General features: G+C 60.1%; 107 protein-coding genes, 1 tRNA gene and 1 pseudogene (2 of these 109 cut by a window edge). 76 read left to right on the top strand and 33 right to left on the bottom strand.

Annotated features, from left to right (window positions below; genetic code table 11):
* The 4 genes in view from ACW55A_RS03900 to ACW55A_RS03915 are tightly spaced (at most 56 nt apart) and all read left to right on the top strand, a layout consistent with a single transcriptional unit that may run on beyond the window.
* A protein-coding gene (locus tag ACW55A_RS03900; RefSeq protein ID WP_235203204.1) for a DUF6694 family lipoprotein crosses the window boundary here: on the top strand, positions 1–558 show its 3' portion. Its footprint begins 231 nt before the window's first position; 558 of the gene's 789 nt are visible here — the last part of the coding sequence; its start codon lies beyond the left edge, outside the window; its stop codon occupies positions 556–558.
* A 56-nt stretch (positions 559–614) separates the two neighbouring features.
* Positions 615–3,188: a phage tail tape measure protein gene (locus ACW55A_RS03905; protein ID WP_498810799.1), complete on the top strand. Its 2,574-nt coding sequence runs from the start codon at positions 615–617 to the stop codon at positions 3,186–3,188.
* Positions 3,188–3,532, top strand: coding sequence for a phage tail protein (locus ACW55A_RS03910; protein ID WP_498810797.1), 345 nt, complete (start codon positions 3,188–3,190; stop codon positions 3,530–3,532). The genes ACW55A_RS03905 and ACW55A_RS03910 overlap by 1 nt, the downstream gene beginning before the upstream one ends.
* Positions 3,529–3,696, top strand: a complete 168-nt coding sequence (locus ACW55A_RS03915) for a hypothetical protein (RefSeq protein ID WP_498810795.1) — start codon at positions 3,529–3,531, stop codon at positions 3,694–3,696. Before ACW55A_RS03910 ends, ACW55A_RS03915 begins: the two co-directional genes overlap by 4 nt.
* Here the strand turns inward: ACW55A_RS03915 and ACW55A_RS03920 are convergent.
* The gene (locus ACW55A_RS03920) at positions 3,691–3,924 is read right to left on the bottom strand and encodes a hypothetical protein (RefSeq protein WP_498810794.1); all 234 of its coding nucleotides are present in this window, start codon (positions 3,922–3,924) and stop codon (positions 3,691–3,693) included. The two genes, ACW55A_RS03915 and ACW55A_RS03920, sit on opposite strands and share 6 nt — an antisense overlap.
* Before the next feature lie 211 nt (positions 3,925–4,135).
* Between ACW55A_RS03920 and ACW55A_RS03925 the strand changes: the two genes are divergently transcribed.
* The 13 genes from ACW55A_RS03925 to ACW55A_RS03985 all read left to right on the top strand — a co-directional run bounded on the left by ACW55A_RS03925 (position 4,136) and on the right by ACW55A_RS03985 (position 16,483).
* Positions 4,136–4,834 carry a phage minor tail protein L gene (locus tag ACW55A_RS03925; protein WP_498810793.1) on the top strand — a complete coding sequence of 233 codons (699 nt, stop codon included), beginning with the start codon at positions 4,136–4,138 and terminating at the stop codon, positions 4,832–4,834.
* Positions 4,835–4,836: 2 nt separating this feature from the next.
* Complete coding sequence (locus ACW55A_RS03930) at positions 4,837–5,619, top strand: C40 family peptidase (protein ID WP_498810791.1); 783 nt, start codon at positions 4,837–4,839, stop codon at positions 5,617–5,619.
* Positions 5,616–6,203, top strand: a complete 588-nt coding sequence (locus ACW55A_RS03935) for a tail assembly protein (RefSeq protein ID WP_024639076.1) — start codon at positions 5,616–5,618, stop codon at positions 6,201–6,203. The genes ACW55A_RS03930 and ACW55A_RS03935 overlap by 4 nt, the downstream gene beginning before the upstream one ends.
* Before the next feature lie 54 nt (positions 6,204–6,257).
* Entirely contained in the window at positions 6,258–10,010 is a 3,753-nt protein-coding gene (locus ACW55A_RS03940) for a TipJ family phage tail tip protein (RefSeq protein WP_498810790.1), read from the top strand.
* Positions 10,007–10,327 carry a hypothetical protein gene (locus tag ACW55A_RS03945; protein WP_498810789.1) on the top strand — a complete coding sequence of 107 codons (321 nt, stop codon included), beginning with the start codon at positions 10,007–10,009 and terminating at the stop codon, positions 10,325–10,327. The genes ACW55A_RS03940 and ACW55A_RS03945 overlap by 4 nt, the downstream gene beginning before the upstream one ends.
* The gene (locus ACW55A_RS03950; protein ID WP_498810788.1) at positions 10,327–11,013 is read left to right on the top strand and encodes a hypothetical protein; all 687 of its coding nucleotides are present in this window, start codon (positions 10,327–10,329) and stop codon (positions 11,011–11,013) included. Before ACW55A_RS03945 ends, ACW55A_RS03950 begins: the two co-directional genes overlap by 1 nt.
* 24 nt (positions 11,014–11,037) lie before the next feature.
* Positions 11,038–12,354 carry a tail fiber domain-containing protein gene (locus ACW55A_RS03955; protein WP_498810787.1) on the top strand — a complete coding sequence of 439 codons (1,317 nt, stop codon included), beginning with the start codon at positions 11,038–11,040 and terminating at the stop codon, positions 12,352–12,354.
* A 64-nt stretch (positions 12,355–12,418) separates the two neighbouring features.
* Positions 12,419–12,952 (top strand): glycoside hydrolase family 19 protein, encoded by a 534-nt coding sequence (locus ACW55A_RS03960; protein ID WP_498810786.1) that lies wholly within the window; start codon positions 12,419–12,421, stop codon positions 12,950–12,952.
* Positions 12,949–13,362, top strand: coding sequence for a ubiquitination-like system serine protease family protein (locus ACW55A_RS03965; protein ID WP_498810784.1), 414 nt, complete (start codon positions 12,949–12,951; stop codon positions 13,360–13,362). The genes ACW55A_RS03960 and ACW55A_RS03965 overlap by 4 nt, the downstream gene beginning before the upstream one ends.
* Positions 13,362–13,892, top strand: a complete 531-nt coding sequence (locus ACW55A_RS03970; protein WP_498810783.1) for a DUF2514 domain-containing protein — start codon at positions 13,362–13,364, stop codon at positions 13,890–13,892. The genes ACW55A_RS03965 and ACW55A_RS03970 overlap by 1 nt, the downstream gene beginning before the upstream one ends.
* Before the next feature lie 289 nt (positions 13,893–14,181).
* Complete coding sequence (locus tag ACW55A_RS03975; protein WP_498810782.1) at positions 14,182–14,976, top strand: DNA adenine methylase; 795 nt, start codon at positions 14,182–14,184, stop codon at positions 14,974–14,976.
* A 47-nt stretch (positions 14,977–15,023) separates the two neighbouring features.
* A complete protein-coding gene (locus tag ACW55A_RS03980) occupies positions 15,024–15,242 on the top strand; it encodes a hypothetical protein (protein ID WP_498810781.1) in 219 nt (72 codons plus the stop codon).
* On the top strand, positions 15,239–16,483 hold the full coding sequence (locus ACW55A_RS03985) for an SGNH/GDSL hydrolase family protein (RefSeq protein ID WP_498810780.1): 1,245 nt from the start codon (positions 15,239–15,241) through the stop codon (positions 16,481–16,483). The genes ACW55A_RS03980 and ACW55A_RS03985 overlap by 4 nt, the downstream gene beginning before the upstream one ends.
* Positions 16,484–16,497: 14 nt before the next feature.
* Here the strand turns inward: ACW55A_RS03985 and ACW55A_RS03990 are convergent, their stop codons facing one another.
* Complete coding sequence (locus tag ACW55A_RS03990; RefSeq protein ID WP_498810779.1) at positions 16,498–16,842, bottom strand: hypothetical protein; 345 nt, start codon at positions 16,840–16,842, stop codon at positions 16,498–16,500.
* Between the two features lie 531 nt (positions 16,843–17,373).
* Here ACW55A_RS03990 and ACW55A_RS03995 point away from each other — a divergent pair.
* The 5 genes from ACW55A_RS03995 to ACW55A_RS04015 all read left to right on the top strand — a co-directional run bounded on the left by ACW55A_RS03995 (position 17,374) and on the right by ACW55A_RS04015 (position 21,051).
* Entirely contained in the window at positions 17,374–17,649 is a 276-nt protein-coding gene (locus ACW55A_RS03995) for a hypothetical protein (RefSeq protein WP_498810778.1), read from the top strand.
* Positions 17,650–17,876: 227 nt separating this feature from the next.
* The gene (locus ACW55A_RS04000) at positions 17,877–18,515 is read left to right on the top strand and encodes a cysteine hydrolase family protein (protein WP_003370729.1); all 639 of its coding nucleotides are present in this window, start codon (positions 17,877–17,879) and stop codon (positions 18,513–18,515) included.
* Between the two features lie 226 nt (positions 18,516–18,741).
* Positions 18,742–19,755, top strand: a complete 1,014-nt coding sequence (locus ACW55A_RS04005) for an isopenicillin N synthase family dioxygenase (RefSeq protein ID WP_058396869.1) — start codon at positions 18,742–18,744, stop codon at positions 19,753–19,755.
* 1 nt (position 19,756) lies between these two features.
* Positions 19,757–20,143, top strand: coding sequence for a VOC family protein (locus tag ACW55A_RS04010; protein ID WP_054080970.1), 387 nt, complete (start codon positions 19,757–19,759; stop codon positions 20,141–20,143).
* A 179-nt stretch (positions 20,144–20,322) separates the two neighbouring features.
* Entirely contained in the window at positions 20,323–21,051 is a 729-nt protein-coding gene (locus ACW55A_RS04015) for a lytic polysaccharide monooxygenase auxiliary activity family 9 protein (protein WP_498810777.1), read from the top strand.
* Between the two features lie 749 nt (positions 21,052–21,800).
* On the opposite strand, the gene ACW55A_RS04020 is transcribed toward ACW55A_RS04015, so the two are convergent.
* The 7 genes from ACW55A_RS04020 to ACW55A_RS04050 all read right to left on the bottom strand — a co-directional run bounded on the left by ACW55A_RS04020 (position 21,801) and on the right by ACW55A_RS04050 (position 27,700).
* Complete coding sequence (locus tag ACW55A_RS04020; protein ID WP_060707866.1) at positions 21,801–22,145, bottom strand: hypothetical protein; 345 nt, start codon at positions 22,143–22,145, stop codon at positions 21,801–21,803.
* Between the two features lie 422 nt (positions 22,146–22,567).
* A tRNA-Leu gene (locus ACW55A_RS04025) sits at positions 22,568–22,653 on the bottom strand.
* Between the two features lie 165 nt (positions 22,654–22,818).
* Entirely contained in the window at positions 22,819–23,889 is a 1,071-nt protein-coding gene (locus ACW55A_RS04030; RefSeq protein WP_003435474.1) for a DNA topoisomerase IB, read from the bottom strand.
* A gap of 89 nt (positions 23,890–23,978) precedes the next feature.
* Complete coding sequence (modC, locus tag ACW55A_RS04035; RefSeq protein ID WP_455808820.1) at positions 23,979–25,067, bottom strand: molybdenum ABC transporter ATP-binding protein; 1,089 nt, start codon at positions 25,065–25,067, stop codon at positions 23,979–23,981.
* A 3-nt stretch (positions 25,068–25,070) separates the two neighbouring features.
* Positions 25,071–25,751 carry a molybdate ABC transporter permease subunit gene (gene modB, locus ACW55A_RS04040; protein ID WP_003435467.1) on the bottom strand — a complete coding sequence of 227 codons (681 nt, stop codon included), beginning with the start codon at positions 25,749–25,751 and terminating at the stop codon, positions 25,071–25,073.
* Positions 25,752–26,519, bottom strand: a complete 768-nt coding sequence (gene modA, locus ACW55A_RS04045) for a molybdate ABC transporter substrate-binding protein (protein WP_003370745.1) — start codon at positions 26,517–26,519, stop codon at positions 25,752–25,754.
* 101 nt (positions 26,520–26,620) lie between these two features.
* On the bottom strand, positions 26,621–27,700 hold the full coding sequence (locus ACW55A_RS04050) for an NAD(P)H-dependent flavin oxidoreductase (protein WP_455808819.1): 1,080 nt from the start codon (positions 27,698–27,700) through the stop codon (positions 26,621–26,623).
* 135 nt (positions 27,701–27,835) lie between these two features.
* Between ACW55A_RS04050 and acuR the strand changes: the two genes are divergently transcribed.
* Complete coding sequence (gene acuR / locus ACW55A_RS04055; protein WP_455808818.1) at positions 27,836–28,495, top strand: acrylate utilization transcriptional regulator AcuR; 660 nt, start codon at positions 27,836–27,838, stop codon at positions 28,493–28,495.
* Between the two features lie 49 nt (positions 28,496–28,544).
* Positions 28,545–29,528, top strand: a complete 984-nt coding sequence (gene acuI / locus ACW55A_RS04060) for an acrylyl-CoA reductase (NADPH) (protein WP_455808817.1) — start codon at positions 28,545–28,547, stop codon at positions 29,526–29,528.
* Positions 29,529–29,533: 5 nt separating this feature from the next.
* Here the strand turns inward: acuI and ACW55A_RS04065 are convergent, their stop codons facing one another.
* The gene (locus ACW55A_RS04065) at positions 29,534–29,998 is read right to left on the bottom strand and encodes an Xre family toxin-antitoxin system antitoxin (RefSeq protein WP_498810775.1); all 465 of its coding nucleotides are present in this window, start codon (positions 29,996–29,998) and stop codon (positions 29,534–29,536) included.
* Between the two features lie 223 nt (positions 29,999–30,221).
* Here ACW55A_RS04065 and ACW55A_RS04070 point away from each other — a divergent pair, with 223 nt between their 5' ends.
* From ACW55A_RS04070 to ACW55A_RS04120, 11 genes are all read left to right on the top strand, one after another.
* On the top strand, positions 30,222–31,187 hold the full coding sequence (locus ACW55A_RS04070; protein ID WP_455808815.1) for a site-specific integrase: 966 nt from the start codon (positions 30,222–30,224) through the stop codon (positions 31,185–31,187).
* A 333-nt stretch (positions 31,188–31,520) separates the two neighbouring features.
* Entirely contained in the window at positions 31,521–31,913 is a 393-nt protein-coding gene (locus ACW55A_RS04075) for a cupin domain-containing protein (RefSeq protein ID WP_455808814.1), read from the top strand.
* Positions 31,906–33,405 carry a methionine--tRNA ligase gene (locus ACW55A_RS04080; RefSeq protein ID WP_455808813.1) on the top strand — a complete coding sequence of 500 codons (1,500 nt, stop codon included), beginning with the start codon at positions 31,906–31,908 and terminating at the stop codon, positions 33,403–33,405. The genes ACW55A_RS04075 and ACW55A_RS04080 overlap by 8 nt, the downstream gene beginning before the upstream one ends.
* A gap of 14 nt (positions 33,406–33,419) precedes the next feature.
* Positions 33,420–34,574 carry an NAD(P)/FAD-dependent oxidoreductase gene (locus ACW55A_RS04085; protein WP_455808812.1) on the top strand — a complete coding sequence of 385 codons (1,155 nt, stop codon included), beginning with the start codon at positions 33,420–33,422 and terminating at the stop codon, positions 34,572–34,574.
* Complete coding sequence (locus tag ACW55A_RS04090; protein WP_455808811.1) at positions 34,571–35,551, top strand: ABC transporter substrate-binding protein; 981 nt, start codon at positions 34,571–34,573, stop codon at positions 35,549–35,551. Before ACW55A_RS04085 ends, ACW55A_RS04090 begins: the two co-directional genes overlap by 4 nt.
* A 44-nt stretch (positions 35,552–35,595) precedes the next feature.
* On the top strand, positions 35,596–36,915 hold the full coding sequence (locus ACW55A_RS04095; RefSeq protein WP_455808810.1) for a lysine N(6)-hydroxylase/L-ornithine N(5)-oxygenase family protein: 1,320 nt from the start codon (positions 35,596–35,598) through the stop codon (positions 36,913–36,915).
* A 5-nt stretch (positions 36,916–36,920) separates the two neighbouring features.
* Entirely contained in the window at positions 36,921–39,104 is a 2,184-nt protein-coding gene (gene sbnB, locus ACW55A_RS04100; RefSeq protein WP_455808809.1) for a 2,3-diaminopropionate biosynthesis protein SbnB, read from the top strand.
* Positions 39,105–39,109: 5 nt separating this feature from the next.
* Positions 39,110–40,852, top strand: a complete 1,743-nt coding sequence (locus tag ACW55A_RS04105; RefSeq protein WP_498810774.1) for an FAD/NAD(P)-binding protein — start codon at positions 39,110–39,112, stop codon at positions 40,850–40,852.
* A 15-nt stretch (positions 40,853–40,867) separates the two neighbouring features.
* Complete coding sequence (locus ACW55A_RS04110) at positions 40,868–41,512, top strand: LysE family transporter (RefSeq protein WP_003370769.1); 645 nt, start codon at positions 40,868–40,870, stop codon at positions 41,510–41,512.
* Positions 41,513–41,536: 24 nt separating this feature from the next.
* A complete protein-coding gene (locus ACW55A_RS04115) occupies positions 41,537–42,691 on the top strand; it encodes an iron-containing alcohol dehydrogenase (RefSeq protein ID WP_455808806.1) in 1,155 nt (384 codons plus the stop codon).
* Positions 42,688–43,884 (top strand): serine hydrolase domain-containing protein, encoded by a 1,197-nt coding sequence (locus ACW55A_RS04120; protein WP_498810773.1) that lies wholly within the window; start codon positions 42,688–42,690, stop codon positions 43,882–43,884. The genes ACW55A_RS04115 and ACW55A_RS04120 overlap by 4 nt, the downstream gene beginning before the upstream one ends.
* Here the strand turns inward: ACW55A_RS04120 and ftrA are convergent.
* Positions 43,844–44,797 carry a transcriptional regulator FtrA gene (ftrA, locus tag ACW55A_RS04125; RefSeq protein ID WP_455808804.1) on the bottom strand — a complete coding sequence of 318 codons (954 nt, stop codon included), beginning with the start codon at positions 44,795–44,797 and terminating at the stop codon, positions 43,844–43,846. The two genes, ACW55A_RS04120 and ftrA, sit on opposite strands and share 41 nt — an antisense overlap.
* A gap of 142 nt (positions 44,798–44,939) precedes the next feature.
* Between ftrA and ACW55A_RS04130 the strand changes: the two genes are divergently transcribed.
* The 4 genes from ACW55A_RS04130 (at position 44,940) to treS (ending at position 48,868) form a co-directional block, all read left to right on the top strand.
* Positions 44,940–45,545 (top strand): DJ-1/PfpI family protein, encoded by a 606-nt coding sequence (locus ACW55A_RS04130; protein WP_003435425.1) that lies wholly within the window; start codon positions 44,940–44,942, stop codon positions 45,543–45,545.
* 229 nt (positions 45,546–45,774) lie between these two features.
* A complete protein-coding gene (locus ACW55A_RS04135; protein WP_003370783.1) occupies positions 45,775–46,074 on the top strand; it encodes a LysR family transcriptional regulator in 300 nt (99 codons plus the stop codon).
* Entirely contained in the window at positions 46,071–46,640 is a 570-nt protein-coding gene (locus ACW55A_RS04140) for a substrate-binding domain-containing protein (protein ID WP_455808845.1), read from the top strand. The genes ACW55A_RS04135 and ACW55A_RS04140 overlap by 4 nt, the downstream gene beginning before the upstream one ends.
* A gap of 164 nt (positions 46,641–46,804) precedes the next feature.
* Positions 46,805–48,868, top strand: coding sequence for a maltose alpha-D-glucosyltransferase (gene treS / locus ACW55A_RS04145; RefSeq protein ID WP_058396881.1), 2,064 nt, complete (start codon positions 46,805–46,807; stop codon positions 48,866–48,868).
* A gap of 50 nt (positions 48,869–48,918) precedes the next feature.
* Here the strand turns inward: treS and ACW55A_RS04150 are convergent, their stop codons facing one another.
* Positions 48,919–50,682, bottom strand: a complete 1,764-nt coding sequence (locus tag ACW55A_RS04150; RefSeq protein ID WP_498810772.1) for a sigma 54-interacting transcriptional regulator — start codon at positions 50,680–50,682, stop codon at positions 48,919–48,921.
* Positions 50,683–50,962: 280 nt separating this feature from the next.
* On the opposite strand from ACW55A_RS04150, the gene ACW55A_RS04155 reads away from it, so the two are divergent.
* From ACW55A_RS04155 to ACW55A_RS04165, 3 genes and pseudogenes are all read left to right on the top strand, one after another.
* Positions 50,963–52,444: a benzaldehyde dehydrogenase gene (locus ACW55A_RS04155; RefSeq protein WP_003435421.1), complete on the top strand. Its 1,482-nt coding sequence runs from the start codon at positions 50,963–50,965 to the stop codon at positions 52,442–52,444.
* An 86-nt stretch (positions 52,445–52,530) separates the two neighbouring features.
* Entirely contained in the window at positions 52,531–53,298 is a 768-nt protein-coding gene (locus tag ACW55A_RS04160) for a coniferyl-alcohol dehydrogenase (protein ID WP_074806417.1), read from the top strand.
* 85 nt (positions 53,299–53,383) lie between these two features.
* Positions 53,384–54,330, top strand: a pseudogene (locus ACW55A_RS04165) (SphA family protein).
* 487 nt (positions 54,331–54,817) lie between these two features.
* Here the strand turns inward: ACW55A_RS04165 and mhpT are convergent.
* Positions 54,818–56,038 carry a 3-(3-hydroxy-phenyl)propionate transporter MhpT gene (gene mhpT / locus ACW55A_RS04170; RefSeq protein WP_058416486.1) on the bottom strand — a complete coding sequence of 407 codons (1,221 nt, stop codon included), beginning with the start codon at positions 56,036–56,038 and terminating at the stop codon, positions 54,818–54,820.
* A gap of 360 nt (positions 56,039–56,398) precedes the next feature.
* Here mhpT and ACW55A_RS04175 point away from each other — a divergent pair, with 360 nt between their 5' ends.
* Positions 56,399–57,688, top strand: coding sequence for an OprD family porin (locus ACW55A_RS04175; RefSeq protein ID WP_498810771.1), 1,290 nt, complete (start codon positions 56,399–56,401; stop codon positions 57,686–57,688).
* A 41-nt stretch (positions 57,689–57,729) separates the two neighbouring features.
* Here ACW55A_RS04175 and ACW55A_RS04180 read toward each other — a convergent pair whose 3' ends face one another.
* Positions 57,730–58,218 (bottom strand): MarR family winged helix-turn-helix transcriptional regulator, encoded by a 489-nt coding sequence (locus ACW55A_RS04180; RefSeq protein ID WP_003370802.1) that lies wholly within the window; start codon positions 58,216–58,218, stop codon positions 57,730–57,732.
* A 211-nt stretch (positions 58,219–58,429) separates the two neighbouring features.
* On the opposite strand from ACW55A_RS04180, the gene ACW55A_RS04185 reads away from it, so the two are divergent.
* The 5 genes from ACW55A_RS04185 to ACW55A_RS04205 all read left to right on the top strand — a co-directional run bounded on the left by ACW55A_RS04185 (position 58,430) and on the right by ACW55A_RS04205 (position 64,551).
* A complete protein-coding gene (locus ACW55A_RS04185) occupies positions 58,430–59,260 on the top strand; it encodes a p-hydroxycinnamoyl CoA hydratase/lyase (RefSeq protein WP_003401024.1) in 831 nt (276 codons plus the stop codon).
* A gap of 65 nt (positions 59,261–59,325) precedes the next feature.
* Positions 59,326–60,774 (top strand): aldehyde dehydrogenase, encoded by a 1,449-nt coding sequence (locus ACW55A_RS04190; RefSeq protein ID WP_455808797.1) that lies wholly within the window; start codon positions 59,326–59,328, stop codon positions 60,772–60,774.
* 169 nt (positions 60,775–60,943) lie between these two features.
* On the top strand, positions 60,944–62,830 hold the full coding sequence (locus ACW55A_RS04195) for a feruloyl-CoA synthase (protein WP_498810770.1): 1,887 nt from the start codon (positions 60,944–60,946) through the stop codon (positions 62,828–62,830).
* The gene (locus ACW55A_RS04200; protein ID WP_003435397.1) at positions 62,827–64,077 is read left to right on the top strand and encodes a thiolase family protein; all 1,251 of its coding nucleotides are present in this window, start codon (positions 62,827–62,829) and stop codon (positions 64,075–64,077) included. Before ACW55A_RS04195 ends, ACW55A_RS04200 begins: the two co-directional genes overlap by 4 nt.
* 132 nt (positions 64,078–64,209) lie before the next feature.
* Positions 64,210–64,551 (top strand): hypothetical protein, encoded by a 342-nt coding sequence (locus ACW55A_RS04205; protein WP_003370812.1) that lies wholly within the window; start codon positions 64,210–64,212, stop codon positions 64,549–64,551.
* A gap of 19 nt (positions 64,552–64,570) precedes the next feature.
* Here the strand turns inward: ACW55A_RS04205 and ACW55A_RS04210 are convergent, their stop codons facing one another.
* Positions 64,571–64,975 (bottom strand): RidA family protein, encoded by a 405-nt coding sequence (locus ACW55A_RS04210; protein WP_044308024.1) that lies wholly within the window; start codon positions 64,973–64,975, stop codon positions 64,571–64,573.
* Between the two features lie 156 nt (positions 64,976–65,131).
* Here ACW55A_RS04210 and ACW55A_RS04215 point away from each other — a divergent pair, with 156 nt between their 5' ends.
* Positions 65,132–66,067 carry a LysR family transcriptional regulator gene (locus tag ACW55A_RS04215; RefSeq protein ID WP_498810769.1) on the top strand — a complete coding sequence of 312 codons (936 nt, stop codon included), beginning with the start codon at positions 65,132–65,134 and terminating at the stop codon, positions 66,065–66,067.
* Positions 66,068–66,079: 12 nt separating this feature from the next.
* On the opposite strand, the gene ACW55A_RS04220 is transcribed toward ACW55A_RS04215, so the two are convergent.
* Positions 66,080–66,997, bottom strand: a complete 918-nt coding sequence (locus tag ACW55A_RS04220; RefSeq protein ID WP_003346362.1) for a LysR family transcriptional regulator — start codon at positions 66,995–66,997, stop codon at positions 66,080–66,082.
* 156 nt (positions 66,998–67,153) lie between these two features.
* Here ACW55A_RS04220 and ACW55A_RS04225 point away from each other — a divergent pair, with 156 nt between their 5' ends.
* From ACW55A_RS04225 to ACW55A_RS04235, 3 genes are all read left to right on the top strand, one after another.
* A complete protein-coding gene (locus ACW55A_RS04225; RefSeq protein WP_498810768.1) occupies positions 67,154–67,909 on the top strand; it encodes a 5-oxoprolinase subunit PxpA in 756 nt (251 codons plus the stop codon).
* An 86-nt stretch (positions 67,910–67,995) separates the two neighbouring features.
* On the top strand, positions 67,996–68,868 hold the full coding sequence (locus ACW55A_RS04230; protein ID WP_003435393.1) for a 5-oxoprolinase subunit B family protein: 873 nt from the start codon (positions 67,996–67,998) through the stop codon (positions 68,866–68,868).
* Entirely contained in the window at positions 68,865–69,839 is a 975-nt protein-coding gene (locus ACW55A_RS04235) for a 5-oxoprolinase subunit C family protein (RefSeq protein ID WP_498810767.1), read from the top strand. The genes ACW55A_RS04230 and ACW55A_RS04235 overlap by 4 nt, the downstream gene beginning before the upstream one ends.
* Positions 69,840–69,844: 5 nt before the next feature.
* Here the strand turns inward: ACW55A_RS04235 and ACW55A_RS04240 are convergent, their stop codons facing one another.
* On the bottom strand, positions 69,845–70,426 hold the full coding sequence (locus ACW55A_RS04240; protein WP_046719366.1) for a TetR/AcrR family transcriptional regulator: 582 nt from the start codon (positions 70,424–70,426) through the stop codon (positions 69,845–69,847).
* A 278-nt stretch (positions 70,427–70,704) separates the two neighbouring features.
* Here ACW55A_RS04240 and ACW55A_RS04245 point away from each other — a divergent pair, with 278 nt between their 5' ends.
* Both ACW55A_RS04245 and ACW55A_RS04250 read left to right on the top strand, forming a co-directional pair.
* Positions 70,705–71,889 (top strand): L-dopachrome tautomerase-related protein, encoded by a 1,185-nt coding sequence (locus ACW55A_RS04245; RefSeq protein ID WP_498810766.1) that lies wholly within the window; start codon positions 70,705–70,707, stop codon positions 71,887–71,889.
* Between the two features lie 26 nt (positions 71,890–71,915).
* On the top strand, positions 71,916–72,224 hold the full coding sequence (locus ACW55A_RS04250) for a putative quinol monooxygenase (protein ID WP_003370828.1): 309 nt from the start codon (positions 71,916–71,918) through the stop codon (positions 72,222–72,224).
* A gap of 65 nt (positions 72,225–72,289) precedes the next feature.
* Here the strand turns inward: ACW55A_RS04250 and ACW55A_RS04255 are convergent, their stop codons facing one another.
* The 3 genes from ACW55A_RS04255 to ACW55A_RS04265 form a co-directional block, all read right to left on the bottom strand.
* A complete protein-coding gene (locus tag ACW55A_RS04255) occupies positions 72,290–73,621 on the bottom strand; it encodes an OprD family porin (protein WP_498810765.1) in 1,332 nt (443 codons plus the stop codon).
* 65 nt (positions 73,622–73,686) lie between these two features.
* Entirely contained in the window at positions 73,687–75,270 is a 1,584-nt protein-coding gene (locus tag ACW55A_RS04260; protein WP_498810764.1) for an MFS transporter, read from the bottom strand.
* Positions 75,271–75,280: 10 nt separating this feature from the next.
* Complete coding sequence (locus tag ACW55A_RS04265; protein ID WP_498810763.1) at positions 75,281–76,489, bottom strand: aspartate transaminase; 1,209 nt, start codon at positions 76,487–76,489, stop codon at positions 75,281–75,283.
* A 276-nt stretch (positions 76,490–76,765) separates the two neighbouring features.
* On the opposite strand from ACW55A_RS04265, the gene nac reads away from it, so the two are divergent.
* The 13 genes from nac to ACW55A_RS04330 all read left to right on the top strand — a co-directional run bounded on the left by nac (position 76,766) and on the right by ACW55A_RS04330 (position 88,378).
* Positions 76,766–77,677, top strand: a complete 912-nt coding sequence (nac, locus tag ACW55A_RS04270; RefSeq protein WP_498810762.1) for a nitrogen assimilation transcriptional regulator NAC — start codon at positions 76,766–76,768, stop codon at positions 77,675–77,677.
* A 115-nt stretch (positions 77,678–77,792) separates the two neighbouring features.
* A complete protein-coding gene (locus ACW55A_RS04275) occupies positions 77,793–78,239 on the top strand; it encodes an acetyl-CoA carboxylase biotin carboxyl carrier protein (protein WP_455808790.1) in 447 nt (148 codons plus the stop codon).
* 55 nt (positions 78,240–78,294) lie between these two features.
* A complete protein-coding gene (gene accC, locus ACW55A_RS04280) occupies positions 78,295–79,647 on the top strand; it encodes an acetyl-CoA carboxylase biotin carboxylase subunit (RefSeq protein ID WP_498810761.1) in 1,353 nt (450 codons plus the stop codon).
* Positions 79,644–80,315, top strand: coding sequence for a 5-oxoprolinase subunit PxpB (gene pxpB / locus ACW55A_RS04285; RefSeq protein ID WP_128775014.1), 672 nt, complete (start codon positions 79,644–79,646; stop codon positions 80,313–80,315). Before accC ends, pxpB begins: the two co-directional genes overlap by 4 nt.
* A complete protein-coding gene (locus ACW55A_RS04290; RefSeq protein WP_498810760.1) occupies positions 80,312–81,283 on the top strand; it encodes a 5-oxoprolinase subunit C family protein in 972 nt (323 codons plus the stop codon). Before pxpB ends, ACW55A_RS04290 begins: the two co-directional genes overlap by 4 nt.
* Complete coding sequence (locus ACW55A_RS04295) at positions 81,283–81,705, top strand: biotin/lipoyl-containing protein (RefSeq protein WP_103736106.1); 423 nt, start codon at positions 81,283–81,285, stop codon at positions 81,703–81,705. Before ACW55A_RS04290 ends, ACW55A_RS04295 begins: the two co-directional genes overlap by 1 nt.
* Complete coding sequence (locus ACW55A_RS04300) at positions 81,695–82,465, top strand: LamB/YcsF family protein (protein WP_455808787.1); 771 nt, start codon at positions 81,695–81,697, stop codon at positions 82,463–82,465. Before ACW55A_RS04295 ends, ACW55A_RS04300 begins: the two co-directional genes overlap by 11 nt.
* Positions 82,466–82,592: 127 nt before the next feature.
* Positions 82,593–83,345 (top strand): SDR family oxidoreductase, encoded by a 753-nt coding sequence (locus ACW55A_RS04305; RefSeq protein ID WP_498810759.1) that lies wholly within the window; start codon positions 82,593–82,595, stop codon positions 83,343–83,345.
* Between the two features lie 118 nt (positions 83,346–83,463).
* Complete coding sequence (locus ACW55A_RS04310) at positions 83,464–84,165, top strand: amino acid ABC transporter permease (RefSeq protein WP_498810758.1); 702 nt, start codon at positions 83,464–83,466, stop codon at positions 84,163–84,165.
* Between the two features lie 6 nt (positions 84,166–84,171).
* Positions 84,172–84,912, top strand: coding sequence for an amino acid ABC transporter permease (locus tag ACW55A_RS04315; RefSeq protein ID WP_003435366.1), 741 nt, complete (start codon positions 84,172–84,174; stop codon positions 84,910–84,912).
* 10 nt (positions 84,913–84,922) lie between these two features.
* Positions 84,923–85,660, top strand: a complete 738-nt coding sequence (locus tag ACW55A_RS04320; RefSeq protein WP_046719378.1) for an amino acid ABC transporter ATP-binding protein — start codon at positions 84,923–84,925, stop codon at positions 85,658–85,660.
* Positions 85,661–85,712: 52 nt separating this feature from the next.
* Entirely contained in the window at positions 85,713–86,546 is an 834-nt protein-coding gene (locus ACW55A_RS04325; RefSeq protein WP_058396896.1) for an ABC transporter substrate-binding protein, read from the top strand.
* 167 nt (positions 86,547–86,713) lie between these two features.
* Positions 86,714–88,378 carry a PqiB family protein gene (locus ACW55A_RS04330; RefSeq protein WP_096106057.1) on the top strand — a complete coding sequence of 555 codons (1,665 nt, stop codon included), beginning with the start codon at positions 86,714–86,716 and terminating at the stop codon, positions 88,376–88,378.
* Positions 88,379–88,394: 16 nt separating this feature from the next.
* Here ACW55A_RS04330 and ACW55A_RS04335 read toward each other — a convergent pair whose 3' ends face one another.
* Positions 88,395–89,669 (bottom strand): glucarate dehydratase family protein, encoded by a 1,275-nt coding sequence (locus tag ACW55A_RS04335; RefSeq protein ID WP_498810757.1) that lies wholly within the window; start codon positions 89,667–89,669, stop codon positions 88,395–88,397.
* Positions 89,670–89,687: 18 nt separating this feature from the next.
* Complete coding sequence (locus tag ACW55A_RS04340; protein ID WP_498810756.1) at positions 89,688–91,064, bottom strand: MFS transporter; 1,377 nt, start codon at positions 91,062–91,064, stop codon at positions 89,688–89,690.
* A 106-nt stretch (positions 91,065–91,170) separates the two neighbouring features.
* Here ACW55A_RS04340 and ACW55A_RS04345 point away from each other — a divergent pair, with 106 nt between their 5' ends.
* Together ACW55A_RS04345 and ACW55A_RS04350 are read left to right on the top strand one after the other, a co-directional pair.
* The gene (locus ACW55A_RS04345) at positions 91,171–92,070 is read left to right on the top strand and encodes a LysR family transcriptional regulator (RefSeq protein WP_455808782.1); all 900 of its coding nucleotides are present in this window, start codon (positions 91,171–91,173) and stop codon (positions 92,068–92,070) included.
* 138 nt (positions 92,071–92,208) lie between these two features.
* Positions 92,209–92,892, top strand: coding sequence for an ATPase (locus tag ACW55A_RS04350; protein ID WP_455808781.1), 684 nt, complete (start codon positions 92,209–92,211; stop codon positions 92,890–92,892).
* A 52-nt stretch (positions 92,893–92,944) separates the two neighbouring features.
* Here the strand turns inward: ACW55A_RS04350 and ACW55A_RS04355 are convergent, their stop codons facing one another.
* A complete protein-coding gene (locus ACW55A_RS04355) occupies positions 92,945–93,937 on the bottom strand; it encodes a nucleoside hydrolase (RefSeq protein ID WP_003435353.1) in 993 nt (330 codons plus the stop codon).
* Positions 93,938–94,188: 251 nt separating this feature from the next.
* Between ACW55A_RS04355 and ACW55A_RS04360 the strand changes: the two genes are divergently transcribed.
* Entirely contained in the window at positions 94,189–96,159 is a 1,971-nt protein-coding gene (locus ACW55A_RS04360) for a putative bifunctional diguanylate cyclase/phosphodiesterase (RefSeq protein WP_498810755.1), read from the top strand.
* A gap of 75 nt (positions 96,160–96,234) precedes the next feature.
* Entirely contained in the window at positions 96,235–96,945 is a 711-nt protein-coding gene (locus ACW55A_RS04365; protein WP_003435349.1) for a GntR family transcriptional regulator, read from the top strand.
* On the opposite strand, the gene ACW55A_RS04370 is transcribed toward ACW55A_RS04365, so the two are convergent.
* From ACW55A_RS04370 to ACW55A_RS04380, 3 genes are all read right to left on the bottom strand, one after another.
* Entirely contained in the window at positions 96,946–97,896 is a 951-nt protein-coding gene (locus ACW55A_RS04370) for a PDR/VanB family oxidoreductase (protein WP_058396899.1), read from the bottom strand. It abuts the gene before it with no gap.
* A gap of 73 nt (positions 97,897–97,969) precedes the next feature.
* The gene (locus ACW55A_RS04375) at positions 97,970–99,034 is read right to left on the bottom strand and encodes a Rieske 2Fe-2S domain-containing protein (RefSeq protein WP_498810754.1); all 1,065 of its coding nucleotides are present in this window, start codon (positions 99,032–99,034) and stop codon (positions 97,970–97,972) included.
* Between the two features lie 145 nt (positions 99,035–99,179).
* Positions 99,180–100,067 carry a LysR family transcriptional regulator gene (locus ACW55A_RS04380; RefSeq protein WP_003435343.1) on the bottom strand — a complete coding sequence of 296 codons (888 nt, stop codon included), beginning with the start codon at positions 100,065–100,067 and terminating at the stop codon, positions 99,180–99,182.
* Positions 100,068–100,197: 130 nt separating this feature from the next.
* Here ACW55A_RS04380 and ACW55A_RS04385 point away from each other — a divergent pair, with 130 nt between their 5' ends.
* Positions 100,198–100,947 (top strand): gamma-glutamyl-gamma-aminobutyrate hydrolase family protein, encoded by a 750-nt coding sequence (locus ACW55A_RS04385; RefSeq protein ID WP_498810753.1) that lies wholly within the window; start codon positions 100,198–100,200, stop codon positions 100,945–100,947.
* 127 nt (positions 100,948–101,074) lie between these two features.
* On the top strand, positions 101,075–101,623 hold the full coding sequence (locus ACW55A_RS04390) for a cupin domain-containing protein (protein ID WP_003344936.1): 549 nt from the start codon (positions 101,075–101,077) through the stop codon (positions 101,621–101,623).
* A gap of 27 nt (positions 101,624–101,650) precedes the next feature.
* Here the strand turns inward: ACW55A_RS04390 and ACW55A_RS04395 are convergent, their stop codons facing one another.
* Positions 101,651–103,807: a TonB-dependent receptor family protein gene (locus ACW55A_RS04395; RefSeq protein ID WP_498810752.1), complete on the bottom strand. Its 2,157-nt coding sequence runs from the start codon at positions 103,805–103,807 to the stop codon at positions 101,651–101,653.
* Positions 103,808–104,079: 272 nt separating this feature from the next.
* Here ACW55A_RS04395 and ACW55A_RS04400 point away from each other — a divergent pair, with 272 nt between their 5' ends.
* From ACW55A_RS04400 to ACW55A_RS04410, 3 genes are all read left to right on the top strand, one after another.
* Positions 104,080–105,684: a hybrid sensor histidine kinase/response regulator gene (locus tag ACW55A_RS04400; protein ID WP_498810751.1), complete on the top strand. Its 1,605-nt coding sequence runs from the start codon at positions 104,080–104,082 to the stop codon at positions 105,682–105,684.
* A gap of 431 nt (positions 105,685–106,115) precedes the next feature.
* The gene (locus ACW55A_RS04405) at positions 106,116–107,135 is read left to right on the top strand and encodes a TIGR04086 family membrane protein (protein WP_498810750.1); all 1,020 of its coding nucleotides are present in this window, start codon (positions 106,116–106,118) and stop codon (positions 107,133–107,135) included.
* A 234-nt stretch (positions 107,136–107,369) separates the two neighbouring features.
* Positions 107,370–108,857 (top strand): ArnT family glycosyltransferase, encoded by a 1,488-nt coding sequence (locus tag ACW55A_RS04410; RefSeq protein ID WP_498810749.1) that lies wholly within the window; start codon positions 107,370–107,372, stop codon positions 108,855–108,857.
* Positions 108,858–108,890: 33 nt separating this feature from the next.
* Here ACW55A_RS04410 and ACW55A_RS04415 read toward each other — a convergent pair whose 3' ends face one another.
* The 6 genes in view from ACW55A_RS04415 to arnA are tightly spaced (at most 26 nt apart) and all read right to left on the bottom strand, a layout consistent with a single transcriptional unit that may run on beyond the window.
* Positions 108,891–110,285 carry a UDP-glucose dehydrogenase family protein gene (locus ACW55A_RS04415; protein ID WP_003435331.1) on the bottom strand — a complete coding sequence of 465 codons (1,395 nt, stop codon included), beginning with the start codon at positions 110,283–110,285 and terminating at the stop codon, positions 108,891–108,893.
* The gene (arnF, locus tag ACW55A_RS04420) at positions 110,263–110,667 is read right to left on the bottom strand and encodes a 4-amino-4-deoxy-L-arabinose-phosphoundecaprenol flippase subunit ArnF (protein ID WP_003370934.1); all 405 of its coding nucleotides are present in this window, start codon (positions 110,665–110,667) and stop codon (positions 110,263–110,265) included. Before arnF ends, ACW55A_RS04415 begins: the two co-directional genes overlap by 23 nt.
* A gap of 26 nt (positions 110,668–110,693) precedes the next feature.
* The gene (gene arnE, locus ACW55A_RS04425; RefSeq protein ID WP_003370936.1) at positions 110,694–111,038 is read right to left on the bottom strand and encodes a 4-amino-4-deoxy-L-arabinose-phosphoundecaprenol flippase subunit ArnE; all 345 of its coding nucleotides are present in this window, start codon (positions 111,036–111,038) and stop codon (positions 110,694–110,696) included.
* Positions 111,035–112,684 carry a lipid IV(A) 4-amino-4-deoxy-L-arabinosyltransferase gene (arnT, locus tag ACW55A_RS04430; protein ID WP_498810748.1) on the bottom strand — a complete coding sequence of 550 codons (1,650 nt, stop codon included), beginning with the start codon at positions 112,682–112,684 and terminating at the stop codon, positions 111,035–111,037. Before arnT ends, arnE begins: the two co-directional genes overlap by 4 nt.
* The gene (arnD, locus tag ACW55A_RS04435; RefSeq protein WP_054081100.1) at positions 112,684–113,565 is read right to left on the bottom strand and encodes a 4-deoxy-4-formamido-L-arabinose-phosphoundecaprenol deformylase; all 882 of its coding nucleotides are present in this window, start codon (positions 113,563–113,565) and stop codon (positions 112,684–112,686) included. The genes arnT and arnD overlap by 1 nt, the downstream gene beginning before the upstream one ends.
* On the bottom strand, positions 113,565–114,693 hold the 3' portion of the coding sequence (gene arnA, locus ACW55A_RS04440; RefSeq protein ID WP_065349802.1) for a bifunctional UDP-4-amino-4-deoxy-L-arabinose formyltransferase/UDP-glucuronic acid oxidase ArnA. The gene runs 866 nt beyond the window's last position; 1,129 of the gene's 1,995 nt are visible here — the last part of the coding sequence; its start codon lies off the right edge, out of view; it ends in the stop codon at positions 113,565–113,567. The genes arnD and arnA overlap by 1 nt, the downstream gene beginning before the upstream one ends.

Consider the following 114,693-nt stretch of genomic DNA (forward strand, 5'->3'; position numbering starts at 1 on the left):
TTGGATGGGAAAACCGCTGATGAGGTCGCCGCGGAAGCGAGGCGTATAACTGAAGAGCGTGAGGCTAGGGAACGCACGCAAGCGGTTGCAGAAATAAACGATCTGACAGAGAAAAATAAAAAGTCGGAAGCGGCGAAATCGCAGCTTGCAAAGTTTACAGTCGTGAAGTCTCGTTTTTATCTGCAAGAAGAAAAGTATTCGTATAAGCCGAAGCCTTATATAGAGCTTACAGTCAGAAATGATACTGATAAGGCCATTTCGCGAGCTTATTTCAAGGGTACGATTGCTTCGCCAGGTAGGTCGGTTCCATGGTACGTAGATGATTTTAACTACGAGATCAGCGGAGGCCTGGAGCCCGGCGAAACTGCTGATTGGGTGCTAGCTCCCAACATGTTCAGCGACTGGGCCAAGGTGAGAGCGACTGATGATGCTGTGTTTACAGTTGAAGTTACCCGGCTTGACGGAGCAGACAAAAAAGCTTTGTACGACGCCACAGGATTGACTGAGCGCGAACAGAAAAGACTGCAAGAGCTTAAAACCAAATATGCTGGGGGCTGACTCCATCATCTAAGAAACCCGCGCCGGCGGGTTTTTTTTCGTCTGGAGATAATTGAATGAGCAAATCACTGGGCACGCTTACACTGGATTTGGTGGCCAGGATTGGATCGTTTACCGGGCCACTGGACCGGGCTAGTCAAGAGGCCAAGAAGCGCAACGCGGAAATCGCCAAATCCTTTGAAAGCCTGGCCAAAGGCGTGGGGGTTGCCATCGCTGGCGTCCCTGCAGCTCTGACAGGGCTGGTTGCCTACACCGCCGGCAGCGCTAAGGAAATCTCTAACCTTGCAGCGCTGGCCGGTCTCGGAACAACCGAATTCCAGAAGTACGCTGCGGGTGCGAAAACCGTTGGCGTTGAGCAGGACAAACTCGCGGACATCTTCAAGGATACCAACGACAAGCTGGGCGACTTCTTCAACACCGGCGGCGGCGAGCTGAAAGACTTCTTTGAGGTCATCGCGCCGAAGGTTGGCGTGACAGCGGAGAGTTTCAAAAAGCTGAATAGTGCCGAAGCACTTCAACTTTATGTATCCAGTCTAGAAAAGGCCAATGTCTCCCAGGCGGAAATGACTTTCTATATGGAAGGTATTGCCGACGAGGCTAGTGCGCTCGTTCCTTTGTTGCGGAACGGTGGAAAGCAATTCAAGGATCTTGGTGAGGCGGCAGAGTCCGCTGGCGCTATCCTCAGCGTTCAAACTATAGCCATCTCGAAAGAGTTCTCGAGCGAGCTCGCTGGGCTAATCCAGAACCTGCAGGGTGCGAAAAATAAGATAGCTGATGACTTCATGCCCGTGGTTCAGCAGATGACCAAGGATCTTAATGACTCTGTTAAGGCGGGCGGGGGCGTGACGAAGGTTGTGGGCGAAATTGGTGAGTCAATGGTGACCGCCACAGCGTTCGTTGTCAGCGCAGGCGACGGCGTTGTCCGAGTTTTTAAAATCGTATCTGACACGCTGATAGGGATGTTCTCGACTGCTGTGGGATACATTCAACGGCTCGACTCTTCCGGGCAGGCAGCCCTTTCGCAACTCAGTTTTGGTGATGTCTCTAAGGAATTCGCGGCCAATGCCAAAGAGATGGAAGAGGCAGCCAGGATAAGCTTTGGTGTTGCCGCACAGGCTGCGTCAGGGCTTAAGGAGACGATAGAGGCTCCAATGGCAGGAGAGGCGATTAAAAAGTACATCTCCGATGCTCGAGGTGCTGCAGCCGAGTACCAGCGGCTGTTCGGCGGCACCGGTTTTAGTAATGAGGGTGGCAAAGGCAGCAATGTAGATCGTAAAGCTTTGGATGCGGCTAAGCAGGCTGCAAAAGACGCTGCGGCTGCAGCGAAGAAACTGAGCGATACCTTCAAGGGTTCAGAGACCGACCTGCAGCGTCAGATCGCGCTGATCAATACCAGCGCGGATGCGCAGAAAAACGCCACTGAAGTGGACAAGATTCGATTCGAAGTCGCATCGGGCAAGCTGGTAGGTATCAACGCTATTCAGCAGAAGCGCCTCGAGGGCTTGGCGTCAGAGCTGGATGCTCTCCAGAAACTCAAGGTGGCGAACGAGGAAGAGGCCAAGGCGGTCAGCTTCCTTGCCACATTGAAGGATGAGAATGCTGCCACTAGCGGCGGCTTCGATATGGAGCTCGCTGGCGCAGGTATGGGCGACAAGGCCCGTGACCGCCTGAAGCAGGACATGGCCATTCAGGAGGATTACGCGCGCAAGGCTGCGGACCTCCAGGCGCAGCGCAACTCCGGCGATATCAGCGCCGAGCTGTACGCTAAAGAGACTGGCATGCTCTCCGAGGCGCTGGCCGAACGAATGGTCATCCAGCAGGATTATTACAATCGGATTGACGAGGCCCAGTCCAACTGGATGGCGGGCGTGAGTGATGCTTGGCAGAACTACGTTGATGCGGCCGAAGACTACTCGGCGATCGCGGCCGATTTCGTGTCTGGCAGCCTGAATGATTTGACCGGCGGCCTGGGCAGCGTGTTCTCGGACGTGGTCACCGGTGCAGAGGACGCTGGAGACGCTATCGCTGACTTCGCTGGGAACATGTCCAAGTCGGTTGTCAACGCTTTGAGCGACATGGCGGCGCAGTGGCTGATCTATCAGGGCATTCAACTGCTCGTTGGTAAAAGCGGGCAATCGGCGGCGGCTACCGGCTTGATCGCCAACGCGCAGGCAGCTTCTGCGCAGGCAGCGCTGAACGCCTACGCATCTACGGCCGGTATTCCGCTGATTGGTCCAGCTGCTGCGCCGGCCGCTGCACTCGCCGCTGCTGCTGCAACTGCGCCAATGGTCGCCGCCGTATCCGCATCCGCACTCGCCGGTATGGCCCACAACGGTATGGACAACATCCCGAAGGAAGGCACCTGGCTGCTCGATGGCGGTGAGCGCGTGCTCAACCCGAACCAAAACCGCGACCTGACGAAGTACCTGGCTGATAAGGCCGGGAGTGGTGCTGGCGGTGCGCCGTCTTTCACCATCAACGCGCCAGTGAATGTCCAGGCTCAGCCCGGCATGACTAACGCGGACGCGGCCAAACAGGGTTCGGCGATATCGTCGGCACTTGAGGCTCAGCTCGGGCAGTTTCTGGACAGAGAAATGCGCCAGGGCGGACGTCTTTGGAGGCGAACGTAATGGCTGAGACATTCGATTTTGACGTACAGGTCGGCGCGTCCGGCGATGTGAAACAGCGCACTTGGTCGAACGACTTCGGCGACGGCTATACCCAAGCAGGCGGCGTCGGTATCAACACCAAGTCGCAGGCGTGGGACGTGACGGTAACCGGACGGTTCGGCGTGGGCCAAAAGCTCCAGCAGGTCCAGGACTTTCTGGACCGGCATGAGGGTTTCAAGTCATTCCTCTGGACGCCACCAGGCAGCGGGCAAGGCCGGTACACCGCAAACGGCTACAAACTGTCGACACTCGGCGGCGGTCTGCACTCGTTGTCCGCGAACTTCAAGCAAACATTCAAACCATGAAACAACATGATGCGGCAAGACCGCAGGGGGCGATGATGAGTAATTTATCTTTACAGATTCTCGATAAAGTTAAAAAGATTGATGGCTCGGTTAGTAAGGCTCTGGCTCGGATATCTGCCGCCGATAATGCTCAACGGCAGACTGCCAAACTGAAAAAGTTATAGGCGTTTTTCGGCGGCTGCGATAAAAATTTGCATGTGCGCCTCATATACTTCGTGTTTATGCATATCTCCCTCAGTACGCTCATTCAAGTCTTTGATTGCGGAAAGTGCCTCTTTAAAAAGAAGCGGGTTTAAAGCGCCTGTGTTGGCGAGAACGGCTATAACTGCGCTAATAGCGTCGAGATTCGCAAGTGCTGAAGCCTCTAGTTCTGAATTATCTTTTGCAGACATATTTAACCTCCTGGTCATAACCGCGCTGAAATTGGCGCATCCCCGGTCCGTGGGCTTGCAGGCAACGGACCGAGGCGGTTCGTTGGAGGCGCAAAGCTACTACGTGACCTGAAGGCGGTGTTACTGTCCTTTTGTCCACGCTGTACAACCGATCAGCTGCCGTTCAATCCCCTGACCCCGCCAAGTGCGTGGTTTTTCGTAGGTAACCACCATGATTTACAGCGCGGACATCCAGAAACTGGAGCCCGGCAACCAGATTCGTCTGTACGAACTGGATGCGACGAGGCTGGGAGCCACGCTCTGGCGCTTCCACGGGCATGAGCATGAGGGCGACATCATCTGGCAGGGCCAGTTGTATTCGCCTATTCAGATCGAGGTCACCGGCTTGGACATCCGTGGTGATGGCCGCCCAGCCACCCCCAAACTCAAGCTGGCCAACGAGCTGTCGGGCATTCCGCGAGCAGTGTCAGCGCTTTGCCTTCAGTTCAAGGACCTCGCTGGCGCGGACTTCAAGGTGATCGAAACCTTCAAGCACTTCCTGGATGCCGCGAACTTCGACGGCGGCAATCCGGATGCTGCTGATCAGAGCCGCACCAGCCTGTGGAGAATCGAGCAGAAGACCGAAGAGAACTTTTCGGCGGTCGGCTTCGAGCTTTCCAGCCCCATCGACATGGAAGGCCAGCAGCTGCCGTCCCAGCAGATCACCAAGTTGTGCCGCTGGGCGATGCGCGGCCAGTACCGGCAGGAGGCCTGCGCCTACACAGGCACCGCGTATTTCGACAAGAAGAACGAACCCACCGACAACCCTGCGCTTGACCGCTGCGGGGGCTGGTGGAGCAGCTGCAAGTTGCGCGGCAATACCCGCCGGTTCGGCGGCTCAATGGGCGCAAGCCTGATCGCCAAGGGATAACCATGCGAATCAATCAAAAGCTTCAGGATGCCATGCGGGCGCACGCCGAGCAGTCACACCCGGCCGAGGCCTGCGGGCTTCTGATCAAGACCGAGGCCGGGCGCGAGTACGTACCGTGCGGCAACGTGGCCACCAACCCGCTGCAGCACTTCCTGATCGACAAGCACGACGCTGCGGCGGCAGAAGACAGGGGCGAGGTACTGGCCATCGTGCACAGCCACCCGGACCGCGCCGCAACACCGAGCATGACCGATCTGGTCAGCTGCGAGCTGCATGAATTGCCTTGGGCGATTGTGGGCTGGCCTGGCGGTGACATTCAGTGGTTCAAGCCGAGCGGGTTCCAAGCCCCTTTGCTGGGCCGGGACTTCTCGCATGGCCTGCTCGATTGCTGGTCGGCCTGCCGCGACTGGTACGCCCGCGAGGCCTCACTGCCGCTGCCCAACTTCGAGCGCAAGGAGCTGTGGTGGGAAGATCCGGACAGCCCCAGCCATTACGAAGATAACTACGAGTCCTGCGGCTTCGTCCGGGTCGAACAGCCCCAGCGCGGCGACCTGCTGGTGTTCCAGATCCCGACCGTGGGCAGGCCTTGTCACTTCCCGAACCACGCCGCGATCTACCTCGGGGCCGATGCCAGCCTGCACAGCGAGGACGCGCCGGCACTGGGCGGGTCTGGTCCGTTCATCTATCACCACATGCCCGGTCGCCTGGCTGCCCGTGAGGTCTACGGCTGGTCGATGGCCAACCGCGTGAAACTAATCCTGCGCCACAAGGAATACACCCCATGACCATGCGCACCATCGTGCTCTACGGCGTTCTGCGCAAGCATTTCGGCCGGGAGTACCGCATCGATGTACACAGCGTGCGCGATGCCGTGAATGCCCTTTGCGCGATGAAGCCTGGCTTCGAGAAGTTTCTGCGGACCGGCGAAGAGCGTGGCTTGGTGTTCAGCGTCTTCTGCGGCAAGCGCAACGCCGGCGAGGCCGAGTTCGATATGCAGGGCAGCGACAACACCGATATCCGAATCGTGCCGCTGATCCAAGGCAGCAAGCAGGCTGGCCTGTTCCAAGTGGTGCTGGGCGTCGCGCTGGTTGTGGGCGGCCTTGTCTCCGGCGGTACGAGTACAGCGCTCGGCCTCGGCTTGCTCGGTGCGGGTGCGGCGACAGGTCTTGGCGGCGTGGTGCAGATGCTTTCGCCGACGACGACCGCCAGCGTCGGCAGCAACAACGACGATGGAAACAACCCCAGCTATGGCTTTGGGGGCGCGGTGACCACCGTTGCCCAGGGCAACCCCTATCCCGTGCTCTACGGCGAACGAGAGATCGGCGGTGCCGTCGAGTCGGGCGGGATTTACACACAAGATCAGATTTGATCATCAGGTAACACCAGACCCGCTTCGGCGGGTTTTCTTTTTTCTGGGGGCGGTATGGCAAGTGCGGTAGCAGCGCGAAGCATTCGCGGGAGCAAGGGCGGCGAGGCCACACAGAAGCAGCCGACGATTGCGTTAAACAGCACAGCTTCCATTGCCACCGCGCGCATCGTCTACCTGTGGAGCTGGGGGCCGATCGTTGGGCCAGTGGACGGCCTGCGCTCGGTGAAGCTCGACGGTACTCCGTTGGTGGCCGAGGACGGGACGGTCAACTTCCCGGGCGTGAAATGGCAATTCCGCAATGGCGAGCTGAACCAGCAGCGTCTTGAGGGCATTGCCGAGTCCAGCAACGAAGTCGACGTAAACCAGCAGTTGCTCAGCACCACACCTTACCTGCGCACCGTGAATAACCCGGTGCTGGATGCGCTTCGCATCCGGTTCAGCTGGCCACAGCTCCAGTCTCAGGACCAGAGCGGCAACATCAACGGCGTGCGCATCGATTACGCCATTGACCTGGCCACCGACGGCGGGCCGTTCGTGCAGGTGCTCGCGGACTACGTAGACCGCAAGAACGTCACCAAGTACGAGCGCAGTCACCGGCTCAACTTGCCTGCGGGCAGTCGCTGGACCATGCGCGTGCGCCGGATCACGCCGGAGGCCAACAGCTCGCTGATTCAGGACAGCATGTTTATCGAGGCGGTCGCCGAGGTCGTAGATAGCGATCAGGAGTTTCCGCTTACCGCCGTGGGCTGCGTGGAATATGACGCCCAGCAGTTCGGCGGCGATATCGCCAAGATCGCGGTGTTGATGCGCGGGCGCATTGTGCGCGTGCCGACCAACTACGACCCGGAGACGCGGACCTATGCAGCGTCCGGCGCGGGTACCAGCAACGGGATATGGGACGGTACGTTCAAAGAGGCCTACACGAATAACCCGGCCTGGGTGTGCTACGACATTGCACTGAACCCGTATTACGGCCTCGGACACCGGATCGATGCCACGATGGTGGACCGCTGGAACCTGTACCGCATTGCGCAGTATTGCGACCAGATGGTGCCGAACGGTATGGGCGGCATGCACCCCCGGATGACTTGCAACATTTACCTGCAAAAGCAGGCGGATGCTTACGCGGTGCTGCAGGACCTGTCGGCCATCTTCCACGGCATGAGCACCTGGGATGGCAGCCAGATCACGTTCAACGCCGACATGCCAGGCGACCCGGTCTACACCTACAACCCGTCGCAGATCCTGAACAACGGTGAAATCCAGTATTCGGGCACCCGGGCGCGCGACCGTCACAACTTGGCAATGGTGACCTGGGACAACCCTGACCAGAGTTTTGCGACGGACAAAGAGCCTGTCTTTGATGACGTGGCGATGGCCGAATCTGGATCGGTCAACGAACTGTCGGTGGACGCCTACGGCTGCACTTCCCTCGGGCAGGCGCAGCGCGCTGGCCAGTACGCGCTGATCACCGAACAGACGCAGACAAGGCCCGCGACCTTCCGCGTCGGCCTGGACGGCGGCATTCCGAAGACAGGGCAGATCATTGCCGTGGCTGACCCCATGCTGGCCGGTCGTGCTAACGGCGGTCGGATCAGCGCGGTGGCGGGGCGCGTCATCACCGTTGATCGCGACATCGATCTTTCCACCGGTGCCAAGCTGCGGGTGAACTTGCCGAGCGGGAAGACGGAGGCGCGGGTTATCACCTCGCTTACCGGTCGGCGGGTGACTGTTGCAGCCAGCTTCAGCGAAGTGCCAGAAGCCGAATGCGGTTGGATACTCGAATACGACGACCTGAAAACCATGCAGTTTCTGGTGCGCAACATCACGCGCCCGGAATGGCACCAGTACCAGCTCGAGTGCATCCAGCACGAACCGAGCAAGTTTGACGCTATCGACTTCGGCGCCGTCGTGGACATCCGCCCAATCAGCGGCATTCCAGTGGGCGTGCAGGCTGCGCCAGGCGCGGTGTTTGTGACCCAGCACGTTGTGATCGAGCAGGGGATCGCGGTTACCAACATGACCATCAGCTGGGACGCTGCGCCAGGCGCGGTTGCATACGACGTGGAATGGCGCTGGGGCTCGCGCGAGTGGGTCAAGGTGCCGCGCACTGGCGAGCAGTCGGTGGATGTGCCGGGTATCTACTCCGGCCAGTACATGGCCAGGGTGCGCGCTGTCAGCGCCTTGAACGTCTCGTCCTTGCCTGCCACGTCGCTGCTGACGAACTTGCAGGGCAAGACCAGCTTGCCACCTGCCGTCACGTCGCTGACTGCCGCGTCGCTGATCTTCGGCATCAAGCTGAAATGGACCTTCCCACCAGGCGCAGAGGACACGCAGCGCACTGAAATCTGGTACGGGCCGACGACAGACCTGGCCAAGGCCACGAAGCTCAGCGACCTGGCCTACCCGCAGTCGGAACACGTCATGCAGGGGCTGCTGGCGGGTGTGACGTTCTTCTTCTGGGCGCGGCTGGTGGATCGGACCGGCAACGTGGGTCCGTGGTATCCGACTGGCGTGGGCGTTATGGGGCAAAGCGGCAGTGATGCAACCCCCGTTCTTGGTCTATTGACAGGCCAGCTTACGGAAAGCCAGTTCGGCGAGCATCTGCTTGGCAGGTTCGACCTCATCGACGGCGATGGGCCTGGCTCCGTTAACGAGCGCATGGAAGAGCTCAAAGCCAATATCGGCGAAATCACCGACGCGCTGGTCTATGTGTCGACCGATGCCTATGTGCGCGACAACACCGTGCGCGTGGGCGATAACCTCTGGACGGCCATTGATCCAGTTCCTGCCAAAGCAGACGGGTCAAACGGCCCGCCGAACCCGCTGTACTGGGTCAACACCGGCCAGTCGATCCGGGCGGCCAATGCCCAGGCCGCGCAGGTCAGCAAGAACACCGTCGATATCTCGAAGGTTGACGGCAAGACCACGGCGACCGCCACTCAACTGAATGCTCTGCAGGCGTCGACGAGAGACGACAACGTCGAGGGTGAAATGGCCGCGGCGCTGAAAGCTTGGGAAGACACAGCCAACTACGCGCAGGAGGTGAGGGTACGGACAGAAAATGACTTTGCGCAGGCTCAGCGCACCACCTTGCTTGATGCTCGGGTGGCGGGCAACGAAGCAAAGATCAGCATCGTTGAAACAGCACAAGCCACGGACAGGGAGGCGACTGCACAGCAGATCACGAACCTGACGGCGACGGTTACCACGAACCAGACAACGGTTCAGGCAGCCATTCAGTCCGAAGCGTCCACGAGGTCTAACGCCGACGGTGCGCTGTCTACCCGGATTGAGACGGCGCAGGCAAAGGCCAACGACGCGACCGTTGCGGTTCAGCAGACAACCAGCGCGCTGGCCACCACCAACAACAAACTGGCCGGGATCTGGTCGGTGAGGATGGAGCTCACACAAAACAACATCCCGTACGCCGCCGGTTTCGGTCTTGGACTTGAGAGCGGGGCGGCAGGCACGACCTCGCAGTTCGTGGTGAGGGCCGACACGTTCCTGGTGATGAATACCAGCTCGCAATCGCCGCAGTCGTTTTTCGGCATTACTGGCGGCCAGACATTCATTCAGTCGGCGTTCATTCAAGACGGAACGATTACCAACGCAAAAATTGGTAGCTACATCAGTTCGACCAATTACTTGGCCGGGCAGAGCGGCTGGATTCTCAACAAAAACGGCACGCTCGAAATCAACGGTATGGTCGCAGGGGGCGGAAGATTGGTTATCACAAACCGCTCTGTTCGCGTGTATGACCAGAACAACGTCAAGCGCGTGCAACTCGGAGATCTCAGTGAATGATCAACGGAATGATGGTATGGGGCGCAGATGCTGCGCTTCAGCTGGACGAGAATTCGTTCACGATCCGGGTTGTGCTGTCGACGCTCGTTACCTTCTCTGGCACCACAAAGACCAGTCAGGACTTTGCTGTGCCGGGTGTCGGGCCGGGTAACGGTGTGGCAATCGTGATTCCGGCTGGCGCTTACGACGGTAATCAGAGGCAGCACGAAACGGAGCTAGTTGACGGTATCGCGAGGGTTTACAACCACACCAGAACTTACGGCTCAAGCACGGTTTCAAACGGCACCATGCGGCTGCTTGTCATGAGGTTTTCATAATGGCGGAAGCATATGGCCTGGAGTTTTCCAACAACAGCAATGTCGTAGTTCTCGATTCGCAATACGCGCGCCTGATGGTGATTGCTTCAGGGCGCTATCAGCCCACCGAGGAAAGCGGGCTTGGCTCAACCACCTACTTTCCTCGGCCTGTTACGTCACAAGAGCCGCCCCTAGTGTTTGTGCGGCCTGACACCGTTAATGCGGTTGCAGGCCTTTGCATGATGCGCCTTATCGGATCGGCCGGTAACTGGACGGGGTTCTATGTGCGGGCGTATGACGTGAACACCGCTCAACCCAATGGCCGCTATTTCGTCGCTCAGTTCGCCGCCCAGCCTGTGGCTGACTTTGGGATGCGGCTATGGGATGGCGCGACCAACTTGCTGTTTGATTCTGGTACTTCAAGTGCGAACGTCACTCGCTCGTTCCAATCGTGGACCTATGAGAGGTTTGATTACACCAGCCAGAATCTTGTCAGGTGTTATTACTCAGTACCATTTAACTTCCCTGAGAATGAATATCTATTGATTAATTCGTTCGGCATGGGACTGAACTCGGGCAGTGCCATATCGCGGGCACTGTATTGCTGGTGGGACTTTCCGAACTCAAAACTTTACGCAATCACTATTGCCGCAGCCAACCCAACAGCGTTCTTTCTCCCGGCAGTCTTCGCAAAGATGAATGTCTGACAAACCATTAAGTGAGTAAATCATATGCCTTGGTCGAGAAACGGCACAGTAGCCGTTACCCAAAATTCCACGACTGTGACCGGCACCGGCACAACGTTCACGTCCTCAAGGATCGGCGATGCGTTCAGCGGACCAGACGGGCGCCGTTATGAAGTGTCCAACATTATCAGCGAAACCGTTTTGGCGATTCTCCCTGCCTATACGGGCGCAACTGTAAGTGGCGCTGCCTATTACATCGAGCCAGTCCAGGGTTACCCAAAGGCGCTGACAGATGCGTTCAATGCGGTAAATCAGCGCTGGGGTAATACACTTGCGGGGCTGGGCAGCACCGGTAATTACGACACGCTTCCGGTAGCCAAGGGCGGTACTGGACGCGCGGACGGACGGGTTCTTTTTTCTGAGGTCGGGGTTCAGCAGGCCAGCGCGCTTTACAACGTGCAAGGCATGTACATGGGCTGGAACTCTAATTCTCAGGGTGAAGGCCACTTCGTTGTAAACCGTGGCGGCGGTGCTGGCGGGTTCACCTGGCGGTCAGTGAATGCTGGTAATACAGCCACCGGGCCAGCAATGACGTACAGCTACGAAGGGTTGCTTACGGTTTCGTCGCTTTCTGTGACTGCTGCCCCGATCAGCATTGCATCAGGCGGCACTGGCGGCAACAGCCAGACTACAGCGCGTAACTCGTTAGGTATCGGCCCGGCCTCTGCTCCCACGTTTGCGGGCTTGGAACTCAGCAACAACGCTCCCTATATCGACTTTCATTACAACAACACTACAGCAGACTATGACGTCAGGCTGATCAACCAAACAGGGGGCGTGCTGACACTACAGGGTGCGATGCAGATCACAGGGAGACTTGAGTCAGCAGGCACCTGGTGCAGGGCAGGGCTGAGCGCCGGTCGTGGCGGAACTGTCTACAACTACAACTGGACCGGCTCTAACGTTGACGTCTGGATCGACAACACCTACGTCGGGACCATGACGCTGTTCGGGTCTGACTACCGGTTCAAGAAGTACATCGCCAACGCGAAAGTGCCGTCGTACCTTGATCGCATCGATGCTTACAGGATCGTCACCTACCAGCGCAAGATATTCGGCGCGGTCTTTAGCGGCGATGGCACCACCTACCAGGGCCTGATTGCCCATGAGGCCCAAGAGGTAAACCCGCTGGCCGTTACGGGTATGAAGGATGGCACTGACGAGAGCGGCAACGCACGTATCCAGCAGCTCGACCCGATGGCCTTGATCACCGATCTGATGGGAGCCGTCAAGGAGCTGCGCGCCGAGGTTATAGCGCTAAAGGCTGCTGCACAGCCAGCGCCCGAATCTACCGCCGCGTAACACCCGCACAGCAGCACCCGCACCCCGCCATCGAGCGGGTATTTTTTTGCCTGGAGAAACATCGATGCCGATCACCGCGCAGCAACTACTGCAGATCCTCCCGAACGCCGGCCAGAAAGCCGGCATTTTTGCACCCGTCCTCAACACGGCGATGAGCAAGTACCAGATCGTTACGCGCCTGCGCATTGCGGCATTCATCGCCCAGGTTGGTCATGAGTCCGGTCAGCTGCGTTACGTCCGCGAGATTTGGGGGCCAACTCCGCAACAGCTGGGTTACGAGGGGCGCAAAGACCTGGGCAATACCGTGCCTGGCGATGGCTCCAAATACCGTGGGCGCGGCCTGATCCAGATCACTGGGCGGGCAAACTACGCGGAGTGCGCCGAAGCGCTGGGCCTGGATCTGATCAACCATCCCGAATTGCTCGAGCTGGCGCAGTACGCCGCGATGTCGGCGGGGTGGTTCTGGCACCGGGCCGCGCTCAACACTCTGGCCGACAAGGGCGACTTCTTGACCATCACCAGGCGCATCAACGGCGGCACGAGCGGCTTGGCTGATCGGCAGGCACTTTATGCGCGGGCGCTTGAGGTGCTGGCATGAGCGCGATTAAAACGATAGGCCGCTGCTTGGGTATGGGGGCGGATGGTTCGGTCTGGTTCTTCTGCAACGGTTGCAACGGTCCGCAAAGCATAAAGGTCAACTCCCCGGGAACGCCGGGGCCGAACTGGGGATACAACGGCAACCCCGATACGCCAACCTTTACGCCTTCTGTGCTGGCTCGAACGACAGGTGCGCCGGATGGGCGCAGCGTGATGACACCAGAAGAAGAGGCCGAGTATGACGCGATTTACGCGAAAGGCGGTCGAGAGGCGGTTTTCACCAGCCGATTCGGAAAAGTCTGCCACTCATTCGTAACAGAAGGTCGCATCCAATATCTCGGTGACTGCACGCACGCACTTGCCGGTCAAACGGTCGATCTGCCGAATTGGGAGGAGTCATGGGCGCGCTGATGAGTGGATTCTCATACCGGATCGGCGGCCTGCTGCTGATCCTGCTGGCGCTGGCCGGGGCGTTGTACGGGGCATACCTGCACGGCGTGACCGTCACCGATCTGGCCTGGAAGGCGAAGTGGGCCGAGGAAGTCAGCAGCCAATCCGAGGCGGTGGCCACCACGACCACTGAATACCGAACCGAAGAGCAACGCCGCCAGAAAGCGGCCAACCAGGTGGCAAACGATGCAAGACAAGAACAGACCGCTGCGCTTACTGATGCTGCTGTCGCTGACGCTGCTGGCGACCGGCTGCGCGTCGAAGCCGGAAAGCTGGCAGCTACCGCAAGTTGCGCCCCCGGCGATACCGGCGCTGCCGAACGAGGCAAGGCAGCCAGCCGCGCCGCCATGGTGCTCTCCGAACTGCTCAGCAGGTCTGACGCGCGAGCGGGAGAGCTCGCTAAATATGCTGACTCAGCCCGAATAGCCGGCCTGGCGTGTAACCGCTTTGTCGAAGAGCTATCCAACACCACCAATTCAGCCAGGCCGTAGGCCGCCGGGGAAGCACTGTGCAGACGACCATAAAGCAAGAAGCCCACACCCGCGCCATGAAAGATCGGCAGACGCTGTACGTCCGAGCGAAAGGCTCTGGCGTGACACGTTGGAAGCCTGATTAGAATTAGTGCTTCACGCACAAAAGGAGCGGCTGGTAAGGATGCGTCAACATCCGTTCCAGCCACCGAACCGCAGACTATTCCTGCAAGTCCAGCCAAGGCCCCCGCTCTGTGCACAAAGCGCGGCGAGCCTAGCACCTGTTTATCCATACAGTAAAGGCTTGCATATGACTAACCCGATTGTTCCCTGGATGGGCGGCAAGCGCCGCCTTGCCGACCGCCTTATCCCTCTTTTCCCGCCACATGAATGCTATGTCGAAGTTTTCGCTGGTGGAGCTGCCCTGTATTTCATGCGGCCGCAGGCCGCCCCTGTTGAGGTTCTAAACGACATAAATGGTGAATTGGTCAGCTTGTACCGAGTGGTGCAGAACCATCTCGAGGAATTTGTACGCCAGTTCAAATGGGCGCTTAGCTCCCGACAAGTGTTCGAGTGGCAAAAAACGACACGCCCTGAAACTCTCACTGATATTCAGCGCGCCGCCCGATTTTTCTATCTCCAGCACCACGCTTTCGCGGGCAAGGTTACTGGCCAGACGTTTGGGACCGCGACCACCGGTCCTGCCATAAATCTGCTGAGGATTGAGGAGAACCTCTCTGCAGCTTGGCAGAGGCTTTCTGGCACATATGTCGAAAATCTTCCTTGGCTGGAATGCGCCGAGCGTTACGACCGCGCGCATACCTTTCACTACATGGATCCCCCGTACTGGAAAACCGCTGGCTATGGCGTGGATTTCCCATTCGAAAATTACGAGCGAATGGCTGATTTCATGCGGAGATGTAAAGGCAAGGTGATGGTGAGCATCAATGATCATCCGGACATCAGGAAGGTTTTCGACGGCTTCCATTTCGAGCAAGTGGATATTCGCTACACCACCTCGAATCAGCGACAAGGCAAGAGCGAGGTCAGTGGGGAGCTCGTGATAATGAATTGGGAGCCGTCTGCGCTTGGGGGCTTGTTCTAAGGCTTCGCTCCGTATTTCTATCCGTTCCAATCAGCCCTGGAGGCAAAATGCAGACATCGATTAAACAAGAGACCTACGACCGCACGATGAAAGTGACGTTGGCAGTGACGGCGAACGGTGGGTCCGTGACGGTCCAGATCCAGGCCGGTGATAACTGGATCACCACCGACACGTTCTGGAAAGACGGTGGCTATCAGTTAAGCTTTCCGCCGGCGACCATCCGCATCGTGCCCTCTGCTGGCGCTGCGTTTGAGGTGTACGCATGAGCCTTCTGGTCAACCCTATTCCACGCCGCCAACCTATAAGGCGTGGCCTGGGCCTGCTCGGCGATAGCTTCTCTGGCAACTGCCACACCATCGCGGCGACGGCGTTCGGTACCGAGGCCTATGGCTATGCGGGCTGGATCGCGGCGCGTACCGGCCTGTTCCCGAGCTACGTCGACAACCAGGGCAAGCTCGGCGACCACACCGGGCAGTTTCTGGCCAGGCTGCCGGCCTGCATTGCGTCGTCCACTGCCGATCTGTGGCTGCTGCTGTCGCGCACCAATGACAGCACCACGGCAGGTATGAGCCTGGCCGACACGAAAGCCAACGTGATGAAGATCGTCACCGCGTTCCTGAACACGCCCGGCAAGTACCTGATCGTCGGCACTGGTACGCCGCGCTTCGGTAGCAGGGCGCTGACCGGGCAGGCGCTGGCCGATGCGATCGCTTACAAAGACTGGGTGTTGAGCTACGTCAGCCAGTTCGTGCCGGTCGTGAACATCTGGGACGGCTTCACCGAAGCCATGACCGTGGAAGGCCTGCACCCGAACATCCTGGGTGCCGAGTTCATCAGTTCGCGGGTGGTGCCGATCATCACCGCCAACTTCGAATTCCCCGGCATCCCTCTGCCCACGGACGCTGGCGACGTTTACTCGGCCATCCGCCCGTTCGGTTGCCTCAATGCCAACCCGCTGCTGGCGGGCACTGGCGGCGCGCTACCGGCTGGCGTGAATGCTGTGGCCGGGTCGGTGCTGGCGGACGGCTACAAAGCCGTTGGCTCTGGCCTGACCGGTATCACCACGCGGTGGTACAAGGAGCCTGCCACCTATGGCGAGGCGCAGTGCATCGAGCTGCGTGGCAACATGGCGGCGGCGGGCGGCTACATCTACATGCAACCCACGGCCAACGTGGTACAGACCAATTTGGCGGCAGGCGACGTTATCGAAATGGTGTCGGCGGTCGAGATCGACGGCTCATCGCGCGGCATACTGGCCTGGGAGGCTGAGTTGACCATCACCAAGACAGTCAGCGGTGCTTCGTCTACATCCTACTTTCGGTCGATGGACAAGTACCAAGAGCCTTTCACCATGCCGGCCAGCTTTTCCGGGGCGCTGGAAACACAGCGCGGCACGATTGACCTGAGTGAAACCGTGATCACGTCACGCATGGGCCTGTATCTGGCAGCAGGCGTGCCGCAGGACTCGACGGTCAAGGCCGCGCAGTTCGGGATACGCAAGGTGTAGGCTGGCTTCAAGCGCTACTCCTTTTCACCCCATCTTTCCGGGCTGATTCCTTCGAGCCTCATGACCTCACGATGCTGTTCGATGACGTACTTCTGTGAGTTGATTGTCGCCCAGGAATCGCAGGCATCGCGTAGCAGGTCAGATATCCGGCTGTCCGCATCCCTCAGCTTTATCCTGAGCTTGTCACGCTCAAGCGCCGCATCGTTGTGCATGTCGATGAGTTTCGTGACGTGCTTGCGATATCGGTCGACCTCGTCGCGCAGCAGTCTGTTTTCTTCCACCACCAGATGCGCGTGCTGTTTAAGCATCTGTTCCTCGGTGGGGCAAAACGGCCAGTCTTCGGCGTAGTCGATGTTCATGATAGGTGATTCTCAAAGTGCTGTATGTGTATACAGTAGTTGAGTGATTCGGATTTGGGGAGTGGTGTTCGTCGGCAGGACGCCGGGAAGGGAGAAAATCAGTTCCGAAATAAAAAGTAGAGTCCGCATTCCTCGGGGCCTCCAGAGGACTTTTTTTGCTTCTATTTCGGAACCAAATATTGCTACAGGCCGCAGCCTGATTGTGTTTCATGGCCGGATTGCAAATCCGCCTACGCCGGTTCGATTCCGACCTCGGCCTCCACTATTCAAAGCCCCGCAGATTAACGTCTGCAGGGTTTTTTATTGGGCGCAGATTTGTATTTTTCCCATCTGATCAGGACAACTCCGGGACACTGAAATAATTCATAGGCACCGCGCTCAGCCAGCAAACAAAAGGGCTGGCTCATACACGATTGGAAAGTGGCGTGAGTTGCTTGAGTGGTCTATTAATTTCATGTGTGTCTTAACGAGGGCTCAGCCTTGGTCGGTAGAATTTCTGATTCCGAACTTCATGAAATGCGGATTCGCAAGTTGCAGAACGACATCGCCGACTCAGAGCGCCTCGGGATGCCGGTGAAATTCATGCACCTGTCCGCGTTGACATCCACCAGTCGGGAGCATCATATCGAACGACATGGCGAGTTGTTCACGGGGCAGCAGATGCTCGATTGGTGGGCAGAAGGGGATAATCGGGTGCGCTGTCGATGCGCATGCACCCCGATACTTCTGGACAGGCAGGGAAGGCCAATGACGCCTGACCTGATAGCCAATGCCAAAATGGAGTTGAAGAACTTCAAGGATTCCTGAGCTTTCGTTTGATGCTTTACGCATAATATAGAGAGAGGGAAGCTAAGAAGTCGATTGCTAAGTTGATGACGTCTTCACCGCGGACCGCAGGACTTCTTTAGCCCCTGACGCATGCACTGCCGCGTGACCGGTGCGCAGTTCTTCCATACAGATGCCCTGAAGACATACAGCACGATTATTGCTTGGCAAGGCTATCCAGCCTGTCAGGCTCAATCGAGGTAAGTCCCATGAGCAAACCCCTTGTCCGCTGGCCGATCATTCCGCGCAGAACGGCGGTCATCGTTGTAGACATGCAAAAGGTCTTTTGTGAGCCCACCGGGGCGTTGTACGTAAAAAGTACTGCGGGCATCGTCCAGCCTATTCAGATGCTGCTGCAAACCGCACGGGCTGCGCAGGTGACGGTGGTTTATCTTCGCCATATCGTGCGTGGCGATGGTTCTGATACCGGGCGCATGCGTGATCTTTATCCGAATGTGGACCAGATACTGGCACGGCATGATCCGGACGTTGAGGTCATCGAAGCGCTAGCGCCTCGGTCGGGTGATGTGATTGTCGACAAGCTGTTTTACAGCGGCTTTCATAACACGGACCTGGACACCGTGCTGCGTGCGCGGGATGTAGACACCATCATCGTCTGCGGTACGGTCACCAATGTGTGTTGTGAAACCACGATCAGGGACGGGGTGCATCGAGAATACAAAGTCATCGCCCTGAGCGACGCCAACGCTGCAATGGACTACCCGGATGTCGGGTTCGGCGCTGTTTCAGCCGAAGAGGTACAGCGAATATCGCTGACGACGATTGCCTATGAGTTTGGCGAAGTGACAACGACTGCCGACGTCATCCAGCGCATTGAAAACGCCTGAAAACAGCGGGTCGAATGTGCGCAATTCTGGCCCGTTTTTCAGACCTGTGCATTCAAACCATGCGTTCTGTTTCAGACCGTTTGATCCGGTTTTAACGGTCGAACCAGCTAACTGCTTGTATGAGCGATGAATTCTTCCAGTGGCATGCTTTCTGCTCTTGCCTCGCTGACCTTCACCCTTGTTGGTGAGCCTTTCCAGCAGCGTGTCAGCGAGAGGAAACAGCCGTATGACTCTGCAATATGTGCCCATTATCAACCTGGCCCCCTATTTCTCAGAAGACCCGGACGGTAAGGCTGCCGTAGCCAAGGCAGTCAATCAGGCGTGTAGGGATATCGGGTTTCTGGTCATTACCGAGCATCAGATTCCCGGAGAGCTTATCGACAGGGTCTCGCGTTTGACCCGCCAATTCTTTGATTTGCCGCTGTCGGAAAAGCGCAAGGTAGATCGGCCCAGCCCGGAGATGGTGCGGGGTTACAGTGCGGTGGCCGAGGAGAGCCTTTCCTATTCTCTGGAGGAAAGTGCGCCGGGGGATCTCAAGGAGTCTTTCTCCATCGGGCCGAGCGATGTGCCGGATGAAGATTATTATCACAATGCCCAGGCCGGCTCGCACTTCGCACCGAATGTCTGGCCTGCGCAAAACCTGCTGCCCGGATTCAAGGAGGCTTATCAGGCCTATTTCGATGCCATGAGCGAATTGGCCCAATCGCTGATGCGCCTGTTTGCCTTGGCATTGGAGCTGGATGAATGTTTTTTCGATGACAAGATCGACCGGCATATCAGCATGTTCCGCAGCCTGAGTTATCCGGACATCAAGACCGAAGTCGAGGCTGGTCAATTACGTGCGAGTGCGCATACCGACTACGGCAGCCTGACCATCGTGCGCCCCGATAACGCGCTGGGCGGCTTGCAAGTACGTAATCGTCAAGGCGAGTGGGTCGATGTGCCGTATGTCGAGAATGGTTTTGTGGTCAACATTGGCGACCTGATGATGCAGTGGACCAACGACCAGTGGATTTCCACGCTGCATCGAGTGGTCAACCCGCCGATGACCAGCGAGCAGGACAACCGTCGACAGTCTCTGGTGTTCTTCCATCAACCCAACTACGACACGTTAATTCAATGCCTGCCAGGCTGCCTGCAGTCTGGCGCCACGCCTCGGCATGCGCCGGTGACATCAGGCGATCATTTGCTGTCCAAGTTCGTCAAGCAGACCACTTTTGGCGGCAGCAAGGTGGCCTGATATGAACTCACTGTCTTACGTCAACGTGTTCGCGCAGGACATCGTTCGCCTGAGCACGTTCTACTCGGACCTGTTCGGCTTTCGCGAAATCGAGGCCATCAGGTCACCAATCTTTCGCGGGCTGGACACCGGCAAGTCCTGCATTGGTTTCAACGCACTGGATGCGTACGAGCTGCTTGGCCTGGAAGCATTTGCAGGCAGCACGGGGTGCAGGTTTTTGCTGAACATCGACGTGTCCGACCAAGCCGAGGTGGACCGACTGGTGCCGCTGGCAGTGGCGCAGGGCGCGAAACTGATCAAGGAACCGTACCTGACCTATTACAACTGGTATCAGGCCGTGCTGCTGGACCCTGAGCAGAACGTCTTTCGCATAAACGTGATGCTCTGAAACGCTGCTGCCGAGTATGGAGTGGCGATTGGGCTGGCTTGGTTAGCTTCCCGCACCCTTGGTTCAGGGTTTTACGGAAAAATCTACTCGCTGAACTGCTAGCTATTCCGTTCATGAAAGCAGGTCTTCAATTGTGCAACAGGCAAAGGATGCCTGATTCAATAATTGAGGATATTGACATGAGTACATCTGATAGCGCGCAACCCAGACACGGCATGGTAACCAGTCCCGAATCCCGTGGTTCTTATGCCATATCCAAAGGGCTGTTGCTGGAGTGGGAGGTGGTCGCTATGGAAGGAGGCAAAAACTTTCCAGACGAGACATTTGGTCTTGCGCACGACTTCCCTGGCGTCGATGAGCCTATTAATCTCGATCCGCCTGCGTCAGCGCCGCCGCTTGCCAACCCTCCACCAGACGGACTCATACTGAGCGGGGGGCAAGATGATCGGCGTAAATGCTTGAACCTGACGGATGTCGGGATCATTGAGGAAATAACGCAAAAAGGTCATGGTACGGCTGAAAAGTGGCCTTGGTTGAGCGTTGCGGGTGGAGACGAGTTTGAAGTTAGATGGGCGTACCATGCCGTACATGTCACACGCGGCTACCGGTGGTTTATTACCAAAGACGGCTGGGATGAAAGCAAACCCATTACCCGGGAGGCCTTCCAGGGAAAGAACTACGTCAGTGATAACCACTTCAAAGCGGACGGTCAAGACGGGTTGATGTGGAGCGATATCTCGGCGTTGAGTCCTTTTGATAAACACCGGGATGAGCTTCAGCCCGCAGAGATTACAAAAGCAACATTACCCAGCGATAAACACGGACATCATGTCATTCTTCTTGCTTGGATCGTCGCCGAAACCGATAAAGCATTTTATCAGGCGTTTGATGTTGATTTTGGTGAGTAAAGCTCATTCGGTCAGCAGTGTAAGCTCTGCGCCTTGATGACTCCTTGATCCGCTCTGTTTAAGATGTGGCCGCGTTCGGAGAGTGAGGCGACGGATGTGAAGGGTAGGATGCAAGCGTCCAGCGAAGTATTACCCCCGCTTATACTGCAAGGCCTGCGCAGAGAAGAAATTGATGATCAGAAGGCCCGGCCTCAGCGCCGGGCTTTTTTTGCATCATGAAAAGGCTTAAAACAACCCACGTTTTTTATGTGGAGTTTCAAGTGTGGGTCGACTTTTAGAACGATTGCTTGCCCTTGCCTTGTTTATGCCGCTGATGTTCGCAGGTGCGTGGCTGGTGTTCGAGATTCCTGGACTAGATCACGACACACGGACAATATTTTTCCTTGGCTGGATGATCGCGATGGCATTTGTCGTCGATCGAATCTGCACAAGAGTATTCAGGGAAAAGTAGACAGCAGATCTGGGATCTGGGCGACCGCGCCTTAAATCTGGGTGGGGAGCAGGGAATGACGCTTTCAAACCTGGAAAGTTTCCAAGAGGAAGTGCAGAAACCCAGCGTGTGCCTCGCGCCTTCATTCGTGAGGGTACATGAATCTGCCGTTCATCTGCTGTGAGCCAATATCGGCACCGTCCGCATGCTGAATGAGCTACTGAATCGGAACGCCTGACTCGTAAAGAGGCCACGGCTCATGCTGACCGGTTTGGTGGTTTGGTGAGCATGCTTTTTGAGAAGCCGAGTGTTTAAGAGGTCAAGTTTGTTTTTGGTAGGGACTCATCTTTACCGCTAAAAGAGCTCGCTCCTTCGTAAGTGGCTTCATCACCCCCTTGGCATCGTCAAGCAGTATGTACAGAAAGTATCGGTCGTCCTGATCGCGCAGTATCCGGTAAACCTCTGCATATGCGTTCGAGCTAGGGGCTACGGTTCGATCTACGAGCAATTCATAGCTGACGATGTGCAAGTTCTTCAACGCCGCCTGGAAGTCTGCATTGATTCCGGTTTCCCACTGGCTACCTCCGCGCACTCTCAAGATGAGGACTACCAACGCAATCAGCGCGAATCCCGCTAATTCAAAAACGCTCGTCCCCTGCTCCATGAGCTAACCCCATATGCTTTCTGATCCGCTGTTAATACCGGCATATGATCACTCATTCAAGCTCGAAGGTGTGACAGTGTTCAGGGCAATTACGTCGGGGGTGAAAAAACTCTGAGCGTGTTCAGCTGGACAAACAATGCTCTGCGCTACGGTCATCACGGCTATTGCGCGTTTGTTCTTTCTACATCGTTGGCGGCTGGTCGAGATCAAGGTCGATTGCGCCAGTCTTCGGCGTGTTAGATGTGCGCAGAATGATCCCCAATTGCTGGGAGGGCGTACATTGGTTGAGTGCTTCAGATTTGGTGTCTGTGGCTGAAGGCCGCAGCAGCACTGAAACGAGAATTGCGGACCACGACTATTTTTCCGCACCAAAACAAAAAGGGCCTACCCAGCAAAAATGCCCAGTAAGCCCTTCATATATGTGGTGCCCCGAGCCGGGGTCGAACCGGCACGTCCAAAGGACGAGGGATTTTAAGTCCCTTGCGTCTACCAATTTCGCCATCGGGGCGGTAGCGCCAAGAGCAGGGAATATATACACCCGGCCCCCATGAAGCAAGCTTGAAAGCGTCTCGAAGGGTGCAAGACGCTGCTTTTTTGTCTGTCAGAAATGCTTGGCAAATCATGAGGCTACGAAATTTTATTGCAGCAAAGGCTGATGCCGTGGTCGGGCGGCTCAGGCTTTGCTGTCTTTCACCACCGCATCGTTAACCACGGCCTCGACCTTGTCAGCCAGTATTCGCAGGTAGCTTGCCAGGGCGACTTCTTCCAGGCGCAGGCCTTTGCGTTGTCGGGAGCGGGGGAGTTTGGCCAGGTTGCCGAGCAGGAAGCCCTCCAGAACCGCAGGGTGGATGTAGCATTTTCGGCAGATGGCGGGGGTATTGCCCAGTTGTTTCGAGACTGCCTTGACCATGTCGACGATGTGCCGTTTGGCGTCGGCTTCTGGCTCCCAGTGCAGTTTTTGCAGCGTTGCCAGCGCCAGCGCGCTGGCCGCCCAGGTTCGGTAGTCCTTGGCCGTGAAGTCCGAGCCGGTGAGGCTTTGCAGGTAGGCATTGATATCGGATGAGGTCACTGCGTGGCGCACGCCGTCTTCGTCCAGGTACTGGAAGAGGTTTTGTCCGGGCAGCTCCATGCAGCGCTTGATCACATTGGCCAGACGCCGATCCTTGACGCTGACCTTGTGCTCGACGCCGCTCTTGCCGCGGAATTCGAAGAGGATCTGACCGCCTTTGACCTCGACGTGTTTATTGCGCAGGGTGGTCAGGCCGTACGAACGGTTTTCCTTGGCGTACTGGCTGTTGCCGATGCGGATCAGAGTGGCGTCCAGCAATGAAATGACCGTCGCCATGACTTTTTCCCGGCCCATGCCCGGCTGGGCGAGCTGTGCTTCGATCTGCTTGCGCACTTTGGGCAGCGCATGGCCGAACTCGATCAGCCGCGAGTATTTGTCCTGATCACGTATTTCGCGCCAGCGCGGGTGGTAGCGATACTGTTTGCGCCCGCGGGCGTCGCGGCCAGTGGCTTGCAGATGACCCAACGGGTCGGCACAGATCCACACCTCGGTGTAGGCGGGCGGCACTGCCAGAGCGTTGATGCGCTTGATCTCCGACTCGTCCTTGATGCGCTGACCGTTAGTGTCGAAGTACGCGAATTTGCCGCGCAGTACCTTGCGTGTAAGGCCCGGTTGAGTGTCGTCTACGTAATGCAGTTCACTGGCGGGCTGGCTGATGGCAGTCGAGTCAGGCATGGCTAAGTTCCAAAGGCAGTTAAAAACACTGACCTCGGCCTTTTACGGTGGTGCCGTTTATTTGCTGCGTGGCGGTTTTTTTCGAAAGGTCAGGCCAGCACCGCGACCGCCTTGATCTGCGCCCAGAGTGACTGGCCTCTGTGCAGGTTCAGTTGGTCGCTGGAATAGCGAGTGATGCGCGCGAGTAGCGGCGTGCCGCCCGCGTCCAGTTTGACCAGGACGTGCGCCGAATTGTCGGCCAGCGCTTCCTCGATCACCGTGACCGGCAAGCGGTTGAGGATGCTGCTCTGGTAATCGGGTTGCAGGTTGAGGCTGACGTCCCGGGCCTGCACCTTGATGCGCAGCAGGGTGCCGACCTGCATCTGCACGTGGGCGACGCGCATGCTCAGTTTGCTGTAGGGCAGCGTCACGGTGAGCAACTGGTAATGGTGATCATAGGCGCTGACCGTGCCTTCGATGACCACCCCCGCATCACTGCCCATCGCCAGAGGCAGGTCCAGCCGCGCCAGGGTTTCGTGGATCGGACCGCTGGCCAGCACGTTGCCTGCGTCGAGCAGTACCAGGTGGTCCGCCAGGCGTGCGACTTCATCCTGAGCGTGGCTGACGTACAGCATGGGGATGTCCAGCTCCCGGTGCAGGCGCTCCAGGTACGGCAGAATTTCACTTTTGCGCCGGGTGTCCAGCGCCGCCAGCGGCTCATCGAGCAGCATCAGCCGCGGGCTGGTCAGCAGCGCGCGTGCGATGCCTACGCGCTGGCGCTCGCCACCGGACAGCTTGTCCGGGCTGCGTTCTAGCAGATGATCAATGCCGAGCAATTCGCTGGCTTGCGGCAGTTGAATGCGGCGCTGCTGGCGCGGGATACGTTTCATCCCGAACTCCAGATTGTCCCGTACCGACAGATGCGGGAACAGGCTGGCTTCCTGAAACACGTAGCCGATCGCCCGCTTGTGCGGAGCCAGGAAAATACCTTTTTCAGTGTCCTGCCAGACTTCATCGTGAACGCGGATGAAGCCCTGATCGGCTTTTTCCAGACCGGCGATGCAGCGCAGGCAAGTCGTCTTGCCCGAGCCGGAAGGCCCGAACAGCGCGGTAATGCCCGAACCCGGCAGTCTCAGGTCGGTACGGACGGTGAAATCCGGGTAGGCCATTTGCAGGCGGACTTCTATCGGCGACGCCATGACTCAGCTCCATGCCGTTTTGGATTTGCCGCTGGAATACAACGCCAGCAGCACCAGAAAGGAAAAGACCAGCATCGCGCCGGCCAGCCAGTGCGCTTGCAGGTACTCCATGGATTCGACGTGATCGAAGATTTGCACTGACACCACACGGGTTTTCTCGGGAATGTTGCCGCCGATCATCAGCACCACACCGAACTCGCCGACCGTGTGCGCGAACCCGAGGATCGCCGCGGTGATAAACCCCGGCTTTGCCAGTGGCAGAATCACGTGGAAAAAAGTGTCCCAAGGGCCGGCCCGCAAGGTGGATGCGACCTCCAGAGGGCGGGTGCCGATCGCTGCAAACGCGTTCTGCAGCGGCTGCACGACGAAAGGCATCGAGTACAGAACCGAGCCAATCACCAGCCCGGCAAAGCTGAAAGTCAGCGTGCCCATCCCCAAGCTTTGGGTAAGCTGACCCACCGCACCGTTAGGCCCGAGCAGCAGCAACAGGTAAAAACCGATAACGGTTGGCGGCAGCACCAGGGGCAGGGCGACCACTGCGCCAATCGGCCCCTTCAGCCATGAATCAGTGCGCGCCAGCCACAGCGCGATGGGCGTGCCGATAATCAGCAGGATAACGGTGGTCAGCGACGCCAGTTTCAGCGTCAGCCAGATCGCCGCGATGTCGGCACTCCCCAGCGGCATTTACAGCTGGTATCCGAAGGACTTGATGATCGCGGCGGCTTTCGGGCCCTTGAGGTACTCGACCAGCGCCTTGGCAGCGGCGCTGTCCTTGCCTTTGTTAAGGATGACCGCGTCCTGCTTGATCGGGTCATGCAGGTCATCCGGTACGATCCAGGCCGAGCCGCTGGTCAACTTGCCATCCTTGTAGACCTGCGACAGGGCCACGAAACCCAGCTCGGCATTGCCGGTGGACACGAACTGGTAGGCCTGGGTAATGCTCTGACCTTCGACGATCTTGGCTTTGGTGGCTTCGGTCAGTCCCAGTTTGCTCAGCACCTGGGTTGCTGCCAGGCCGTAGGGAGCGGTTTTGGGGTTGGCGATGGACAAGTGTTGATACTGATTGGCCTTGAGCACCTGGCCCTTGCTGTCGACATAACCATCCTTGGCTGACCACAGCGCCAGCGTTCCGACCGCGTAGGTGAAACGCGACCCCTTGACGGTGTCGCCTTCCTGCTCGAGTTTTGCGGGTGTCGTGTCGTCAGCCGAGAGGAACACCTCGAACGGCGCGCCATTTTTGATCTGCGTATAGATCTGACCGGTAGCGCCAAACGCAGCGACCAGCTTGTGGCCGGTGTCCTTCTCGAAGTCAGTGGCTATCGCCTGGATCGGCGCGGTGAAATTGGCCGCCACGGCGACCTGCACTTCGTCGGCAGACGCATGGGCTGCAGCAGAGGCGGCAAAGGCCAGCACGGAGAACTTGAGAATGGCGCGCAGCGTGGTCGTTCGCATGAAACAGCTCCTTGATGATGAAAACGCACGCCATCGAGATAAGGGCGTTTCGCTATATAGATAAATATATAGCGTCAGCCTGTTGTTCTGAAAGCACTGTTTTATTGCGGAGACAGAATTTTCAGCGCGTTTTCAGCCAGTTGCCGCGTCAGTTCGGTGGCCCCCAGCTGATGTTTGATACCGACTGCCTGGCCTGCCCAGAGGTTCACAAAGTCACTGCTGCCCAGTTTTTCCGCCTGCGCGCGCAGCGGCATCAAGGCACCACCCGCCAACGGAAATGCCGGGGCGAGCGGGCTGATGGGGCCTGCCTCGCGCATGATCCGGTTGACGATGCCTCGCGCCGGGCGCCCGGTGAAGAGGTTGGTCAGAGCGGTCTGGCTGCCCGAGGCATCGTATAGCGCCTGTCGGTGCAGGGCGCTGACGCTGGCTTCCGGGCAGAATAGATACGCGGTTCCGACCTGTACCGCCGAAGCGCCCAGGACAAATGCTGCTGCGATCCCGCGACCGTCTGCAATGCCACCTGCCGCGATGACCGGGATGCTTGTCGCGTCAGCGATTTGCGGCACCAGCGCAAAGGTGCCGACCTGTGTGTGCAGTTGATCGCTGAGAAACAGCCCCCTATGGCCGCCTGCTTCATAGCCCATGGCAATGACCGCATCGCAGCCGTGTCGCTCCAGCCAGACCGCTTCCTCGACTGTGGTGGCTGACGAGATGATCTTCGCACCGGTGGCCCGGACCCGATCCAGTAACGATGGCTGCGGAAGGCCGAAATGGAAACTCACCACTTCCGGCCTCAATCGTTCGATCAGCGTGCAACTGTCACTGTCGAAAGGCGCGCGGTTGGAGACAGGTGTTGGCGCATCGAAATCGGCACCCAGTTCCTCGTAATACGGCTTGAGCGACTGCTTCCAGCGTTCAGCACGCTCGGCATCGTCGGCCGGAGACTGATGGCAGAAGAAATTCAGGTTCAGCGTGGCGTTGCGGGTCTGTTGCCTGAACGTCGCCACTTCCTGATCGATTTTCTCAGGGGTGAGCATGGCGCAGGGCAATGCCCCCAAGCCGCCAGCCTGAGCCACAGCAATGGCCATCTGCGATCCGCTGGCGCCCGCCATGGGGGCTTGCAACAGGGGCAGTTCGATGGCGAACAGGTCAATGATGCGGCTATCTGGCCATTGGCTCATGGGATTCTCCGGCAGGCATTCGGCAAACGCTCATTGAGCGCGAGAATGGTGTGAATGGCAAACGCAACGGCGAGCGTCGACAAGCCGGCAGGGCCATTCGGTTGACATAAAAAACGATCGGTCTACTATTCAGACATGACTCAGCCAACTATCCCGCTACCCACTCCCTCACTCGCCAGGCCCCGGCGTCCCGGGCGGCCGCCGAAGGTTGATCGCGATAACCTTGAGACCCGCGAGGCGCTGTTGCGCCGCGGTCTGGAAGTGCTCACCGAACAGAGCTTTTCGGCCACGGGGCTGGATTACATCCTCAAGGAAGTCGGCATTCCCAAAGGCTCCTTCTATCACTATTTCCCCAGTAAGGAAGCCTTCGGCCGGGCGGTGCTGGATGAGTACGCGCGCTATTTCGCACAGCGGCTGGACCGCTGGCTGCTGGATGAGGCGCTTTCGCCACTGGAACGACTGGTCGGTTTTGTGCAGAGCGCCAAGGGCGGTATGGCGCGACACGACTACCGACGCGGTTGCATGGTCGGCAATCTGGGCCAGGAAATCAGTCTCTTGCCGGACGGATTCCGAGAGGTACTGGAACAGACGCTGCTGGACTGGCAGTCAAAGCTGGCGGGCTGTCTGAGGTATGCGCAATCAATCGGCGAATTGGCTGCAGACGCTGATTGCGATGAGCTGGCCGCGTTTTTCTGGATCGGCTGGGAAGGCGCAGTGCTGCGCGCCCGGCTGGTCAAAAGCGCTACACCATTGAACACGTTCATTGCCGGCTACCTTCGTGGTTTGCCGCAATGATTTCTCTTCAGGGCTATTTAAAGACGATCAGTCTAAATTGGAGGCGCATATGTTCAAGGGCATCTTGATCGACAAGGATGAGGCGGGCTACCACGTCAATCTGACCGACATCGACGAAGCGCGGCTGCCCACGGGCGACGTGACGATCGACGTGTCGCACAGCACGCTCAATTACAAGGACGCGCTGGCGATCACGGGTCAGAGCCCGATCGTGCGCAGCTTTCCGATGGTGCCGGGTATTGACCTGGCCGGTACGGTTGAAGCCAGTGATACCCCTGAGTTCAAGGTCGGGGACAAGGTTCTGCTCAATGGCTGGGGTGTCGGTGAAGGGCATTGGGGCGGCCTGGCGCAGAAGGCCCGGCTCAAGAGCGAATGGCTCACTCCTCTGCCGCAGGCCTTCACGCCGGCGCAGGCGATGGCCATCGGCACGGCGGGCTACACCGCGATGCTCAGTGTCCTGGCACTGGAAAAGCACGGTTTGACGCCAGACCATGGCGATGTGCTGGTCACCGGCGCCAATGGTGGGGTCGGCAGCTTTGCCATCGCCATCCTCGCCAGGCTCGGCTATCGGGTCATTGCCTCCACCGGGCGGGCTTCGGAAAGCGAGTACCTGCAGCAACTCGGCGCGGCACAGATCATTGACCGGCAAACCCTCTCGCAGCCTGGGCGACCGCTGGCCAAGGAGCAATGGGCGGCGGCAGTCGACTCTGTCGGCAGCCATACATTGGCCAACGTGTGCGCCGGTATCCGTTATCGCGGTGTGGTGGCGGCCTGTGGCCTGGCGCAGGGCATGGAGTTTCCGGGTTCGGTTGCGCCGTTCATTCTGCGCGGTGTCACGCTGGCGGGTATCGACAGCGTGACCCGCCCGCGCGCGGACCGGCTGGAAGCCTGGTCGAGGCTCGCGAGCGACCTGGACATGTCGTTGCTGCCGCTGATCAGCCGTGAAGTCGGCCTGAACGAGGTGATCGACCTCGCGCCGCAATTGATTGCAGGGCAGGTTCGTGGGCGGATCGTGGTGGATACTGCACGCTGAGTGAATCACGGCGCGTCGGCACTGGCACACTCGAGTGCGACCAGTGCGCGATGCACTTGCGTCGTGCCGAGCCCGGTTTCGCATAATTGCAACGGCGTGCGACCGCCGAGTGACGTGTTGCGCGTAACCAGCCATTGGCCGGCACGCTCGGGCGTTGCAAACACCTGCAGAGCGTGGCTGGCAATCATCGCCACACGGTCCAGGCGTTCGGAGGCCACCAGGTCCAGTGACTGCTGTTGGCGCTGGCGCCGTTCGAGGGTTGAAATCGATGCGTTGAACAGCGCTTCCATTTGCCGGGGACCAAGGGCCAGCGCGTCCCGGACTGCACGGATCCAGCGCGGCGCAAAGCCCGCCTGAATGTTCGTCAGGCGTTCGGCTTCGCTGCGCTGACTGAGCTGGTAAGTCAGCAACCAGAATCTGGCCGCCGCTTCACGACGACCACTTGTTTTGCTGGTAGAGGACGGAATCAAGGTACGCGCCGACCTTCGGTGGCGGAAAGGACGGCCAAGGCTATCTCAGGCGACACGTTGTTCAAACACCACGATGTTACCGGGCGTTGCCTGACCGGGAAGGCGGTGCGCTGCAGCGCAGGTGTCGCACCAGAGCCCTCGTGCTAAAGTCGGTCGCCTGAATACGAATGAAAAGCGCCGTGGCTGTTGGCACGCGCTTGCACCAGAAAAGGCGTCGCTCCCTATGCCGCACGACCCTCACACCGACCAGGACGCACGTATTGTCAGCCAGCCTTCGCTGCCCGACGTCAACAAGCCGCTGCGCCTCTACCTCGACCGCCTGGCACCTTCTAGCCGCCTGACCATGACCTACGTTCTGCAGGATGCGGCAGACCGGCTGGGCATGGCTGACGTCGATATTCATGATATTCCCTGGCACACCCTGCAACCTGGCCACGTTACCGCGCTGGTCGCAACGCTGCGTCAGGATAACTATGCGCCCAATACCACCTCGCTGTATGTGAACGCTATTCGCGGGGTGATGAACGAAGCCTGGCGGCACGACCTGATCAGCCACGATCAGTTGTTGAAAATCCGCTCGATCAAACCGGTCAGCGGCACGCGATTGGTCAAGGGCCGCAACATCCGTCGCACGCTGATTCGCGAGCTGATGGAAGCCTGTGCTGCCGACCCCAGGCCGCAAGGGCGTCGCGATGCCGCGATCATTGCCATTCTGTATGGCTCGGGGATGCGCAAGTCCGAGTCGGTCAACCTCGACCTTTCCCAGATCGATTTCGCCGAGCGCAGCCTGCGGGTGCTGGGCAAAGGCAACAAGCAACTGATCAAGTACGCCCCCGAATGGGCCTTCAAGGCGCTGAACGACTGGCTGGCGTTGCGCCGGTCGTGCCTCCCGCCGGGGCAGGGCGATGACCCGTTCCTGTTCAACCGGATCCGCCGTGGCAGCCATATCACCCGCGACAGAATCACCAAACATGCCATTTACTTCATCGCCAAGCAGCGCGGGCGGCAAGTGGGCGTGAACATCATGCCCCACGATTTTCGACGCTCGTTCATCACCCGGGTGATCGAAGAGTTCGATCTGTCGATTGCCCAGAAACTCGCGCACCACACGCATATCTCGACCACCGCCAGTTACGACATGCGCAGTGACAACGAGCGGCGCAACGTTGTGGACGGGTTCGACCTTTGAGCAAAAAAAAGCCACCTCGCGTAAACGGGGTGGCTTAAAAGATCTAACCAAAGGAGTGATGAAGCAGAGCAGAGATTCACCGGCATCGCGACGCGGATTCGCGGTGCCGGGAGAAATGTTCGTTCATCGCCGGCAACGTTAACACCGCCGCTCCCGATTCAGTTATCAGCGTTATCGATAGCCGTCATTGTCAAAAAAAATAGGACGGTGGGCCTGCCTGCGGATCGCCATCCAAAAAGTGGATAGTTCGACCCTGAGGTATCCGGCAATCGGATAGCCAACAATTGGCAACAATTTCATGCTTTGCCGCACTTGAAACGTACGGGACTGAGCATGGAAAAGTTCGATATACACCGTAAAACCCGATTCGACTCGTTGGTACATGAGTACGGTCTGGATGGCAGCCGCCTGCTGCCGTGGGAAGGCTATCCGATGCCGTTTGCTGGCGGCTGGTGCGTGGTCCGTCCGGGCACCCGCAGCGAAGCACACACACAGATCGATCAGGAAATCTTCATCGCCATCAAGGGCAGTGCGCGTCTGGTTGTCGGTGACAGGGAGATGGATTTCAGCGTCGGCGATATCGCCGCCATTCCGAAACACACCAACCATTACGTCATCAACGATTCCGCCGAGGACTTCCACTTTTATGTGGTCTGGTGGGACATGAACTACGTCAACGCGTTCGTTGCGCAGCACAGCGAGACCACGGGGTGCCTCGATGAGTAAGTTCATCGTCACCATCACGCCACCGACCCCCAACGGCGATTTGCACATAGGCCATATCGCCGGGCCGTTTCTGGCCGCTGATGTGTTTACCCGCGTGCAGCGCCAGCGCGGCCACGAGTGTGTGCTGGTGTCCTACTCCGACGACTACCAGTCCTACATGCTGCGCAAAGGACTGGAGCAGGGCGTCGACCCGGTCGAGCTGGCCAGGCGCAATTCCGACCGTATCGAAGCTTCTCTGGCGGCCATCAACATACAGCCCGACAACTGGATGCGCCCGCACGACAATGCGTGGTTCGCCGAAGCGGTGGGTGAGGTGTTCAGTGCGTTGCGTGATGTCGGCGCAATCGAATGTCGGGATTCCAGCGAGCCGTATTGCCCTGATTGCGACGTCTGGGGCTACGAGGCCTTTGCCCGGGGCAACTGCAATTACTGCGGTGCCGAGTCCGACGCCAGTCAGTGCGAGAACTGTGCTCAGGCCCCTGACGCCGAGCTGATGACGGACTTGCGCTGCAAGCTCTGCGGTCAGCCCTCGCAATGGAAAACCGTCCATCGCGCGTTTCTGAAACTGGCCGGGTTCAAGCCGCAGTTGCGTGACCGCCTGCTGGGCCAGTCATGGCGCAAGCCGCTCGACAGCTGGTTGCGCGACAGCCTGGAGCACTTGCATGACTGGGGCGTCACGCGTCCGGGCGACGGCGGGCTCGACCTGCAGGCCGACGGCTCGTGCCGGGTGCACACCTGGTTCATGGGCCTGGCAGGCTATATGGCGGCATTTCGGGAGTACGCCGACCGCGTCGGGCGTCCGGAGCTGTTTCGTCAGTACTGGCAGTCGGGGCAGGGTACGCTGGTGCACTTTCTCGGCTTTGACTGTGTGTTCAGCCACGCCATCGCCTACCCGGCACAACTGTCGGCGCTGCGCGACATCAAGGTCCGCCAGCGCTTCATGCCCAATCAGTTTCTCAAGCTGGACGGCCTGAACCTGTCGACCAGCCGCAATCACGCGATCTGGGTCGGTGACCTGGCCCGTGAAGCCTGCGCCGACAGTGCGCGCCTGTATCTGGCGAGTATCGCGCCGGAAGAAAGCGAAGGTGATTTCCGCCTGGCGCAGTTCCTCGCATGGCGGACAGAGGTGTTCAGCGAGTTTTTCCCGGCCTTGCTGGACGCTGGAAGCAACCGCGACGACCACTGGTGGAGCGGCCTCTGCGGGGCAGACGCCGGACTCCTGGAAGCGCTGCGCTTGCAATGGAGCAAAGCCTCGGAGCCTGCGCAGTTTTCGATGAAACGCATGGCCCAGGTGCTGCTGGACGTAATCGCCATCACTCGCGCGCGTTTGGCCGAAGGTCGTCCGGTCAGCCATCTGGCGGCATTCATCGCGGTGCTTGGCAAGGCGCTGATTCCGGACATGTCAGCGCAGATCATCAGCGCGTTCGGACTGCCCGAGGCCCGCGTCCACGCCACGCTGATGAACGGCCCGGCCGCTGAATACTCCATCTGAACGGATTCACGACAATGCTCATCGATTATGAGATAGCGGTCATTGGCGCCGGGATCACCGGCGCCAGTATCGCGGCGAAGCTGTGCAGCGCCGGTGTGTCGGTCGCGCTGATCGACAAGGGCGCAGCCGGCAGCCTGGGCGCAAGCGGTTATTCCGGCGGCCTGGTTCGCCTGTATGACAGCGATCCGCTGCTGATGGAGCTGGCGGCCTATTCCATCAGCCTGATGGACGACGGAGTTTTTGCGAGTACTTACGCCACTGCGTTGCGGCGCACCGGGGTGATTTACCGGGCGGCTACGGACCAGTTGGATAACCTGCACCGCGCCATCGACCAGTACGGCAGCGAACGCTACCCGATGCGCCTGCTGTCAGGTCACGAGCTCGATGGCCAGCGCTACCCGCACTGTCCGACGCTGGAACGCGTCAACCTGTTCGAGCCGCGCGCCTGCGTCGGCAATGTGCGCCAGGCCGTCGCCGCGCTGTGTCAGTCAGTACGCCAGCAGGGCTTGCTGCTGGAGCATCGCGAGATCAAGTCCATCGACTGCCGTGCGCCCGACCTTGTGCACATAGACCTGGGCAGCGCCAAGCTGCGTTGCCGGGCCGTGGTGGTCGCTGCCGGTGCCTGGAGCCAGCATCTGGTGCCGCACTCGGGGCTGGAAGCACGCTCGATTCCCCTGGCCCGGGTGCTGACCGAAGGCGACTGGTCAATGCCGGTGATTGATGCGGTGAACCAGAGCTACGGCATACCGCTGACTCGGCATATCGTGCAGACCGGCTGTGGCGCGCGTGACAGCGGCCTGTGGCCCGAGCACCTTGCGCAGCCTGACGCACGGCATGCCGAGGACGCCTGCAAGCGCGTCGCCCAGTTGTGCGCCTCGGTCGGCACGCCGCACGTGCTCGATGTGTTGCCCGGTTTCGACAGCTACAGCGCCGACGGTCGGCCGATGCTGGGGTTCTGCGCCGAGCGCAGCCCGGTGTATCTGGCCGCAGGCATGTCCGGGCTGGGCTTCAAGTTTGCGCCCGGCGTGGCGCACATTGCGGTCGAGCAACTGCGCAGGCATCTGGCCGGAGCTGACCGCGCTTGCTCTGGCTGGTCGGCATTGTCGCCAGGCAGGTCGATGCCGGGCTTTTCAGTCCAAGGCCTCGCGCTGGCGAGCGTGCAGTCATGACGTCTTCGATCGAATCGCGCCTGCCGGGCTTGCGAGTCGGGGTCAGCGCTCTGTTCGACCCCGACGACACGCCGCATGCACGGACCTTCTTGAGGGCGCTGGCGGTGGCGCGCAATGGCATCCCGGGGCTTGAGCGGGTGCAGTGGCACTTTCTCGACGACGCTGCCGATGCCGTTCGCGGTGCCGATGTGGCCCGGCAAATGATCGACTGGAAGGCCGATCTGGTCATCGGTCATTTCTCTTCGGATGCCGCCGTCGCTGCCGCGCCGCTGTATCGACACGCCGGCATTGCCCTGCTGACCCCCGCGGCGACGATCGATTGCCTGACTCTGGAGCATGACAACGTCTTTCGTTTCTGCCCCTCGGACCGGCAACTGGCGGCGGAGCTGGTCAGCTGGCTGGCGACTCGTCAGTGGCCGCGCGTGCATGTTCAGGCCGACGACAGTGCTCACGGTCGGGCCTTGTGCGTCGCCATCAGCGCGGCACTGGCCAGTGCCGGTTTGCAACGTGTCGACGAGCTCGACCAGGCCGATGTCGAGGTGTTTGCCGGACGCCTCAAACCCAGTCGCGAGCACTGGCAAGCGCGGCGGCAAGCGGGCAGTACTCGACCGCTGGTGCTGACCGACGACGCTGCCTCGCCGTATCTGGGGCGCGCCGCAGCGCACGACAGCAACACCTTCGTGATCGGCTTCGGAGCCCCCGGCAGCGCCGAACATCGCTGTCAGGCCCAAGCAATGCACCGGTCGCTGTTCGCTGCCGAACCGCAGACTTACTTTCGCGAAAGCCTGCTGATGCTTTACGTGCTGGCCGAGGTGGCCCGCGGCGGTCTTCGCGCCCGTCAACTGCCGGAAGCGTTTCGGCACAGCACCTTCAACACACCGCTGGGCGCGGTCAGCTTCGATCAGGGAGAGCTGCGCAGCGCGACGACCTGCCTCTGGACGCCAGGCCCCAACGGGCTGAGCCGCATCACCCCATAGCACCCAAAACACCGCTTTACACCAACTCTAAGGACAGGAACTTCATGGGTAACTCGACACCACACACCTTGCATTCGGACGCCGTCTGTATCGGCTTCGGTCCGGCCGGTATCGCGCTGGCCTGCGCGTTTGCCGATGCGCGGGAGGCCAATGACCCGCTGGGCGCGCTGTCCGTTCGCTATCTGGAGGCCGCGCAGGACAGCCAATGGCATCGCGAACTGCTGCTGGCCGGAACGGACATCAACCATCACGTATTTCGCGATCTGGTGACCCCGCGTAATCCACGCAGCCGCTTCTCGTTCGCCATGTACCTCAAGGAACACGGGCGAATGTTCGATTTCGGCCTGCTGGGCCGCCCGGCCAGTCGCCATGAATGGTCGGATTATCTGGCCTGGGTCGCCGCGCAGGTGGACAGCCAGACCTGCTTCAACACGCCGGTCACAGGCATTGACCCGGTGCTGCGTCACGGACGCCTGCATGAACTACGCGTATGCACGCCGGATACCAGCTTCACGACGCGCAATGTCGTGCTGTCCAGCGGCAGTGCGCCGCGTATTCCGCACGCGTTCGAGGCGCTGATCGGCCCGACGCTGTTTCACACGTCGCAGTTTCTGAGCCGCCTGCAAGCCTTTGGCGAGCAGTTGCCCAAGCGCTGGCTGGTGCTCGGTTCGGGGCAGAGCGCCAGTGAATCGGTGCTGGAACTGATCAGCCGCGACCCCAACATCGAGGTGCATTCAGTGCATCGCTCGGCTGGTTTCAAACTCACCCAGTTGGGCCAGTTCCCCAACCGGGTATTCGCTCCGGATCACGTCGATTATTTCCATAGCCTGGACCCCGCGGCGCGGCAGCGTTTTCTCGACTGGAGCCGCTCGACCAATTACGCAGGGATTGATCCGGACGAAAGCCAGAAGCTGTTTTCGTTGATCTACGAAGACGCCATCGCTGGTCGCAAGCGCCTGCAGACCTACGCCTACAGCGTGATCAGCGCCATCGAGCCCGTCGCCGAGGGCTATCGGGTCGAGCTGACCGACACGTTCAGCCAGCGCACTCAGGTGCTGGAGGTCGACGCCGTGGTGCTCGGCACCGGGTATCAGCACTACCTGATACCGCCGTTGTTAAGTGGTTTGCAGCCATGGCTGCAGGCCGATGTCGACGGGGGGCTGCTCATCGATCGGGATTATCGGGTCGCCACCCAAGGCGAGTGCGACGTGAATATCTGGGTCAACGGTCTTTCCGAACGCAGTCACGGAATCAGTGACAGTCAGTCGTTTTCACTGATGGCGTTGCGCGCCGAGCGTATCGCCACGGCCCTTCAGGAGGTTGTAGCACCGGCCGCCGAACCCTTGCTGGCACAGTGGAAGTGAAGCCCATGTACAACTCTCTTTGCGAAATCGTTCACGATCAGACCTTCCTCAAGGTGACTGGCCTGGGGGCCGATTTTTTCCTGAAAATGGAATCACTCAACCCGGCAGGCTCGATCAAGCTCAAGACTGCCGTGGGGTTGATCAATGACCTTCAGGCGCGAGGGCTGCTGGGCCCGGACACGATTCTGATCGAGTCCTCATCGGGCAATCTCGGGGTGGCGCTGGCGATGATCTGTGCTGAACGGGGCATCCCGTTTACCTGCGTGGTCGACCCCAACAGCTCCAGCCACAACATCCGCATCATGCGCAGCTATGGCGCCGAGGTCATCCAGGTCGAAATCCCGGACGCCAACGGCGGCTTTCTCGGGACGCGCATCGAGCTGATTCGTGAAAAAGTGGCCAGCGATCCGCGCTATGTCTGGCTCAATCAATACGAGAATGCGGCCAACCCGCGTGCCCATGCGCTAACCACAGCGCGTTCGATCAGCCAGCATTTCGGCCATGTGGATTATGTGTTCGTCGGTGCCGGGACCACTGGCACGCTGATGGGCTGTGTCCAGCATTTTCAGCGGCATCACCCGACCACCAGAATCATTGCCGTCGACAGCGTCGGTTCGGTGACCTTTGGCACTCCGGCCAGCCGTCGCTTCATACCGGGACTGGGCACCAGCCAGCATCCGCCAATCTTCAAGGCTGATGGTATTTACGCGCTGGAAATGGTCCCGGAATCCCGTACCGTCGCCATGTGCAGAATCCTGGCGCGCAGCAAGGGCCTGCTGGTCGGCGGGTCCACCGCAACGGTGATCGCTGCGGTGCATGCCTGGCGCGAGCGCATCGAGCCCGGTTCAGTGGTCGTGGCGTTATCGCCGGACTGGGGCGAGCGCTACCTGGATACTCTTTACGATGATCAGTGGGTCGAGCAGCGTTTTGGCCATGAAGTGCTGAGCATGACCTTGGCGGATCTTTCCTCATCAGAGACTGCAACATCTCCGGGAAGCGTGAAAACGCCTTCGCGAGCAAGCTCGCTCCCACAGAATGGGTGTGTAAAGGTCGTGCGCGCGCACGCAACTCCTTGTGGGACCGAGTTTGCTCGCGAAAACGGCGGTTCAGTCGCAGCGCCTTCGGGTGCAAGCGCGCTTGCGCGGGAGCAGAGTTCAACCTTCTGGCTGGCCGCCGAGCGGCTGAAGCGGTCGGCTTTCCATGTGGTCGACGGTGAGGTGGTTGCACGCCTGCTGGCGGCAGACCCGCTGGCCTGTATCGATGACGTTCAGACGGCGTATCTGGCCCATGAGGCTGGCCAGACCATCAATCCCGACAGTTACTTTCTGCGCTTTGCGCAGGCACCGGCCAATCGCATCATTGCCTTGCCCGCCAGCCTGTCGGGCGAGCAGCCGGTCAGTGGCATCAAATGGATTTCCAGCTTTCCGGGCAATATCGACACGGGCCTGCAGCGCGCCTCGGCAGTGCTGATCCTCAACGATCCGCTGACCGGCTATGCCTTTGCCTGTCTGGAAGCCTCGCGCATCAGCGCCATGCGCACGGCAGCCTCGGCGGTGCTTGGGGCGCGCTGGATGAACCGCCAGCAGCGTCATGTCGGACGAATGTCGTTCATCGGTGCCGGTTTCATTGCCCGCACCATCCTCGACATGTTCGTCAGCGATGGCTGGACGATGGAGGCCGTCAGCGTCTTCGATCAGCACCATGACTCGGCGCTGGCGCTGGTCGGGCATGCTGCCAGTCGCCATGGACTGCACAGCGAGCCGAGTGACCTGGTGACGTGCCTGCAAGCCGATGTGGTGGTGTTCGCCACTACCGCGCCAAGCCCTTATGTACTGGAGCCGGTGTTTCAGGCGGGGCAACTGGTGCTGAACATCTCGTTGCGCGATCTGGGGCCGGAGGTCATTGCCCAGGCCAACAACATCCTCGATGACGTCGAACACTGCCTCAAGGCTCAGACCTCGCCAGACCTTGCCGTGCAGCAGTATCAGCATCGCTCGTTCATTACCGGGACGCTGGCACAGCTGATGACCGGGCAAGTGGAGCTGAGTCCGGACAAGGCTTCGATCTTTTCGCCGTTCGGGCTCGGCGTGCTGGACCTCGCCGTGGGGCAGCGGGTGTATCGCCAGGCGGTGGCCGAGGGCAGCGCTTTGCCGGTGCCGCAGTTCTTCTTTGAATCGGCGCGCTGGTGATGGCCATGCACACGCATACCGTCGCCATTATCGGCATGGGCTCACGCGGGTTGAGCATTCTGGAGCAGTTGATCGGCATGAGTCGCCAAGACGTGCAGCAACCGCTGCGTATCGAGGTGTTCGATCCGCAGCCGCCGGGCAGCGGGCTGCACCTTGCGCAGCAGCCGGATTACCTGATGCTCAACACCATGGCTGGTCAATTGTCAGCGTTTTCTTCGGCATTCCCGGCGTGCGAACCGCCAGGCCCGACCTTTTTGCAATGGTGCAGCCGTGAGGATGTACGCCTGGACGCGCGCGGTCATGTCAGCCTGGACGGGCAGGGCAGAGCGGTGGTATTTGGCGACTTCGTGCCGCGTGCATTGCTCGGGCGCTATTTGCAGGACAGTTACCGTTTCCTGCTGCAACGCTGCCCGGCGCATGTGCAGGTGCGTCACCACGCCGAGCAGGTGCTGAGCGGCCAGCCAAGGTCGCAAACGCCGGGTTTCCGGCTGCGCACCGGCAGCGTGGTAATGGACGTCGACGGCGTATTCCTCACCAGCGGACACGCACCTGAAAACCCCGCGCAGCAGGACGTCGGCGATTGCGTGGTCATCGAAGGCCTGGGACTCACGGCCATGGACACGCTGGCCCATCTGACTGAGGGGCGCGGCGGGCGCTACGTGCGCGATGGTGGCTTTGCCGGCTGGCGCTACCTGCCGTCCGGACGCGAGCCCAGGGTGCTGATGTATTCGCGTAGCGGATTGCCGTTTCATGCCAGGCCGCAATGGCATGCCTGCCGTCACGCACCGTTGCCAAGGCTGTTTTTTACGGCCGATGCCATAGCCCGTTTGCGCGAGCAGAGGGAAGGCGGGCGGCTCGACTTTCGCGCCGATGTGCTGCCCCTGATCAAGGATGAGATGCGTGCCGTGTTTTATCAGGCCAGGGTCCGGATGGAGGCGCCTGGGCGATTGGACTCTGTTCAGCGCCTGCTGCGCGAGTCAATCACCAGATCTGCAGTGTTTGCCCGTCTGGCAGAGCAATGGGGTGCATTCGATCCTGAGCACTGGCTGAGCACTCAGCCCTGGTCTGGCGCCGAAGACTCGTATGGACCGTGGTTTGTCGACTGGATCAAACGTGACCTGGCCCTGAGTCGGCTGGGCACCGCGCACAGCCCGATCTGTCAGGCGCTGGAGGTCTGGCGCGATTATCGCGACCTGTTGCGTCTGGTCGCTGATCGCAACGGCCTGACTGAATCCTCGACGCGGGAGTTCTATGGCGTATGGGCGGGGCTGAGCAATCGTCTGGTCGGTGGGCCGCAGAAGGAACGCCATGAGGACCTGCTGGCGCTGATCGAAGCCGGGGTCGTGACGCTCTTGCCGCCGATGAGTGACGTGCAGGAGCCGCATAACTGCCTGTCTGCCCGCGTTGCCCACAGCGGCGTGTCGGGCAGTCGTCGGGGGTTGATCAACGATCTGCGCGAGCGCGGGCTGATTCGCGCCGCCCATGCCTGGCCTGCCGATGGCATCGACACCGACGCAGCGGGCCGCGCAATCGGTCGCGACGGTGAGGTGCAGCAGCGGCTATGGGTTCTCGGGCCCGCCGTGGAAGGCTGCACGTTCTACAACCACTACATACCGACACCTGACCCGTGCTGTCGCGCGCTGATCGAGGCGCGCCGGGCGGTCGAGTCCTGCCTGGATACGCTGACAAACACAACTTCAAGTGGCATCACATTTCAGTTGAATAAAGCTATTCAAGCCATTAATTAAAAAGGAATTATTGCCATGTACGAAATCACGTTGCTGACCGCTCTCGCTGGCGCGTTCATCGTGCTGATCATCAGCCCCGGTCCGAATTTTCTGGTGATCACCCAACTCTCGTTCAGCCAGTCGCGGCAGCAGGGTATCTGTGCCGGGCTGGGCGTGGCCTCGGGCAGCATTCTCTGGGCCTTGCTGGCCGCCACCGGTTTGGGGCTGGTATTTCAACAGTTGCCATGGCTGCAACCGACCCTGCAATTGCTCGGCGGTGCCTACCTCACCTGGCTCGGCAGCAAAAGCCTGCGCAGTGCCGGCAGCCAGCCCAAACCCAGGGACATCGCTGCGCTGGGCATTGGCAGTCTGAGCCGGGCCTATCGGTTCGGCTTGCTGACTAACCTGACCAATCCCAAGGCACTGGCGTTCTACACCAGCGTGTTCACCACCGTGACCACGCCAGGCATGCCGATGTGGGTGCGCACTGCGGGTGTGTCGATCATCGCGGTACTGGCGATTTCCTGGTTCGTGCTGCTCGCCACGCTGTTTTCGATACCTGCGGTACAGGCGCGCTATCAGCGCATGAAGAAGGCCATCGACATCGTCACCGGCCTGTTCATGATCGCTTTCGGCCTGCGCCTGCTGATCGGTTTGCTGCCTGTTGGCTTCATCCACTGAAATCATCTGTAAAGGAATACCTGAATGCATCGCAACGACTGGCACTACCCGACTTCCATCCGCGCAGGCGCAGGACGCGTCGACGAACTGGCCGACGCCTGCAGGGTGACCGGCATACAACGTCCGCTGCTGATCACCGACAGCTTTCTGGGCAGCACCGACATGATCGCCAGCGCCGTAGAGGACTGCCGCAGTCAGTTGGGCCACTGCGGCCTGTTTGACCGGGTCAAGGGCAACCCGACCGGCACCAACGTCGCCGAGGGGCTGCACGCTTACAGAACCGGTGGCTACGACGGTGTGATTGCGTTTGGCGGCGGCTCGGCGCTGGACGCTGCCAAGGCAGTCGCGCTGATGTCGGGCCAGACCCGCCCGTTATGGGATTTCGAAGACATCAACGACAACCACCTGCGCGCCGATCCGGCTGGCATTGCGCCGGTGATTGCGCTGCCGACGACGGCCGGGACCGGCTCTGAAGTCGGGCGTGCGTCAGTGATTACCGATGAACAGGCGCAGGTCAAACGCACCATCCTGCACATTCGCATGATGCCGCGCATCGCGATTCTGGATGCCACGCTGACACTCGACCTGCCCAGGCACCTGACCGCCGCCACCGGCGCCGATGCCTTGACCCACTGCATGGAGTCCTGGTGTTCGCCGGCCTGGCACCCCATGGCCGAAGCGGTTTCGGTCAAGGGCATGCAGATGATCAAGGCGTTTCTACCGCGTGTCGTCGCCGACGGGCAGGACCTTGAGGCGCGGCAGCAGATGCTGGTGGCCTCCAGCCTTGGCGCCGCTGCATTTCAGCGCGGTCTGGGCGGCGTACACGCGATCGCCCAGAGCCTTGGGGCGCTCTACGATCAGCATCACGGCTTGCTCAACGCAATCCTGCTGCCCTATGTGCTGGAGGCCAATCGTTCGGTGCTGCAGACGCAAATGGACGATCTGGCGGTTTACCTGCGGTTGCCTTCGCCCGGCTTCTCCGGGGTGATGGACTGGCTGCTGACGCTGCGCGAGCAGATTGGCATTCCACATACGCTGAGCGAGATCGGCATCGATGATCGCGAAGCCGAGCGGGTCGGGCGGATGGCTTTCGTCGATGGCTGCTCGCACACCAACCCGATTCGCCATTCGGCGCAGGTCTACGCGCAGATTTTCAGCCGCGCTGTGAGGGGCGAGTGAACCATGGCCGCCCTGACGAGGCGGGCATACAGCGTCTTGACCAAGTCTGGCGGGGATTCGTCGAGCCGGGCCGGATCGTCGGCGGGGTGCTGTTGCTGGCTCGCCAGGGCCGCCTGGAATACGCCAGTGCACGCGGTTGGGCGGATCGCGAGCAGCAGATTCCGATCACCCGCCACACGCGTTTTCGCCTGGCCTCACTGACCAAGCTGTTGACCTCGGTTGCGGTGTTGCGGCTCTGCGAACGGGGTGTGTTGGATCTTCAGGCTTCGGTGACTCATTGGTTGCCAGCCTTTCGACCGCATCTGGCCAATGGCCGCGAACCGTCCATCACGCTGCAGCACCTGCTGTCGCACACGTCGGGTTTGAGCTACGGCTTTGAGCAGGCGCCCGAGAATGCCTATCAGCGGGCCGGGGTGTCGGACGGGCTGGACCGGGTCCCGTTCGACCTGCAGGAAAACCTGACGCGTTTGGCGCGTGTACCCTTGCTGTTCGAGCCCGGCAGCGCCTGGGGATATTCGCTGGCCACTGATGTGCTGGGTGCAGTGGTCGAACAGGCCACTGGCCTGAATTTGTCAGAAGCCATCGATAAATGGGTCACCGTACCGTTGCGCATGCACGCGACCTCATTCAGGCACCTGCCGGAACATCCGCTGGCCAGCGCGTACAAGGACGGGCTCAGCAGCCCGCAGCGTATCGCCGACGAGGATGAGGTGCTGCTCGCCAGCGGCAAGGCGCGGCTGTCCGCAGCTCGCGTCTTTGACACCGGTGCGTATGAGTCGGGCGGTGCGGGAATGCTGGGCACGGCTGATGACTATCTTCGGCTGCTCGAATGCCTGCGTCTCGGCGGCGCGCCGCTATTGAGTGAAGCCAGTACCGCACGCTTGCTGGGCAATGCGATTGGCCAGACGAGCATCGCCAGCCGCGGACTCGGCTGGAGGTTCGGGTTGGGGCCGATGATTCTCACCGATCCAGTGCTCGCCGGGCAGCGGCAGGGCGCAGGGACCTGGTCATGGTGCGGCCTGTATGGCAGCCATTACTGGGTCGATCCGCATGCTGCGCTGAGCATGGTGGTCCTGACCAATACAGCGGTTGCCGGCGCGTGGGGCGAATTTGCCGACGCGATCGTCGATGCGCTTTACCCCGAGCCTGCGGTCAGGCCCGGGCGAATTGCTTGCGGTAGCTGCTCGGGCTGATGCCCACCAGATTGCGGAAGTGCCGGCGAAACGACTCTTCGGAGCCGAAGCCGGCGCGGTCCACCACTTCGTTCAGGCGTAATTTCGACGATTCCAGCAGTTCCTTGGCGTAGGCAATGCGCTCACCGAGCAACCAGTCATAAGGCGTCAGCCCGGTGCTTTCCATGAAGCTGCGGTGCAAGGTACGGGTACTGAGCGCCGCCCTGGAGGCCATCTCCTTGATGGTATGCGGGCGCTGCAAGTCGCTGCGAATCCAGTCCATCAGGTTGGAAATCGGCCCGTCGCTGGCCGATACCAGTTGCCGGGATGCGTATTGCGATTGTCCGCCTTCGCGATGAGGCGGGATGACCATGCGCTGCGCGACCATGTTGGCGACGCGCGAGCCGTGATCGTTGCGCACCAGGTGCAACATCATGTCCAGCCCGGCGGCCGAGCCTGCCGCGGTGACGATGCTGCCCTGATCCACATAGAGTTCGTTGGGCTGAATGGTCAGGCCAGGGTACATGGTGGCCAGCAGGTCGGTGTAGCGCCAGTGGGTCGTCACCTTGTGCCCGTCGAGCAGACCCGCCGCCGCCAGGACGAAGGCCCCGGTACAGATCGAGCAGATTCGCGCGCCGCGTGCATGAGCCGCCTGGAGCTGTTCGATGAGCCATTGCGGAACCGCGGATTCCACCCCGCGCCAGCCCGGCACGATGATGGTGTCGGCGTTTTCCAGCAGCACCTCGCCGGGTGTCGGCACGATAGTGATGCCCCCGGCAGCGGTGATCGGTCCGTCGTCGACCGGGAACGTCGCGAACTCGTACCAACTGACGCCCAGCTCGGGTCTTTTCAGCGCAAAGACTTCCACCGTGCAGCCAAATTCGAAGGTGCACAGCTGGTTATAAATGAGTGCGACAACGAGATGATTTTTCATGGCGCGATGTTACCGGATATTGGCATTTCAGCCAGTAGTTTGGCGTGATGCTACTGAGTAATCTGCTCTGTGTCACCGCTGAAACCCGCTTAACCCTCACTATGATGCAAGTGGTCTGCCATGCAGGCCCTGGAGCCAACTCGTGCCACTCAATATCGGTATCTACGTTTATGACGACGTCGAGGTTCTCGACTTCGCTGGCCCCTATGAAGTATTCACCACCGCAACCCGCATGCACGCTCGCAACAGCCGTGATGACCGGCAGTTGTTCAACGTATTCACCATCGGCCGCAGCACCGCGCCGGTGCGTGCCCGTGCCGGCCTCAAGGTCGATCCGGATTTCTCGATCAACGACCATCCGGCCGTCGACTGCCTGATCGTTCCGGGTGGCGTCGTGACCGCCGAACTGGAAAAACCCGACGTGATTCACTGGATCAGCGATCAGTCGGAGCCTGGCCGCGTGGTCGCTGCCGTGTGCACCGGCGCCTTCCTGCTGGCCAGGACCGGCAAGCTGGCCGGCAAGCAAGTGACCACGCATTGGGAAGACATCGACGACCTCAAGGAAATGTTCCCGTCGGTGGACGTGCTCAGCACGCTGCGCTGGGTCGATGAGGGCTCGTTCGTGACATCGGCAGGTATTTCTGCCGGTATCGACATGAGCCTGCACTTGGTCGAGCGCCTGCACAGCCGTGAACTGGCCGAACGCACGGCGCTGCAAATGGATTTCGACTGGACCGAGAACGACTGAGTCATCCAGTCGAGCTGCGGATACCCCTGAAGAGGCTATGTGCCCGAAATGTGCATAGCCAGCGCTTCAACGCGATAGCCAGCGTTCGCTTTACCCCCGCTTGAGACATTCACTCGAATGGCCGATAACCCGGCCAGATCGGTGTTTCGGCGGGGGTTTCCTGTATTCCCGAGCCTTTGGCTCAGCGGCAGGGCCGCACCCACCTTTGCAAAACCAGAGTGCAGGACACATGAAAACCCACTTCTTCAAAGTCGTTCAAACCGTTGCACAGCACGGTTCGTTCTCGGAGGCCGCCGCCATTCTGGGCTGCAGCCAGTCGAACATCAGCTATGCCATCAAGGAGGTCGAAGATTTTTTCGAAAAACGCCTGTTCATTCGCAGCCGCACAGGCTGCACGCTCACCCCTGAAGGCAAGGTCATCAGCCAGACCCTGGGAAATATCATGGCCACGCTCGAACAACTAAAAAAAATGGGGTCAGTGGTAGCGTCACCATTCATTATCACTCGCACATCCGCGAGACCGGCCTGAGTGCCTCGCTGGACTTTCTCGCCCATCATTACCCCGATATCCATCTGAACGTGCTGCACCGCAGCGAACAGAATCCGTCGCTGGACGCATTGATAAAGGGCGTGGCCGATATCCTCATCCTGCCGGCTACTGTGCTGGACGAGCATTATCTCGAACACCATTGCTGGTCGGACCATTACGTACTGGTAGCGGCGCGAAGCAAGCAGGGCGCGGCGCAGTGTTTCGCCGAACTTGCGCAGGTGTCGCGCTATGTGGCCTGGCGGCATCCTGGGGTGGAGCGCCTGCACCAGCAACTGGCATCGGCACAGCTACGGCTCAACCAACGCGGCGAGCTCAGTTGCCTGGACACGCTGCTGGACCTGGTCGCCAAGCGCCATTGCATCTCGATTGTGCCCAGCGCGCTGTTGAGCGGGCGGCTTCGCGAGCTGGAATCTATCCCGCTGCCGCTGACCGTGAGACGCCAGATCAGCGTCGTGGCGCGGCCTGCTTCATTGTTGTCCAACGCCGCCAATGCCGTGGTTCAGGCACTCAAGAAACCACCGGCCTCGAACACTCGGCCTGATTGACGGAGGTGTCGCAAAACGTTGTCACAGTGCCCTTAACGAGCGTTTGACCGCGACATGAATGCAACGAATCGGGCCGGCAAGGCTCATATCCGTAAGCAATACATTCAGGACGCTCCGCATGCGGGGCGTCTCAGGTCGCCGATTCGAGAGGAAGACTGAACGCTATGACGATACCGGACAAGCAATACGTGGACTGGCTGGTCGAGCAATCGATGCTTAACGCCGCAAGACAGCGCGCCAAGACCTATTCGGGGCAGGGCAGGCTCTGGCAGCGTCCTTTCGCCCTTGCGCGTCCCAGAGACGCCTCCGCTATCGCCTCGGTCTGGTTTACCGCCTACCCGGCTTCCATCGTCACCCGTGAAGGTGGCTCGGTGCTTGAAGCACTGGGTGATGAAACGCTGTGGCATGCACTGTCGGAAATCGGCATTCAGGGCATTCATAACGGCCCGCTCAAGCTCTCCGGCGGACTGAAGGGGCGTGAGCGCACGCCGAGCATCGATGGCAACTTCGACCGCATCAGTTTCGGCATCGACCCTGACCTGGGTACCGAAGCACAACTGTTGAGCCTGTCGCGCATTGCCGCAGCGCACAACGCGGTGATCATCGATGACATCATTCCGTCGCACACCGGCAAGGGCGCAGACTTCCGCCTGGCCGAGATGGCGTACGAGGATTATCCCGGTTTGTTCCACATGGTCGAGATCCGTGAGGAAGACTGGCAGCTGTTGCCTGAAGTGCCAGCCGGCCGCGATGCGGTCAACCTGATGCCCGATGTGGTGGATCAGCTGCGCGACAAGCACTACATCGTCGGCCAGCTGCAACGGGTGATCTTCTTCGAGCCTGGGGTCAAGGAAACCGACTGGAGCGCCACCGACGTGGTACACGGCGTCGACGGCAAGGCCCGCCGCTGGGTCTACCTGCATTACTTCAAGGACGGCCAGCCCTCCTTGAACTGGCTGGACCCCAGCTTTGCCGCGCAGCAGATGATCATCGGTGACGCGCTGCATGCCATCGATGTCATGGGCGCCCGGGTGTTACGTCTGGACGCCAACGGCTTCCTTGGCGTCGAACGTCGCGCCGAAGGCACCGCCTGGTCGGAAAGCCATCCGCTGTCGATCACCGGCAACCAGCTTCTGGCTGGTGCGATCCGCAAGGCGGGCGGCTTCAGCTTCCAGGAGCTGAACCTGACCATCGATGACATTGCCTCCATGGGGCAGGGTGGCGCGGATCTGTCCTACGACTTCATTACCCGGCCGGCCTATCAGCACGCGCTGCTGACCGGCACCACCGAATTCCTGCGCCTGATGCTGCGTCAGGTGCATGCCTATGGCATCGATCCGGCATCGTTGATCCATGCCCTGCAGAACCACGACGAGCTGACCCTGGAACTGGTGCACTTCTGGACGCTGCACGCTCACGACACCTTCCATTACCAGGGCCAGACGTTCCCGGGCAACATCCTGCGCGAGCACATCCGTGAGGAAATGTACGAGAAGCTGTCCGGCGAACACGCGCCATACAACCTCAAGTTCGTCACCAACGGCGTCTCTTGCACCACAGCGAGCATCATCACTGCTGCGCTGGGCATTCGTGACCTGAGCACCATTACCGATGCCGACATTCAGCAGATCCAGCACATTCACCTGCTGCTGGTGATGTACAACGCCATGCAGCCGGGCGTATTTGCCCTGTCGGGCTGGGACCTCGTCGGTGCGTTGACGCTGCCGGCCGAGCAGGTTGACCACCTGATGCAGGATGGCGACACGCGCTGGGTTCATCGTGGCGCCTACGATCTGGTCGATCTGGACCCCGAAGCCGAGTTTTCTGCGGGTGACATGCCGCGTCCCAAGACGCTTTACGGCAGCCTGGTCAGTCAGCTTCAGCGACCTGATTCGTTTGCCTCGCAGCTCAAGAAGATTCTTGCTGTGCGCCGTGCCTATGACATCGCCGCAAGCCGTCAGATTCTGATTCCGGATGTCGAGCATCCGGGGCTGCTGGTCATGGTCCATGAACTGCCGGCTGGCAAGGGCACGCAGATCACTGCGCTCAATTTCAGCGCCGAGACGATCGTCGAAACGCTGCAACTGCCCGGTATTGCTCCAGGTCCGGTGGTCGACATCATCAACGAGCGTGTCGAAGGCGATTTGACCGAGCAGGGCGAGTTCACTATCACCCTGGACGCCTACGAAGGGCTGGCCCTGCGTGTGGTCAGCGCCTTGCCACTGTAAGGTGTAACGCGCAGCCGGATCGGCTGCGCGTTACCGCTGAGTCAGGCTGTTCAGGGCTGACGCTTTTTCAGGCGGTAGGCAAACTGGGCGCGACTCAGGCCCAGCAAGCGCGAGGCGGCCGCCAGGTTGCCTTCGCTCTTGTCCAGCGCCTCCTGGATCAGGCGCTGTTCAAGGTCGTCGATGGAGAACGCCTGATCCGACTGATGAAGGGAGTCCAGCAGGGAGGTAGCAGGTGCCTGCTGTGCGCTCGCAGCCGATGCCTGACGCAGCGCGCCATGGTGATTCAGCGAATAGGCGTCCCGTGGTAACGACTCGTTGCGGAAAATATGCACCAGATCGATGGCCTGGCCTTCATCGCTGGCGATCAGGCCGCGCTCGATCAGATTCTGCAATTCGCGCACGTTCCCGGCAAACTCATAGCCCAGCAGGGTTTTCAATGCGCGCATGGTCAATCCGGCCGGCGTCCTGCCGTACTCCTGACAGAAGCGCTTGAGAAAGAAGTTGATCAGCAGCGGGATGTCGTCGCGGCGCTCGCGCAATGGCGGCAGGGCGATCGGGTAAACGTTGAGGCGATAGAACAGGTCTTCGCGGAAATCGCCATCGGCCACCGCCTTGCGCAGGTCGACGTTGGTCGCCGCCACCACTCGCACGTTGACCTTGATACCGTGCACACCCCCGACGCGCTCGATCTCCCGCTCCTGCAAGGCGCGCAGCAGCTTGCTTTGCCCGGCAAGGCTCAGGGAGGTGATCTCATCCAGGAACAGCGTGCCACCGTTGGCGCGTTCGAAACGCCCGGCTCTGGAGTGCGTGGCCCCGGTATAAGCCCCTCGCTCCACGCCGAACAGCTCGGCCTCGATGAGGTTGTCGGGGATGGCTGCGCAATTGAGTGCCACAAACGGGCCTTCGCGGTTGCGGCTGAGCTGGTGCAACTGGCGGGCGAACATCTCCTTGCCGACCCCGGACTCGCCGCTGATCAAGACGGTTGCCGGGGTCATCGCCACCCGTTGCAGCGCCTGCGTGGCCGCATTGAAGGCAGCGCTTGCGCCGACCAGCGGCTGGTTGCTGCCGGTCGGCGGGCTTGCTTCATAGCTCGCCGCAGGCACCGGTGCGCTGTGCACGGGTGCAGGGGGTTTGACTGCTCTCAGGTAGCTCAGGTCGCGTTCGACATCGCCCCATTGTTCCGAGGTCTTGCCGACCACGCGGCAGCTCGCATGCCCCATGCCACGGCATTCCACTTCGCGGAAAACCACCATCTGTCCGAACAGGCCGCTGACAAAACCGATGGCGTAGCCGATTTCGGTCCAGCACACCGGATCCTGGCCGATGCCGTACGCCGCGACATGCTCATCGGCTTCGCAGGAGTGATGCCAGAGAAACTCGCCCTCGTAAAACCCTGACTCGGCGTCGAATTTGAAGTGCACCGGCTCGACCTTGGTCATGCCTTCCAGGGTATGCAAGTGCGTACCGGCACGAAACGCCGACGAAGCGTCAGCCATTGGCCAGCGTTCGCGAATCAATCGGGCGTCCCGTGCGCCAGACAGATACCCGGCTCGGGTGAACATCCCGCGCGCCTGCTCCTGGCCCAGACGTTCGATGATTTCGCGGCGCAGGGTGCCGAACGATGAGGTGTGCAGCAGCAACATCCGCTGGTCGTTGAGCCAGATGCGCCCATCGTCAGGCGAGAAGAACAGGCAACTGGTCAACTCCTCGGGGGTTGGCGAATCACCTGAATGCATCTGACTGCTGTCGCCGCGAGGCGCGAAATGTTCGGTGGGAACGCTGTGATCGGGCAACTCACAGTGGGGATTATCCATCGTTGTACCTCGGCCGGGTGATGGTCGAAATGATCAAATCATGGCTTGATTAATAAACATAACTTCATCAAATGAACAAGCGGGTCCGCGTAGAGTTTCCGCCTGAGGGGGCTCGACGCTTCAGCGTGGTCGTCGAAAACCCTTGTTCTAAAGCGGTTGAGTGATGACATGATGGTCGGATGACAATCCCGGCACAGGCTTTGCTCTGACGTACGTACGGCGCATGCTTCCCGTGGCAAATGGGGCAGGCGATTACAACCATAAAAGCCGGAGTCTTAATATGTCAGCGTCTGATGGCACCCCTCTGTTGCAACGCGCGATTGAAGCCGAATGTGTTTTCAATGGCGACTGGATTCCTTCCTCGTCTCCTTCATTGCCCGTCATCGAGCCTGCGACCGGCGAGCTGTTGATGAATACAGCCATGGCCGATGCTGCGGACATCGCGGTTGCCTGCCGTGAGGCCGCGCTGGCTCAACCTGCCTGGGCGGCGCTGGGGCCGCGTGAAAAGGCTGACATATTTCTTCTCGCCGCCGATCACGCGGTTTGTGCGTTCGATGAACTGGCGCTGTATGTCGCCCGCGAGACCGGCGGCAGCCTGCAAAAGGGCCAGCACGAAGTGAACGAGACCATCGTGTTGTTGCGTCAGGCGGCGGGCATGCTGTCGCAGGCTCATGGTCATGGCCTGATACTGCCGAGTCAGGCCGGTCGTCTGTCCTACGCGCGGCGTGTCGCGCACGGTGTGGTGGGAGTGATTTCGCCATTCAATTTTCCCCTGGTGCTTTCCCTGCGCTCGGTCGCTCCGGCACTTGCTGCCGGCAATGCCGTAGTGCTCAAGCCCGATCCACAGACACCCATCAGCGGCGGTTTCCTGATCGCCCGGCTGTTCGAGGAAGCCGGCTTGCCCAAGGGGCTGTTGCACGTGCTGCCGGGTTCTGCCGATGCCGGCGAAGCGCTGTGCCGCGACACCAATGTGCAGATGATCACCTTTACCGGCTCGACCGGGGCCGGACGCAAGGTTGCCGAAGCGGCGGGCCGCAACCTGAAGAAAGTGTCGCTGGAGCTGGGCGGCAAGAATCCGCTGGTGATTCTGGAAGACGCCGACCTTGATCTGGCCGCCAGCAATGCGGCGTTCGGTGCCTGGCTGCACCAGGGGCAGATCTGCATGGCCACCGGGTTGATCCTGGTGCACGAATCCATCGCTGCCGAGCTGACCCGCAAGCTGGCGGACAAGGCGCGGGCGCTGACGGTGGGTAATGCGGCACGCGGTGAGGCTGCTCTGGGGCCGCTGATCAACAAACGGCAGTTGCAGCATGTGCATCAGGTGGTCAGTGACAGCCTGCAGGCCGGTGCGCGACTGGAAACCGGTGGCGAGTATGAAGGCCTGTTCTATCGCCCGACGGTGCTCAGCGGCGTGAAACCCGGTATGCGCGCATTCGAGGAAGAGATTTTTGGCCCGGTGGCGGTTGTGGTCAGCTTTTCCACGGACGAGGAAGCCATCGAACTGGCCAACCGTTCCGAGTATGGCCTGGCAGCTGCGGTGATCTCCCCGGACATCGGCCGCGCGACGGCGATTGGCGACCGGCTCAGGTGCGGCATGTTGCACATCAACGATCAGACGGTGGCCGATGAGTGTGTCAATTCGTTCGGCGGGCGCGGTGCGTCGGGCAACGGCAGCAGCGCTGGCAGCCCCTCGGACTGGGATGAATACAGCCAATGGCAGTGGGTCACGGTGAAGAACCAGGCGCCGGCCTACCCATTCTGAGTCTGACTGACATTCCATGCTTCATTGCAACAGGTGATGTGATTCAACGGCAAGACGTGATCCAACAACAATAAGAGCGCGTGACTATGAACCTGACTAACAAAACACTGATCGTGACTGGTGTGTCATCCGGCATCGGCGCTGAGCTGGCACGTGTGGCACGCTTCCAGGGTGCCCGAGTGATCGGCATCGATCGTCATGAACCGCAATTGACCGTAGACAGTTTTTTCCAGGCGGACCTGGCCGATCCAAAGAATATAGATGCGTTGATCGAGCGTTTGCCCAAGCAGATCGACGGCCTGTGCAACATCGCCGGTGTACCCGGCACAGCCCCCGTTCAGGCGGTCGCCCAGGTCAATTACCTGGGGCTGCGCCACCTGACCCAACGCGTGTTGCCGCGCATCGTGTCGGGCGGCAGTATCGTCAACGTGGCGTCGATACTCGGTTCGCAGTGGCCGGAGAGGCTGGAGCTGCACAAGGCGCTGGCTGCCACCGAAAGCTACAGCGAAGGGCAGGAGTGGCTGGCGGCCAATCCGGTCGCCCATGAAACCTGCTACCAGTATTTCAAGGAAGCGCTGATCGTCTGGAGCTTCAAGCAGTCGCAGGAATGGTTTCGCGATCATTCGGTGCGCGTCAACTGCGTGGCACCGGGGCCAGTGTTTACGCCGATTCTGGGAGATTTTGTCAGCATGGTTGGCCAGGAGCGGGTTACCCGTGATGGCCTGCACATGAAACGTCCTGCGCTGGCCGATGAGGTGGCCGAGGTGATTGCGTTTCTGTGCTCCGACGCCTCGCGCTGGATCAACGGCGTCAACTTGCCCATAGATGGAGGGTTGGCCGCTTCCTACGTGTAATGGCTGCACGTGTTGCAACCCCGGCGACGCGTTCGTGGCGTCGGGGGCACTTGAAAACAACAACAATAAGTACAGGAATCACAAGATGCCCAAGTCTGTCTTGCGTACCGTTGCGACCGTATCATTCATCGCCTTGTCCTCGACTGCATACGCCTATGACTTGCCCGGCCTCAATCTGGGCAACACCAGCTTCTACGACGGATCCCCGGCGCCTGCGGGTCCGGGCTGGTATCTGGAGGAGTATCTGAACTATGCCAAGGCCAATCGTTTCAATGACGTGAATGGCGACAAACTGCAACTTCCCAAACAGGATGTGGATGTATTGGCGGTGACCACGCAGATCATCTACGTCGGTCAGCCAATGGCCAATGGTGCCATGCCGGGTATTACCGCAATCAACACGTCGCTGGCACATGTCGACGTGGATGACGGCCTGGGCAACACCGCCCTGAGTTCGCGTGCCGGTTTCGGTGATCTGGTCATCGGTCCGTTTCTGCAATTGCCGACGATCACCCGTGCCGATGGCAGCCCGCTGCTGACCCAGCGTGTCGAGGCGGACATTGCGATTCCGGTCGGCGCTTATGATCGCAATCGCTCGATCAACCCTGGCAGTAATTTCTGGTCGTTCAACCCGTACTACGCCGCGACTTACTGGTTCTCGCCGAAATGGTCGGCCAGCGGCGTTTCATGTATTTGTGGAACGGCAAGAATGATGACCCGCAAGCCGGATTCGGCAATGCTTCCGACACGCAGGCAGGGCAGGCTCTGCATGCCAACCTGACTCTGCAATACGCAGTCAACGAGCAACTTTCGCTGGGGCTCAACGGTTACTGGCTCAAGCAGTTCACCGACACTCAGGTGGACGGTCATGATGTCAGTGGTCGCAAGGAAAAGGTCTGGGCTATCGGCCCGGGCCTGCTGTATGCCTTCAACAAGGAGAACGTGCTGACGGTCAATAGCTACTTCGAACAGGGCGCGGAAAACCGCACCGAAGGCAACAAGCTGGTGCTGAATTTTCTGCACAAGCTTTAAGGCATTGGAATGTTTTGACTATCGTTCCTCACGCTCCGCGTGGGAATGCAGCTCATGACGCTCTGCGTCACACAAGGGTTCTGCGATGTCAGGTGGATTGAGGTTCGGCTCAGGTCACCTTTTCGCCCCTCGGCTAGTTACTTTGATGGGGCCAAAGTAACCAAAGCCCCTCGCTCCTGTTTCCGGCCCGACTTCGTCGGGTTCCTTCGCCCTGACACTGATCCATGGCCCGGTGCGGCTAGCCTGGCGTCCTGCCAGGCTAGCCCCGGATCAGCGCAGGACTCAGCCGTCACCAACGTCGCACTCTGCGTCGACAGTGCCATCGCGATCAAAAAAGCAGCCTGAGATCTAAAACAAATCTCACTTAACCCCCAGAACGATGTGACACGGATTGCTCATTGTTATACATAAATCCGCTTTTGATTCTGGCCGGAGGCCGTGGGAGTGGACCGGGCGACGCTTCGCTTGTTCGCGAAGAGGGCCTTGATCAGCTCGACCCTGCAGCCTTGAGCTCACGCTGCTCGACGGCGGCTGACCTGGACAGCACTGTAATCGCCGCCAGTGCGGCAATCACCAGGCCTGGCGAGGTGGCCAGCAGTACGCCGGCGGTTCCAGCGCCAGCGCCCAGCAGTTGTCCGGCCGCCAGCGGGCCGGCAACCGAACCGAGACGGCCGATGGCTACTGCAGCACCCACACCGGTGGCGCGTACCGAGGTCGGGTAGGACGGCGGGGCCAGCGCATACAGCACCAACTGCGCGGCGATGACGAACACCCCGGCTGCAAACCCGGCAATGGCCATCGGTACGATACCGACCGACAGACCCACGCCTGCCAGCGCTGCTAGCAAGCCGGCATAGACGAACAGCACGACCTTGATGCCATTGCAGCGATCAAGCAACAACCCGCCCAACAGCGAGCCCAGTGCGCCGCCGATATTGAACAACATCTGCACCATGCCCGCCTGCGGTTTGCTGAAGCCCTGACCGATCAGCAGTGAAGGCAGCCAGTTGAGCAGCATGTACATCACGGTCAGGGTGAAGAAGTAGCCGAGCCACAACGCCAGCGTGGTGCGAGCCCGGCCTTCGCCGAACAACGCAGTGGCGCTTGAATGCCGAACGCTGTCAGCACTGGTCTGCTGTTTGAAAGCGCTGGACTCGGGCAGCAACAGGATCATCAGCGGAGCCACCAACAGCGGCACCAGACCACCGATGATGAACGTGGTTTGCCAGTGCTCGCTGGTGAACATGGCGACGACCGCCGCCAGGGCTCCGCCCAGTGGAACACCTGCGTACATGACGCTGATAGCCAGGCCGCGGTGACGTTCGCTTGCAGCTTCTGCACACAGGGCAATCAGGTTGGGCAACGCCGCCCCCAGACCCAGGCCCGTCATGAAGCGCACCAGCAACAGGCCGGAAAAGCTTTCGACATACGCAGTGCTCAGCGAAAAGACCCCGAACAGCAGCACTGCGCTCACCAGAATCTTCTTGCGGCCGATGCGATCGGCAATCCACCCGCCAAAGAACGCCCCAGGCAGCAGCCCGATGATCCCGGCGCTGAACACCCAGCCCATCATTTTTGGATCAAGGGCGAAGGTCTGGCGCAACCCGGCGGCCGCCGTTCCGGCAGCCTGCAGGTCGAAACCCTCGATGAGCGCAACGATAAAACACAAGACAATGGTCAGCGTCGATCGACGTAATGGACTGTTCATGGCAAGCCTCATTGTTGTTTTTGTTGTGGAGAAAAGCCTGTTCCCGAGCGCCAATCCAGGCGTTGTGACAGGTCGTTATCAAGGTAACAAAAATAACTAAAAAGTGAATCTGACTGGAAGAGTGATAAAAAGAAGTGTTTAGTCTTTCAAAAACATTGAGTTAGCAGCGGAATATCAACAAGCTGATAAAGTAGTTAATAATATTAATGTTCGATTATCGGTCATTTTGGATTGACGCGGCGGTGGAATCTTTCAATTCTCTACTCACGGGCCCGCAGTTAGCGCCGGACCGACTCCAAAAACAACAACAATAAGTGGACACCGAACATGTCAAAGCTCGCTCATGATGCAGCAAGCGCTGTGTCAGCTCCCTTTTTACGTGGAAAACGTTGTGGCCTTGCACTGGGCCTGCTGGGTATCAGTGCCATTCCCGACCCTGCACAGGCGCAGGGCTTTCTGGATGACAGCCATGGCACCCTGACGCTGCGCAACTATTATATGGACCGCGATTACAAGGATGATGGCGCCAAGACTGCGACTCGGGAGTGGGCGCAGGGCTTCATCATGAATGCGGAGTCCGGCTTTACCCAAGGGCCGGTGGGTTTCGGTCTCGATGCGCGAGCGCTGGTCGGGGTGAAACTGGATTCCTCGCCAGACCGCAGCGGCACCGAGCTGCTGCCAGTATCCGCCAGCGATGGCCGGGCGGCTGACGAGTATTCGCGGCTGGCCCTGACCGGCAAGCTGAAATTTCACGAAACCACGGTCAAGACCGGCGACGTGTCGATTTTCCTGCCTTTCGCTTTCGCCAGCCCCTCGCGACTGTTGCCGCAGACCTTTCGTGGCACCACGCTGACCTCCAAGGACATCGATGGCCTGACCCTCAATGCGGGCTACATCGACCGGGTCAACAAACGTGACTCCAGCAACTACCAGCCCATCAGCCTCGCTTCACCGAACCGCCGTTTCAATGGGGCGGCAACCTCGTCGCACATGGCTTACGCCGGAGGCGATTATCAGGTCAACAAGGACCTGAGCCTGCGGGCGTACCACGCCGAGGTAGACGATCTCTACACCCAGAACACCCTGGCCCTGTTGCACAAGCTGGCGATTGGCGACGGCGTGCTGACCACCGATCTGCGCAGCTTTTTCAGCCGCGATACCGGCAGTGCGAAGGCCGGCGAAGTAGACAACCAGAACCTTTCCGCGTTGCTTGGCTACAAGTGGGGAGGGCACAGCGTGAGCCTTGGCTACATGCATTCCAGTGGAGACACGGCAACGCCTTATGTCTCGGGCACCGAACTGATGGGGTTGAGCGAGATGACCATGAGCTCGGACTTCCTCAACGCCAAGGAGCGCACCTGGCAAGCCATCTATGACTATGACTTCACGGCCGTCGGGCTGGTCGGGCTGCGCAGTCGTCTGCGTTACGTGCGCGGCGACAACATCGAGCTGGCCGCTTTCAATGCCGATGATCGCAAGGAGCGTGAGTTTCAGATGGAACTGGGCTACGTCGTGCAAAGCGGTCCGCTGAAGAACGTCGGGCTGCTGGCGCGCAAGTCGATCTATCGCAACGACTTCCCGGCGGGTGCAGCCTTTCGTGACGAGAACCAGACACGCTTTATCGTGCAATACAGCTTGCCGCTCTGGTAATCATCGCGCATCGACGGCAGGGAAGCCGTCGATGAGCGCTTTTACGATTGATACACCTTTTTCAGCAACCTGAGCAGGTCCTGACGTTCCTTTTTATCCAGCGCGGCGGTGGATTCCAGGTCGCTGTCCACGGCGATCTGTTTCAGTTCGCGCAGCAGTGTCTCGCCGCTTTTGCTGAGAAAGATGCCGTATGAGCGTTTGTCCGGCTTGCAACGCACCCGGACGGCCAGCGCGCGCTCTTCGAGCTTGTTCAGTAATGGAACGACCTGCGGCGGTTCGATCGCCAGCGCCTTGGCCAGGTCTGCCTGCATGAGACCCGGGTTCTGCTCGATGATCGCCAGCGCCGAGAACTGCGCCGGGCGCAGGTCGTGTGCGGAAAGACGTCCGATCAGGTTCTGGAACAGCTTGAGTTGTGCGCGGCGCATGGCATAACCGATCAGATCATCCAGCGCAGAATCCGTTGGCAAACGTGCCTCGGCAGCCTGTACGGGAGCCTGGCAAACGTCGGCGATGTCAGATGGCTTGGCCATTGAAAATGCGGTCCTTATGGTTTGATGGGTCAATCAGCCGGTCAGTTTGCCGAGGTTGGCGAACGATAGCTATGGGGCATACGTGACTGTGACCAGCCTGTTCGGGCGGAGTGCCGAGATTTTGATTAATGTGAATAACAGTTAATTGACATAACTATATTTGCGGTTTAGCTTTGAGTCATCTTCAAGCCAAGAACAAGAGAGCATCGCCATGAGCAAATATGAAGGCCGCTGGTCAACCATCAAGGTCGAGATCGAGCAAGGTATCGCGTGGGTCATCCTCAATCGGCCGGAAAAACGCAACGCCATGAGCCCGACCCTGAACCGCGAAATGATCGATGTGCTGGAAACCCTGGAGCAGGATCCCGATGCGGGCGTTCTGGTGCTGACCGGTGCCGGCGAGGCGTGGACCGCTGGCATGGACCTCAAGGAGTATTTCCGCGAGGTGGATGCCGGGCCGGAAATTCTGCAGGAAAAAATCCGTCGCGAAGCCTCCCAGTGGCAGTGGAAGATGTTGCGCATGTACGCCAAGCCAACCATCGCGATGGTCAACGGCTGGTGCTTCGGTGGAGGTTTCAGCCCGCTGGTGGCCTGTGATCTGGCGATCTGCGCCGATGAAGCGACCTTCGGCCTGTCGGAAATCAACTGGGGCATTCCGCCCGGCAACCTGGTGAGCAAGGCCATGGCCGACACTGTGGGCCACCGCCAGTCGCTGTACTACATCATGACCGGCAAAACCTTCAACGGTCAGAAAGCCGCTGAAATGGGCCTCGTCAATGAAAGCGTACCGCTGGCACAACTGCGTCAGGTGACCATCGATCTGGCCAATAATCTGCTGGAAAAGAATCCGGTGGTACTGCGCGCCGCCAAGCACGGCTTCAAACGCTGCCGCGAACTGACCTGGGAGCAGAACGAAGACTATCTGTACGCCAAGCTGGACCAGTCACGTCTGCTGGACAAGGAAGGCGGGCGCGAGCAGGGCATGAAGCAGTTCCTCGATGACAAGAGCATCAAGCCTGGTCTGGAAGCGTACAAACGCTAGTCTGATATCCAGACGTTTCGAGCCAAGTCTGTAGTTCCTGATAAAGACAATAAAGAGGAATCACCATGCTGGACGTGCCCCTGCTGATCGGCGGACAGTCGTGCCCCGCGCGTGACGGACGTACATTTGAACGCTGCAACCCGGTGACTGGCGAGGTGGTTTCGCGGGTAGCGGCGGCGACTCTGGAAGATGCCGATGCGGCAGTCGCAGCCGCGCAGGCTGCGTTCCCCTCATGGGCGGCGATGGTGCCCGGCGAGCGTCGGGCGCGTCTGCTCGAGGCTGCTACGCAGTTGCAGGCCCGCAGCGGCGAATTCATCGCTGCTGCCGGCGAAACCGGAGCAATGGCCAACTGGTACGGCTTCAACGTACAGCTGGCCGCCAACATGCTGCGCGAAGCGGCATCCATGACGACGCAGATCACCGGCGATGTCATTCCTTCCAATGTTCCCGGCAATTTTGCCATGGCGCTGCGCCAGCCCTGCGGTGTGGTCCTCGGTATCGCGCCGTGGAATGCGCCGGTGATTCTCGCCACACGGGCCATCGCCATGCCACTCGCCTGCGGCAACACCGTGGTGCTCAAGGCCTCGGAGCTCAGTCCCGCCGTGCATCGGCTGATCGGCCAGGTGCTGCAGGATGCCGGGTTGGGTGACGGCGTGGTGAACGTGATCAGTAACGCGCCGGCCGATGCGCCGGCGATTGTCGAGCGCCTGATTGCCAACCCGGCAGTGCGGCGGGTCAATTTCACCGGTTCCACTCATGTAGGCCGCATCGTCGGTGAGCTGTCGGCGCGGTATCTGAAACCGGCACTGCTGGAGTTGGGTGGCAAGGCACCGTTTCTGGTGCTTGACGACGCGGATCTAGACGCGGCAGTAGAGGCCGCCGCCTTTGGCGCCTACTTCAATCAGGGCCAGATCTGCATGTCCACCGAACGGCTGATCGTCGACCACAAGGTCGCCGATGCCTTCGTTGCCAAGCTGACGGCCAAGATCAAAACGTTGCGCGCCGGTAATCCGGATGACAGCGAATCAGTTCTCGGGTCGCTGGTCGACGCGGGTGCCGGGACGCGCATCAAGGGCCTGATTGACGACGCTGTGGCGCTTGGCGCAACGCTGGTGGCGGGCGGGCAACTGCAGGGCAGCATTCTGCAACCGACGCTGCTCGACGGCGTGACAGATGCCATGCGCCTGTACCGCGAAGAGTCCTTCGGCCCGGTGGCCGTGGTGCTGCGCGGCGACGGTGACGAGGCGCTGTTGCGGCTGGCCAACGATTCGGATTTCGGTCTCTCGGCGGCGATTTTCAGTCGTGACACCAGCCGCGCCCTGGCGCTTGCGCAACGGGTGGAGTCCGGGATCTGCCATATCAACGGACCCACCGTGCACGACGAGGCGCAAATGCCCTTCGGTGGGGTGAAGTCCAGCGGCTATGGCAGTTTCGGCGGCAAGGCTTCGATCGAGCACTTTACCCAGTTGCGCTGGGTGACGCTGCAAAACGGGCCCAGGCACTATCCGATCTGAGCCATCCGATTCGAACGCTTCCAGGCTGGCGGCAGCGGTCTTTTGTACAAGACTGTGTCGCCGGTAAGTCAGGCATAACAATAACAAGGCTGCAGCCTGGTGCTGCAACGCTCGGCCCGGACCGCTGCATGGCGTTTGGTGCCTGCGTACCTTGATGGAGAGAACGCACGTGAGTTCCGATATCAGATCATCAACGCTGCAGAGTGAAGATAATCCACCGCGCTACCGTCAGGTCTCCATCGGCCACCCGCCCATCGAGGTGCGGGAAGAGCAGGGCGTTCTGCACATGCGAGCCTTGGAACCTCTGGCGCGGTTACCCGACCGGCTGCTCGACCGACTGGTGCACTGGGCGCGGTTGCGTCCACAACAGACCTTCATTGCCGCGCGCGACAGCCGGGGCGGCTGGCGCAAGGTCAGTTATGCCGAGATGCTGACTGACGTGCGCGCTATCGCACAGAGCCTGCTGGCGTACGGCCTTTCCGCCGATCGGCCGCTGGCGTTGCTGTCAGGTAACGACATCGAGCACTTGCAGCTTGCTCTGGGGGCCATGTACGCCGGCATTCCGTACTGCCCGGTATCACCGGCGTATTCGGTCATGTCTCAGGATTTCGCCAAGTTACGCCACGTCTGCGACGTATTGCAGCCAGGATTGGTATTTGTCAGCGATGCCGCGCCGTTTCAGCGTGCCATCGATGCGATCATTCCTGCGGACACGCCCGTCATCACTGTACGCGGACAGCTCAATGGCAGGCCTCAGCTGAGCTTCTCCAGCCTGCTCGAAGAGCCGGGTGGCAGCGAGGCCGAGGCCGCGTTCCTGGCCAGCGGCCCCAACACCATCGCCAAGTTTCTGTTCACTTCGGGCTCGACCAAACTGCCTAAGGCGGTGGTGACTACCCAGCGCATGCTGTGTGCCAATCAACAGATGCTGTTGCAGACGTTCCCGGTGTTCGGCGAAGAGCCGCCCGTGCTGGTCGACTGGCTGCCCTGGAACCACACCTTCGGCGGCAGTCACAACATCGGTATTGTGCTGTACAACGGTGGCACGTTCTATCTGGACAACGGCAAGCCAACTGCACAAGGCTTCGCCGAGACGCTGCGCAACCTCAAGGAAATTTCGCCTACCGCTTACCTGACTGTGCCCAAGGGCTGGGAAGAGCTGGTCAACGCACTGGAGCAGGACGCCGAGCTGCGCGAGCGATTCTTCTCGCGCATCAAGCTGTTCTTCTTCGCCGCTGCCGGCCTGTCGCAAAGCATCTGGGATCGTCTTGACCGGGTGGCCGAGCAGCATTGCGGCGAGCGGATTCGCATGATGGCCGGACTGGGTATGACCGAGGCCGCGCCGTCCTGCACGTTCACCACCGGGCCCTTGTCGATGGCCGGATATATCGGCCTGCCCGCACCGGGATGCGAAGTATGCCTGGTGCCGGTGGATGGCAAGCTCGAAGGGCGTTTTCGTGGCCCGCACATCATGCCGGGCTATTGGCGCTCGCCGCAGCAGACGGCCGAAGTGTTCGACGAGAACGGCTTCTATTGCTCCGGCGATGCGATCAAGCTTGCCGATCCTGCGGCCCCGGAGCTGGGCCTGATGTTCGACGGGCGACTGGCCGAGGATTTCAAGCTGTCGTCGGGCGTGTTCGTCAGTGTCGGCCCGATGCGCAACCGCGCGGTGCTGGAAGGCTCGCCGTACGTGCAGGATGTGGTCATCACCGCGCCTGACCGCGAATGCCTTGGGGCGCTGGTGTTTCCCAGGGTGCACGAGTGCCGGCAACTGGCCGGGCTGGATGCACAGGCCAGCGATGCGCAGGTCCTGGCCAGTGCGCCGGTGCGTGAGTGGTTCGCCGGCTGGTTGGCGCGCCTGAACCAGGGCGCGAACGGCAACGCCAGCCGGCTGGAGTGGATCGTGCTGCTTGATGAGCCCGCGTCTATCGATCGCGGCGAAATCACCGACAAGGGGTCGATCAATCAGCGCGCCGTCCTGCAGTGGCGCGCAGACAAGGTCGAAGCGCTGTACCGTGATCAGGCCCCCGACAAGCTCAGTGCCGAGCCCAAGGCATGAGTGGCGGCGGGCAGTATTCGGCATTCAGCGACGTGGCCATCGTCGATGCCGTGCGCACACCCTGGGTGGATCTGGGCGGTGCTCTGGCGCCTGTTTCGCCCATCGATCTGGGTATCAAGGTCGGCCGCGAGGTCTTGGCGCGGGCCGTCATTCAGGCGGATCAGGTCGACAGCGTACTGGCCGGCTCGATGGCGCAGGCCAGTTTCGATGCGTACCTGCTGCCCCGGCACATCGGCCTGTACAGCGGCGTCGCGCAGAGCGTTCCGGCGTTGGGTGTGCAACGCATCTGCGCGACCGGTTTCGAACTGTTGCGCCAGGCCGCCTTGCACGTGGGCGAAGGTGGGCAGATGGCGCTGTGCGTCGCCGCCGAGTCCATGTCGCGCAACCCGATCGCGGCCTATACCCACCGCAATGGCTTCTCGCTCGGTGCCGCCGTGCAGTTCAAGGATTTTCTCTGGGAAGCGCTGTATGACCCGGCACCGGCGATGGACATGATCTCCACCGCAGACAACCTCGCCAAGCGTCATGGGTTGAGTCGTGAGGCGGTAGACAGCTATGCCTTGCTCAGCCATGAGCGGGCTCTGCAATCACAGATTTCCGGCAAATGGACCGAGGAAATTGTCCCGGTCAGCCGCGAGCGCTTTGCGCTGGAAGGCTATCAGCCGCGTGGCATCGAGTTGCCGCGTGGGGTTGAAGTGGTCACGCAGGACAGCCATCCGCGTGCGACCCATCTGGCAGCGCTATCGCGTTTGCGCGCCATTCACGCGAACGGTGTGCAGACCGCAGGCAATAGCTGTGCGGTGGTCGATGGCGCGGCGGCGGCCTTGGTGGGGCGTGCTTCACAGTCAACGAGACCGGTGTTGGCGCATCTGCTGGCCAGCGCGGTGACGGGTGTCGCTCCAGAGTTTATGGGCATCGGCCCCGCACCAGCGATCCGCTTGCTGTTACAGCGCAGCGGGCTGGCGCTGAGCGATATCGGTCGGCTTGAAATCAATGAAGCGCAGGCCGCTCAGGTTCTGGCAGTGGCACAAACGCTGGAGCTGGACCACGAGCGGCTCAACTGCCTGGGTGGATCACTGGGCCTGGGTCACCCATTGGCTGCCACCGGGCTGCGTCTGGTCATGACTCTGGCCCGGCAACTGCGCGACGCAGGCCTGCGTTACGGTATAGCGGCAGCCTGCGTCGGCGGTGGGCAAGGCATGGCGCTGCTGATCGAGAATCCCCACTGTGCGTCCAGCCGTGTCTAGCCAGGCAAATACCCGCAAATGCGACATTTTCCTGCTTTAAACGCTACGCCTCACGCAGGTCATCCTTTAGCGCTTGACCGAATCGTGGCGAACGGTGAATCTCGCACCTCTCGACCCCACGGAACCCCGTCTATGCGTGCCCTCGCTGAGCTTTCTTTCGATTTCGTCTGGCATTTGATGTTCACGGATGACAAGCAGCTCGACCAGGATCTGGCGGTGCGCTCGCTGGAAAATCTTTCCGATTGTTTTTCGTCGATGTCCGACGAAGAGAAAAGGGCGTTCATCGCGGTGGCCCACGAACGCAAGGCGCGCCTTTTCGCAGTGCCCGATGCCGACGGCTACTCGCCGATACGTCTGGCCACCGAAGAGCAGGCGCAGTTTCTCGATCATGTCGTTTCCGGGCAGTTCTTCCAGCAGTTCGAAGAGCCCCTGGCGGCGGATGCAAGCGACCGTGTGGTGCCAATTCGCCGCTGAGCGGACCCACGCTGTCCGGTTATTGCTCGACGGCTTCCGGCAGCCTGGCGATGACCTTGATTTCAAAATCGAAGCCATACAGCCAGGTCACGCCGACGCCGGTCAGGGTCGGGTGCGGCGCTTCGCCCCAAAACTCGGGAATTAGCTTCCATATCCGCTCGAACCTTGTCTCGGGATCGACAATGAACACCGTCACGTCGACCACATTGTCGAAGGTGCAACCGGCCGCCAGCAGGATGGCATTCAGGTTGGTGAACGCCAGGCGCACCTGTTTTTCCAGATCAGGCTCGGGTGAGCCGTCTTCGCGACTGCCGACTTGTCCGGACACGAACAGAAAACCATTGGAGCGTATGGCGGGCGAATAGCGATTGCGCTCGTAAAGCGCCTGGCGGCCAGCCGGGAAAACGACGTCACGTTGGGTCATGGGGATCTCCATCAGAACTTGAGTACGAAGGCTGAAGTCAGCGTTGAAGCCACAGTAGGGACTTGCGTCAGCGCGATAAACGAGCAACCGTACTCAGCACTGTTTGGGAAACCCAAACAATCGACAGGCTGATGGGACAAGACAGGCGGGGCGAGGATGGACCGTTTCGACGCAATGCAAGCGTTTGCTCGCGTGGTGGAAACCGGCAGTTTCACCAAGGCTGCCAGCACGCTGCACATGAGCAAGACCAGCGTGACGCAACTGGTACAACAACGGGAGGCACGCTTGCGGGTCAAGCTGCTCAACCGCACCACGCGGCGGGTTAACGTGACTGCCGACGGTGCGGTATTTTACGAGCGCGTGGTCAGGCTGCTGGCCGATATGGATGACGCCGAGACCAGCCTGTCCAGTGCAACTTCGCTGCCCAGAGGGCGTTTGCGCGTGGACGTACCCAGCCCGCTGGCCAGCATGCTGCTGATGCCCGCCTTGCCAGGGTTTCATGCGCGTTATCCGGACATTCAGATCGATATGGGCGTCAGCGACCGTATGGTCGACCTGATCGGCGAGAACGTCGACTGCGTGGTGCGGGGAGGTGAAATAGCCGATCAGTCGCTGATGGCGAGGCGGGTAGGCGACCTGCAACTGGGCGTTTACGCTGCGCCGGACTATCTGCAGCGCATGGGCACGCCTGTTCATCCGCAAGAGCTTGAAGACTCGGCCCATCGCATCGTCGGCTATCTGTGGGCGCGCACCGGCAAGGCGCTGCCCTACGCCATGCACCGCGCCGGGGAAAAGGTCCATGTGCAGGGGCGCTATACGCTGGCGGTGGATGATGGCAATGCCTACGTTGCCGCAGGGCTGGCCGGAATGGGCATTCTCTGGCTGCCGGACTACATGGCCAGGCCATATCGGGAGCGCGGAGCCCTTGTCCCGCTGTTCGAAGACTGGCAGCTGGACAGCATGCCGATGTACGTGGCCTTCCCGCCGAACCGTCACATCAGCATCAAGGTCCGCGTGTTTATCGACTGGATCACCGAGCTGATGGCCGAGCATGCGCCCGTCACTCGGCCACCGACACGCCCTGCGCAATAGCGTGCCGCGGGTTCAACGCCGTGCCGACAGTTGCTGCGGGGCCAGAAATGCGTCATGAAAATAGTTGCGGAAGGCCTGCATGGCCGGGCTCAATTCACGTTCGCGGTGCCAGGCCAGGCCGACGCTCATGGGCGTTACTGTGTCGGTGACGGTGATTGTTTCGATACGCTTGCCTTCCAGCGACCAGGGGCGATGCACCAGATCGGAAAGGATCGCCACGCCGCTGCCGTTGGCGACCATGCTGCGTACTGCTTCCACCGAGCTGGTGCGGATTCTGACGTTGGGCTGCTGCCCGGCCAGTTCCCAGTAGCGCATGGCGCTTTGTTCGGCTTCGTCGACGGTCAACAGGATATAGGGCTCCTGCGCGACGTCGGCGAGGCTGACAGAGGCGCGTTGACACAGCGGGTGATGGCTGGACAGCCACAGGCGGCGCTCGGAGTTGAACAACGTTTCCGAGATGATATCCGGGTGAGTGATGTTGGCCGTCAGCACCACCGCCATGTCGAAGCGACCTTGTAGCAGGCCTTGTTCGATGGCTTGTCTTTCCTGCTCATGCACCTCGATGGCGACGTCCGGGTGCCAGTGTTCCAGGCGCTGCAAATGATGCGGCAGGAAGTAGCCGATGACCGTGTAGCTGGCGGCCAGACGCAATACGCCGCTGGCGCGGATATCGGGCAGCGGACTGTTCAGCGCATCATCGACGCTGCGCAGAATGACGTAAGCCCTGTTGAGAAAATGACGGCCTGCTTCAGTCAGGCTCATGCCTTGCGCCGAACGCTGAAACAGCAGGGTGCCGAGCATGCTCTCCAGCTCCTTGATCGCCGTGGTAACCGCCGACTGGGAAATGTTCAGGTGAATGGCCGCCTGCGAGATTTGCCCGATCTCGGCAGTTGCCACGAAATAACGGACCTGGCGCAAGGTTAGGGACATAAGCACTCCAGACAGACGTTCGATGTAGCGGGGTATCTGTTTTTCAGAAGATGGCGTATCTGTTAATAGATCTACCCAAGGGGTGCGGGTGAATTTAACGTGCTTTGCATGAAGCCGGATAGCCCCTTGTCCGGACAGCCCACAGGAGCAACAGCCATGCAGGTGGATTTCAACTCGGACATGGGTGAAAGCTTTGGCGCGTGGACCATTGGTGACGGCGTCGATACTGAATTGATGACCTTTATCAGCTCGGCCAATATTGCGACCGGTTTTCACGCGGGCGACCCTGGCACCATGCGCCGCACGATCGAGCAGGCGAAACGTCTGGGCGTTGCCATCGGCGCACACCCGGGGTTCCGTGATCTGGTCGGCTTTGGCCGCCGGCATATCAACTCGACGCCCCAGGAACTGGTCGACGACATGCTCTACCAACTGGGCGCCCTGCGCGAGCTGGCGCGGGTTCAGGGTGTGGCCCTGCAGCACTTCAAACCCCACGGAGCCTTGTACATGCACTTGGCCAGGGACGAAGCCGCAGCCCGCCTGCTGGTGGAAAACCTGCAGCGCCTGGAGCCCGATTTGCTGCTTTACTGCATGCCCGGTTCGGTGATCTGCAAGATCGCCGAGGAGCTGGGCCAGCCGGTGATCCGCGAGTTCTACGCCGATCGCGATTACGACCTCAGCGGCTCCATCGTTTTCACCCGTCACGTACGGGCCCTGGACCCGACCGAAGTCGCAGCCCGCGTGGTGCGCGCTTGCCTGCAAGGTATGGTGCGTACTGTCGAAGGTGAGGACCTGAGCATCGAATTCGATTCGATCTGTCTGCACAGCGATACGCCCGGCGCGCTGGACCTTGCAGAAGCGACACGCCTGGCGCTGGACGCTGCAGGCGTCAAGGTGCGTGCACCGCGTTGAGTCAACGGCATCGTGCGCGTAGACGCACGAGCTGTGTTACTGATTTTTGCCTGCCGTTCTACAACGATTTCAAGAAAGGAACAGACATGGCTGATCCGATTCGCTACAGCTTTGGCGCTGATGAACATCTGTTCGCCGAAGTCAGTGACAGTATGTCGCTGGAAGCATTTTTTACGGGGCTTGCGGTGACCCGTGCGGTCGAGCGTCTGGCGCTCGATGGTGTGCTGGACGTGTGTCTGGCCAACGCGTCATTTCAGATTCGTTTTGACCCGGACCGTATCGCACCGCATGCCTTGCTCGAGGCGGTAAGGGCGGCCGAGGCCGGTGCAGTCGCCGAACGTACCCTGCAGACCCGAATCATCGAGATCCCGGTGCTGTACAACGATCCGTGGACCCACGAAACCCTGATGCGCTTTCGTGACCGCCATCAGGACCCCGGTTCCACCGACCTGGAATACGCAGCACGCATCAATAATCTGGCGGATGTCGATGCCTTCATCGCGGCGCACAGCGGCGCGCCGTGGTTCGTTTCGATGGTCGGTTTTGTCGCCGGTCTGCCGTTCATGTTCCAGATGGTGGAACGCGAACGCCAGCTGCAAGTGCCCAAATACCTGCGTCCGCGCACTGATACCCCCAAGCTCACACTCGGTCACGGCGGCTGCTTCGGCTGTATCTATTCGGTACGCGGGGCGGGCGGTTATCAGATGTTTGGCGTCACTCCGGCGCCGATCTATGACCCGCAGCAGGGGTTGGCCTATCTGAAAGAGCACATGGTGTTTTTCCGGCCTGGCGACATCGTCCAGTTCAAACCGCTTGACCGGCAAGCCTATGACGAGGCTGTCGCAGAGGTGGAAGCCGGACGCTTCGATCTGCGCATCCGCCCGGTCGAGTTTTCACTGGATGCCTTTCTCGCCGATCCGGTGGGCTATCCCAAGTCGTTGCAGGAGGTGCTGGCATGATCAAGGTGCTCAAACCCGGTCTGGCCACCTCGGTTCAGGACCTCGGCCGCGAGGGCTATTACCACCTGGGCATACCGCCCTCCGGTGCGCTCGACCAGTACGCGCTCAGCGCCGCCAATCAGCTGGTCGGCAATCCGCCCGGCGCGGCGGGGCTTGAATGCACACTGCTGGGGCCGGAACTGGAGTTCCAGTGCGACACGTTGGCCGCGGTCTGCGGCGCGCACATGGCGGCGCGCCTCGACGGCGTGGAAATGCACCACGACACCGCCTTTGCGGTGAAGGCCGGGCAAGTGCTGCGCTTCGACTTCCCCAAGGACGGCGCGCGTACCTATCTGGCCGTCGCGGGCGGTATCGATGTGCCGCTGGTACTGGGCAGCCGTTCGACTTACACGCTGGGTGCGCTTGGCGGTTTTCAGGGGCGCCGACTGGCCGCTGATGACCTGCTGCCGATAGGCACGCCCAGCGGCAAGGGACGTGCCGGGGCCAGCCTGCCGATGGCCTTGCGCCAGTCTCTGGGCGGGGAAGTGTATCTGCGGGTCGTGCCGGGCCTGTATTACGAGCGTCTGACCGAATTTGCCGCCACCAGCTTTTTCTCCGAGCCCTGGAGCGTAGGGTCGGAAGCCGACCGCATCGGTTATCGCTTCAAGGGGGGCAGGGCGCTGACCTTCCAGCCCAGGGAGCAGCCCTTCGGCGCCGGTTCCGATCCGTCCAATATCGTCGACAGCTGCTACCCGATCGGTTCAATTCAGGTGCCTGCCGGGCTGGAACCGATTGTCTTGCACCGTGATGCCGTATCGGGCGGGGGCTACGCGATGATCGGCACGGTGATCAGCGCGGACCTGGATCTGATCGGTCAGATGCAACCCAATCAGATCGCCCGATTCGTGGCTGTAACGCTGGAGGAAGCGCTGGTGGCGCGCAAGTCATACAAGAAGAAGCTGGCGTGCCTGAGCAAACTCTTTCCTTCCTGAGACGGTCAGTCGGTTTGCCCGGACTCCAGGTGTGCCCGCATCTTCGCGCGGCACACCTCGAGTATTTCGTCCGCCAGCGGCGAGTCATCCGGGCAGCTGCGTGATAGCAGCAGCGCCCCCAGCGCATGGGCAAAGCGGTCGATGGTGTTTGCCCGCGCCTGTTTCCATTCTTCGCCGCCGGGTGCTGCCTGGTCGGGAGCAAGCGCTGCCAGCAGGCTCTCGATGCCGTCGGCGAAGGTTGCTTTGACCGGGTCCGACTGGCGCGCTGCATCGCCGCTCAGCGCGGCCATGGGGCAGCCCGTGCCAAGGTTGTCACGGTGCTCTCGGGACAGGTAATAATCGATGAACTGCGCTGGATCGATGCCGGTCGATTGCGCCACGGTCTGCGAGATGGCGCACGCCGCCGACTCGGCCATCAGGTCGGACTTTGAACCGAAATGCTTATAGAACCCACCGTGGGTAAAGCCTGCCGCAGCCATCAGGTCAGCGACCCCGACACCGTCATAGCCATGCTCGCGAAACTGCACGGAGGCCGTCTCGACGATATGTGCCCGGTTGGCCTGGGCCTGGGCCTTGGTGACTCTCATAGGGGTCGCCTCTTTGCCTGTCTGATTGTGGCTTTCTGGGCCAGGAAGAGCGTGACTATAGCATTGATGCTGACCGTCATCAAAACCGCTGATCGTCAGGATGCTGACTGCAGGGAATGGCTGGCAAGCAACATGGATCTTCGCCTTCGTGTTGAAAGTGTTAGCGTGTTACCCGCGTTTTTCTTTGTAACAAGAAAGCTCAGACTAATCGCCAACCTGTTTATGGCACAAAAAGCCCCCAATGCTGATGGGCCGCTGGTCCTTCAGGAGAGAGCACCATGCATCGAACGAAAATTTCCGCCGCAATTGCCATCATTTCCGCAGCCACACTCGCCACTTCGCTGGCCTACGGCGCGACCGCCATTCCATTGCCTGCCAGTGCGCCTGCCGACAAACCGATCGGCAAGCTCGAACAGGTGCATGCCTTTTACGATGCGATGCCCACCGGTGTGACAGTCACTGAAACCGGGCGAATTTTCGTCAACTTCCCTCGTTGGGGTGACAAGGTGCCGTTTACGGTGGGTGAGATTCGTGACGGCAAAGTGGTTGCCTACCCCGATCTGGCGGTCAACAAGGAGAACCCCAAAGACCCTGGTGATGGGCTGATCAGCGTGCAGAGTGTGGTCGCCGACGGCAAGGGCCGTGTCTGGCTTCTGGACACGGCCGCACCGGGTTTTGCGTCTCCGCGTCCAGGCGGTGCCAAAATGGTTGCGGTGGACCTGGCCACCAACCGAATCGTCAAGCGCCTGGTGTTTCCGGATAACGTCATCTTGCCCGGCACTTATGTCAACGACATGCGCTTTGACTTGCGCAAGGGATCGGAGGGCACGGTCTATGTAACGGATTCATCCTTGAGCGGGCCGGGTGCGATCATTGTCATGGATATTGCCAGCGGTCACGCCGTGCGGCGCCTGAACGGGGCGCAGTCAACATCTGTCGATCCGGCTTTCGTACCTGTCGTCGAGGGCGTGTCCGTGCTGGGCGATGGCCCGAACGGAACGCGCAAACCGGTCGGCGTCGCTTCGGATGGCATTGCGTTGTCGGCAGACGGCAAGACACTGTATTTCTCGCCGTTGTCCAGCCGTCATCTGTATGCCGTGGCCACCGAGCTGTTGAATGACAGCAAGGTCAGTGAGCAGCAGTTGGCAGCGGCGGTGCAGGACCTCGGTGAAAAAGGCGCTTCGGATGGTCTGGAGGCTGATGCCAAAGGCGCCGTATACGCAGGCGACTACGAGCATAATTCGATTCGCAAGCGCCTGCCGGACGGCACCTGGCAAACAGTGGCACACGATCCGCGCATGCTCTGGCCTGACACCTTGTCGATCGGCCCGGATGGCTATCTGTACTTCATCGTCAACCAGTTGCACCGCCAGGCCAACTTCAACGCCGGCCACGACAAGCGCGAAAAACCCTACAGCCTGCTGCGTTTGAAAATCGACGTTGCGCCCGCACCGACCCATTGATCGAATTGAATACCGGAGCATCGATAATGAACACATCTGCAAAGCCAATGGCCTTGATGGCTGTCCTGAAAGCCAGTGCTGGCAAAGAGGCGGCCCTGAAACACGCATTATCGGCACTGGTGGAACCGACCCGGGCGGAGCCGGGCAATATCGAGTACACGCTGTTCGAGGCGCGTGATGAGCGCGGCACGTTCTACATGCGTGAATGCTTCAAGGATCAGGCAGCACTGGACGCCCATGTCGCCACGTCGCACTACCAGCAGTTCGCGGCGGTCAGCGGCGAGTTGCTGGCAGAGCCGCCGCGGTTGATATTTCTTGATCAGGTATCGAGCTGAGTGTCCAAAAGGGCCCAGTCAGTCCGGGCCCTTTCGCGGTGAGTCAGCACACCGTATTGAGCACCTTAGAAAATATTGATCGGGTAACTGACGATCACCCTATGCTCATCGGAATCGCGCTGGCTGGCGAATTCGGTGCGCAGTTGCGCGTGGCGCAGCGCGATGCTGAGGTTCTTTGCCGGACCGGACTGCACCACATAACTCAGAGTGACGTTGCGTTCCCATTCCTTCTTGTCGCCGTCGGACGTCTGGATGTTCGAGCCGCTTTCATACATGGCCAGGAAGTTCAGGCCGGGTACGCCCAGTCTGGCGAAGTCGTAGCCATAGCGAACCTGCCAGGTGCGCTCTCCGGCACGCTGGAATTTACCGATCATTGATTCGGTCATGAAGTAGGCAGTCGAGCCGTCACCCTGATTCAGCCATACCGCGTCGCTGTCACCGGTCACGGCCTGATAACCGGCAGCAAAGGTATGACCGTCGATGAGGTAGGTGAACTGGGCGCTGGACAGGCGGCTGTCGACTTCACCCTTGGTGACGCCGTTGCCGTAATAGCCAACTGTGTAGTACGCCGGGTCGTGACCGTTGGCGCCGTCCGAGCGGTTGTCGAAATGGCGCAGGTCGGTGCGCAGGATGCCCGGACCCAGCTGCATGTCGTATTTCAGGCCCAGGAAGTTCTGCTTGTAGAAGTTTTCCAGATTGCCATAGTAGTACTGCAAGGTCAGGTCTTTTGTCGGTTTGTAATCGACGCCCGCATAGTAGAACTTGTTGACGAACTCGCCGGTCAGCGGGTTGTTTGCACCCGGAATCGACATGCCCATCTGATTGGTCGAACCACGGCCCATGACATGCTCCAGCTGGCCTGCGGTGAAGGTGAAGTCCTTCAGGTCGCCAGACTGAATCTGCCCGCCACGAAAAGTCTGTTGCAACATGCGGTCAGTGGACATCACCACCGGCAGCATGGGCACCAGCGTGCCGTATTTCAGTTCGGTCCTGGAGACGCGTGCCTTGAGCGTCGCGCCCAGGCTGCTGAACTCATCGACCGCGCGGCCATCGCTGTCCGTGGGGAAGATATTGCCGTTGAACGCCGTGCTTTGCGGGTTGTAGTGACGGCCTTTGCCCGAGTCCAGACGAATGCCCAACTGGCCCAGCGCATCGACGCCAAAGCCGACGGTGCCGGGCGTGTAGCCGGACTGGTAGTTGAGCATGAAGCCCTGGCCCCACTCCTGCGTGTAGTTCGGGTCGGCAGCACCGCTGCGGTTGTCTGCGTTACTGAAGAAGTTGCGCGCAAGAATACTGGCCTTGCTGTCCTCCAGAAAACCTTCGGCGTAGCTCTGCTGAGCGATCAGCAGTCCACAAAAGCCCGCAACGAAAGGGGCGGCGCGATTGATACGCTCCATCGGATTCATCCTCATACTGTAATTAAGTGTTTTTGAGAGGCAGAGTCAGGCGGCAGTCAGGTTTCTTATTGTTTTTCAGGAACAGGTGTTGCAGATGAATCCGTTGCAGACGTTGCTGCATGGGATACCTGATGAAGGGTGACGCGAGGCAGGCGGTGCAGAACCAGCAACGCGAGCACGCCCAGCCCGGCGCATGTCAGCAGCCCCGTGCCCACCGCCTGGGCGAGGGCGGTGCGCGCTATCAGCAGCGCCGCATCGACATTGGCAGGCGTGTGCTGCAGCAGAACCTGAGGGTCGGCCAGGCGCGGTAAGGCCGACGCCTGACCTGCTGCGTTCAGCGCACTTTGCAGATTGGCGACATACAGCACCTTGACCAGCACGCCCATGGCCGCTGTGCCCAGTAAACCGCCGACCAGTCGCAAGGACTGGGTCAGCGCCGTGGCAATGCCGAGAAATTGCCGCTCGGCGAGCGTCTGGGTGAACACGGTGAGGTTGAGCAGAATGAAGCCCAGCCCCAGCCCCGCCAGCAGAATCAGCCCCAGTAAGGTCATGAAGCCGGCGTGCAGTCCGACCAGTGCCAAGGCGATGCAGGCAACCGACAGGGCAATGAATCCGCCAATAGGTAACCAGTTGGGGTTTGTCAGACGCGTGACGATACGACTGTTGACGATTGCGCCCAGGGTGATGCTCAGCGCCAGTGGGGTAAGCAGTAACCCTGCGTCTTTTGGCGAGTAGCCGTAGCTGCCCTGCAACAGCAGCGGCAGGTAGAACAGAAGGGTGAACATGATGGCGCCGGCCAACAGCGACATGATGAACAGCAGGCGGATGCTGCGGTTGGCGAACAGCCCGGCGGGCAGCAAGGCAAAGGCACAGCGACGCTCGTGGAACCACAGGCCGAGCATGGCAGCGAGGGTCACGGCGCCACATGTCAGGCTGACGGACAGAGAACGCTGGCCCAGCCATTCGACGAACAGTTGCAGGCTGCCCAGCGTCAGGACGATCAATAAAGCCCCGAGCCAGTCGAGCCTGATCGCACCGTCAGAATGGGGTCGATAGCCTTGCGGGCGATACCACGGCAAAAAGCGCCAGGCAAAAAACAAGGCAATCACGCCCAGGGGCAGGTTCAACCAAAACACCGAACGCCAGCCAAACTCGCCGGACAGATAACCGCCCAACCCCGGGCCGATGGCATTGACCACGCTGAACATGGCGCTCAGCAACACCTGCCAGCGCAACCGCTGGCGGGTGTCGGGAAACAGCTCGGGCACACAGGCAAAGGCAGTACCGATCAACATACCGCCGCCCACACCTTGCAAGGCTCGCCCGATCACCAGTACCAACATGCTGTCTGCCAGTGCGCAGAGCAGCGAGGCCAGCGTGAAGATGACTGTTGCGGCCAGCACGAACGGTTTGCGCCCGTAAAAATCGCCCAGCCGGCCAAAGATCGGGATGGTCACGATAGAGGCCAGCAGGTAGCCGGTGGCGACCCAGGCGTACAACTCGAAACCGTTGAGCTCGGCGACGATGCTTGGCAGTGCGTTGCCGATGACGGTCTGATCCAGCGCGGAAAGGCCCAGTACCAGTGATATGCCGAGCATGGCCAACAAGGCCTGTTTGAAGGTCAGGGCCGGATGGCTCGGCGTCGTCATGTCGAGGTGCTCAGCGCAACGCAGCGACAGCAGTCGCAATGCGCGCGCAGCCGTCTTCAAAGGTTTCCAGGGCAGTCGCCGTAGACATCCGGAAAAACGGTGCCAGGCCATAGGCGGTGCCTGCGACAACGGCAACGCCCTGACTTTCCAGCAGGTACAGAACCACGTCCGTATCGGCTTCCAGTACCGAGCCTGACGGTGTGGTTTTGCCGATCAGCGCGCCGCAATTGACGTACAGATAGAACGCGCCTTCGGGCTTGATGCAGCTCAGGCCGTCAATCGCGTTGATCAGCTCCAGGCAACGATCGCGGCGCTGTCTGTAGACCTTGACGCTGTCGCCGACAAAAGACTGGTCGCCGGTCAGGGCGGCCACCGCAGCGGCCTGGCTCACCGAGCAGGCGTTGCTGGTGGACTGTGATTGCAGGGTCGCCATCGCGTTGATGATATCGCCGGGGCCTGCTGCGTAGCCGATGCGCCAGCCGGTCATGGCGTAGGTTTTTGACACGCCGTTGATGATCAGCACGCGTTCGCGCAGCGCTGGCTCGACAGTGAGCAGGTGGCTGAGCGGAGCGTCGTCGTAGCGAATGTGCTCGTAAATGTCGTCGGTCATGACCAGCACGTCCGGGTAGTCGAGCAGTACGTCGGCCAGCGCGCGCCATTCGGATGCGCTGTAGGTGGCACCGGTCGGGTTGCTCGGCGAATTGAGCAGCAGCCAGCGGGTGCGCGGCGTGATCGCGTTGCGCAGCTGCGCGGCAGTCAGCTTGAACTGGTTTTCCTCCGGGCAGGCCAGGGTTACTGGACGACCGTCGCAGGCCAGGACCATGTCCGGGTAAGACACCCAGTAAGGCGCGGGGATCAGCACTTCATCGTCGACACTCAATGTCGCCGCGAATGCATTGAAAATCGCGGCCTTGGCACCGCTGGTCACCACGATCTGGCCGGGCGCGTAAGCAAGGCCGTTTTCACGCTGCAGTTTGGCGGCGATTGCCTCGCGCAGCGCCGTGGTGCCAGCGTTGAGCGTGTAGCGTGTTTCACCGTTCTCGATGGCGGCACAGGCGGCCTGACGAATGTGTGCCGGTGTGTCGAAGTCCGGCTCGCCAACCACCAGATTGATGATCGATTTGCCTGCGCGCCGCAGTTCATTGGCCCGATCGGCAGCAGCGCTGCTTGGCGACGGTTTGATGCGGAGCACGCGGGCAGCGATGCGAGATGCGGTCACGTTGGCATTCCTCGTTGATGGCCTTGACGGGGAATACGTTACGAGCCAGAGCAGCGAGCGCCATAAGACCATTTCGTTCTGGGTTGATAGGCAGCGCTTATGACCGCAGATGAACCGGCGTCGCACCAAAAGCGGGCGTGCAATGGTTGCAGGGGGATCAGCGCCTGGCGAGCCCGTTCAGCGGTAGCTGACATAGCAATTGCTTATGCCTGGTTTTTCCAGAGCTGGCCTGGGTCTTGCTGAAGCCCGTGTGTCGTGACTCTGGAGTGCAGCACCTTGAACCTTCGCCGTTTGAAATATTTCGTGAAAATTGTCGATATCGGCAGCCTGACTCAGGCCGCCGATGTGCTGCACATCGCACAACCTGCGCTGAGTCAGCAGTTGGTGACGCTGGAGGCCGAGTTGCAGCAACAGTTGTTGATCCGCACCAAGCGCGGCGTCACCCCGACCGAGGCGGGCAAGGTGCTGTACGGGCATGCTCAGCTGATCCTGCGCCAGTGCGAGCAGGCACAGAGTGACGTCAACGCCAGTGGTCTGGCGTTATCGGGGCCGGTGTCGGTTGGGCTGGCACCCGGCACTGCCGCTTCGACCCTGTCGCTGCCATTGCTCAAACGCGTACGCGAGCGTCATCCGGGCATTCTGCTGTACCTCAATGAGAACTTTGGCACCACCCTCAGTGAGTTGATCATGAACGGGCGTATGGACATGGCCGTTCTTTATGGCGGACGCGAGGTGCATGGCTTGAGTTTTGTGCCCTTGATACGCGAGCAGCTGTACCTGGTGAGTGCCGAAGAGGTGCTTCAGGGGCGCGAGGAAATTCCGCTCAGGGAACTGGCCGATATCGACCTGCTGTTGCCGCGCACCTACAACACTGTCCGTCGTCTGGTGGACGAGGCATTTGTGCGTATCGAGCACAGTGCCCGGGTGGTGGCAGAAGTCGAATCTTCGACGACGCTGGCCGCGGCAGTCGCCGATCGATTCGGCTCGACCATTCTTCCCGAATCTGCAGCGCGGGTGCTGGCAGACACGCATGCGGTCAACCTGAGCCGCATTGTCGAACCCGAGATCGAAGCCCCTCTCGCGCTGTGCCTCTCCGGGCACTTGCCGCTGTCGGTGCCGGCCCAGGCGGTCAAGGCGATCCTTCTGGAACTGGTCGCAGAAATGCGTGGCAACCGCCGCGCGCAGTGATCCCGACGTCATAAGGGGCGCTTATCACCCCACAGTCAAACCGTCTTGGCGGTCAAAAACCTGCCTCGTTACATTGCCCTCAGCCACATTTCATTTGCCAGGCAAGGGCTCTTGCATGAATCCGGAACGTATCAAAGCACTTATCGACCTGATGGCCGAATCGGACCTGAGCGAACTCAGCCTGTGTGAAGGCGACGCGCAGCTGCGTTTGCTGCGCGAGCCCGCTCAGGTCGCCAACCGCGTCAATCCGGCTGTTGCGACAGTGCAGACGACGCCCGCAGAGCGCACTGTTTCTCCGACTCAGACAAGTACGACGACCGCCGTACAACAGGCACAGGCGTGCGCCTCGCTGTACGGGGTGCTGCACCTGACCCCGGCACCCGACCAGCCGCCTTTTGTCGAGATCGGTACGTCCGTCGAGGTGGGGCAGACTCTGGCGGTGGTCGAGGCCATGAAGATGTTTCATCCGGTGAAGGCTGAGGCGGCAGGGGTGGTGACTGCCATTCTGGTTGCCAATGGCGAAGAGGTTCAGGCCGGTCAGGCGCTGTTCAGCATTGCGTGATGGTCTTGAGCTGCCTTGCAGGCCGTCTTGCAGGTTCACCGATCAGGGGTTTTTGATGTTCGATAAAGTATTGATCGCCAATCGCGGCGAAATCGCCCTGCGCATCCAGCGCGCCTGCAAGGGCCTGGGCCTGCGCACGGTAGCCGTGTATTCCGAAGCGGATCGCGATGCCGGTTATGTACAACAGGCTGACGAAGCGCTGTGCATCGGTCCCGCCGCAGCGGCGCAGAGCTATCTGAATCAGGCGGCCGTGCTCTATGCCGCGCAACTGACCGGTGCTCAGGCGATCCATCCCGGTTATGGCTTTCTGTCTGAAAATGCCATGTTCGCCGAACGCATCGAGCAGGCTGGCCTGACCTTCATCGGCCCCAGTGCTGCGTGCATTCGGGTCATGGGCGACAAGGTCGCTGCCAAGCGGGCGATGCGCGAAGCCGGCGTGCCGTGCGTACCCGGTCCGGATACCAGCATGCCGGCCGACCCGCAGAGCATTCTGCAGATCGCTAGCGACATCGGTTACCCGGTCATCGTCAAGGCCGCAGGCGGCGGCGGAGGGCGCGGCATGCGTGTGGTTCGGGAAGTGTCTCGTCTGCTCGATGCGATTGCGCTGACCCGCGAAGAAGCCCGACACGCCTTCGGCAATCCCGAGTTGTATATCGAGAAGTTTCTGGGCCAGCCGCGCCATGTCGAGATTCAGGTGTTGTGCGATGCCTATGGCAATGCCGTCTGGCTCGGCTCACGGGATTGCTCGATGCAGCGCCGCCACCAGAAGGTGCTTGAAGAGGCGCCTGCACCCGGCATCGACGCAGCATTGATGGCCAGGGTGGGCGAGCGTTGCGCACAGGCTTGCCGCCAGATCGGCTATCAGGGCGTCGGCACGTTCGAGTTCCTCTTCGAAAAGGACGAGTTCTATTTCATCGAGATGAACACTCGCCTGCAGGTCGAGCACCCGGTAACGGAAATGACCTCCGGCATCGACATTGTCCAGCAGCAGATCCGCATGGCGATGGGCGAGCGCCTGAGCTTCAGTCAGGCCGACGTAACGGTGTCGGGCCATTCGCTGGAGTGCCGGATCAACGCCGAGGACCCGCGCAGCTTCATGCCGACGCCGGGCCAGGTCACCCGCTGGCAGATCCCCGGTGGTTTCGGCGTGCGGGTCGATTCGCATGTCAGCCACGGCTACCGCGTTCCGCCTTATTACGATTCGATGGTGGCCAAGGTCATCACTCATGGTGCCAGTCGCGATGAGGCGTTGGCACGCATGCGTCTGGCACTGAGCGAAATGCACGTCGAGGGCATCTCTACCAACATCGCGCTGCATCGCGACATTCTGCAGGACCCGGTGTTCTGCAAGGGTGGCATGGACATTCATCACCTGGAGCGCTGGTTGCAGACAAGGAGCCACCCATGAGTCTCGTGCAGGCGTCGAATGCGCCAAGAATCACCTTGCTGGGAACCACCGCGTTGCTGTTTGAAGCACCCGGCGAGCTCGACCTGGCACCGCAGCAACGCATATGGGCACTGGCCCGTCTGAGCAAGGACTGGCCGCAGGTACGCGAGGCGGTGCCGGGGATGAACAACCTGATGCTGACCTTCGCGGCGCCACCGCGGGACCTGGCCGGTCTGAAAACCCGTTTGCTGGAGACCTGGGAGCAGTGCCAGCCGCTGCCGTTGCAGGGCCGGATCATTGAGTTGCCGGTGGTATACGGCGGTGACGGCGGACCGCACATGGCTGATGTCATCGCCCATACCGGGCTGGATATCGAAACCATCGCCAATCTGCACTGTGAGCCGCTGTACCCGGTGTACGCCCTGGGCAGCCATCCGGGTTATTGCTACCTGGGCGGTATGGACCAGCGCCTGGCAACGCCGCGGCGCAAGGTGCCGGTACTCGATATCGGGGCCGGGTCGGTCTCCATCGGTGGCGTTCAGACGGGTATTTCCGCGTCGGCCGGCCCCAGTGGCTGGAACACCATAGGACGCACGGAAATGGTGTTTTTCGATGCGGGTCAGCAGCCTCCGGCGCTGTTGCAACCCGGCGATCAACTGCGCTTGCGTATCGAGAGGATCATCCGATGATCGAAGTTATCAGCGCTACCGCACTGGCGACCGTTCAGGATCTGGGGCGGCACGGCAGCCTCGGCTACGGCGTCGGCACGTCTGGCGCGATGGACACGCTGTCACTGCGGCTCGGCAACCTGTTGCTGGGCAACGATGAGGACGCGGCGGGGATTGAAATTCCGCTGTTCCCGTTCGAAGTGCGCTTTGTCGATGACTGCACCTTCGCGATCACCGGCGCCGCCTGCGCTGCGTCGCTCGATGGTGAGCGGCTGCCAGGCAATTGGGTCGCTCGGGCACGCAAGAATCAGGTGTTGCGGCTCAATTACCCGACGATGGGCAGCCGCGTGTATCTGTGTCTGGCCGGCGGCGTCGACGTGCCGTTGGTGCTGGGCTCGCGCAGCACGCAATTGCGCGGCGCTTTTGGTGGCTGGCAGGGCCGTGCGTTGCAGCAGGGTGATGTGATTCCTGCGGGCGCTGCCAACGAACTGCGTGCCAGTGATTTCGGGGTGCAATCGTCGGTGGCGGCCTTGCCGTTGTTGCTTGACGGGCTGCCGGCCATCCGCGTGCTGCCGGCTGCCGAATTCGACTGTTTCAGTGCCGAGGCGCAAGCAACGTTTTTTGCCGGTGAGTGGAAAATCACCACGCAGAGCAACCGTTACGGCTACCGCATGGAGGGCACGCCCTTGCTTGCGCGCGAGACGCTGGAAATCCGCTCTCATGGCATCGTGCCTGGCGTGATTCAGGTGCCCCACGGCGGACAGCCGATCGTGCAGATGCGGGATGCCCAGCCCAGTGGCGGTTATCCCAAGTTTGCCACAGTCATCGAGGCCGATCTGTGGCGTCTTGGCCAGGCGCCGATCGGCAGCAAGGTCCGTTTTGTGCAGTGCAGCTACGACGAAGCGGTCGACGCGCTGGACACCAATCACGCTTTCATCGAAGACGCCCGGCGCGTGCTCGCGCTGCGCAGCCTGCAAGGACACCGCTGATGAACATCAAAGAGATTCGCCAGCTGGCAGCGTGTATTCGGGACGCCGGCATTACTGTGCTGGAGTTGAGGCGGCCGGGGTTCGAGCTGTTGATCCGCCGCGGCGAGCCTGTACAGGCCTGCGCTGTGCCCTCTGCGCCTCAGGTCGCCGTTGAACCGTCGGCGCTGACTGCCCATGTGGTGAGTGCCGACAACCCCGGCGTGTTTGTATCGAGTCATCCCGATGAACGCAGCAGCTACGTAAAACCCGGCGATGCAGTGGCTGTGGGGCAGTTGCTGGGGCTGTTGCGTATCGGCCTGTTGTACCTGCCGGTGCGCAGTCATCAGGCAGGGCGCGTACTGCGCTTCCTGGCCGCCGAAAACGAGCGCGTCGGTTATGGTCAGCCGCTGATTGAACTGGAGGAACTTGATCATGCGCATTGATCTGAATGCTGATCTGGGTGAGGGCTTCGGGCCCTGGACCATGGGCGAGGACGAGGTCCTGATGCCATTGATCTCCTCGGCCAACGTGGCGTGCGGCTTTCATGCCGGGGATCCGCTGATCATGGACAGCACAGTGCGCCGCGCCAAGGCGCTGGGCATTGATCTCGGTGCGCATGTCGGCTTTCCGGATCTGCAGGGGTTCGGCCGCCGCAGAATGAACATCGAGCTCAAGGAGTTGTGCGCCATTGTGGTGTATCAACTCGGCGCTCTGGCGGGCCTTGCAGCCGCTGCCGGTTACCGCGTCACGCACATGAGTTTTCACGGGGCGCTGGGCAATATGGCTGCGGCCGATGCCGAACTGGCCGGGCCTTTGGTAAGGGCTGTTGCAGGTTTTGACCCGCAGCTGATCATCAGCTCATCCAGCAGCGCGGCCATCGAGCAGGCCGCCGACGCGTGCAACCTGAGGGTGGCAACGACCTTTCTGGCTGATCGCGCCTATGACGAAAACTGCCTGCTGGTGCCGCGAGGTACGCCCGGTGCAGTGATCAAAGACCCGGAGCAGGTCAGGGCCAGGGTTGCGCAACTGTTGCAGGACGGCTCGGTAACGACCCTGAGCGGCAAGCGTGTGGCGGTCAACGCCCAGTCGATTCTGTTGCATGGCGACACGCCGGGGGCGGTGGAACTGGCGCGCAGCATTCGCCGGAGCATCGAAGAGCAGGGCGGTGTCATCACCCCGGTTTCACAGTTGCTCGGGTCATAAGCGCAGCTTATTGCCACACAACCATTGTTTCTTGGTCGCTGCCCATGACGCTCGTTAAAGTCCAGTACAAGGCGATCAGCATTAACAGCCAAGCGGCTGATCGACGCTTATTCAAGGAAACCCTGACATGCCTTTTTCCGATTATAAAACCGCGCTGGTCACCGGCGCTTCTTCCGGCATTGGCGAGGCCGTCGTCGAGCGGCTGTGTGCCGAAGGTTTGCAGGTCCATGCGCTGGCGCGCAGTGCAGACAAGCTGGCGGCACTGGCGCAGCGCACCGGTTGTATCGCGCACGCTATCGACGTGACTGATCTGGCTGGCCTGACGGCCTTGTTTCAGGCCCATCATTTCGATGTCGTGGTCAACAATGCCGGCGTCGACCGGCCCGGCTCGCTGCTCAAGGCGGACGCTGAAGGGATTGATCTGCTGGTCGATGTGAACCTGCGCGCAGTATTGCAGATTGCCAGGCTCTCTTTGCCGGGGATGGTCGAGCGTGATTGCGGGCACATCATCAACATCAGTTCGATCGCTGCTGCCTACAACTTCGGTGGCAACTCGACGTACCACGCGACCAAGGCTACGGTAAGCATGCTGTCCCGTCAGTTGCGCATCGATGCCTTCGGCAAGCGCGTGCGGGTCACCGAAATCTGCCCGGGGCGCGTGGCGACGGATATCTTCGCTCACGTGCATGGCGACTCCGAGGAAGTGCGCAAGCGTTTCATCGAGGGCTATGAGCTGCCGGTGGCCAAGGACATTGCCGATGCGATCGCCTATGTGATTGCCGCGCCCATCGCGGTCAACATCGGGCATATGGAAATCACCCCGACGCTGCAGGTGCCCGGCGGTCTGTCGACTGCGCGTCCGCAGGACTACGAAGGCTGAGGCTGCGTCTGCAAGGGCTGTATCCCATCACGAGAGCGGCATCAGCCGCCATGTCATACCCGCGCCAGACCCGCTGGCGCCTTGCTTCTGCCCTGGCTGAATGTCTATGGGAACAACCATGACGAGTAAATTCGATCTTTCAGCGATCCTGCAGGGCGAGTACGCCGAGCTGATCGTCAAGGGCATAGAAACGACCCTGCAACTGGCATTCGTTGCCTGGTGTCTGGCCATGGCGGTAGCCCTGCTGCTGGTGTCGATTCGCCTGACCGGCAACAAGTACGCCGAGCGCCTGGTGGCGGGTTATGTGTCCTATCACCGCAATGTGCCGACGCTGGTGCAACTGATGCTCTGGTATTTCGGCATTCCCACGCTGCTGTCCGAAAACACACAGATCTGGCTGGCCAACTACAGCACCGAGTACCTGTTTTCGGTCATCGCCCTGCGCCTTTGCCAGGCGGCGTATTTCAGTGAAGACATTCGCAGCGGGTTACGCGCGATTCCGGCCGGGCAAGTCGAGGCGTCGCGCGCGCTGGGCCTGGGTTATGTGCGCTCGATGCGTTACGTGATCCTGCCGCAAGGGGTTCGCAACTGCCTGCCGTCGCTGATCAATCACACGGTCCTGCTGTTCAAGAACACCAGTCTGGTCATGGCCATCGGCGTGGTGGAGCTGACTTATGCCACCCGCGAAGTCGAGAACTACACCTTCCGCACCTTCGAAGCGTATCTGGTCGCAACCGTGGTCTACCTGGCCATTTCATTGATGCTGATGGGCCTGGGTGCTGTGCTGGCCCGGCAATTCAGCAAAGCCATGGCGAGGTAGGCGGCGATGTTCGATGTCTTCACGATTGTTCGCGATAACTGGACCTTGCTGCTGGTCGGTCAATACCCCCACGGTCCGATGGGCGGCCTGATTTCGACGCTGATGCTGGCGGCGCTGGCCCTGTTGCTGGCCTTTCCTCTGGGGCTGCTGTTGTCGCTGGCGCGGGTTTCGCCGTGGCGCTGGCTGCGCTACCCGGCGACGGTCTGGGTCTACGTGATGCGCGGCATTCCGCTGCTGATGGTGATTTTCTGGACCTACTTTCTGGTCCCCTTGCTGATCGGCCATAACATCACCGGTTTCACCACCATGCTCTGCACGCTGGTGGTCTATCAGAGCGCCTATCTGTGCGAAATCATCCGCGGCGCTATTCAGGCGCTGCCGACCGGTCAATACGAAGCCTCCCGCGCGCTGGGCATGGGCTACCTGCGCACCACGGTCTGGGTGATCCTGCCGCAGGCGCTGTACAACGCCTTGCCGAGTCTGATCAGCCAGTTCATTTCGATCATCAAGGAAACGTCGCTGGGCTACGTGATCAACGTCCAGGAAGTGACCTTTGCCGCCAATCAGATCAATAACCAGCTGCTGACCAAGCCGTTTCAGGTGTTCTTCATCCTGGCGATCACTTACTACGTGCTGTGCTACGGCCTGACCCGTCTCGCCGCCGTGGTGGAGCAGCGGATTGCCCGCAAACGTGAAGGCGATGTATCGCCTGTGCCCGTTCCCCGGCCTTTGACTACCGATAATTGAGGGTTGCCCAATGCATCCGATGATCATGTTTTCCAGGATCAATAAATGGTATGGCGAGTACCAGGCCCTGACCGATATCTCCGCCGAGGTGCAGCGCGGCGAAGTGGTAGTGCTGTGCGGGCCCTCAGGCTCGGGCAAGTCGACACTGATCCGCACCGTCAATCGTCTTGAGGACGTGCAAGAAGGCCAGATTCTGTTTGACGGCCGTGACGTGAACGGTACCGACGCCAACGTCAATCGGCTGCGCAGCCGCGTGGGTTTCGTGTTCCAGAGCTTTAATCTGTTTCCGCACTTGTCGGTGCTCGACAACATCATCCTGACCCCGACCAAGGTCCGTGGCTTGAAGAGCAGTGAAGCGCGCGCCCGCGCCATGGAGTTGCTGGATCGGGTGGGGCTGGCACACAAGGCCGGTGCCTACCCCGCACAGTTGTCCGGTGGCCAGCAGCAGCGTGTGGCGATTGCTCGCGCGCTGGCGATGGAGCCGCCCGTCATGCTGTTTGACGAGCCCACCAGCGCTCTTGACCCGGAAATGGTCGGCGAGGTGCTCGGCGTCATGAAAGGCCTGGCCAAAGAGGGCATGACCATGATGTGCGTCACCCACGAGATGAATTTTGCCCGGGAAGTGGCCGACACCATCTGGTTCATGGATGCGGGGCAGATCCTCGAAAAATCCAGCCCTGAGGTGTTCTTTCAGCAACCGACCCATCCGCGTGCCCAGCGCTTCATTGCCGACCTGCGCAGCCATTGAGCGCAGGCACTGATTTCAGCGAATCACTCAATTCATTTCCAGGAGTCTCACCATGCGTATCAAGTCTGTACTGGCTGCACTGGCGTTGTCGCCGCTGGCTGTTTCGGTGGTCCATGCTGATCAGCTCAGCGATGTGATGAGCAAGAAAAGCCTGAGCTGTGGCGTGTATGCCGACGTTCCGCCGTTCTCGGCACCGGACCCTCAAACCCGCGAACTGGTGGGCATGGACGTCGATCTTTGCAAAGCCCTGGCCAAACACATGGGCGTGGAGCTGGAACTCAAGCCACTGTCGGTCGAAGCACGTATCCCGGAAGTCAAAATGGGCCGCGTGGATGTGATTTTCGCCAATCTGGCTTACACCAAGAGCCGTGCCGACCAGATCCAGTTCAGCGACCCTTACTACATCGCCAAGGAAACACTGGTAGTCCGTGCCGCGAATGCCGATCAACCGAAATCGTTCTTCAAGGGCAAACGCATCAGTTCGACCAAAGGCTCTACCTCCGAGCAGTCGATCCGTCTGGCTGACGCGACGCCAGTGACCTTCCAGGACACCGGCTCTGCCTACATGGCACTGCAACAGAACAAGGTGGTGGGTCTGGTGACCAACACCATGACCGCAATCAAGCTGGTAGGGCAGGCCAAGGCCGGCGGCGTGGAATTGGCCATTGCCAAGGAACCGATGGCGCTTGAGCCCATCGGTGCCGGCATGCGCCAAGGCGAACCTGCCTTTCTGGCGAAGGTCAACGAATCGCTGCGCGCAATGGAAGCCGCAGGTGAGATCGACGCGATCTGGGCGCACTGGATCGGCCCGAATACCGAATACAAGATGGTTCGCGAAGACAAGGTACAAAGCCTCAGCGAATTGAAATTCGACCCGTTGCCTTGAGCAAGGGCATGAAGCCGACCAAACGGTCGGCTTCATGCCGCACGGCACCATCGCATCTTGATCAGATCTTGATATTTCCTTGATGGTTTATTGATAGCCGAGGTTCAGAGTCCGACCGACAGTATCAATCGTCGGCATGACCCCGCGTGGGCGTCTCAGAGGACAAAATGTCTGATCGCTCAGGTTCGGTTTCTCCATCGGCAGTCGCTGCTTTCATTACCCGAAAGAGACGTTTCGGCGTATCCCCTGTATGGCTGGTTCCGCTGCTCGCTGCCTTGATAGGCCTGTCGCTGCTGATCAGCAGCACACTGTCGAAAGGCCCGAGAATCTTCGTCACCTTCCAGAGCGCCGAGGGGCTTGAACCTCACAAGACGAGGGTCAAGGTCAAGAATGTGGTGATCGGCGAGGTATCGGCCGTTGCCTTGAACACGGACCGTACAGGCGTTGTGGCGACGGTGGACCTCGATGCCAGCGCCCGTGCTTTCACTGCTGAGGACTCCCTGTTTTGGGTGGTGCGCCCGCGTATAGGCGTCACCGGTGTATCGGGCTTGGATACCGTGCTTTCCGGGCCATTTATCGCGGCGGACAGCGGTACGTCCGGGCATACGAAAAAACACTTTGTCGGTCAGGAAGCTCCGCCACCCATTACCTACGGCGCAAAAGGCACGCGTTTTACCCTGCACGCCGCAGACATGGGCTCACTGGAGGTCGGGTCTCCTGTGTACTACCGACGCATTCAGGTCGGACAGATAGCGGCCTGCCATTTATCCGCAGACGGCAAGGGCGTGGATGCGGAAATTTTCATCAATGCGCCCAACGACAGTTTCGTGACCACCGACACGCGCTTCTGGAATGCCAGCGGTATTGGCATGACGGTGGATGCCGATGGTCTGAAAATAAAGACTGAATCGGTCTCGACGATACTGGCGGGAGGGGTGGCCTTCGTCGAGCCGGATTACCGTACGAATGCGCCCCGGGCCGCGGAGCATGCACGCTTCATGCTGTTTGACGATCAGCAGAAGGCGCTGTCGCCGCCCGACGGCGAACCGGGTTACATCCGTATGATATTCAGTCAGTCGCTGCGGGGGCTGGAGGTCAATTCGCCGGTCGAGTTCATGGGCATAACGCTGGGGCGAGTCGTCTCGGTAGACCTGGACTACGACGCCGCCAGCAAGTCATTCACCAGCATCGTAGGGGCGCAGATATACCCCGACCGCCTGGGTATGGCCAATGAAAAAATCGTGAAGACGTTAGGCGTTACCGATGATGCACGTACGGCACAGTTGATAGCCGACTTCGTCAAACGAGGCCTGCGTGCGCAGCCTCGCAGCGAGAGTCTGCTGACCGGACAACTGTATATTTCCCTGGGTTTTATCGCCAACGCTGCGCCGGTGCCGTTCGATGTCAGTGCGCAGCCGCTGATAATCCCGACCGTGCCGGGGGAGCTTGAAAAGATGCAGGAGCAGGTACAGCAGATCATCGACAAGGTCAGCAACGTGCCGGTGCAGGAGATCGCCGGCAACTTCAATGGCAGCCTTGGCGAGGCGCAAAAGACGTTCAGGCTTTTCAACGCGCAGGTGATGCCCGAACTGCACGGCGTTCTGCTGCAATCCCGAAGCACACTGGACATTGCCGGTGCAGCACTCGCCGAGGACTCGCCTGTGCATCAACAGATCGACCGGACAATCGACGACGTTCAGCGCATGGCCCGCTCGGTAAGGGTTCTGACCGATTACCTGAGCCGCAACCCCGAAGCCTTGATCCGTGGCCGCACCCGGCAGGATCGACCGGGTGTCTACCAGAGGACCGCGCCTGCTCAGCAGGCCGATTAAGCCGAGCCGGACGGCTTCAGTACCTCGGTTTGACCGCCTTCCAGTCCGGCTTGTACTTTTGCATCTGCTGCACGTCATCGCGCTGCCGAATGCCACAGCTGTGATACTGGTCGTTGAGCTTGCCGAGCTGGTCATGGTCCAGTTCCAGCCCCAGGCCGGGCGCGCGGGTGATGCTGACGCAGCCGTCGACAATCGGCAGTTTGCCGCCCTTGATGACTTCCTCGTCCGGCTCCTGCCACGGGTAGTGCGTGTCGCAGGCGTAGTCCAGATTAGGCACCGACGCTGCGACGTGGGCCATGGCCATAAGGCTGATACCCAGATGCGAGTTGGAGTGCATCGACACGCCGAGGCCAAAGGTGTCACACATCTTCGCCAGTGCCTGAGTGTCGCGCAGGCCGCCCCAGTAATGGTGGTCAGCGAGTACGATTTGCACGCTGTCGAGGGCCACGCTGCGGCGGAACTCGTCGAAATCGGTTACCACCATGTTGGTTGCCAGCGGCAGACCGGTGCGTTTATGCAGCTCGGACATGCCGTCGAGGCCCGGCGTCGGGTCTTCGTAATATTGCAGATCATCGCCCAGCAGCTCTGCCATGCGAATCGAAGTCTCCAGTGACCAGTTGCCGTTGGGGTCGATGCGCAGCGGATAACCGGGGAAAGCCTTTTTCAGCGCCTTGATGCACGACACCTCGTGTTCCGGCGGCAGTGCTCCGGCCTTGAGCTTGATGCTTTTGAAACCGTAGGCTTCGATCATGCGCCGGGCCTGAGCAACGATCTGCTCTTCGCTGAGCGCTTCACCCCAGCTGTCGGGCGCGTAAGGCGCATCGGCATGCTGCGCGTATTTGAAAAACAGGTAGGCGCTGAAGGGTATCTGGTCACGAATGGCACCGCCGAGCAGGTCCACCAATGGCAGGTTCATGGAACGCGCCTGCAGGTCCAGAAACGCCACTTCGAACGCAGAATAGGCATTGCTGACCGCCTTGCTCGCGTGTGAGCCCGGCGCCAGTTCGGCACCCGCCAGGCTGGCAGGCTTATGCGCTGCCACGGTCGCCTGAACGATGCTGCGCAGCTGATTGAGGTTGAACGGGTCGAGCCCGATCAGCTGGTTCTGCACGTGTTGCTGAATCGCCAGTGCCGGGGCATCCCCGTAGCTTTCACCGAGACCGATGTAGCCGTTGTCGCTTTCCACCTCAATGATCGAGCGCAGGGCAAAGGGTTCGTGAATACCACTGGCGTTGAGCAGTGGCGGGTCGCGAAAGGCGATAGGGGTCACGGTCACACGTATGATTTTCAAAGGGCGGTCTCCCGAAGGTCAGGGTTTGAGGCTGGAAGGGGTGCCAGTAACGGCAGGGCTGAGCGCTGCAGGCCGCTCAGCCCTTGACGGGCGGCCGCGATCACCTCGTGGCGTGGTGCGGGCGAAGAAGATCACCACGGCAGCCAGCAGCGATGTCGCTGCCAGTCCATACAGACCGCCTTGAATCGAACCGGTGGTCTGTTCCAGAAAGCCGAACGTGGTGGGCGCAACGAAACCGCCCAGGTTGCCGATTGAGTTGATCAGCGCAATGACCGCAGCGGCAATGCGTGCATCCAGATAGCCCTGAGGGATTGGCCAGAACAGCGCAGACGCGGCCTTGAAACCGATGGCCGCGAAGCAGATGGCGACAAAGGCGAACACCGGACCGCCGACGGTGGACATGAACATGCCGGCGGCGGCGATGACCAGGGTGACTGCCACCCAGGCCTGCTGGTGCTTGAAGCGTGCAGCCAGTGCTGCAAAGCCGTACATGGCCACGATGGAGATGATCCACGGGATCGAATTGAACAGCCCGACCTCGAAATCGCTGAAGCTGCCCATCTTGCGGATCATGCTCGGCAGCCAGAAGGTGGCGCCGTAGATGGTCAGCGCCACGGAAAAGTAGATGAAGCAGAACAGCAGGATCTGCCGGTCCGCCAGCAGGCGCAATACCGAGGGTCTGACGGTTTGTGCTGCTTCGCGCAGCCGTTGCTCTTCGGCGATGGCGGTGCTGAGCGCGGTTTTTTCTTCGTCACTGAGCCAGCGGGCTTCGTGAGGATGTGATTGCAGCCAGAACCAGACGAAACCGCAGAGCACGATCGACGCGAAGCCTTCGATCAGGAACATCCATTGCCAGCCATGCAGGTTCAGGCCCTCGATGCCGAGCAGGGCGCCGGACACCGGTCCGGAGATGACCGACGCTATCGCCGAGCCGCTGAGAAACAGCGCCATGGCTTTGCCGCGGTCGCTGGAAGGCAGCCACTGGGTGAAGTAATAGATGATGCCGGGGAAGAAACCGGCTTCGGCGGCGCCGAGAATGAAGCGCAGCACGTAGAAGCTGGTTTCACCTTGAACGAATGCCATGGCCATCGCAGCCGCGCCCCAGGTAAACATGATGCGGGTCAGCCAGGCGCGGGCGCCGTAGCGCTGCAAGAGCATGTTGGAGGGGACTTCGAACAGTGCGTAACCGACAAAAAACAATCCGGCGCCCAGCCCATAAGCCGCTGCGCCGATACCCAGATCGGTTTCCAGATGGCTGCGTACAAAACCGATGTTGACCCGGTCGATGTAATTGACGATGAACATCACCACGAACAGCGGCAGCACGTGGCGTTTTACCTTGGCGGCCGCACGGGCAAGCACCGTGGCGTCCGTAGTACCAGGGACGGTATTCAAGAGGCGACTCCCATTCATTGTTATTTTGGGGATGAGTCGATCATGAGGGCGTGTATTATTCCCGTCCAATCCAGTTAGTGACTTGATTGATACCGGGAGTGGATCAATGTTCGAGCTTTCTCAACTGCGTTGCTTCACCACGGTGGCAACGGAGCTGAATTTTCGCCGTGCCGCCGAACGGCTGAACATGACGCAGCCGCCGTTGAGTCGGCAGATTCAGATACTGGAGCATAATCTGGGCGTCGAGCTGTTCACCCGCAGCACCCGCAGTGTGGCCCTGACTGCTGCGGGCAGGGCTTTTTTCATCGAGGCGCAGACCTTGCTGGAGCGTGCGCAGCAGGCGGCCATTTCCGCGCGACGCTTTGCCGAAGGTGACATCGGCTCGGTGACCATCAGTTTCGTCGGCAGCGCCGTGTACGAGTTTCTGCCCAGGGTGATCGCCGAGGCGCGCCTCAAGCAGCCGCAGGTGAAGATTTCCCTGACTGAAATGAACACCTATCAGCAGCACGAAGCACTCAGGGCGCGGCGCATTGACCTCGGTATCGTGCGAGCGCCACTGTTTCAGCCGGGTTACGAGAGCGAATGCCTGGTACGCGAGCCTTTTGTGCTGGCCGTGCCGAGCAATCATCGATTGGCGCATGCGGACTCGGTCGCGGTGGCCGATCTGGATGGCGCACCGTTCCTGATGTATTCGCATTCGGCGTACCCACCGTTCAACGAACTGCTGACCGGTATGTTTCGCTCCGCACGAGTTGCACCGGAGTATGTCCAATGGCTTGGATCGTCACTGACTATTCTGGCGCTGGTCAACGCTGGCATGGGGCTGGCACTGGTACCGCGTTGTGCTACCAATGTGGTGTTCAAGGACGTCGTGTTTCGTGACATTGACCTGGGCGAAGGCGTGCAGAGCGAGTTGCACCTGGTATGGCGCACCGACAATGACAGCCCGGCGTGCCGGATGCTGCTCGAAGCCATTCGTGCGGCCGTCAGGGCGGATGAAAATTGAAGCGAAAAACCTTGCAACGTAGTGGTATCAACTATCATTCATTCAGTCGATAGTCATCATCAAGCAAGGCAAGTTCTGTTTTTCCGGCAAAGGAGGAGGATGGCGCCATAGCCACCTGCTCCAAAGGGAGACGACGCGATGAGAATGTTCAATCTGTTGACGTTTGCTGCCGTGTTCAGCACCAGCATTATGTTCACTGCCCCCGTCAATGCTGCCGTCTCTCCGGTCTCCGAACAGTCCTGCCATTTCATGCCCGTCGTCGACAGCGCTGCCAGCCTGCAACACACTCAGTCGGTGGGCGTGCTGTACAGCGAAAACACCCTCAGCAACCTTCAGTATTTGAACAACTACCATTCGGTGGCACTCAGAAGCGGCAGCAATGGCGCACTCGATGCGCGTATCCGCAACGCATTCATCAACAGCTCGGATCCTGCGCTGGCGACCGACTGGCTGGTGGGCTCATTGAAGAAAGAGTTCGCCTCGGTAACCGTTTACAACAACCTCGATGCGCTGATGCAGGCCCGCCCGGACGTAGTGGTCATGCTCGACACTTACAACCGCCTGGTGAGCAAGCGCAACAGTCAGGTCGAAGCGCGTTTCATGGCGCGCTTCTATGACAACAACCTGCAATACATCGGCAAGGCCGAAGGTGAAGTGGTTCGGGAAATAACCTCGGTCTGGGTGCAAGGCAAGGCCGCTCCGGAGATCGCTGCACAAATCGATCAGCAGCGTGATTTGCAGGTGAATGCCTTGAAACAGTTCGACGCCTCGCTCAAGGCTCTGGTCATGCAGGCCGACCGGGCTCAGGTGGCGGCGAACTGATGGAGTGACTGCGCCAGGCTGAGAAGGCGCGGCGCAGCATTTCACACTGGCCTCAGCTATTGATGACCTGGGCAAAGTTGTTGCTGAACGCGACCTGCGAGACACCCAGCACTGACGCAATCATTCGTGAGCCGCTGCCTTGCAGCTGTATCTGACCACAATGGTTGTCCTGCGGCGTCAACTCGGTGTTGACCGACAGAAACTGCTCATCGATTTTTGTCGCTGCAATACCACCTGCCATCAGCATAGTAGCCAGCGGATCGAAGATCGGCACGGGAAGCCCTTCGGCGTGTGTTCCGGATTTGTGTTCGAGCACTTGTTTGACCAGTGTGGCGACAGGGTCGGTGGCGGTGATCAATTGCCAGTAGCTGGCGTCGAGGATGATCTGGTTGCAGACATCCAGCGGCACCAGCGTCAACGGCAGGCTTGACTGGAAAACAGTGTTGGCGGCGACAGGGTCGACGAACACATTCCATTCTGCATAGTGGTTGCTGCTGTAGGCCTCTCCCTGATCCCATGCCTTTTGCGCGTTGTTCAATGCTGCGACGTTGCCGTCGACGTAAACCGCGCCGGCCATGGCGACGATCTGTTCGACCATTTTGAAGTCGGCTGGCTGGCTGCTCAACGAAAGCATCTTCGCGATGTTGGTAAAGCCCCCCAGCGACAGCACTGTGATGGGGTCCTGGCTGTTTTTTACCGTCTGATACATGAACTCCCAGGCGGGCAGGCTCGACAGTTCCGGCAGCGTGGCAGGGTTCAGTGTCCCGAGCAGGCCCATGATGTCGTTCATGTCGTTTTTGAAGGGTTGCGGAAAGCGGTTGTCGTACTCAAGTGGCTGATCGGTACCCTTTGCCACGACGGTGCCGAGTCGATTGCCGATGCCCAGCAAATGCTGCGCGATGATCACGCCCCAGCCGAGGTCTGTTTCGCCGCATCCGGTCACTGTAATGCCGAGGATGTCGATGTCCTGTCGCTTCATCAGGTAGGCGATCGACAGTACGTCATCCCAGCCCATGTCCGTATCGATAATGACTTTCCTGTTCACGGTAATGCTCCTTGCCTGTAGGGGACGATTGAAAAGAAGGTGTGCAAGCGCCGTTGACTTATGCGAAGGCACGCGGAAAAAAGGTTGCCAACAGGTTATTTCAATTAAACCGATGCACGGCTCGGTTTTACCGTAAAGAATTAATCACATCCGCCGAGAGCCTGACAAGTGAGCCGACAATTAGCTGTCCGGTTCGCATGATGAGCAGCAAGCCACGTGTGCTTTGACTGTGGTAACAGAGAAGCCTTGCGATGCTGAAAAAACTACCGGGTGCCTTGCGTGCCCTGATGTCTGTGCCTGCTGATAACCCCAGGTTGTTGCAGGCCCAATATGTTGCGTTGTCCCGGCAACTGCCGTTGATGTACTTCGTGCTGCTGGTCAATACCTGGGCATTGGCGTTCACCCATTGGCGAACCGCTCCGGTGTGGCTGACGCTGCTGGTCCCGGCGCTGCTTACGGTTATCTGTGCCGTCCGTGCACGCAAATGGTTGCGCACGGTAAACCGGCCGCCACCCGCTCCGGCGATCATTCTGGCCACGCTGCGTGGTACACATGGCCTGGCAGGCGTGATAGCGGCCGGGTTTGCCGCCTGGTCGCTGTCGCTTTACCCTTACGGCGATGCCTACTCCCAGGCGCATGTCGCGTTTTTCATGGGTATTACGGTGATCGTCTGCATCTTCTGCATGATGCACTTGCGGCCTGCAGCGCTGACCACCGCCCTGGTCGTCAACACCGCCTTCGTCATTTTCTTCGCCTCGACGTACAACGTTACCTTTATCGCCACAGCGGTGAATATCGTGCTGGTGTCGATCGGCATGCTGATCATTCTTCATTACCAGTACCGCGATTTCACCAGCCTGGTGAATGTGCAGGTAAAGACCGAGCAACTGAGTAACGAGAATCTGCTGCTGGCCAATCAGGACAGCCTGACGGGCCTGCCCAATCGTCGCCAGTTCTTTCAGACTCTGGATGCCGCGATGACCGAGGCAATGGCGCAGCGCAGCGGCCTGGCAGTGGGGGTATTGGACCTGGACGGGTTCAAGCCGGTCAATGACCTCTATGGTCACCGCATCGGCGACCGTTTGCTGATGCTGGTGGCTGAACGCCTGACCAGCGCCTCGAGTGACAAGGTGCATGTGTCGCGACTGGGCGGTGACGAGTTCGCGCTGGTGATCAAGGGTGACATGCACAGTGACGCGTTGCTGGCGTTTGGCAAACACCTGTGTGACCTCATGCACGAAAGCTTCGAACTGTCGGACATGCCGATCCAGATTGGCGCGACACTGGGCCTGGCGACGTACCCGGCCACGGCGGATAATGCGACCCAGCTGTTCGAGTTTGCCGATTACGCGCTGTATCAAGGCAAGAACCATAACACCGGAACCACCTGCCTGTTCTCCGCCAGCCACCGTGAGCAATTGCATGCCGACGGCGTTACCGAACAGGCCTTGCGGCGCGCCAATCGGGAAACCGAGTTCCACGTATCGTTTCAGCCGATCATTGAGAGCTGCACGCGCGAAACGGTGGCTTTCGAGGCACTGGCGCGCTGGAACAGCCCGGAACTGGGGTCTGTTTCGCCGGCGCATTTCATTCCGATCGCCGAGCGCATCGGCATGATCAACAAGCTCACCGTGCCCTTGTTGACCCAGGCGCTTGGCATGGCCCTGTCGTGGCCCGCGCCTATCAGGCTGTCGTTCAATCTGTCCGCGCACGACTGTGCGACCTGGGAAAGTGTCAGCAGAATTGTCGAGATCATCGAACACAGCGGCTTCGATGCGTCGCGGCTCGATCTGGAAATCACCGAAACGGCGGTCATGCAGGATATTGCTCAGGTGCAGCAGGCCATTACCCAGTTCCGCAAGCTGGGTTGCGGTATCTCGCTGGATGACTTCGGCACCGGCTTCTCCAGCCTCAGTCAGTTGCACGCGCTGGCGCTGACCAAGCTGAAGATCGACCGCAGTTTTGTCACCGGCGTGCACCACAACCCGGCCAGTTACAAGATCGTCAAATCGCTGGTTGCCTTGAGTCTGGACATGTCTCTGGGCTGCGTGATCGAAGGCGTCGAAACACAGGATGAGCTGAATGCACTGACCACCCTGGGTTGTACGATGGTGCAGGGCTACTTCTACAGCCCGCCGATCAGTTTTGCAGAAACGCTGGCCTGGATTGAAATACCCGATGAAGAGCGCACCTTCGGTTACGCCGCATCGTGCCCTCTCTGATCGATTGCATGTGGGCGATTCTCTCAGGCGTGCGTGGGGTAAGATGCGTTTTTTGATCCCCACGGAAGCCTTTTGATGAGCAAACCCGGGCAGACCGTCCTTGTTGCGTTGCGCAAGATGATTGCATCAGGCGAGCTGGCCGCCGGCGAGCGTCTGATGGAGGTGCCGACTGCCGAGCTGTTCGGCGTTTCGCGCATGCCGGTGCGCATGGCGTTCCGGACGCTGGAGCAGGAGGGGCTGCTGGTGCCCTTTGGCGGGCGTGGTTTTCAGGTGCGCTCGATCAGCCCGATGGAAATCGCCGGCGCGGTGGATGTCCGCGGTGTCCTTGAGGGGCTTGCCGCGCGGCAGATGGCCGAGCGCGGCCTGACCCAGGAGGCGCGCGACGAGCTGGAGGCCTGTCTGGTACAGGGTGACGCGCTGTTCGAGAAGGGCCATGTCACTGAAGATGACCTTGAGGTCTATCACGACATGAACATGCGCCTGCATCGCGTGATCGTCGAGGGCAGCGGCAATCGCGCCATTGCCGATGCACTGTCACGCAACGACCATCTGCCTTTTGCCTCGGTAACCGCGCTGGCCGTGGATCGCGACAACCTGATTCGCGAGTACCGTCGGTTCAATTTCGCCCACATGCAGCATCACGCCGTCGTGGATGCGCTGGTGAATGGGCAGGGCGCTCGCGCCGAGGCCATCATGCGCGAGCATGCCAATGCCACCTTGCGCTATGCAGAAATCTTCGGCACCGGGCAGAACGAGCGCATGAAAGTCATTCAGCGCCCGGACTGATCAGATGTCGAGCACCAGCACGGGCGTCTTGGAACGTGAGCAGCAGGGCGTGAACTGATCGTTGAGCGCCTGCTCGTCTTCGGTCAGAAACAGATCGCGATGATCCGGAATGCCTTTCAACACCCGCGTCAGGCAGGTGCCACAGACACCTTGTTCACACGACAGCGGAATATCGATACCGTGGCTTTCGAGCACCTGAGCGACCGTTTTATTGGCCGGAATGGCGATGACCTGGCCGGTACTGGCAATCTCGATTGAAAAACTGCCATCGTTGCTGGTGTCGACCGGCTCTGCGGAGAAGTACTCGCGGTGCAGAGTGTCCTCGGACCAGCCAGCGGCCCGCGCGCTGTCGAGGATGTATTGCATGAAACCGCCCGGCCCGCACACGTACAGGTGGGTATCGGGCTGTGGGCGGGCGAGTACTTTGCCAGCCTCCAGCGCAGTGTCCGGCTGTTCATCGAAGTGCAGCGTGATGCGCTCGGCAAATGCCGAATGCTTGAGGCGTTCGATGAAGGCGCCGCGTTCGGCGGAACGCACGCAGTAATGCAGCTCGAAATCGGCAGCCTCCAGCGTAAGTTGTTCGGCCATGCAGAGGATGGGCGTGATGCCGATACCGCCGGCGAACAGCAGCGTGCGCCGGCTGTTTTCAGCCAGCGGGAACAGGTTGCGCGGTTCACTGATGCGCAACTGTGCGCCAGTCTGAATCTGTTGATGCAGGCTGCGCGAGCCACCACGCGAAGCCGGGTCGTTGAGGACGCCGATCAGGTAGCGGTGACGCTCGTTCGGGGCATTGCACAGCGAGTACTGACGAATCAGCCCGTCAGGCAGGTGTACGTCAATGTGCGCGCCTGCGGTGAACGGCGGCAACAGCGCTCCGTCTGCCCGCACCAGTTCAAAGCTGCAGATGTCCAGCGCTTCATCGTTGCGTGATAACACCGTCACGTCGATCATGTCAGGTCCTCGGGTGACCGCGGCACGGGTCACTTCTGATTGTTTTCTTGGTGTTTCGACGGGCAATGGCCGGTCATTTCGTCGCCATCACGGGAATCTGCTCGCCGCGACCGGCCTGCTCGGCAGCGATCAGGCGCTCCAGGATCTTGCGTGACTGCACGCCACCGGCGTCGATATTGAGCTTGAGCAGGCTGCGATGCGGGTGCGTGAGCAGGTTCTGTTGCTGGCGTTCAAGCATTTCCAGGTCTTCGGTGAAGATCTTGCCCTGGCCTTCACGGATGCTGGCGGTCAGCTCTGCATCAGTGGGATTGAAGTTGCGCGCCATGCCCCAGAAGTACCAGATGGAGGTTTCGGTCTCGGGGGTGATGAAGTCGACGACGATGCTCGACGCCTTGAACTCTTTGGGCGCGTGATAGCCGCCTTTGCCTGCATGGGCTACGCCGACTTCGATCAGCACATGGCTGGGCGGAGTGAAGCGGCAGATCTGCCAGCGATCGACCGGCACGTCATCGGCCAGGTTGTTGCCACGCAGTGCCATCTGCCAAAACGGCGGCGGCATGATGTTTTCCATGTGCCGGGCGGTAACCACTTCCTCGCCTTCGACCGTTGTAACGGGCGCTGCCTCGTCGATTTCCTTCTGGCCGATGCTTGATGCATGCACATAGGTTTCGTGGGTAAGGTCCATCAGGTTGTCGATCATCAGGCGGTAATCGCACTGGATATGAAACAGCCCGCCACCGTAGGCCCAGTCGTCGCTGACTGCCCATTCCAGATGGTGGATGAGTGCCGGGTCGGCCTTTTCCCGGTCACCGGGCCAGACCCAGATGAAACCGTAGCGCTCGACCGCCGCGAAGGTCTTGTTGCAAGGGAAGCCGCGAACACGCTGGCCGGGCATTGAAACAGTCTTGCCGTCGCCGCCCATGACCAGTCCGTGGTAACCACACACCAGCTGGCCGTTCTCGACATAACCCAGCGAGAGCGGGGCGCCGCGATGCGGGCAGAAGTCTTCGACGGCAATGACCTGCTGGTCCTGGTCGCGATAGAACACCATCTTTTCGTTGCAGATCTGCCGTCCCAGAGGCTTGTCGGCGACTTCATCCGCTGTACAGGCGACGTACCACGCATTTTTTGGGTGCATGATGGTTCTCCACGGTTCGATTATTGATCTTATGGATCCACAGAATGAATCATGTTGTCTCCTCGCGATTATTAATGCCACAGGATCGAGATTAATCCAATGATTAATTTAGTTAACTATTATTTAATGGATCCACATAGATTGATCAGCCGGAGCTGGATACCAGCAGCGCCGCTCGCAGGCGCGGCGCGAGTGCTTCCAGCAGGGTCTGCACAGAACGCAGGGCGCGGCAGTCGGGGCGGGTCAGCAGCCACAGGTCAGTGCGGCATCCTTCCAGAGGACCGCTCAGGCGTTCGACCGCACCCAGGCCCTCGACCGTGAAACCGGTCAGCGCCGCCACGCCCAGGCCGGCAGCGACCAACTGCGAGACAGCCGACATGTTGCTGCAGCGGTAGCTCGGTAATACCCCTGGAAACGCCTGTTTGCGCCAGATCACCGAGGTGTGGTCGGGCATCGAGTCGTCCGGGCTGATCCAGGGGATCGAGGCAGGGTTTTGCGTCAGGGCCTCGCGGTATTCGGGGCGACCGCAGACAAAGTAGTCGGCACTGCCCAGGCAGCGCCCGATCAGGTGCTCGGGAGGCGTATTGGTCAGGCGCAGGGCGATGTCGGCATCGCGACGGCTGAGGTTGGCAAAGGCGTTGGAGGTGGCCAGCTCCAGCGTAAGGGCAGGGTACTGCGGCATGAAGTCCGCCAGCGCGGGCAACAGCAGGCTATGCAGTACCGCATCGGTACAGGTCAGACGTACCGTGCCGCTGACGACTTGTTCGCCCTGCTGCAAAGCGATGCGCGCAGCGGCAAGCGCCTGTTCGGCACGCTCGGCCTGTTCGGCCATGGCCTGAGCGGTATCGGTCGGTACGTACCCGCGCCGGTTCTTTTCAAACAGCGCTGCACCAAGGGCGGCTTCCAGACGACGGATCGAGCGAAACACGGTCGATACATCAACCTGCAACAGGTCGGCGGCACGGGCGAGGGTGCGGCCGCGAACCAGAGCGAGCACCAACGAAAGGTCGGCGTGGGTGATTTCATATTGCATTGGTGCATTGTTCCTTTGCCTGAATGCCTATGTTTGTTGCGCGGATGACTATCCTAGACTGGCTTCATTCCCGCTGGATAGCGTCCGGTAATCGGCGCTGACCACTCAGATTTCACACAGGATTCAACCTATGTCGCGACCTCCCTTGATTGGTGTCACCGCCTGCCGTCAGCAGTTGGGCAAGTACTCTTCTCACACCGCAGGCGACAAGTACGTCGAGGCCGCAGCCTTCGCGGGCATGCCGGTAGTCCTGCCTGCGCTCGAGGTGCCCACCGAGCCTGCGCAACTGCTTGCGTCACTGGATGGCCTGTTGTTTACCGGCTCGCCGTCCAACGTCGAGCCGCGTCACTACAATGGGCCGGCGAGCGTGGAGGGCACCGCCCATGACGTCTTCCGGGATCGCACAACTTTGCCATTGCTCAGGGCTGCCATTGCTAAGGGGGTGCCGGTGTTGTGCATTTGCCGCGGCTTTCAGGAGCTGAATGTCGCGCTGGGCGGCAGCCTGCATCAGCGGGTCCAGGAGCTGCCCGGCTATCTGGATCATCGCGAGCCGCAAAGCGAGGTGCTGGCGGTGCAGTACGCGCCAAAGCATGCCGTGCAGGTACAGCCTGGCGGTTTGCTCGACTCGCTGGGGCTGGCACCGGGGTTCGAGGTCAACAGCCTGCACAGTCAGGGTATCGATCGCATGGCGTCGGACCTGCGCGCGGAAGCATTGGCCCCCGACGGTCTGATCGAAGCGGTGTCCATGCCCGGTGCGCCAGGCTTTGTGCTGGGCGTGCAGTGGCACCCGGAATGGGAGTTCATGGACAACCCCGTGTCGCTCAGCCTTTTCAAGGCCTTTCGCGAGGCCTGCCAGAGGTATGCGCGCAGCAGTCGCTAGAGCGATGAGCTGCTGAGTGTTGTGGGCAAACGTGATTTAATATCCGGCTTGATGGCTTCGGGTGATGGACGATCCATTGCACCGGGGCGCTGCCTCATTCACCGGATATCTTTCACATAAGGCCACTATGGATACGGGAGCACGACTCAAACTGGTGCGTGAAAGCTACAAGCTGTCACAGCGTGAGCTCGCCAGACGCAGTGGTGTGACCAATGCCACGATTTCCCTCATCGAACAAAATCGTGTCAGTCCTTCCATCAGCTCGCTGAAAAAGCTGCTTGAAGGGATTCCCATGACGCTGGCGGATTTCTTCACGTTCGATCAGCCTCCGGGTCAGGATCAGTACGTGTTTCGAGCCGGCGATCAACCCGACCTGGGGCGCAACGGTGCCCGCCTGCTGCTGGTCGGCGCGACGTTGCCAAGCCGGCAGATGCGGTTTCTGCGTGAGCAGTACGCGCCGGGCGCCGACTCGGGCGATGAACCCATCGTCCACAGCGAAGGTGAGGAGTGCGGTCTGGTGACGCGCGGCACCGTCGAGCTGACCATCGATGGGCAGGTCAACATTCTCGGTCCGGGTGACGGCTATTACTTCCCGACCACCTTGCCGCATCGCTTCCGCAACATCGGCCAGGACGAAGCGGAGATCATTAGCGCCAACACCCCGGCCAACTTCTAGGTGCCGATAGCCAACGATGCCTTGCGCCTAACGAAGGCTCCAGGAAATACCGGCATAAATCCCCATCCCGTCGCCGGGTGTCGAGCGTGCGATGTCTTTGCCATTGTCGTCATAGCCGGGTGTCACGGTGCTGGCGTAACGCTGGTTAGTCAGATTGCGCAGGTCCAGCCAGGTCTGCCAGTCTTCGCCGGGTGACGCGTAGCCCAGTGTGGCGCCCAGTAAGGTGTACTGATCGGCGTAAAACGAGTTGGCGTAATCGACCGCGATCCTCGACGCGTGCTCAGTGTTGAGTGCTACGTAAACGCCGACAGGATGGCTGTAGCGCAGCTCGGCCTGATAGTAATGCCGGGGGATACCCGGCAGCGCGTTGTCGCCGAAGCGGTCGTCGTTACGGTAGTGAAAGTCGCTGAACGTGTAGGCCTGGCGTAAATCGACCTTGCCCGCAGCGCCTCCCCGCCACAGGGGGCTGTCCAGGCTGAGTTCGATACCGGTGTGGATGGTCGGGCTGGCGTTGGACTCGGCAATGACTTGCGAGCCTGTCGCGCTGGCTGCCTGGGTTTCGACACTGAGCAGTTCATGTCTGACCTGCGAGTAATACCACCCTGCGGTCCAGTCGCCTGCTGCGCTATTACCCTTGCCGCCGAGCTCCAGCGTAGTCGCGGTCTGATTTTCAAGTTTGACGCCAATACTCTGCAGGCCGGTCGCCGCACCGCTGCCTGCTGGGAAAAAACGGTTGGAACCCCAGATCATTGACCAGGCGTGCGGCGGCTCGACCGAGCGACTCAGATTGCCGTAAAGCTGCAATTGCGGCGTGAAGTCGTAGCGCAGGCCCAGCCGGGTAGCATAGTCCCAGGCGTGAGTGCTGACGGCCTGTTGGGTTGCGGGGTAGGTGACCTCTGTTTCGCGACGGGTATAGAGGGCGGCAACGCCCGTTGTCAGCCACAGGTCCGGTACCAGCTCCAGATCATTGCTCAGGTGCAGCACGCTGTCCGAGCCCAGGTAGCTGTAATTCCGGGTTCTGGTCCCTGGCGCATAGCCTGCGGTGTTGCCGGCTGGCACGCGGACGAATTCCGATGCGCCGTTGTCAGGCAGCCCCTTGGTGGTTCGCAGTCCCAGCGTGGTCGTGCTCTGATGGCCAGACACGGTGTCCTGGCGTATGTAATTGAGCGTGCCGCTGATATCGGTGTAAGCGACTTTCAGGCGATTGGTGCCCTCGCGCAGGTCCATGGGGTAATCGTGATAGACCAGACCCGTTTCGAGGCGTGAGCTTTCATCCAGATAAACAGTGGTCTTGTTGCCGAGCCAGGTGCTGCCGGGTTGCAGGCGTTTTGAGTCGCGCGTACGGTTGAGCGCATTGGCCGTCTGTGGATCATGGCGGATCTGCTCGCGGGTCAGTCTGCCCGGCGAGTCGTTGTCGGTTTCCCGGTAACGAAAGAAGAAGCGGGTTTCCAGATTCGGGCTGAACCGGTAACCGACGTTGGCTGCGATACCCTGGCTACCGCCGGCACTCTGGTCCTGGAAGCCGTTGTAGCTTGAGTCGGTCACGCTGACGTAATAGTCCAGATCGCCCAACACCTGTCCCGAGCTGATCTGCCGTTTCGAGTAACCGTGGCTTCCTGCTTCGTAGCGCAACTGCAGCCTGGGCGCGTCATAACCGGTGTGGGTGACATAGTTGACCGCGCCACCCAGCGCCAGCGAGCCCAGTTCAAAGCCATTGGCACCGCGTCGTACTTCTACGTGGCTCAGCCATAACGGCTCCTTGAGTTCGTAGGGCGTACCGCCGGGGCCGGTCAGCGGCAAGCCGTCGAGCATTTCGAACAGCCCGGAGGCATGCGCGCCAGGCGCCCGGTTCAGGCCCGAACCACGAATCGAGATTTTTGCCCCCTCACTGTTGGCGGCCTTGGCGTAGATGCCGGGCTGGTACTTGAACACGTCTTCATTGTTGGCGACCCGTCCTTGCTCGACGGTGTTCATATCGACAATGTTGGTACCGCCCGGAACTTCCCGTAACGCGTCGCGCGCGATTTGCGCCGGGCTGTCGATACGTGAGCCGTCCACTTCGATGTTGGACAGGCTGACAACATCAGCCTCGGCGACACAGGTAAAAGCAAGAGCCGTACTGAAACCGAACAATTGCAGGGTCAGGTTCAAGGGGGAAAGCAGAAACGGTGGGTGGTACTGCAAGTGCATACGCCTTGTGGTTCACGGCCAGCGTCAACTGCCAGCCCTGCGTGCTCTGGAAAAGGGACAGGTGTTCGATGCGTGATGTGTGACTGGCGTCACTAAACCGGTGAGTGAACAGTCGATGCCGGGCGATATTTTCAGGCTGTTCAATGCACTAACTGAATATAATTTGCTTTTTGTCTGCTCAGCGAGAACCCTTTCAGGCTTCGCCAGTCCTAGCCATTAGAGAGAGCATTCGCACTAGCCCAATAAACAGTCGTGGAGTTTCTGGAGTGTCGGAAAATAAAGCCCGAGTCGACAATGCGGCGACGGGAGATATCAAGCATCAGGGAAAGGATATCTTTTTCGCGGCGGTAGAAACGACACGGATGCCGATGATCGTGACGGACCCCAATCGCCCGGACAACCCCATCATTTTTGCCAACCGTGCATTTCTGGAAATGACCGGTTATGCGTCAGAAGAAATCATCGGTAGCAACTGCCGGTTTCTTCAAGGGCCGGACACTGATCGGGCGGTGGTGAAATCCATTCGCGATGCAATCGACGAACGCGTCGATATCTCCACTGAGATTCTCAACTACCGTAAGGACGGTTCAACGTTCTGGAATGCCCTGTTTATTTCTCCGGTCTATAACGACGCGGGTGACCTGATCTATTTCTTTGCGTCGCAGCTGGACATCAGCCGCCGTCGAGATGCCGAAGAGGCATTGCGTCAGGCACAGAAGATGGAGGCCCTGGGGCAGCTTACCGGTGGCATCGCGCACGACTTCAATAACCTGCTGCAAGTGATGGGCGGCTATATCTACTTGATCGGCAGTGCGGCAGAGAAACCCTCCATTGACGTGCAGCGTGTCCAGCGCAGTGTTCATCACGCCAAGTCTGCTGTTGAACGCGCCAGCACATTGACCAAGCAATTGCTGGCGTTTGCCCGCAAACAGAAGCTGCAGGGGCGAGTCCTCAATCTCAATGGCCTGGTCTCCACGACAGAGCCGTTGATCGAGCGTACTTTTGGACCGGAAGTGGTGATCGAAACCGATCTGGATCCGGCACTGAAAAACTGCCGCATTGATCCGACCCAGGCAGAAGTTGCCTTGCTGAACATTTTCATCAACGCCCGGGACGCGCTGATTGGCAGGCCCAACCCCAAGATATTCATCGAAACCCGCAATCTGGTCGTCGATGAGCTGGCCAATATGTCCTATGACGGTCTGTTGCCGGGGCGTTATGTTTCTATTGCGGTGACGGACAATGGCATCGGCATGCCCGCGAGTATCCGTGATCGGGTAATGGACCCGTTTTTTACCACCAAGGAAGAAGGCAAGGGTTCCGGGCTCGGTCTTTCGATGGTCTACGGCTTTGCCAAACAGTCGGGCGGCGCGGCGCGTATTTATACCGAAGAAGGTGTCGGTACTACGCTGCGCTTGTATTTCCCGGTAGACGAGGCGGTACTGAGTAAAAACGATCCGCCGAAAGCTTCGGAAAGGCGCATTGGCAGCTCCGAGCGGATTCTGATCGTGGAAGACCGTCCTGACGTGGCCGAACTGGCGAAGATGGTGCTGGATGATTACGGCTATGTGTCGGAAATCGTCCTCAACGCCCGTGAGGCACTGAAGCGCTTCGAGGCCGGCAGCACGTATGACCTGTTGTTCACCGACCTGATCATGCCGGGCGGCATGAACGGGGTGATGCTCGCGCGGGAAGTCAGGCGCAGGTACCCCAAGGTCAAGGTGCTGCTGACCACCGGCTACGCTGAGAGCTCGATCGAGCGAACCGACATTGGCGGCTCAGAGTTTGAGGTGGTGTCCAAGCCCTGTATGCCGCAGGACCTCGCCAGGAAGGTCAGGCAGGTTCTTGACGGGCCTAACGGTATCGCCTGACGGCACTGGCAATGCACCTGCGAAGGCCTGACTGTTCTCAGTCGGGCCTTCATGCTTTTTGGCGCACAGTGTACGGCGCCGTCTTTATTACGATACCTGCGCGCATTCCTGCAGAGTTGCGTATATCCAGTGAGTATCGACAGTTAAAAGTTGGCAACAGGTTAATTCTCGTCTGTTATTAGCAGACGTCAGACAACTTCAATAATTAGAGCAAACAGCCTAATGAAACGGTAAGTGTGTAAAGCGGTTGGAGCATCGGGCGAAGGTTACGTTCCGTTGCTGTGCGTCATTAACAATACTGTTCTATTGTGCTTTGTACAGCCTGAAAAAAAGTCTATAAAAGTTTTAAACTTCTTGAACGTCGCCTGGGTCATTGATGGGTACGTCACACATTTGTGCGTTCACTGCCAATGACTCAAAGGACTATGACTATGATTCGCGACGACCGTATCGCCCCGGGTGCCCCTGTGTACCACGAAACTCATGCAGCGGCTCCGCTGCTTAAACGAATCTCCTGGAGTGCGATTCTGGCCGGTGTTGTTCTGGCCATGGTTGTGTCGCTGTTGCTGAACCTGCTGGGTACGGCAATCGGAAGTGCCAGTATCGATCCCATGCAGGAAGCCAATCCACTGTCCGGTATGGGTACGGGCGCAGGTATCTGGGTCGTTGTAAGCTCGGTGATCTCGCTGTTCGTCGGCGGCTGGGCCGCGGGACGTCTCGCGCAGCGCGAAGGCGCGTTTCATGGCCTGCTGGTGTGGGCGACTGTATCGCTTATCACTGTTTATCTGGTCTCCAGCGCAGTGACCGGCGTCGTACGCGGTGGCCTCAATCTGGCAGGCAGCGGCATGTCGGCCCTGGGCAGCGGTATCGCACAGGTGGCTCCGGCCGTTGGCAGCAAGATTCAGGATCAATTGCGCGCTCAGGGCATTGATTTCAATCTGGACGATATCCAGGGCGAAATCGAAACGGCCATGCGTCAGACCGGCAAGCCCGAGCTGAACCCGGACAACGTCAAGCAGGAAGCTCAAGCGACTCAGCAGGATGCGCAGAATACTGCCAAGCAGAGCGCACAGAATCCTCAGCAAGCTGACGAGCAATTGAGCGGTCTGATGGATCGCATCAAAGCCAAAGGCGACCAGGCTTGGGATGCGGCTGATCGTCAGGCGCTGGTCAATCTGATCAAGGCGCGTGGCAACAAGACTGATGCCGAAGCCAATCAAATCGTCGATCAGGCGCAGGCCAGCTATCGTCAGGCTTATGCCAAGTATCAGGAACTGAAAGCTCAGGCAGAACAGAAAGCCCGTGAAGCAGCTGAAGTGACTGCCAAGCGCGTTTCGCAAGGTGCTTGGATTCTGCTTATCACTCTGGTGATCTCGGGTCTGGTAGCAGCGGGCGCCGGTGTACTGGGTCGTCGTACTCAGCCGCCAGCCAAGATAGTTGCTGCGGTCTGATTCACTTAAAAAGCGTGAACTGATGTATCGAATGGGGGGCGATTATCGCTCCCCATTTTTTTGTTTTCATATAGCTGCGATGAAGTCTGAACAGAGCCTGAACTGTTCACGATCAAGGCAGGGATTTCACCCTGAAGGTTTCATGGGTTAACAAATTCTCAACAATAAGTCTCTTATACTTTATCGCTCGGTTTGTATGTTTCTCCCTTCCACGGTTTTGCGGTAATTCCCTTGATGACTTCTCGCGTACTGTCTCCATTGCTTTTGTTAGTGGGCGCGTTGCTGTTTTTTCTCGCAGTGGGCAATCACCAATTACAAAACTCGACAGAACCCCGCGTGGCGGGTATTGCCATGGAAATGCACCTGAGTGACAACTGGGTGACGCCGAAGCTTAATGATCAACCGTTCCTGGAAAAGCCGCCGATGAGTGTGTGGCTGGACGCTGCGTCCATCGGGGTGTTCGGTGCGACTCCCTGGGCGGTCAGGCTCGCATCTGCCTGTGCGGGTCTGTTTAGCGTGTTGCTGCTTTACAGCATGCTGCGTCGTTTCGGGCGCCCTGTTTTTGTGGCCTGGGTGGCTGCGTTCATGCTCGCGACCCAGGCCAGCTTCTGGAGCAATTCGCGGCAGGTGGGCGAGGACGCGCTGCTGACGCTGGGTGTGAGCATGGCGTTGCTGGGCTTTTTCCACGCCAGTCAGCGTCTGCGCAACGACGAGTCCTGCGCAGGAGCCTGGTTGCTGTTCGTAATGGGCATTGCGCTGGCAACCCTGAGCAAGGGCGTGCTGGGCCTCGCGATGCCGGGTGTGGTCATCTTCGTCTGGCTTGTTTGCGAGTCGTTGCAGAGCAAACGCATTGCGCTAGCCCACTGGCTACGCCCGGCGATGTTCACCGTCCTGGCCCTGGTGCCGCTGTTGGTATGGCTGTGCTTTCTATACGGGCAGGGCGGTACGCAGTCGCTGAAGGATGTGCTCTGGACCAACAGTGTCGGACGCTTTAGTGGTTCGTTCGAAGAGGCGGGGCATTACGAGCCGTTCCATTACTACCTGACGAAGCTGCCCGAGGCCTTTTTGCCATGGAACGTGCTCGTCTACCTGGGGCTGTGGCATTTCCGCAAACAGTTGCTGGCCAATCGTTACCTGCTGTTTTTCAGTCTGTGGTTGATCGCGCAGTTCCTGCTGTTGTCGCTGGCCTCGAGTAAACGCATGGTTTATCTGATGTCACTGGCCCCGGCGGCGGCCGTAATCGCGGCGGAATACGCCTTTGTGTTGGGCGAGCGGCTCAAGGCACGCTCGCAAGGCTCTGCGTCAGCTGCGTTCGTGGTACGCAACAGACGGGCGATGACGGTGGCCGGAGCCGTATTGATTGTGACGGGGTATCTCGGCGCAGCCCTCTGGCTGGCACCGCGAGCAGACCGGCAGTTGTCGTTCCTGCCGCTGACCGACAAGGTTCATGCCCTACAGGTCAAGGGACGCCATGTGGACTTGTTCCAGCCCAGCGAACGGCTGGCGGGGGCCAGCGTGTTCTATAGTCAGAGCCTGCTGAAAACACTCGCTAGCAACGCTGAATTGACTGGTTTTCTTACCAGCGCTGACGGCAATGTCGCTGTGATGGAAAGCATGCAGCCACCCGAACCACCTCTGCGGATTGTTGACAGCGTAAAGGTCGGGGATCGTATCTACTATTTCGTCAGTCAGGCACCGCTGAGAGTGGCTGTCAGTTACTGACAGCCACTCTGCACGGCGAGCGTCGCAGGTTTGTTATACGGCCTGACTGCTCGCCACTTGATCATGCGGTATCCACTGCTTCTGCGGGATCGGCAGATCGCACGATTCACCACGCCCGATGGGGAAGTAGTGAAAGCCGCGTTTTGCCAGCCGTTCAGTGTCATACAGATTGCGACCGTCGAAGATGACCGGGGCGTTCAGGCGCTGCTGGATCAACTCGAAATCCGGAGCTTTGAATTGCTGCCATTCGGTGCAGACGATCAATGCATCAGCCTCGTTGAGCGCTGATTCTGGCGTCCCCATGAGAATCAGATCCTTGCGATGACCATAGAGGCGCTGGGTTTCCTGCATGGCTTCGGGGTCGAACGCGCGCACGCTGGCCCCCGCGTCCCACAGCGCTTCCATGAGCACGCGGCTGGGGGCATCGCGCATGTCGTCGGTGTTGGGCTTGAATGCCAGGCCCCACAGGGCAAAGGTCTTGCCGCGCAGGTCGCCCTGATAGAACGCGTTGACCCGCTCGAACAGTTTGTTCTTCTGTCGTTCGTTGATGGCCTCGACCACAGACAGCAGGTCGTTGGAGCAATGCGCCTCTCTGGCGCTGTGAATCAGGGCGCGAATGTCCTTGCCGAAGCATGAGCCGCCATAGCCGCAACCGGGGTAGATGAAGTCGTAACCAATACGTGAGTCGGCACCGATGCCCAGCCGCACGGACTCGACGTCTGCGCCCAGATGTTCTGCCAGCTCGGCGATCTGGTTGATAAAGCTGATTTTGGTCGCCAGCATGCAGTTGGCGGCGTACTTGGTCAGTTCGGCGCTGCGCAGGTCCATGAACATGATCCGCTCATGATTGCGGTTGAACGGCGCATACAGCTCGCGCATGACGTTGCGCACCGCTTCATTTTCGCAGCCGATGACGATACGGTCCGGGCGCCGGCAATCGTTGACCGCCGAGCCCTCCTTGAGAAATTCCGGGTTGGAGACGATATCGAACTGCAACAGCCGGCCCGCCTGACGCAGCGCCTTGTCGATGTGGCTGCGCAAGGCGTCGCCACTGCCGACCGGTACGGTGGATTTCTCGACGATGATCAGTGGTTCGCGTCGATGCCGGGCGATGGCTTCGCCCACCGCGAAAAAGCCGCTCAGGTCAGCTGAACCATCGTCTCGGGAGGGCGTGCCGACCGCGATGAACAGGACTTCGGCATGCTCCACCGCCAGTTGCCCGTCGGTAGTGAAGTTCAGACGCTGCTGATCCAGATTTTCACGCACCAGGTTGGCCAGGCCAGGCTCGTAGATATGCACCTGGCCCAGGCGCAACTGATCGATCTTGGCCTGATCAATGTCCATGCAGACCACATCGTGGCCGACTTCGGCGAGCACGGTCGCTTGTACCAAGCCGACATATCCGCTACCGAAAACGCTGATTTTCATGGGAAAGATCCTGAGGTGATGGGTCGCACATGCGCCGGAGGTTGATGGTCAAGACACCTGCCACGATCAGGGTGACACCCACAGTTTTCGATACCGTGAACGTCTCGTGGAAAAACGGCAGCGCTGCGGCGAGCATATAAACCAGCGCGTAGCTGATACTGAGCAGCGAATAGGCACGGCTCAGGGGCAAGCCCCGCAGGGCCAGTAGCCAGAAAAGCATGGAGAGCGCATAAGCGGTGATCGAGGCGCAAACGACCACCAGTGCACGGAGATCGAGCTGCGTCGGATTGTGCAGTTCGAGCCATTGAGCGGGCGAGGGCAGGCGGCTCATGCTCCAACGCATGCCCAGTTGCGCTGCGCTGACCAGCGCCACACTGGCCATGGCGCACAGGGTTGCCCGGCAGCGCGTCACGCCTGACGCCCCAGCTGAAATACCCCGACAAGAATCAGCGCAATACCCAGCCAGTGCTGTGCGTCAACCGGCTCATCGAACAGATAGCGACCTGCCAGCGTGATCAGCACGAAATTAAGACCCAGCATCGGATAGGCGATGCCAACGTCCAGGCGTTGCAACACCAGCAGCCATATAAGCAGGCCCGCTCCAAGGCAGGCCACCGCCAGCCACAGCCATATCGAACGCAGCGCTGTAAACGCGCCGGGAAATGCGCCACGCCAGTCTTGTACTGCGTACTTCTGCGCGATCTGGCCCAGACAGGTCAGCAGGCATGCACACGCCAGCATCAGCCAGGTCACGATGCCGATTTCTCGTAAATGAGGATGGCCAGGTTGCCTTCGTCATAGCGCTGACCATCCTTGGGAAGACTTTCGAGCTCTTTCAGCTCCTCATCGCTCTTGCCGCGCATGATGACGCCGACCCGGCCTTGGCTGCGGGCGTTCTTCATCCAGGCATCGATATCCTGCAGGCGGACTTCGCGACCCTGCACATCGGGATAGCCCAGCCCGTATTCCAGCTCGCCCCAGGTGTTGAACAGCGCAACATCAGGCCGTTTCAGGCGCCACGCCAGTGCCGAGGCCGTGCCCAGATCGTTGCTCAGCAGATGCGTGCAGTCCGCCAGTTCGACCTGGTGCCTGACCACGAACGGGTCGGGAGTCTTGTTATTGATCACATCGTTTGGCAGTGCAGCGGGTAGCAATGCGATCAGCAGCCAACTGCCCAGCGCCGGCATGGTCCAGAACGTCAGTGGACGCAAGCCTTGCAGCGCGTTGGCAAATGTCCATCCGAGAAGCACGATGACCGCCAGTGACAGATGCATCGGTTCGTTTTCGTAGACGGGCTGCTTGAGTTGCAGGTAGATCAACGCCACAAGCCCGACAAAGCTGACGGTCGCGTTGACTAATCCATTCGCGCGCAACGCAGTGCTGTGACCTTTATCAAGGCGGTCGACCAGAGCATTGGCCATCAGCAGTGCCAACGGCAGCAGGCACGGCAGTATGTAGGTCGGCAGTTTGCCTTTGCTCAGGCTCAAAAACGCCAGCGGCAGCAGCAGCCACAGCAGCAAAAAGGCAATGTCAGGGCGGCTTTTTTGTTGCCATGCCTGCTTCAGTGTTACCGGCAACAGCAGTGCCCACGGCACACAGGCCGCCACGAGCAGGGGCACATAGAACCACCAGGGCTGGGCATGCTGCGCATTGTCCCCGGCAAAGCGGTGAATATGCTCGTGCCAGAAGAAGTAACGCCAGTAGTCGGGCGCTTGCTGGTGGATCGCCAGCGCCCACGGCAGGCAGACGGCGACGGCAATCAGTACCGCGAGCGGGCCGAATCTGAGCAGCTCGGCCAGGCGTCGCTGCCACAGCATATAAGGCAGAGCGATGATGACGGGCAGTGCCCAGGCGAGAAAGCCCTTGGTCATGAACCCCATCCCGCAGGCCACGCCGACTACCGCCCATGCCGCCAGACGCGCTCGACCGACGCTGTGCACGGCGTACCAGAATGCCAGAAGTGTCACGTTGGTCCAGAAGGTGAATTGCGGGTCGAGATTGGCGTAACCGGCCTGGCCCGCGACAAAGCCGAAGCTCATGAACAGCAAGGCGCTGGCGAACTGCTTGCGAGGGTCGTTCCAGATCTTGCCGGCCAGCAAATAGGCCAACAGCACGCTCAAGCCGCTGGCCAGTGCCGACACAATGCGCACGCCGAACAGGTTTTCGCCAAAAACCTGCTGCCCCAGTGCAATCAGCCAGTAACCGGCAACCGGTTTTTCGAAGTAACGCAATCCCATGAAGTGCGGAACGACCCAGTTGCCACTGTGGAGCATTTCCTGGCTGATCTGCGCATAGCGGGTTTCATCGGGAATCCACAGGCCGTGAAAGCCCAGGGGCAGCAGATAAGCCAGCACGAACGCCAATAACAGCAGCGCAAGATGACGGTGCCTGAGGTGCATCACTGCTGCACCCCCAGCCAGCCATCGCGGCCGGGCAGGTGACCGCGAACGATATGCCCGGAAGGCAGCCGTTCAATGGCACCTGGCAGCAGATCGCCCAACGGTGCGAAGTGGATGCCCTGGGTATTGGCGCGCTTTAACAGTTGCCTGAAACCGTCGGCCATGATGATTCCTTCCACTTCGGCGTGGAGGGTGTAGACATTGAGTCTGCGTGCGGCAAAACGGCCGAGAATGTAGTCGTTGAACGCATCCGGCTGCAGGTGCGGACCGACGACTTCATCGAAGGTCGGCAAATCCACCGGAACCTGAGCGGTACCGACACTTCCATCCGCCAGCAACGGGCGAAACAGACTGACGCCACGGCAATCACTGTTGTAACGAAAGCCAAACGCTTCTTTGGCCTGCACGACGCGCTGGTCGGCGCGCCATCCTGCTGCCGCGGAGCACACCACCGGCTGGCCGAGGATGTCGCTCAGGCAATCGACCCCACGGTGTATCTGGGCGGTCAACTGTCGGTCGCTCCAGTGTCCGGCATTCGCTTGCCAGCCATGGTGATCCCACGCATGCAGGCCTATTTCGTGGCCTGCATCCAGCGCGCGGCGCATCAGTGGGCCAAGGTCCCGGCCAATCGGTTTGCCCGGCCATGCGGTACCGGCCAGCAGAATATCCCAGCCATACAGACTCGCCGCCCTGGAGCGCAGCATCTTCCAGAAGAACGTGGGCCTTACCAGGCGCCACAGGTGGCGTCCCATGTTGTCGGGGCCGACACTGAAAAAGAAGGTCGCCTTGACCTGCGCTTCGTCGAGTATGTCCAGCAGCCTTGGCACGCCCTCACGGGTGCCTCGGTAAGTGTCGACATCGATTCTCAGGCCTGCCTGCATCAGCACTGGTCCGCTTTTTCAGCCATGGCTTCGCGCAGGAAGAAATCCAGGGTTTTGCCGATGGTTTCGCTCAGCTCGATACCCGGTGTCCAGCCAATCAGCTTTTTAGCGTTGTCGATGCTCGGCGTGCGGTGGCTGACGTCCTGATAGCCCTTGCCATAGAAGGACTGGCTTTCGACTTCGCGGAAGCCCGCGAAAGGCGGAAAATGGCCGCGCAACGGATGGGCTTCGAACTGGCGAAGCAACTCTTCACCCAACTGACGGATGCTGGCTTCGTTATCGGGGTTGCCGATGTTGATGATTTGTCCGTTACAGCGCTCATCGCGGTTTTCGATGATCCGCGCCAGCGCCTCGATGCCGTCGACGACATCCGTGAAGCAGCGCTTCTGGGCGCCGCCGTCCACCAGGCGAATGGGCGTGCCTTCGACCAGGTGCAGGATCAACTGAGTGATGGCCCGCGAGCTGCCGATGCGCGCCGAATCCAGGCGGTCCAGACGCGGTCCCATCCAGTTGAACGGACGGAACAGGGTGAATTGCAGGCCTTTCTGGCCATAGGCCCAGATCACCCGGTCCAGTAGCTGCTTGGACACCGAGTAGATCCAGCGCTGCTTGTTGATCGGGCCAACGATCAGGTTGGAGGTGTCTTCGTTGAAGTTTGCGTCCTGGCACATGCCATAGACTTCGGAGGTGGACGGAAAAATCACGCGCTTGTTGTACTTCACGCAGTAGCGGACGATCTTCAGGTTCTCTTCGAAGTCCAGCTCGAAAACCCGCAGTGGATTGCGCGTGTATTCAATCGGCGTGGCGATGGCCACCAGTGGCAGCACAACGTCGCATTTCTTGATGTGGTATTCGATCCACTCGGTGTGGATGCTGATGTCACCTTCGATGAAATGAAAGTTCGGCTTGGCGCGCAGGCGCTCGATGGCGTCCGAGCCGATATCCATGCCGTAGATTTCGTAACGGTCATCCTGCAGCAGACGCTCGGACAGGTGGTTGCCGATGAAACCGTTGACGCCGAGGATCAGCACACGGGTACGACGGATCGACCGGCGCTGTGCCTTATCGAGCAGTTGCGAGCCTGCTACAAGCCCGAATTCGCGCGCCAGTTGTGCACCACTGAGGTAC

Source organism: Plantibacter cousiniae (nom. nud.) (assembly GCF_977070315.1).

Coding starts and splice junctions, on each gene's coding strand:
- ACW55A_RS04235 (WP_498810767.1), top strand. CDS start 68,865: ATGATCAAGGTGCTCAAACCCGGTCTGGCCACCTCGGTTCAGGACCTC.
- ACW55A_RS04225 (WP_498810768.1), top strand. CDS start 67,154: ATGCAGGTGGATTTCAACTCGGACATGGGTGAAAGCTTTGGCGCGTGG.
- ACW55A_RS04345 (WP_455808782.1), top strand. CDS start 91,171: ATGTTCGAGCTTTCTCAACTGCGTTGCTTCACCACGGTGGCAACGGAG.
- ACW55A_RS04295 (WP_103736106.1), top strand. CDS start 81,283: ATGAACATCAAAGAGATTCGCCAGCTGGCAGCGTGTATTCGGGACGCC.
- ACW55A_RS03960 (WP_498810786.1), top strand. CDS start 12,419: ATGCCGATCACCGCGCAGCAACTACTGCAGATCCTCCCGAACGCCGGC.
- arnT (WP_498810748.1), bottom strand. CDS start 112,684: ATGCACCTCAGGCACCGTCATCTTGCGCTGCTGTTATTGGCGTTCGTG.
- ACW55A_RS04095 (WP_455808810.1), top strand. CDS start 35,596: ATGGGTAACTCGACACCACACACCTTGCATTCGGACGCCGTCTGTATC.
- ACW55A_RS04135 (WP_003370783.1), top strand. CDS start 45,775: ATGAAAACCCACTTCTTCAAAGTCGTTCAAACCGTTGCACAGCACGGT.
- ACW55A_RS04150 (WP_498810772.1), bottom strand. CDS start 50,682: ATGGATAATCCCCACTGTGAGTTGCCCGATCACAGCGTTCCCACCGAA.
- ACW55A_RS04110 (WP_003370769.1), top strand. CDS start 40,868: ATGTACGAAATCACGTTGCTGACCGCTCTCGCTGGCGCGTTCATCGTG.
- ACW55A_RS04410 (WP_498810749.1), top strand. CDS start 107,370: ATGACTTCTCGCGTACTGTCTCCATTGCTTTTGTTAGTGGGCGCGTTG.
- ACW55A_RS04360 (WP_498810755.1), top strand. CDS start 94,189: ATGCTGAAAAAACTACCGGGTGCCTTGCGTGCCCTGATGTCTGTGCCT.
- ACW55A_RS04000 (WP_003370729.1), top strand. CDS start 17,877: ATGAGCAAACCCCTTGTCCGCTGGCCGATCATTCCGCGCAGAACGGCG.
- ACW55A_RS04200 (WP_003435397.1), top strand. CDS start 62,827: ATGAGTGGCGGCGGGCAGTATTCGGCATTCAGCGACGTGGCCATCGTC.
- ACW55A_RS04080 (WP_455808813.1), top strand. CDS start 31,906: ATGAGTAAGTTCATCGTCACCATCACGCCACCGACCCCCAACGGCGAT.
- ACW55A_RS04315 (WP_003435366.1), top strand. CDS start 84,172: ATGTTCGATGTCTTCACGATTGTTCGCGATAACTGGACCTTGCTGCTG.
- arnF (WP_003370934.1), bottom strand. CDS start 110,667: ATGGCCAGTGTGGCGCTGGTCAGCGCAGCGCAACTGGGCATGCGTTGG.
- ACW55A_RS03940 (WP_498810790.1), top strand. CDS start 6,258: ATGGCAAGTGCGGTAGCAGCGCGAAGCATTCGCGGGAGCAAGGGCGGC.
- ACW55A_RS04020 (WP_060707866.1), bottom strand. CDS start 22,145: ATGGAGCAGGGGACGAGCGTTTTTGAATTAGCGGGATTCGCGCTGATT.
- ACW55A_RS04185 (WP_003401024.1), top strand. CDS start 58,430: ATGAGCAAATATGAAGGCCGCTGGTCAACCATCAAGGTCGAGATCGAG.
- ACW55A_RS04015 (WP_498810777.1), top strand. CDS start 20,323: ATGAGTACATCTGATAGCGCGCAACCCAGACACGGCATGGTAACCAGT.
- ACW55A_RS04090 (WP_455808811.1), top strand. CDS start 34,571: ATGACGTCTTCGATCGAATCGCGCCTGCCGGGCTTGCGAGTCGGGGTC.
- ACW55A_RS04260 (WP_498810764.1), bottom strand. CDS start 75,270: ATGACGACGCCGAGCCATCCGGCCCTGACCTTCAAACAGGCCTTGTTG.
- ACW55A_RS04415 (WP_003435331.1), bottom strand. CDS start 110,285: ATGAAAATCAGCGTTTTCGGTAGCGGATATGTCGGCTTGGTACAAGCG.
- ACW55A_RS03970 (WP_498810783.1), top strand. CDS start 13,362: ATGAGTGGATTCTCATACCGGATCGGCGGCCTGCTGCTGATCCTGCTG.
- ACW55A_RS04370 (WP_058396899.1), bottom strand. CDS start 97,896: ATGATCGACGTGACGGTGTTATCACGCAACGATGAAGCGCTGGACATC.
- ACW55A_RS04255 (WP_498810765.1), bottom strand. CDS start 73,621: ATGGAGCGTATCAATCGCGCCGCCCCTTTCGTTGCGGGCTTTTGTGGA.
- ACW55A_RS04190 (WP_455808797.1), top strand. CDS start 59,326: ATGCTGGACGTGCCCCTGCTGATCGGCGGACAGTCGTGCCCCGCGCGT.
- ACW55A_RS04030 (WP_003435474.1), bottom strand. CDS start 23,889: ATGCCTGACTCGACTGCCATCAGCCAGCCCGCCAGTGAACTGCATTAC.
- ACW55A_RS04305 (WP_498810759.1), top strand. CDS start 82,593: ATGCCTTTTTCCGATTATAAAACCGCGCTGGTCACCGGCGCTTCTTCC.
- ACW55A_RS04205 (WP_003370812.1), top strand. CDS start 64,210: ATGCGTGCCCTCGCTGAGCTTTCTTTCGATTTCGTCTGGCATTTGATG.
- ACW55A_RS03945 (WP_498810789.1), top strand. CDS start 10,007: ATGATCAACGGAATGATGGTATGGGGCGCAGATGCTGCGCTTCAGCTG.
- acuI (WP_455808817.1), top strand. CDS start 28,545: ATGTTCAAGGGCATCTTGATCGACAAGGATGAGGCGGGCTACCACGTC.
- ACW55A_RS03975 (WP_498810782.1), top strand. CDS start 14,182: ATGACTAACCCGATTGTTCCCTGGATGGGCGGCAAGCGCCGCCTTGCC.
- ACW55A_RS04230 (WP_003435393.1), top strand. CDS start 67,996: ATGGCTGATCCGATTCGCTACAGCTTTGGCGCTGATGAACATCTGTTC.
- ACW55A_RS04105 (WP_498810774.1), top strand. CDS start 39,110: ATGCACACGCATACCGTCGCCATTATCGGCATGGGCTCACGCGGGTTG.
- ACW55A_RS04010 (WP_054080970.1), top strand. CDS start 19,757: ATGAACTCACTGTCTTACGTCAACGTGTTCGCGCAGGACATCGTTCGC.
- ACW55A_RS04155 (WP_003435421.1), top strand. CDS start 50,963: ATGTCAGCGTCTGATGGCACCCCTCTGTTGCAACGCGCGATTGAAGCC.
- ACW55A_RS04180 (WP_003370802.1), bottom strand. CDS start 58,218: ATGGCCAAGCCATCTGACATCGCCGACGTTTGCCAGGCTCCCGTACAG.
- arnD (WP_054081100.1), bottom strand. CDS start 113,565: ATGCAGGCAGGCCTGAGAATCGATGTCGACACTTACCGAGGCACCCGT.
- ACW55A_RS03965 (WP_498810784.1), top strand. CDS start 12,949: ATGAGCGCGATTAAAACGATAGGCCGCTGCTTGGGTATGGGGGCGGAT.
- modC (WP_455808820.1), bottom strand. CDS start 25,067: ATGGCGTCGCCGATAGAAGTCCGCCTGCAAATGGCCTACCCGGATTTC.
- ACW55A_RS04075 (WP_455808814.1), top strand. CDS start 31,521: ATGGAAAAGTTCGATATACACCGTAAAACCCGATTCGACTCGTTGGTA.
- ACW55A_RS03990 (WP_498810779.1), bottom strand. CDS start 16,842: ATGAACATCGACTACGCCGAAGACTGGCCGTTTTGCCCCACCGAGGAA.
- ACW55A_RS04310 (WP_498810758.1), top strand. CDS start 83,464: ATGACGAGTAAATTCGATCTTTCAGCGATCCTGCAGGGCGAGTACGCC.
- ACW55A_RS04215 (WP_498810769.1), top strand. CDS start 65,132: ATGGACCGTTTCGACGCAATGCAAGCGTTTGCTCGCGTGGTGGAAACC.
- ACW55A_RS03920 (WP_498810794.1), bottom strand. CDS start 3,924: ATGTCTGCAAAAGATAATTCAGAACTAGAGGCTTCAGCACTTGCGAAT.
- ACW55A_RS03950 (WP_498810788.1), top strand. CDS start 10,327: ATGGCGGAAGCATATGGCCTGGAGTTTTCCAACAACAGCAATGTCGTA.
- ACW55A_RS04325 (WP_058396896.1), top strand. CDS start 85,713: ATGCGTATCAAGTCTGTACTGGCTGCACTGGCGTTGTCGCCGCTGGCT.
- acuR (WP_455808818.1), top strand. CDS start 27,836: ATGACTCAGCCAACTATCCCGCTACCCACTCCCTCACTCGCCAGGCCC.
- ACW55A_RS04275 (WP_455808790.1), top strand. CDS start 77,793: ATGAATCCGGAACGTATCAAAGCACTTATCGACCTGATGGCCGAATCG.
- ACW55A_RS03985 (WP_498810780.1), top strand. CDS start 15,239: ATGAGCCTTCTGGTCAACCCTATTCCACGCCGCCAACCTATAAGGCGT.
- ACW55A_RS04350 (WP_455808781.1), top strand. CDS start 92,209: ATGAGAATGTTCAATCTGTTGACGTTTGCTGCCGTGTTCAGCACCAGC.
- ACW55A_RS04085 (WP_455808812.1), top strand. CDS start 33,420: ATGCTCATCGATTATGAGATAGCGGTCATTGGCGCCGGGATCACCGGC.
- ACW55A_RS03925 (WP_498810793.1), top strand. CDS start 4,136: ATGATTTACAGCGCGGACATCCAGAAACTGGAGCCCGGCAACCAGATT.
- ACW55A_RS04365 (WP_003435349.1), top strand. CDS start 96,235: ATGAGCAAACCCGGGCAGACCGTCCTTGTTGCGTTGCGCAAGATGATT.
- ACW55A_RS04240 (WP_046719366.1), bottom strand. CDS start 70,426: ATGAGAGTCACCAAGGCCCAGGCCCAGGCCAACCGGGCACATATCGTC.
- ACW55A_RS04320 (WP_046719378.1), top strand. CDS start 84,923: ATGCATCCGATGATCATGTTTTCCAGGATCAATAAATGGTATGGCGAG.
- mhpT (WP_058416486.1), bottom strand. CDS start 56,038: ATGAACAGTCCATTACGTCGATCGACGCTGACCATTGTCTTGTGTTTT.
- ACW55A_RS04290 (WP_498810760.1), top strand. CDS start 80,312: ATGATCGAAGTTATCAGCGCTACCGCACTGGCGACCGTTCAGGATCTG.
- ACW55A_RS03910 (WP_498810797.1), top strand. CDS start 3,188: ATGGCTGAGACATTCGATTTTGACGTACAGGTCGGCGCGTCCGGCGAT.
- ACW55A_RS04115 (WP_455808806.1), top strand. CDS start 41,537: ATGCATCGCAACGACTGGCACTACCCGACTTCCATCCGCGCAGGCGCA.
- ftrA (WP_455808804.1), bottom strand. CDS start 44,797: ATGAAAAATCATCTCGTTGTCGCACTCATTTATAACCAGCTGTGCACC.
- ACW55A_RS03980 (WP_498810781.1), top strand. CDS start 15,024: ATGCAGACATCGATTAAACAAGAGACCTACGACCGCACGATGAAAGTG.
- ACW55A_RS04245 (WP_498810766.1), top strand. CDS start 70,705: ATGCATCGAACGAAAATTTCCGCCGCAATTGCCATCATTTCCGCAGCC.
- ACW55A_RS03915 (WP_498810795.1), top strand. CDS start 3,529: ATGAAACAACATGATGCGGCAAGACCGCAGGGGGCGATGATGAGTAAT.
- ACW55A_RS04390 (WP_003344936.1), top strand. CDS start 101,075: ATGGATACGGGAGCACGACTCAAACTGGTGCGTGAAAGCTACAAGCTG.
- accC (WP_498810761.1), top strand. CDS start 78,295: ATGTTCGATAAAGTATTGATCGCCAATCGCGGCGAAATCGCCCTGCGC.
- ACW55A_RS04160 (WP_074806417.1), top strand. CDS start 52,531: ATGAACCTGACTAACAAAACACTGATCGTGACTGGTGTGTCATCCGGC.
- ACW55A_RS04005 (WP_058396869.1), top strand. CDS start 18,742: ATGACTCTGCAATATGTGCCCATTATCAACCTGGCCCCCTATTTCTCA.
- ACW55A_RS04380 (WP_003435343.1), bottom strand. CDS start 100,067: ATGCAATATGAAATCACCCACGCCGACCTTTCGTTGGTGCTCGCTCTG.
- ACW55A_RS04070 (WP_455808815.1), top strand. CDS start 30,222: ATGCCGCACGACCCTCACACCGACCAGGACGCACGTATTGTCAGCCAG.
- ACW55A_RS04330 (WP_096106057.1), top strand. CDS start 86,714: ATGTCTGATCGCTCAGGTTCGGTTTCTCCATCGGCAGTCGCTGCTTTC.
- modA (WP_003370745.1), bottom strand. CDS start 26,519: ATGCGAACGACCACGCTGCGCGCCATTCTCAAGTTCTCCGTGCTGGCC.
- ACW55A_RS04405 (WP_498810750.1), top strand. CDS start 106,116: ATGATTCGCGACGACCGTATCGCCCCGGGTGCCCCTGTGTACCACGAA.
- ACW55A_RS03930 (WP_498810791.1), top strand. CDS start 4,837: ATGCGAATCAATCAAAAGCTTCAGGATGCCATGCGGGCGCACGCCGAG.
- ACW55A_RS04300 (WP_455808787.1), top strand. CDS start 81,695: ATGCGCATTGATCTGAATGCTGATCTGGGTGAGGGCTTCGGGCCCTGG.
- pxpB (WP_128775014.1), top strand. CDS start 79,644: ATGAGTCTCGTGCAGGCGTCGAATGCGCCAAGAATCACCTTGCTGGGA.
- ACW55A_RS04220 (WP_003346362.1), bottom strand. CDS start 66,997: ATGTCCCTAACCTTGCGCCAGGTCCGTTATTTCGTGGCAACTGCCGAG.
- ACW55A_RS03955 (WP_498810787.1), top strand. CDS start 11,038: ATGCCTTGGTCGAGAAACGGCACAGTAGCCGTTACCCAAAATTCCACG.
- ACW55A_RS04050 (WP_455808819.1), bottom strand. CDS start 27,700: ATGAGCCAATGGCCAGATAGCCGCATCATTGACCTGTTCGCCATCGAA.
- ACW55A_RS03935 (WP_024639076.1), top strand. CDS start 5,616: ATGACCATGCGCACCATCGTGCTCTACGGCGTTCTGCGCAAGCATTTC.
- ACW55A_RS04375 (WP_498810754.1), bottom strand. CDS start 99,034: ATGCACCCAAAAAATGCGTGGTACGTCGCCTGTACAGCGGATGAAGTC.
- sbnB (WP_455808809.1), top strand. CDS start 36,921: ATGTACAACTCTCTTTGCGAAATCGTTCACGATCAGACCTTCCTCAAG.
- treS (WP_058396881.1), top strand. CDS start 46,805: ATGACGATACCGGACAAGCAATACGTGGACTGGCTGGTCGAGCAATCG.
- modB (WP_003435467.1), bottom strand. CDS start 25,751: ATGCCGCTGGGGAGTGCCGACATCGCGGCGATCTGGCTGACGCTGAAA.
- ACW55A_RS04210 (WP_044308024.1), bottom strand. CDS start 64,975: ATGACCCAACGTGACGTCGTTTTCCCGGCTGGCCGCCAGGCGCTTTAC.
- ACW55A_RS03905 (WP_498810799.1), top strand. CDS start 615: ATGAGCAAATCACTGGGCACGCTTACACTGGATTTGGTGGCCAGGATT.
- ACW55A_RS04385 (WP_498810753.1), top strand. CDS start 100,198: ATGTCGCGACCTCCCTTGATTGGTGTCACCGCCTGCCGTCAGCAGTTG.
- ACW55A_RS04250 (WP_003370828.1), top strand. CDS start 71,916: ATGAACACATCTGCAAAGCCAATGGCCTTGATGGCTGTCCTGAAAGCC.